We start from the raw sequence: 115,343 nt of genomic DNA on the forward strand, positions 1-115,343 counted from the left end.
CCGTCTTTTAAAAGAAGGCAGGGAATAATTCTTTTCTGGAGCATGGAATGATCCTCAGTTCCTGATAAAATTTTTTAATAGCTGAATACCTTGCTTATGACTTTTTTCCGGATGAAACTGAACCCCGACGATAGAATCCTTTTGGATTATTGACGGGAAATCATATCCATAATTCGTGACAGCTACAATATCTTCTGGATCATTGCATATGACATGATATGAATGAACAAAGTAAAACCGGGATTCATCATCAATCTGGTTTAAGTAAGGCGATTGTTTTCGGATTGAAATGGTGTTCCATCCCATATGAGGGATATGACAACGTTCGTTATCCTGGAAACTAAATTTTTTTGTTTCCGCATCAAGATACCCCAAACCCTCAACGTTTCCCTCCTCGCTTCGTTGAGTAAATAACTGCATCCCAAGGCAGATACCCAGAATCGGGACCTGTTCTTTAACTACCTGCTTTTTTAAAATATCAATAATCTGAAGATCATGTAACCGTTTCATTCCTGCATCAAAGGAACCTACGCCGGGAATGATTATTTTTTCAGCATTTTCAATATCAGCAATTTCACGAGAAATTTTTACGCTTGCGCCCATCTGATCAATTTTTGCGTAAACTGATCTGACATTTCCTAACCCGTAATCAATGATGACAATCATGAAACCTTATGATAATCGATACAATGATGACTCATACATGGCGAGGTCCTAAGAATGTATAGAGCATCCGGATATAATTTAAATGGTGTGCATAATCAAAATTCTTCCGTAGCGGCGAATTTATGATCGCATCCAGCTCATCCTCATTCAACTCAAGTTTATTCATGATATACCGTCGGTCTTCTTTTTCCTGATCCGATGAATATATTGATTCCTTCATTTTTTGTACAGCTTCTTCTCTCGACATCTGTCCGGAACGAATGAGGGCAGAATAATCCGGAATTCTGGTGTCAATCCCGAATTTTTTGGGTAAATAATAAGCGAACGCCCATCGGGTAAAAATTGATTCAAAATGATGACCCCCATAGTATTGCCATCCAAGTTCCTTCTCAAGTACAGGCATGATTTCTGCATGTGCATAATGCATGTGATATAAGGGTAAAACTACGGTCATGCCGGATATACGGTATTTTATCAAATCGGATACCTTTCGGATTGGATATTTTTTCAAGGGAATTGTTCCCCATTTTTTCTGAATATCCAAAATAAATTTTGTATCGTTATGTAGTGACCATTCCGGTGGTATCGGCCCCTCAGTTCGGAATGACGACCCATTGAAAATATATTTAATATTATTCTTATATGCGTACTCATAGAGCACGGTGACGAATGCATGATCTGAAGGGATATCCACTGAAGGAACGGAAGCCTTTAAAAATGACTTTTGTAAATCTTTGAATTCCTCCCAGTCAACAACAAACGTGAAAAGATCGATATCGAGTTTTCTGCATGAATTTTTAATATTTTCTGCCGCAATTTTTGAATTCATATTATTATCATAATGGACAGCAAGAGGATTGAGCCCCCATTTTCTCATCAGGTACAGGCAGTAAGAGCTGTCCCTTCCACCGCTAACGCCGATAATTGAATCATATTCATTATTTTTTCCCCGGCTTTTGATTTTTTCAATTAATCTGGAAAAATTAACATTATTCGCTTCAGTAAGGGCATATTTTTTATCAACTTTTTCATATTTATGGCAGAGGCTGCAGATACCGTTCGAATCAAATGTAATGCCAGGGAAGCCGGAATCCTGAATACATTTTGAACAAATCTTTTGCATGTATTAAGTATCTTGGAGCGGACTAAAAATAATTTGTATGGATTATTCCTCCCCATATAATCAGGGTTTTTTACTATACGCGACATCATAATTTTCTTTATAGATAACATTTGAGCCGGGGATATTCTGGTTAACGTCGCCGCCCCGGATAAACCGGTCTTCGCCCGGCACGGGTTTGCCGGGGCCTCTTCACTTCTGTCAGATCCCCGCAATCATCTGAACAACCTGCTGTGCCATAACCGGATCCATGACCCTGACCAGCACCAGCCCGGCGATTGCCGCAAACAATGTCCAGAAGATTTTCCTTACCTGCTCATTCTTCCCGAAAGTCTCGAGGATCGTTCCGGTATCCGCTCTCATCCCCAGCCGGATGAACCGGGGCAGGAAGACAAAGAGCAGCAGGAAGAGTAAGGCAGCACCGATGACTGCGAGAGTGGGCTCTGTCCTCGCTGCAAGGAAAAGTCCCGACGGGACACTGAAGACGAGCGCCAACACGGTCGCAGACGTCACCTCACCGAACCAGAAGTAATGTTTCTTCTCCGAGCAGGTTGCCCGTTCTTCTTCATCCAGCACCGACAGGTCAAAGATGCCTGCCGTATGCATTATGCCGTACCAGACCGCATGCGTCTCATCCGGGTCTGCGACAATCCCAAGGAAGAGGATCGCAACCGGTACCGTGAGGAGAATGAGCGGCAGGTGCGCCAGGAGAAAAATAATGGCGAGCAGGACCCCGGTCCCGCTGATGGCGACCCGGGTCTGCTGCACATTTTCAAACATCGTCCCCGTCCGCGGCGATGGTGATCTCGAAGAGCGGGCTTGTGCAGCCACCATTGGCCGGGCTGAAGTCCCGCACCTTTCCCATCCGGCTGATCTTCCTTCTCGCGGTGCGGATACGGACGGTGTGGATGCCCGGTGCCCGGGGGTAGACACGGCGGCCATCGGTATCCCGCATCTCCCGGTAGGGTGGGATGTCAAACCAGTCCGGCCAGAAGCGGACCCCCCGGGGGATATCGGTTCCTCTCATGAGATCCTGGAGGCGTATTGGCGCCATGTTGTCGTAGATTACGTCGATAATAAGGTTCTCATCGCCCGCCTCCGGGTGGAGCTCCATCTCGTAGAAGAGCGGGTTTCTCCGGACTTCGTCAAGGGTGAGCGGCGTATCGAGTGTCAGCGGTTCAAGACCGCTCCAGGTTCCCCGGTAGAGGCCGGTCACTGTGGCGACAGGCATTGGTTCAGCTTCCATGATGCATCTCCTTGTAATGTTCGTGTTCCGTGCGGAGTTTTTTGAACTCCTCGACAATCTCATCATACCTGCCGATCCGCTGGTAGATGACAAACAGCAGGGGATAGACCGGGAGCACTGCTCCCAGGATGACCCCCAGAATTTCCGTTTCCATAAGTAAACCTCCTTTGAAAAATTGCGGCGACGGGAGGAGGAGACGATCTTCTCTCCCCTTCTCCCCGTGCCAGCCCGGCGGGCCGTAAGTGAACAGGTTTGTCCGTCTTTGCCGGCCGGGGTTTATAGCCCGGGAGAGCCTGATGGATTTACCAAAGTGAGGACCCGTGATCCTCCAGGTAAAACCTGCATGCCCTCCCTCCGGCCATTCCCCGTTGGTTACCCGGTTCACCCGGTACCCGCGTCCTTCTCCCGTCTCACCGTATGGTTCATTCCTCAGGCAAGCGCCGGCACCGTGTCGGCCCAGGTCTCGACCTTCGTCCGGATGCTGTCATCCGAGTAGGACGTGAGGCTCACGCTGTCCCGGGCGAACGTGACCATGTATAGTTCCCCGTTGGGGTCCCGGCACCGGAGGGTGGCGGAGTACGTCTCGCTGTCGGTGTCCCGGTACGGGGTACCCCCGTGCGCTGTTGTGAGGGCTGCATTCGAAAGGATTGCGGTTGCGCCGGCATTGAAGCCTGCGATGGAGTTGTACCGGCCGGAATCATTGCCGACCGTGTTGGCCTCGTTGTCCTGGTACACGACTTTTGCAACGTAGTGTTCTTTTGTCTTCTCCACGCCCGGGTGGTTCACGCCCACGGTCGTGTAGTCCACGCAGCCAAACGGATTGTCTGTCAGGACTGACTGTACGAGCGTGTTGAATGCAGCGACATCCACAATCGGGTTTGCCAGCTGGCGGGTTGCAGTCTTTACGATTGTTTTTTGTACGAAATCTGCCATGTTTTTTTTATCTCCTTCTTTTTGGTTTTTTTGAAAGGTTTTGGATCCGCTCCGCGGATCCGTCTGGTTTTTCCGGGAATGCCTGCGCAGACAATCCCGAAGGAGGAGTTTTCTCTCCTTCGTCGCCGTGGCCCTTTGACATATCACTATTGGATGCAGGGAGAGATGGGTCTGGCTGAATAAATTTTCAGACGGCAAAACGGGGGATTTTGCTTGAGTTTTAAGCGAATCCGGGTCAGTATATTTGCCGGATGATTTCGCAAAAATGGGAATGGGAAATCTTTGTCTGCCGCCTTATCGTAACACCGGCGATTTCTAAAAAAAAAGATCTTTTATTGCCTGTTTATTTCGGGTTTTAGTGTGTGCCCCCCCTGAACCATGATCGCCCTTCGTTTTCGCCTCCCAAATACTGCTAATTATTGCCTCTGTTTCTCCGACGTAAAAACACAGGATTTGAAATAATTATTACCGCATTTTCCCGAATTATTACCTCAGAACCGGAAGAAAAGGGGAAATCGGGGCAATTTACGGGCGTATTTTGGAGGTACTCGCGTGATGTCTGAAAAAGGGGTTTGTTCCAACAAAAGCATTTTTTATATCCAGCCATTCTGGTTGTAAAAGGTGACCCCTCCTGAACCATGATCCCTTCCGGTTTCCGCCTTCCAAATGCTGCTAATTATTACCTCTTCTCTCCGACGTAAAAACATTTGATTTTATCGAATTATTACCGCATTTTCCCGAATTATTACCTCAGAACCGAAAGAAAATGGGAAATCGGGGCAATTTACGGGCGTATTTTGGAGGTACTCCAAAAACAAGGATCCTACCCCCCGGAGGGATGGTCCCTCCTCCGGGGGAACTTTTAGATTTGCATCCAAAGGAAGATCCCGTCCCTGCCCGGTGAAAAAAAGTGATCGTTTCCTGCACCACAGCAGCCTACACGCTTGCAGCGTTTTTCCCTGCAAGCGGCTGACCATCACGCCCCAGCTCGATCAGACATTCCGCAATAAGACGGAAGAACCGCCACGTGCCATGCCGTGAGCGGAGCCAGAGTTCGCGAGAGATGGATTCGTGCTTCGTGATCCGGCGGAGCCGATCCAAGGAGTCTTTGAATTCCCCTGCCAGTTCTGCTACCGGCGCATGGATATGTGCACAATACGAGACACGTACAAATACTACCGGCAGGACAGAGACGATCGCAAAATCATACAGTTTTTCCGGACCTCGCCCGGCAACCTGGATGGCACCCCGCTGGCGTGCAATAGGGATTGCTTCAGCCAGTGCCCGGTGCGATGGCGGTCCCCGGCTCATGCCGTTCTCCGTAAATCCGGCTCACCGGTACTGAGCCGGTGTTCCGTAATGGGATCCCCGGAATTTGCAGGTCTCGCAACCCGTACCGGTGCAAGCTCTTTTGGCAGGGATTTTGTCCGGACTGATATGTTGTAATGATGCCAGTGTGTTCGTTTTACGCTGATGCGATACACAGAATCACCGATCCGGCAGATCTGCCGGGTGATCACATGGGGCAGGAGATAGAGCGGGATCTCTCCTTCAGTTACGGATTTGCTCTTTGGCATCCTGTACCTGCCTCCTCCTCCCGGGCGTTTTGCCACCGGTTCTCCTGATTGCTATCATCTTCTTCGTCCGGTTTTACGGTTTTTTTCCTGCGGGACAGACTGATGCCCGTTCCGAGAATCTCCGTCTTCCGGAGTACATCCTGGTCAGGATTATATGGCCGTTCTCCTTCGATAACCAGGACGGTATCCTGCCGGATACCGCCGATTCTGTGAGGTTTTTTGTGTGTGGATTGTATGCTACCAACTCCGTTTTGCCAACCCGGGCACGGGAAAATTTCATGAAGAATGTGCAATTTTCCAATACCCGCGGATGGACATAGGTTCAGCCAGGTTCGTCTCCTGAGTGAACCTTACTTTTTTTCGGGACAACCCCCGGCTGTCCACGATTTGGCGTTTCAAAATGGGAGATATAACGGTTCTAACGCAATCCTCTACAGAACAGGGTTAAAACAGGACAGGGGCAGGTGATTTGTTCTATTTTCGTAAATATGTGGCAAATCAATGACTGGCATTCCGGAAAATTAACGGATTCCGCTCAAAAAAATTCCCGTCCAGATCCCTGCAAGAACGAGCGCGATCAAAAGGGTTCCTGCAGTTTTCTTTGCGGCAAAAAAGCCCTCAAGACCGCCGGTCAGGCTCAATGATGCAACGTAAATAACCGAATAGATCAGGTAATCAATACCGGGAGGGGTGTTACCGGAGACGATCCTTGAAACACCCGTTGTCAGGAGGAACGGCACTACTCCGATAAGTATTGCGCCGGTTTCGTTACGTGAAAACCATCCGTACACTATAGGGGCAATGATCGTGAGAAGGAGTGCAATAATCGATACAATACCCCATGCACCGGTGCCAGCGGTCAACCCCGGGCTACCGGATACGAATACCGGGATCAGCCAGAGAACGACGATCGCAGCGGACAGCAATAAGACTGAAAAAAAATTGGAGGGTTTTTGAGGGTTTGAGATCTCTGGAGACATGACTGGAATTCCCGCGCTGCTTTTTTTTAAGGGATTGATGTATTGGATTGGTTCGGTATCTCAGCAGTATTCCTGGTTTCATGAATACATCCCGAAATAGTACAGGTCACATCCTGTTCTGCGGTGACATTTGTTTCATAAAACATGCTGAAGGTCCCTGCCGGGATGAAATGGATGTTTGAGACAGATCTCCCGTGTGTTCCCGGTAAAAATAAAAGTGCGATTATCAGGATGACGATGATTACGCCAATCGTCCCGAGTGCCCAATACCATTTCTTCATTTTGTTCAATTCTCCCTAAGGTTACTGCCAGATTTGGATATTCTTAAACATACACGAACCGGATGAGGTGTGAAAAAATCACCGGGATTTGGTCCATTGTTCAACTGAGGGAAGAATCAGGATTGTGATGATTATAACGACAGCAGCAATCATTCCCAGAAGAAACTGCAGGGTCATGAATGCGTACAATACAACAGCGATACAAATAATAATAAAAAGGATCCGGTATGTTTTCTCCATATTTCCTCGGGATCTTCACCAGGCATTTCCGGTTATGTTCACTTTGCCAAGCCACAGAAGGATCAAAATAAATCCTGTCGTAAACAGTGCAACAAAAGCAGCCCTGTCTTTCGCTTTTTCATGGAATGTGAGAATACCATAGAATGTAACTATGCAGAAGGCACCGGCAAGAAGGAGAATAGAACTGGGGATATGGAAAACCGCCGGGATCCAGAAGAACACTACCGGTAAGACTGATGCGTAAATTACCGATTTCATTGTTCTTTCAAAACCCTTGTGTTCACCGGTAAATAAGACAAAAAAGTGCTCGATAAGACTGATAATAAGCATAAAGAATAGCCCATTAACGACAAACAGGAACAGTATCGTCAGGATCATGACTGGTATTCCTGCCGGGTTCAGGGAATCTCCCTTGCCGGTGACGATCTCCCCGATGACCATTGAAAAAAACATCAGGATCGATCCGACAACAGCCACAACGATAAAAAAAAGAACATCGTCTTTTATCGGCCGGTCCCTGATTTCTTCCAGATATCCGGAAGGACTGATGATTATTTCCCTGATTTTTCTTAATGTGACCACGTAATTCTCTCCTGAAAAAAATTATTATGGGATTCCAAAACAACCAAAGCCGGTTGCAACCCAATCCGAGGTTACGGAATTTCCATTTGTGGATCCGTATATGTTACAACTTATCCACGCATTTACCGAATGTTTCGGCGGCATGGCCGTGTATACAGACCAGATTACGGATGAATCGATGTATCCCGTGATACCGGTAATACGGGTTGAATGAGTGAACTGGCACTGATCAAACCCGAGAGCCTGGTAGGTGTTGGAATTATCATTGATGGCAAGGATCTGGTTACCGTAATCATAGATAAACGTCCCATCGGTATAAAGGGACGCTCTGGAGATCCCGAGATAAACCCAGCTATCCGTCCTGGTGATATGGGTTGAATAAACTGCAGCGGTGCTGAATTCGGATGACCCAATATCTGCCAGAGAGATCCTGCTGAGCTCATAGTGCGTGGTGTGAATTGATCTGTTATTCTGATCAAGCGGGATTTCCCGTGAGTACACATCCGCAGACTGGTCCACTTTTAAACCAATACCGGTGGGTGTCACTATCGTTACGGATACCATTTCCCCTTTTTGCAGAATGGTGTAGAAATTCCCATCGTTACCGGAATAAAGAACGACTTTTTCATTCATTCCTCTCAGGTAACCGATAACATTCCTGACATCCGTCTGTTTTCCGGACTTTCCCAAGAGTACGTCAACTTCATTTTTTGAAGAAGCATACGTCAGCCATTTTACACCTTGAGAAGCAGCAGGTTTCGCCATACCCAGATATGCAAACATGTCCTTATCCGGTGACTGGCTCGCTTGTAATGTTTTCATATCTGATGGTAGTATGGGGATCTGACTTCCCGCACTCACTAGCGGTACCATCGCAATCGCTGCCAGCAGCAGTGCCAGCAGCACGACGCCGATTTTCATGTGTTTCATGTTTTTCCTCCCATTCAAATACTTCGCCCGGAAGGTATGATCCAGTTTTTTGTGTGTGCAAACGAATCAGGTTCATTCCCGCGGGCGGGACCGGGTTCAACAAAGTTCGTCGCTTGCCAAACCCATCCTTTCTTTTTGGGACAACCCCCGGCTGTCCACGGTCAGGCGTTTTTAAAATGGGAGATATAACGGTTCTAACGCAGCCATCTACTGGACGGGATGATCGGAAGGGAGAATGAAATCAATCCGTTCCGTGGTGAACAAAACTCTTTGTTTTTAAAAATACGATTGCATTTCCCTCCAGTGACTGCGTTCAGACCGGGGTGGTGATCCGTTCAATACCCTCCGGATCAAAAAACGGCTTCATGAGTGTTTTCAGGTACGGTATCTGTTGGCTGAGGTTCCCTGACTTCACGGTACCGTAATACAGAATAAAAAAATCAGGATTTTTACTCTCCGGGTATTGTATTGTCGTGAAATATCCTGACGTGGCAGGATTCTCAAAACCGGTTGCGTTTACGGTAGCGGTCCGGTGCCGGGGATCTCCTGAATTACCCGGCTCATCATAATCAAAGGTAAAATTTGTTATTGACAAGTTGCCATAACGCTCCAGATAAAAGGAATTAAGAACGCCCTTTCTGTCAAGAAAGGTTTCCCGGTCGGTAAAATACCATACAATTGTCAGGTACAGGTCATTCGAACCTTCCCGCGTATGGAATACAGAACTCGTATACGGGGAAAGGTCCGGGAAGATGGGAGGTTTGCCGTTCATCACGCTGCCGGTCTTCCGGAACACGATCCTGTGGATCCCGTCATCAGAAATACTATCGCCCGTATGCAGGTAACTCTGTGTTCGTATTTCGACCGGGACCGGGCCGCCGATAGGATGAAAAACCATCGGGAAGATGACGAACATGATACCGGCAAGGCAGCAGCAAAAAACTGCTGCAAGGATTATCTGTTTTTTTTGTTGAGGGGTCATAAAAAAAAGTTATGGTCTTACCCACGTTGTCATGATGTTATCCCAGCTTCCATCCTGCAACAGATGGTAATTTGTATCGTCCCATGTGTCATGTATGGTCACGAAGTTATTGATACTTGTTACATACCCGACAACAGCAACACTGTGGTCACCGTAGGCCGTTGACCCGCCTACAGGTATTCCTCCGTTATGCATATTCAGTACGAACGGCCTGCTCGCACCGACTTCACTGACAAAACCGCTCCAGCCCGGGAGATAATCATTGGATGCCGGAGACTCAAGGGTATAGGTATAAAATACTGTATTAATCCCGTCATCAATATCCCACGGCCATGTCGTCCCGGTCCATGGCCAATCAGACGTCCCCATGGCGCTTGCGAGTTGCGTGAATAAGGTTGCCTTGTCAGAGGGCAGTGCAGGATAGCCATGGGTCGACCAGTAACTGACTACCATTGCCGATGCCATGGGAGAACAGCCGTCATAGACTCCACTCACCTGTTTGAAAAGCGGGACACCATATATGTACCCGGAGGATCTCGTTGCCCGGATACTTTTGAGAAGGGAGGTGCGCTCTTTAGAATCCATGTCAGAAATAAGAAGCCTCTGTTTGTCCCATTGCGCCCGGATATCAGCTTTTTTCTTTGCCTGCATTTTCCCGGTTACTTTTACCACTGCTCCTTCCTGGTCTGTGACGTCACTCCTTGATTCTTTCACAACTTCATTGGTGTGTTCATCAACAAATACATCCGTTTCTTTAGTGCCGTCTTGGTCAATCACGGAATATTTCCGATAATACGACAGGCTTCCTAAATAAACGGGTTTTGAACCGATGATGGTAAGTCCCTTTTGCGAAGTATATTTCTCGACCGGTTCTTCATCTGCTGACTTTGCATCGTTGTAACCCGGCACTCTTCCTTTTGTGATCTCGAGGACCGGATAATTTCCGGTGGTTGCTGAAACCAGAATATACCCGTCATATTCCCCATTAACCATTACTTCGAAAACATACGCCGCTTCCTTGTCATTGAGATCATAGTATGTTTTCGCATGTTTCACCAGGGAGTCTTTCCATTCCGTAAAATCCGGGGAAGTGACTGACAGGTCTTTTGCATTCAGGAGTGCAATTGATTCTGCTTCTTTTACATCAACAATCGCAATTTCATCGTCCGGTTTTTGTGATGCACTCACCGTACCGAATTGATTGCTGTTCTCACTTCCGTCCGCCGCACTCACTATCGGTACCATCGCCATCGCTGCTATCAGCAACGTCAGCAATATGATTCCAATTTTCGGTTTTTTCATAGTTCATTACCTCTATCCATCTTTTGAGAAATCCCGGAGACATGATCCAGATTTTTTTAGTGTGCAAACGAATCAGGTTCATGCCAGCGGGCGGGAAGGGTCCAGCGAAGTTCGTCGCTTGCCAAATCCGTCCTTTCTTTTTGGGACAACCCCCGGCTGTCCACGTTTTGGGATTTTAAAAACGGGAGATATAACGGTTCTAACGCAGCCATCTACCGGATTCCTGATCGGTAGACAATCGCGTTAGAAACGTTAAGTGACGGGTTGTAAAATCTGTAGAAGAATAGATCCTGTCGCTTTCAGAATTTTTTTGCTGCTGGATGGACCATTTTACCATGATCGGAACAGAATACCTGGCGCTTGTTTCCTGTATCGGATTCCTGGCGTTCCTCTTCCCCGGCCCTCACCGGAAATATGCTGCGATCGGCGGATGGTTTTTCATTGTCCTGACTCTTTTTTCCCTGCTTCCGGAATATTTCCGTGAGAACAATTTCATGTATCCGGCCATTGCTGCACTGTCTGTCCCGTTTTTTGTTATCACATCCCGGGATCTCCTTTCAGGAAACGAATGTGCCATCAACCTTTCACGGGCAGCGGCCGTGGCGTTCCTGGTTTACGCTCCGTTCGGTTTTAACCAGATTCCTCTCTTTGCAGGGATAGGGAACTGGTTAATCTCGCTTGTTGTCAGTCATCTTCTCTGGATACTAGAGATTCTTCATTTTACCGCAGGACTAACGTGCATAGATCCGGTTTCTGCACAACTCGTAACCTCGGGAACCTGTGAAAACCTGTTGGAAAATGTCTTTACCCGCAATGGTTACAGTGTTGAAATCATTCTTGGATGTACCGGAATCCAGAGCATCGCAATCATGCTGGGGGTTGCTGCTGCGGTTCCCACCAGCCTTTGGCAGAAAGTAAGTGCATTTCTGATAATCGCGCCTACGATATACTTCCTTAATCTTCTCAGGAATGTTTTCGTGATTATTGCCTATACGGACCAGTGGTTCCCCTTCGGGGCGGATATTGCGGGTAACGGGTCACCGGGATACGAGAGCTTTTTCTGGGCCCATAATGTTATTGCAGAACTCCTGGCGCTGGCGTGCCTCGTGGTAATTGCGTACGGCCTCTTTTCTATCATCCCGAAACTGGGAATTTTTGCAGATGACCTTTACTGTCTGTACCGGGATGAGGTAAAGAAGGCATTATGGTGATGGAAAAAAAGTCCCGATAGTATTTAAAAAAAAAGAGAGAGGGTTAAAGGCAGACAGGAATATGTACCGTCCCGTTTGAGTCCACAGTCACGTAATTTGTTTTGGTAGTCGTGTCTGTTTCAAACCAGTTCCATACGGTCAGGCTTACCGTATAGGTCCCCGGCGAATAGACATGGGACGGGTTTGCCTGTGTCGAGGTTCCACCGTCTCCAAAGTTCCAGGAATAACTCGTTACAGGAGGAATCCCGCTGGAATAATCCCAGAACTGCACCGTGTAGGCCCCCGGAGATGTGGAACAGAACTCCGCATTCAGGAAATATGCATACGGAGATGCAATTCCTGAGTCTTTTGCATTTTCGCATGACCCGGCTGCGCTTGCAACCGGTACAATCATTATCGCTGCCAGCAACAGAGCCAGCAGGATGATACCGGATTTTATGTGTTTCATGTTTTTTCCTCCATTTTTCGATACGCTCCGCTCGACAGTACGAGAAAATCTCCATAAGATTGTGTGATACTTATCTCATGCCTGCGGGCGGGATCGGGTTCACTCAGGTTCGTCTCAAGAGTGAACCCGTTCTTTCATTTTTTTGGGACAACCCCCGGCTGTCCACGGTCTGGCGTTTCAAAAGGGGAGATATAACGGTTCTAACGCTGCCATCTACCGGATTCCTGATCGGTAGACGTACGCGTTAGAACCGTTAAGAGCCGGATATCAAAATTGCTCACCGGTAAACTATGAAAGTTACCGGAACCAGTATGGCAATCCTGGTCTGTGCCCTTGTGCTCATATCGGGAGTTTCTGCAGAGAATGTTGACAACAGTGCCGGTTATTCCGTGACCCCGGGCGGGAACCTGCACATGCCAGCGGCTATGTCACCCATGACCTCCGGTACGATAATCCAGGGAGAAACGGACTGGTACTCAACCGTGGTGTCTTCGGGAACGGTATCCCTGACCACGGATCTGAACTGGGGATATGTACCGGATTCACTTACCCTCACTATCATCGCACCCGATGCTACCCTTGGCCCTTACTATGATATTTCGGATGGGACTTTGAACGGGAGGATCACGCTGATGGTGTCACAAAACGGAGGTATTACCCCGGGGACCTGGGTATTCAGAGTCTATGGGGACAAAGTGCTGGGAACACAGAGTTATAATTTTGTTACGTATTAAAACAAAATCATAAATCTGATATCCTGTCAGGAGAATTATTTATCAATGGGAATTTCTATGGTGAGGGCAGGCGCCCTCTTCATTTCCATTTTTCTGGCGATGACCCCGATCGCTGCTGCAGGGATGGGCAGTTATAGCGTTGCGCCAATCTCTCCTGAGGCAGTAACCGGGTTGTCTCATGATCCCGTTCCGGTATCATTCTGGGATCTCACGGTTCGGGAGATACTCATCGCCGTAGCCCTGTCTTTCTGTCCGGTGCTCGTGTTCCCGGTAGAGATCTTCTTCTTCCTCAAGCTGCTCTCGTTCTTCGGGTACCGGAGAGCAGAAAAAAATGCGGTCCTGTATAACCAGAACCGGCAGAAGATCTACCAGACCATAACGGAAAATCCGGGCCTGAAGTTCAATGCCCTGGAGCGGCTGACCGGGATAAAAGAAGGGACCCTGAAATACCACCTCCTGATCCTCAGCATGAAGAGAAGGATCGTCACGTTTGGCAGTGGCGGGTCCATGCGGTACTTTGAGAATAATGGCCGGTACAACGAGCTAGAAAAGAAGGTGTTTCTGCACCTGCAGAACCCGACAACCCGGAGGATCCTCGAAATTCTTGCCTCTTCCCCGGAAGTCTCAAGGAAGGAGATCGCAGAGACTGTGGGCATTGCGGGTCCGTCGATCTCCTGGCATACGAAGCGGTTGTCCGGTGATGGAATTATCACCACACGGAGGAATGGGAGAGCGGTCCGGTATACGCTCTGCCCTGCCGGGGCGAATATTTTCAAACGGTATTTCGGGCAGGATGGCGCGGTGGCGACCGGCAGTACGGTGAGTGGAGAGGAACCGGGGAAGTGAGATTGGGCAGACATTGTCTGCTGAATGTGTGTTCTTTCTGGCATGGGAGTTACAGATTGCCCAGACAGTGTCTGGGTAATCTGAAGTGCGGTCTCAAATCGATGATAAGCCCGCTTGTGAAAATAACCGGTGAGGATTAGATACTATGTACGAACCCTCGTGGCAGGACGTCGAGATCTTCGCGTATGCCGCCACCTTTAGCCAGTGCATCGCATGCCTTGTCCTAATTTATGTATTCGTTAACCGCAGTTGCGAAGCGATCTTCCTGAAGGGGGGTGACTGCGGGGTCGGGTATGGCTGGATCGGTCTTGCGGCGGGGATTTTTGTAATCGGGGTGTTTTCGGCGTGGAAGGTGTACCGGCTGTTGGGGGAGAGGGCACGGTCCACGCAAACTGTATGACCCGGTCTTAAAAAATCACTACGTTATTTCATGCAGGGAAATTATTGGGAAGAATTTTTATCAGCCGGGGTACTCCCGAAGCGAGTGGATACAATAGCACTTTTTTCCTGGCGTTGGGAATCAAAAGAAAATTGCATCATTTTTTATCAAATATTTCGGTGACTGGTGAGCATTTCCCCGGAAGGAATGAGTACCACGTAAGAACGAGGTTCTACAGCCGGGGTGCGGGCACTCGGTATTATTTTTGGGGTCCGGGGTTTGACGAATTGGGTTCACCAGGCACCGGAGTAAGTGTTGGTCGGGAAAGCGGATTAAATTTACTACGTATTTAATATGTATTTATTACGTAAATTCATCACGTATTTTTCCCCATTGTCACTAGATGTTTGACCTGGTAAGTTTTGTTGGCCGGGGGAAAGTCAGGAAACAAATACTCAAGGCTCTTATAAAGCCCAATTCTCCGACAGAACTTGCCAAACAACTGGATATCGATCGTTCAACGATCAGCCGGGTAATTCTTGAATTTACTGAAAAAGGACTTGTTGAGTGCCTGACGCCGGATGAGCGTATGGGCCGGTATTACAGGACGACAGATCTCGGGAAGAAGGTAGTTGCAATTATTGAGGGGAAGGGAGAGTAAATCCTTTCTAGGAGTTTGACGCTCAAAAGGGGCTCCGTCCCTTGCCGCGTGGGCTAAGCCCCGGAACAAATGCACAATTTGAGTTCGTTAATCCTTACTGAAATCCCGGGAATATATGGATGGATGAAATGGTTTTTGCAATTCTAAAACTCTCCAAAGCACCTATCCTCCATCAGCGATAAAATACCTCAAGCACCTGATTGGTGCTCTTGAAAGCGGCCATAAATTATGTCACTATTTTAGGACAGAAATACTGGCACGCTACACATGACAAATAATCAAGTATTTTTTACTATTGATTTAAAAAAGACACTCAATTGTTTCATTTTAATAGACCAGTCTAGGTTATCCGTTGCATACAGCCTCATTTTTTGAGAATAATCGGATTTTTGGTGGATTTTTGCAATAAAATCTATCATATCCTGAATGTTAATGTCACTTTCATCTGAAGGGACTCTGTATATAAATTCAAAATCGTCTGGAAAATCAGGGTCCATGTAGCCACTGACAAACGGGATCCCCCTTGAACAATATTCACGTGCTTTTAATATCGAAGCCTCCTTTAAACCGATCCTGTGGATGCCGAGACTCCCCACAGCAAAATGGCAGGAATCAAAAAGATCATCCAGTTTTTTCCCGGTAAGGAATCCGTGAAAAACCACGCTGCGCTGGAGATTGAGATGATCTACCATCTTTTGCAAATTCAGTATATCAGAACCTTCGCCGGCAATATGAAAAACGATGCGGGAATTTCCCTTATACGCTGCCATACCTTTCAACAATCTGTCAAGCCCGTGCCATTTGCTAACATTTGCAACGCAGAGAAGATGCAATTCAGTATCATCGAGTGCTTTGAATTTTTTAACCGGTACGGATTCAACATCAAAACCATTGCCGATGGTGATATGCGGTTTTTTCAAATTCCCCGTTCTGCTCAATTCATATGACGTAATCTCACTCGTGACCCCGACAATTGCATCAGATTGTTTAAGTAATATTTTTCCAAACAACAATTCTGATAGCAAAAATCCATATTGGTGTTCTAATAAGAATTCTTTATATTCTATGGTATTATGTTCAAATACGATTTTACATCGTCTAAATCTTTTAAGAATTGTTATTGGATAATAAAAAATGGGATAGGGATACCTCAAATAAAGAATATCGTCTTCATTTAAATCACTAATCTCCTGATCTATAAAATGCGCAAATTTTCGGCAATAGAGTATTTTTCTCAATAGATTCCATTCAGATTGCAAATTGATTTTGTTATAAGTTATCGAAATATCCTGTGTTCTGATCTTATCAATTAATGAATTACCGGACAATACTAGTTTAACATTAATATGTAATTTCAACAATGCGGAAATCTGGAAAAATATTTTTTTATAGATCCCACTGGTTTCCTTAAATATAATCTGGAAATATACAATTTTCAAAGTTATCCCTTGAGATATTTAGCGTCCTTTTTTAATATTTTATCGAAAAAAACGCATTCAAATCCTCAATAATCGAATCCAATCTCTGCCAGATACAGTAAAACTCCTCTTTCAGATAATATTAACAGTTTCTAACGAAAAGGGCTCTTTAATCAGAAGAAAAAGGATGAAAATGTTTTAGGAAGTGGTCTTGGTATACAAAAATTGGCTCTTCGTCATTTACTATGGTTGAAAAAGAAGGCTCATTGCTATTTTGAATGGGTAACGCATGTATTGGGCAGATTATTAAGATGGGGGCTGATGCCCCCATACCCCCGAAAACGATGAACACCGCCGCCCCCGACGGGGCGCCCCCGCGGCGGTTTTAATGAGTAAATGTTAAACCTCCTTGCCCCGCCGTGCCTAAAGAGAGGCCCTGAGGCGGGGACCCCTCACATTTATTTTTGGTACCGTATCTTACCCACACGAAATGTCGGAGAGCCCAAAAATTTTGGAGGTGGCAAGAATACACCATCAGTCCCGACAAATTCTCCGTAATCGGGATCGTTAGTGAAATCAATGGTACTTCCAATCATTAATCTTTTTGATTTATCGGCAAACGTGCCGTTATTTGACCATATGCGGCACATTCTGCCAATGTGGATCTTACACCCCTGTTTTTGGGACGCTAAAAATTTGTTAAGGATTGATACTCGACATTTTCAATGAAAATCTTGTACCACATTTCAAACATCAGAACACTCCACAGTTTTTGGGCATTAAAGAAATTCATTGAATAATTTTCCCCTGAGTGCTGAAACTTGCCCAGTAAATCCGTGATATAATTGGTATCATATAGGCTATGAGCCCTCTCATCGAGGAGAGATTCTAAAGTTCCTTTCAGTCTCCCTTTAAACCATCCGTCCATCGGAGCATTGTACCCATGCTTCTTTCGGTAGATGATTTTTTTTGGCAAGTAAGGTTCCATGGCTTTTTTCAACAGGTACTTACCGGTACCATGGTTAATTTTATACTGATCTGGTAATGAAAAACCAAAGTTAACAATGCGATAATCCAAAAAAGGGGCTCTTTCCTCTAAACCATGGGCCATCGTCATTTTATCCGCTTTCATACAGAAATCATGAGGCAGCCATGTTTTGAAACCATAATACTGGAGGGTATTTAAGCGTCCCATTTTCCGGGGTGGGAAAAATGCAGAAGCGTTTATTTCACCCGTGTCCATCTGTAATTTTTTAAATTCCTGGCTGTTAAAAAGAGAGTTTAAGATAAAATATTGTTGTTCAATCTGGTATGTTGAGAGAACATTGAGTATGCGATACCAGTTACTCTCAATGGGGATGATTTTTTTGACGTGGCTAATGGTTTGTTTGAGGAATTTAATCTGGGGATCGAAACGAGCTACCTGCATCATGATCCGTTGATTGTCATAACCTGCAAATACCTCATCTCCGCCTTCACCTGCTAAAATGACTGTTACGTATCTTTTTGCCTCTTCTGAAATCACAAGCGTTGGCAATGTTGCAGCATCGCCAATCGGTTCGTCAAGATGCCATACCATTTTTGGCAGCAGTGACAGATGATGGTCTTCCACCATGAATTCGTGATGATCCGTTCCAAATTGTTCGGAGATCATCTTAGCATAGGGTAATTCAGAATCATCAGCAGATTCAAATCCGACGGAGAATGTTTTGATATCATCGGATTTTTCACTCATCAAGGCGACAATACTTGCAGAATCAAGACCCCCGCTTAGGAATACTCCGAGCGGGACATCACTTATCAGTCGTGATTGGACGGAATCTGATAACAATTCCCGGAGCTCGTGAATTAAAAAATCCTCTGATTTATCCGTTTTTCTTTCAGAAATTTCCCAGTATTGTCTGGTCTCGACAGATCCATCTCTCAAGAGGAGAATGTGACCCGGGAGTAATTTTTTTATTCCCCTAAAAAGGGTATGATCACCCGGATTGTAGCGAAATGAAAAATATTCATGAAATGCTAAACGATCAACCTCTCGGGATATCGTACGATCTGCCAGGATTGCCTTGATCTCAGATGCAAAAACAAATTTCGTGCCATCGAAAAAATAATAGAGGGGTTTAATGCCAATACGGTCGCGTGCTAAAAACAGGACCTTTTTTATGCTATCATAAAGGGCAAATGCAAACATGCCATTAAACTGTTGAACACATTCAACTCCATACTCCTCGTAGGCATGGACAATTACTTCCGTATCCGAATGGGTAGAAAATACGTGACCTTTTCTTTCGAGGATTTCCCTGAGTTGTTGAAAATTATAAATTTCGCCATTAAAAACAACATGAATAGATTCATCTTCATTATGGATCGGTTGCCTGCCGGATTCAAGATCAATTATTTTGAGACGCTGATGCCCCAGTGAAACAAAATTATCAATGAATTGCCCTGATTCATCCGGACCTCGATGTTGAATAGTGCCCATCATCTTTTGTAGCAGATGACGATCACTCCAGTTAAATCCGACAATCCCGCACATAGTGAATTCAACACGATACTGGTTGGATCTTACCGATTCTTATAAAATATTCTGTTATCTCTATTGATTTGCCCAGTAATCTCTCTACGTTATTTGCGATATAAGTATTGTGAATGGAGAGAAAATCAGACAATTGAACCCGGTGAGAAGTACTCAATTGATGATGGATATTGTTATCTGGGGCACTCAATAATCGTTTGATACAACGTGAGTGTTTTTTTCACGGTATCTTCCCAGGAGTACCCCTTCACTATTTTTTCCCGCCCACATTGCCCCATGGCTTCTGCATTCAGAGGGCCTTCAAGAATCGTAATCATGGCATTGGCAAGCAATGATGCATTTTTTGAGGGAACCACTAACCCGGCACCCTCCACAATATCCAGGAGATGGGGGAGATCGGTTGTTATGACTGGGATTTTGCATGCCATGGCCTCGAGCAACGTCCTTGGTACTCCCTCCATGAGGCTTGGCAATACAAACACATCAGACTGGTTGTAAATCTGGGGAAGTTCTGTATTTTTAAGATAAGAAATTAGCGTGACAGATGCCTGGAGTCGAAGATTGTTGATCTTTGCTTCAACAACTGCCTTTTCCGGGCCATCTCCTACAAGAACCAGGTGTGCCTGAGGTATCTTTTCCTTCACACGGGAAAATGCTTCGATAAGATATTCCACTCCTTTTCCCGGGACATATCGCCCCACCCAAACGATCTGTTTTCGATCGCTTATTTTTCTGGAAGTGATTGGTGCAAAAAGAGTTGTATCCACACCGTTATGAATAACCGATATTTTTTTTGGATCTATGCCGAGTTTTTCCAGATTTTCTTTCTCAATTCCTGTATAACAGATAATGTGATCTGCAATTTTGAAGGTCGCTATGGAAAATGTGTTTTTATAAAGGGTATTCAGCCATGCCGGTGTACTTGCAGAGATAAGTCCGTGGTTGGTGATGATTAGGGGAGCGGAGTGTAACAATCGTGCGAATACACAGACATTCGTAGAAAAGAACAAGTGCGAATGAGCGTGGATGATGTCAAAGGTTTTTTTTCTTTTAAGTATTTCCACAATTAATTCCGGTGCAAAATAATTCCCGCAAATTGAAAAATATGAGGGAAATCTGACTATCTTATACCCATCAACAAATTCAGTTTTTGGAGATTTATTTTGATTTAGGGTAAAAACAGTGACATCCTGCCCCATCTTCGCTTGTCCAACCGACATCTGATGCGCATGGATTCCGATTCCCCCCACAACAGCGGGATACAAATCACTGACAACGCGAAGGATCTTCATAGCAAATCACAGATCGGGACATATTGAGCGGCAGGAATACTATTACATATTTTTACCATTGTATGAATTAATAGTATCATTTGTTGGCGAATAAACTAAGTGAGATTCTTTTTGCGGCCTCTCTTTTTTTCGGTATGGAATGCTGGTTATGTGCAAAAAGAGTACTTCTCGTCATGAGGTGTCAATATCCCCCCATTGGATTCTCTGGTGAACCAACCGGGATTGAACAAAAAAATTTGTTGTACCCTTTTGCTATTATTTAAATTCCTTATTTCGATATTTTAAACAGAAAAGAGAATTACCTTCTTATCCAGATTCACCGGATACTAACATCTATAAAATATCCTATTCTTATACTCTAATACAATGAATCCCCTAAAAACGGAGCTGGAAAAAGATGCCCGTCACGGCAAATACGAATTGCCATGGGATATGAAAATTGTTCTGCTCTGGACTGCCCTTTGTATCGTAAGTATCTATACGCCTGTGATTAACCAGTCATTTCTCCGGTTAATTCTTGCAATTCCGTTCATCCTGTTCATTCCAGGATATGTGCTGATGGCAGCATTATTTCCGGATTCTGCGGATATTGATACAATTGAGCGGATTGTATTTTCCATTGGTACCAGTATCGTTCTTACTCCGTTAATTGGTCTTTGCCTGAATTTTACTTCGTGGGGAATACGATTGGATCCCCTCATCATTTCCCTCACTGCGGTAATCGTAGTACTTGTTGTCATCGCAGAAATCCGTCGCACCCGAACATCTCCAGAATCGCGGTATACAATTCCCCTACCGGAAATCCGGCAGACCGTGCAGAATGAATGGGCCTTACGGAATGGATCCAAGAGAGAGCGAATCCTGTTTTATGCAAGTATTTTTGCAATCGGACTGGTAGTTCTTTCAGCAGCTCTTGTTATTACCCTTCCAAAACCCGGTGAAAAATTCACAGAGTTTTTCATTTTAGGAGAAAACCGGACTGCTGATTCTTACCCACGCGTCATCATTCCGGATATTTCGTATCCGATGTATGTCGGCATCGGTAACCACGAGTTCCGGACAGTAAACTACTCGGTAGAAATATATCTCGTTCCCAAACAGGTAAATGAAACGACGATTGCACCATTGCAGCCCGCAACGCTCCTTGTAAAGACGTATTCCGTTACGCTCAGTCATAATGAGACCTCGGTTATTCCTTTTGATCTTATCGCCCCGGACAATAATTATAACCGTGTGGATTTTCTGCTCTTCGATGAGACAGCCCCAAGTCAGAATATTAAAGGATCCAACCGGGTCAACGCGAGCTATCGCAACCTTCACCTCGGGTTTAATATCCCTTCCCCGTTCACAGAATTTTTTATTCTGGGAGAAAATCAGACCGCAAATGCATATCCTAGAGCAATAAACACCAAAATCCCGCATTCGGTCAATATCAGTGTCAGAAATCATGAATTACGGACCGTAAATTATACCGTTGAGACATATCTTGTACCAAAACTGGTGAATGCGTGGCATGTATCACCCTCCCAATCAGGAATTCTGCCTCTGAAGACTTACACGATCATTCTTAATAATAACGAAACCTCGATTATCCCTGTGGATTTTTCTGTTTTGAATGATGGGAATTACCGGATGGATTTCCTGCTTTTCAAAGAAACAAAGGTCGGGCAGGATATTACCGGATCCAACCGGGTTAATGCAAGCTATCGCAACCTTCACCTGGATTTTAACGTGACTTCTCAGTTAGCCTTGAAAAATACCACAGCGATCTGGTAATTCCGATGACCAAACTAAATATTAATTTTGCATGCCATGTCAGTCCCCAAAATGATCTTGTGTGGTTTATTGATGAGTACTTACAATTCTGATCAATTTCCGGATACAAAGACCCTCCAAGACGCCGTATACAATACAAGCCAAAAAAAGATGAGATCCCTTGATTTATTTCTCTCCACGATTGCATCTTATGAAGAATCGTGTTTCGTGATGCACATCTTTTTACAATCATTCTGGGGATTACCCGTACTGACAAGTAAGAAAATTATCAGAACGATCTGCCCCTATCATTGTGTATCCCCATGAATACCTGCACGATCAATCCAGAAATGAAGAACTCTTCCCTCACGCTAATCGCACTTCAGCTGGTATCTGTGCTTTGTGCAGGGGTATTGCTCTTTACCTCACGATCCTATCCGATTGCCTTAGTACCTGCTATACTACTCCTAGGTATGGCGGTATTCCTCGCAGGATATTCCCGCTACAGACTCTTCAGTATCCTCCTTATCGGGATATTTACCGCCCTCATCCTTTCATTGCGGTTTGACTTTCTCACTTGGGGAGATCCATGGTTTGAATATGAAATGATTCAACGGATCCTTACCTATCAGTCCATTACTCCATCAGTAACATATGGTAGCTATCAGTCACAACTTCCGGTAATCCACGTCATCATAACAACAATATCCCTTTTTTCCGGAATGCATCCCCTGGATTTGCTGAAATATTCCATCCCCCCGCTTTCAGTTATAGGATTATATGCGGTCTACCGGTTTACAAAAGATATCTCATCTGCAGAGACTGCCTTTTTTGCCGGGCTCCTCCTGCTCTGCGGCACACCGTATCTTCACTGGACTACGCAGGGGGTGCGCGAGACAATTGGAATAGCATTGTTCGTTCTGGCTCTCTACGTATCCTTTATTGCAATAAAGTCTCATAAAACGGGTTACCTCCTCGTCTCTCTACTAATGGTTGGCGGGCTGGTTCTTGCCCATGATTTATCCTCAGTGATTTTTCTCATCGTTTGGATCGCAATGTCCCTGACATTCCTCTACCTGATGTGCGATATGGACCGGCTGCGTACGACCAGCCAGTTCTCACTTCTTATCGCATCGACCGCGGTCATATTTATGGCTGTGTGGGGGAGTATGAGATCGGTCTATGGGTATTCTCAATTCAGCAGTTTGATGAACACCAGTTTTCATTCAGATTACGGTATCCCCCTCTTTCTTGTGAGTCTTCTCATTATTTACCTGATACCATTGAAATTTGCAGATAAAATCCTGTTGTTACGTACAACCGTTCAAAAAATTCTTCTCCGGAAAAATTTACTTTATGCCGTTTTTATATCTGGGACGATAGTGAGCAGTATTGTTGTGCTCTGGTTCATATTGGGCAAATCCACCTTTGTTCTCAGTTATCCACTGCCAATGATGTTCAATGGTGGCTGTATGATTCTTCTTTCGCTTATCGGACTGTATTATTTTCTTGAGATTGACCGTATTCATATTCTTGCATGGATTGCTTTACTCGCACTGATCCTCGTTGTATCGATGAGCCATATCGTGCCATTTTTTGATCCACTCCGATTCATGGAATTTATCTATATCCCTCTTGCCATCATTGCTGCGTTTGGGATAACACGGATAGCGAAAGTGCCTTGGATCTCAAAACTGTTACCGCTTGGTCTTGCTGTATTTGTTGTCATAAGTATTGTAACGTCATTTCCCTCAATTGTTTTCTTGGGAAAATCCTTTGAACCGGGAAACCCGCTATCTGATACACGGAGCTGGGTGATTCAGCACCAGCCTTCAGAAATCTCCGCAATCAACTGGCTGAATGATTCCCGTGCGAACGGGGTCGTTGAGACCGATGCCTATGTGGGGTATGCCGCACGGGGGCTTATCTTTACAGGTTCCCCAACAATTCAGAGCACATTCCCTTTCATGAGGGACAATGGGTATCTGCAAAGTACAGATCCCAATACGCAACAGCACTATCTGCTTATTCTCTCAAGAATGATGGAATATTCAGAATTTGGAAGTCAATGGCAGCAGAAAAAGGAGCCGTTGAATGATGCGGATCTTTCGATGATAAACAAGGAATGCAATATCCTGTATACCAATGGTAATGCTAAAGTGTATTCATATTTCAGCAACTTAACTAGTCAAGACTACTTTGTAAAAGTCAAGGGTAATATCGTCCCTTAACTGAATAAATTATATCGTTATCTCGTTTTTTCGGTGGTATTAAGAGTAATCAATCCTTAGTCAGCTACTGTAATGTTTCGTCCTTCAATAAAAAATATTGTTCGTCTTGCAATCGGAATAATCCTGGTAATTTTATTGTTATTTTTTGTATCTCCGTCTGCTGTAATCCAGTCACTGCGATCTGCGAATCCCTATTTTTTGATATGCGCAGTCATTGTCTATGCGTTTGCATTCTTTCTCCTTACCCTCCGCTGGCGACTGATTGTTGCACATATGGGCGAAAATATTCCGTTTGGTGAGGCATACCAGGCATTCGCCGGAGGTGTGATGTACTCTGACTTCACACCCGGGCGGATAGGAGATTTTACCCGGGCAATTCTTGTAAAAGAGAGGATTGGCATCCACAAGGGAACTATCTCGGTTTTTATTGACCGTTACATTGACATTATTGTCCTGACATGTCTGGGAATCGCTGCTCTGGTCGTCTATTCTTCGCGGTTTGCATCCATTCTGCCTCTGTTTGCCTTAATGATTCTCCTGATCGTTTTCGTTGGTGTCACAGCAGTGTTCCTCCAGAATTCCTGGATATTTTCCTTAATGAAAAAAATTCCGTATTTTAATATTCCGGAATTCACATCACATCTCCAGGATGCCCTTCTGGAATTACGGGACGGGAAAAAAGTGATTGCTGAGGGGATTGCCCTCACCGTATTTGTTTGGGTTACCCATGCCATTCGCATTATACTGATATCGATGGGTCTTGGGTACATACTCCCCCTGCCAGATTTATTCCTTATACTTCCCCTGATAAGCGCGCTTTCGCTCATCCCGGTAACAATCGCCGGTCTTGGGCTGGTGGAGGGGGGATTGATGGCGGTTATTGCCGGGTATGGAGTTCCCTTGTCCGCCGCTCTATCAATTGCTATAATAGACCGGGGTCTTACCATGCTCTTTCACTTTGCAGTAGGGGGACGGTATGCGGTGAAAAATATTCTGCAATAACAGGGAAATATAGGTAGTGATTATGCCGGGCTGTTTTTTGCCATCACAATTATAAGTCCGTTATCATAATAGGAATTGCCTGAAGCCAGTGTCTGGTATTTTTTGAAGTCGATACTTACAAAGGAATGCTGCCCGAATGTCTGTCCTGTTCTTTTAATCATACCTGTTTTTATCAATGTGCGATCGAAAAACAGGTACGAATTGTCTGGCATCGTGTTAATGCCCATTTCTCCGTTGTCATCGATCGGTACCGGTAAAATACTCTGTTTTTTATTTTGAAAAAAAGAAATCCGCCAATCTGCAAATGCTACATCCTGGCTTGTCTTATATAATTTATGATAGGTAACGGAATTTTCCGCAAACGGACTGGTTTCGAAACCGTTGATGGTACTTGCCAAAGAGAAAAAGGACATGATAGTAACAAGTATGAAGATACAACAAATCTTTATTGCACGGTTTCCTGTAGGATCGGAATTATATAGCCAGAGTATACCAAACGCTCCCAAAAAAACCAGGCTAGAAATCTGGAGGAAGGGGTATAATCGATCCGGAAGCAAGAACATGATAGTGAAGAGTAAACCTATTCCCAGTAAGACCGATACGAGAATCCCGTTTATAATGGCAATGCTCCCCAGCCATGTCTGTTTTTTAATGCATGAACAAAAACCCATTGTCGATATCAGGATTAGCAGGGATGCGCCTAGTGTATTTGTAAATATTGTGATGAGTGAAAGTTTGTCGTATCCTGTTGGGGTATTCATGGGTAGGGGAGTGATGGGGGCAGGTGTAGCTGGAATAGAAATTGCCGGAACTGGTGTAGCTGGAATAGAAATTGCCGGAACTGGTGTAGCTGGAATAGAAATTGCCGGTGTAGGTGAGGTGAATAACTCACTAAAATAAGGGGGAAAATAGGATGACACCATCTGCACCGGAGTCTGATTTCCGGCACTAGCCATAAGTGATGCAGCAATTAACAATAATATTACAAAACTCACAAAAAAGTATTTACTTGGCAAAGAACTGTCTTTTTTTTGCAGCAGTTGCACAATATCAAAAATTAACAATGAACCCGCTGTGACAAACACAATAAGTGCCGTGAGGTGATGCGAGAAGACCAATGCCACAGCACTGATTGCAAAGAGTACGTAAAATGCAGGTTTCTGAGATCGATAGGTAAAGAGCAATAGAGTGAAGCAAATAAGTGCAAATCCAAAATTATATGCCTGATGTTCGGGGTGCTCACCATACATCAGGTAATAATCAAGACACGTGAACAAGAGGGCGGCAACGAGCCCAAACTGAAAATTCACAAACCGTTTTCCGATGAGAAAGACAAACAAAATACCAACTGCGATTATAAAACTGCCGACCAAGAGATAGACAGACAGGGGATTATACCCGGTTATTATCGCAATTGATGATGCAAAAATATGATGGATGGAAAAAATGTTATACATCGAGCTCGAATTGTCTGCAAGATACCCAGTATCGAGAATTGACATGACAAAAGCATTGAAATGAACACTGAAGTCCGGCAGTGAGATCCCGTGGATGAAAATCAGGTGATTGGCAAAAACAACATTTATTGATAACAATACTGCTTTTAGTAAAATCCAATAACCTTGAATTTGCGTGCGGTAACTTAAAATTTCAACTATCAAAATACCTGCACAGACTGAAATACACAGATAATATGCCACCGTTTTTGTATATTCTCCAAAAAAAAGCGAGAGAAGACTCGCTGAATAAAATATTAAAAAAAGAATTGAGGATATCCTTCCATTGATTTGAATACTATTGTTTTCTTCCTTTTTGAGAGGGCCTGTTTCACATTTATCTGGTGTCAGTCGGTTTTTGTTCTTGAAAATTAAAAACAGGACTAGTCCAATGTTCGCAAAAATTACTGAAAACAAAATGCTAAAATACTGCAATTTTATGGTGAAAACCAGAAGTAAAAGGAGCAATAGCCATACCAGATAGATGAGTATGTCAGAGTTCGCTATTTTTGTATAGATCATTTCAAGAGTCATATTTTTCATATACAGATTTCACACATATCCCAAACTAAAATATTTTCATGGCCATACAACTTTATTAATATCTTTATCATTCTGATTAATCACTGTTACGTCTCGAAATCGTTCGCCATCAAATCTAAATACCGATGTGAGCACATTATCCAATTGTGATACTGACAGAATTTTATGGTGAATTATTCCAACGCATTAATTGAATTTTCACCGTTACTTACTACCCTTATACTGAAGGGATTGCATTCCGGGAATTTTGATAATGATGCCGAACCCTGCCAGCGCCACCAATCCGAGAAGCAGGTTGCTTTCTGGACCATTGTAGGGCGCCATGATATTTCCCATACCCGTGCCAGCACAGACTAGTGAGTATAAACCGAGTATACAGAGAAACAACAGCCCCACAGATAATAACGGCGCCCTCCATCTCCGATTAAATGAAGTCAACGAGTCCGGGTAGCTGTCGCTGTACCACTCGCAGAGCAGCACGATAATTAAAAAAAGGAAGATCCACTCATACGGGGTTGTGATCTCCTGCCAGAAATATGTTTCAAAAAAATTCGCGTAATGGATTGGCTGGAATGGCCCCGTCAACGGGAAAGACCATGTCACTGGCACATGCCACATCTCATCCATTATCTGATGAAGCAAGAGCATGCACGCTACCGCAATGCCAAGCAGCGTGTGCCAGAAACGAAGTAGGATAAGTGCAATGATAAACGCGATTACGACAATAATGAAGGAATGGAAGATAGTTGTGCCGCTGTCCAGTGTATGAGGGAGAAGGATATACCCCAGCGGCTTATCAATGAGGTCTGGCAGGATCGCACCAGCGATGCAGACCGGGATGAAACGGGAATCTCCAATGATCCGTGCGAGTACTAATCCGAGCACGGCACCGGCAAAGATATGAGCGAAGATCAACATGGAGGTCCTGTATTTACTATGTGTAGAGTGCCACAATTAATGTCCGTTTTGTTGACAGAGTTTTTGTCCGCTTTGGATAAGTTTACGGTCTTTGTTGAAATTGATTTCGTTGTGATAGACTGAAGCCGGAGTCATCCAGCCTAGGATCTCCTGCTTGCGCCAATTATTGTATTGATGGTCGAAGTTCCAGAGTTCACTCATGAAATGGCTGTTCGAACGAAACTCTTTGAGAGCTATAAGTTCTTGGTAGAGAGTCTTGTGATAACGTTCAATTTTGCCGCGACCTTTTAGGTTGTATGGTCGGCCGAAGATCAACTTGATTCCGTGTTTCTGTGCTTCATCTTTGAAAACTTTGGCGACAAACTGTTTTCCATTATCTAGATAAATTTCACGCGGGATTCTTCCGTTGCGGAGAGCCCAGCGGAGAGCATTGACCAATGAGGCTGCATCTTTGTGAAGATAGACCTTGCTCTTAACCCGATAGCGTGAGCCGTCATCAGTAAAACCGGTGACATAGACCTTGCCGACTCCCCGGATACGAAACTGAAAATTATCACCCTGCCACATGCTGTCAACGTGTCGACGTTGGAATCGCTTCCCAGCGGGTTGGGGTTTAGCTTTAACACGAATGAGAAGCCCGTGTCGTTTGAGGATTCGATGAACGGTTCGCTAGGAACATGGGAGATTAAACTGGTGCTTAATACGACGGGCACCCCATGCAGGATATTTCTCTTTGAGTCGGATAATTCGGCGTTCCAACGACAGGGATATTGCATGAGGAGACCGTTTCGGCCCGGTCTTTTTTGGCCGTAATCCATTCTCTTGGTCATGACTGTGAGCCTTTGCCCATCGTCTCACGGTCCTTTCGGAGATGTTATCCGTCTTTCCGATCTCCTTTGCACTTCGTATCCTTTCTTCATAGAATACGATTGCTTTTATCCTAATCTCCATTTTCGCTTTCACCCTCAAGCACCCGTCCGGTGCTCTTGAAAGCCGACATAAATACTGTCACTAAATTAGGACAGAAACTCTGGCACTCTACAGTGAGATGGTGAAACCTTCAAATAATACTAAACAAAGATTAATAAGAATTATTTTGGAATCATACGCTTTGGGATTTTAATTAAATATGGATTTGATATTAATGAAAAATGTCCTTATAATAACATATTTTTTCCCCCCGGATGTAGAGGTTGGAGCGGTTAGACCTTATGGATTTACCAAATACCTTCCATTATTTGGATGGAATCCAATTATTCTAACATCTTCCTACAATAATCCATCGGATAGTGATCTGCAAATTTTTTACACTCCAAAGTCAGATATTGTCAATTTTTTTTTAAAATTTCTCGGTTTCAATAGTTATGTAAATTTCGAAAATTCCATAACTCGCCACAAATCAATGAATATAAATTTTGTTATTATAAATTTTTTTAAAATAATTGTAAGTGTAATATGTTATCCAGATCCTCAAAAATATTGGTTAAATAATGCAACAGCGATGGGGGATAATATTTGTAATAAGTATAAAATTGATGTTATAATGAGTACCTCACCACCTGAAACGTGTCACTTAGTTGCAAATAGATTAGTAAAAAAACATAATCTGTTTTGGATAGTAGATTTTCGTGATCTTTGGACTCAGAATCATTACTACCCCTACTCCCAGTTTCGAAAAGTTTTTGAAAGAAAATTAGAGATTAAAACATTAAATGGAGCAGATGTTATCACAACCGTTTCGCAGCCATTGGCAGACAAATTATCCACATTACATAAAAACAAGCCTGTTTATTCCATCCCAAATGGATTTGATCCGGACATGATGAATCCAGGGACTGTCATTGACCCTAAATTTCGAATAGTTTATACAGGAAAACTTTATGATGGAAAACGAGATCCTGTATTATTATTTCTCGCAGTTTCTTCACTATGCCATGAATGTAAGATTGAGCGTCAGAATGTCCAGATTGATTTTTATGGGCACCGCGAAAAATGGCTCCAAACAGAAGTAGAAAGATACCACCTCCAGGACACCGTCACCTTCCATGGACACGTCCCACGGGAGATTGCAATCGATGAGCAACGAAAGGCTCAGATCCTCCTCCACCTTACATGGAACAACCTTGCTGAGAAAGGAGTATACACCGGAAAATTATTTGACTACCTTGCCGCCCGCCGCCCCATTCTCTCCATGGGCTTAACCGACGGGGGTGTCGTGAAGGAGCTCCTTGACCAGACGCAAGCCGGCGTGCATGTATCAAATGAGGAAGAACTAAAAAAGTATTTAATGAAGGCATACCGGGAATATAAAGAAACTGGTTTAGTGCAATATCAGGGCATCGATGCTGAGGTCATGAAGTATAGTCATAAGGAGATGGCGAGGAAGTTGGTGGAAGTGCTAGAGGGGGTTACAGGCAATTCGAAAAAATGAACTATTAATGGCAGAAAAATTTTCAACATCCCTTATTTTCCCAAAACACCGAATACCATGTTTCTAGCACATAACACCGTAACAAAAATGCAAACGAGTGTCGTTTGAACAGATCTTTTTCACCCATCGCTGAAAAATGAACACCGCATTGTGAAAGAAACGCCTCTTTTTTAAGAGTCCCTATAAAATGTTTTTTGAGTCGGCCTTTAAACCAGAACTCTTCAGGAATCGGCCAACCTAATTTATCTTTTCGCCAGCAAACACTAACTGGCAGGTGCGGGTCAAAAGCCTTTCTTGCAATAAATTTTGTCCATCCACCATGTATCTTATATGTTGCAGGAACCATTGCTAAAAATTCCACGAGCCGGTAATCCATGAACGGCATGCGAGTCTCTATGGAAAATGCCATCGATCCACGATCCGCCCAATGAAACAATGTTTCCAAAGACCGATCCAGATCATTGCACAGTTTCTGGTTGAGAGGAACAAAATTAAATTGTATATCCATGAAACCAAGAGAGGTTAATGTGGCTTTCTCTCCAATAAGATGTCGTGATATGTTTAAAAGCGAACCGATGACTAAATATTGTAAAGCCCCAGGGATGTGCCGATACAAGAGGATCTCCTGAACTAACGTGGAAAAAGGTACATTGGCAAAATAATACACAAGGTCACCCAAATATCCCGCTAGTTGTTCATCCGCTCCTTGACCATCCAGAGTAACAGTAACTCCACACGCTTTTGTAAGTTTATAAGTATGCCAACTGGACATCAGGGTATTTGTTGCTGGAGTATCAAGGTAGTACACAAACTTTCGATGTTCTTCGATAACATCTTCTATCCGTGGCTCGATCTGATTTGATTTTACATCAAGAGTTTCAGCAATTTCGTCAATAAAACCGCTCTCATCACAATGCTCGCTGCCACGTGTTTTGTAGATGCTGGAAAATGTTTCTTGTTTTTCCTCTTTGCTCTGCGCTTTGAGTTGTTGAGTAATGAGATAAACCACAGAAGAGCTATCCAACCCCCCGGATAACGCGGAACCGACTTTTACATCGGCCCTCAGCCGTAGTCTGACGGCATCGTCAAGCAGGCCGTAATATTGTCTGGTATATTCCTGGGCTTTTTCTTCATTATAGGGTTCGTTGGAGAGGTTCGGTTTGATACTCCAGAACTTGGTCTCTCTAATGGGTTGAAATATCTTTTCAATGCAACATTGCACAAAACAGGCGTTATCAAACCGGTAGATATCCTTGAATGCTGTTTCTTTTAGGTGCTCTTTGGATCCTTCTTTGATATAACTCGTACAATAATCTATATTTGGCTCCCTTGTTACTGCAGGATGTTTGATTAAAGCCTTAATCTCAGAAGCAAAAATAAAATTCTCACGATCTTGGAAGTAGTACAGTGGCTTAATTCCAAAGCGATCGCGTGAAATAAATAATTGTTCTTCTTTTTTGTCGTACAGTACGAAAGCCCACATCCCATTAAAGCAGTTCAGACACTCAGTTCCCCAAGCATCATAACTCGCCATAATCACTTCGGTATCTGAATGAGAGCGGAACTTGTAGCCGAGTTTTTCCAATTCTTCACGCAATTCGATGTGATTATACACTTCGCCATTATAAGTGATCCAGTAGCGATCAAGATAACTCATCGGCTGGTGACCATGCGGGCTTATGTCAATGATTGACAGCCTTCGGTGACCAAACGCAATGTTGTTTGGACTGTCAGTAAAAACGCATTTTGGGAGTGGGGTATCGTTCTCATGTGATCCTCCGATGAGGTATCCCTCATCATCCGGACCGCGATGGATAATGCTGTCGTTCATCGATTTGATGATCGAAGTCTTAATTTTGTTTTTTGATACTATGCCCACTATACCGCACATCTAAATAAACTCCAAATTTATCATTTTTATAGTCACGATTTACAGAATGTCATCCGCCCTAACTTATAGTTAACAGGGGTTTTTACACAATCATTATCATATATTATACGATAATATCATAATAGTTGAGCGGATATCTATTCCCGAAGTACCACTATCCGAAATCAAAACTGAAGATAGGTTCATTTCATTTACTTCTGATGTCGTAATTCTCGCGAGTGGAACAATTCTTGCCCAAATTTTGACTATTCTTACAGCGCCGTTCATTACACGGTTGTTTGGGCCAGAAGCTTTTGGTGTATGGGCGATATTTGGATCAATTGTCAGCATAATCGTGGTAATTACCTGTATGAGATATGAACTATCAATTGTTCTTCCAAAATCTGATGATGATGCAGCTAATCTCTTTGCAGTGTGTATCATGTTTACGCTAATAGTAAGTGCTATCACAATTCCAATCGTTTTCTTTTTTGGAACTGAAATTGCCAGTTTATTAAATGTGCCTCAACTTGCCCCTCACCTTTGGTTTCTCCCTCTTTCCGTATTTATTGGGGGTGTATCTTTACCCGTTTACTATTGGAATGCCCGAATAAAAGATTTTAAGCGTGCATCAGTTGCACAAATTGTCGGTTCTGTATCAACAACAGGTACACAACTAGGGTCTGGGATTGTCGGTTATGGAACTGCGGGAATATTGATCCTCGCGGGAATTTTTGGGCAATTTATCTCAATACTATATGTGGGGATTTCGATTCTAAAGCATGATTTCCGGGTATTTAGAGATGCCATTCATGTTAAAAAAATGGTAGAGGGAATAAAACGCTATAAACAATTCCCATTAGTCGATTCAATATCAGCTTTGATGAACACAACATCAACGTCACTTCCAATAATTTTACTGGCAGTATTTTATTCACCAGTTATTGCCGGATTTTACTCACTTTCGATCGCGGTAATTCAGGTTCCATTCTTTCTGGTTGGAAATGCAATATCCCAGGCATTTTTCCCTCATGGGACTGATGCACATCGAGAAGAAAAGTTATTCATTATTGTCGAGGATTTATTTAAAATCCTGTTAATTGTTATTGCATTTCCATTATTGACTATCATGATAATCGGGGGTGATTTTTTTGGGGTAGTCTTTGGGAATAGTTGGGTGGAAGCAGGAATTTTTGCACAAATACTGTGTATTTTTTTCCTGATCAATTTTGTCACAAATCCAATGACTTTGATATATATAATCTTAGAGAAACAGGTTTTTGGATTGTATTTCAATATTATCAACTTTTTAACCCGACTTACCGTACTCCTCATCGGTGGACTTTTTTTCAATGTTTATATAGCCTTAATTCTCTTTGCATTAGCCGGTATTTTCGTATATCTTTTTGTTTTGATACAATTAATGAAATACGCTAAGGTACGATGGAAAAACATCGTCCAGCAGCTAATTTCTGTGTTACTTATGTTCTTTCCCGCAGGGGTGTTGCTCATTATGTTACAAGTGTATATAAGAAATCCGTATGTCACTGTATTAACCGCCAGCGTATTCGTTGTGATTTATTATCTCTATATTTTAAAAACGGATAAACAGGTACAGAATATTTTGATGGGGTGCAAATTCTGATAATAAATTTGATGTAAAATGGTAGTTATTGTGGAAATGATAAAAACGATAACTAAATAAAATTATAAAAAAGAGATCGGAGTATCCAATGGACAACGGAACCGGGATTTTTAGTATAAAAAAAGGTTCTTCTCCCAAAATAGGATGTTCAGAATTTTTTTTAGTTTGGGATATGTGTAAAATCGGTATATGAAAAATATGACTCTTGAAAAGATCTATACAAAATTAGCGAACCTTGACATACGCATCTATCTAATGTGGCTATTGCTACTTTTACTTCTGGTTTTAACCATAAAATTGCAATATTTTAGTATTTTGTTTCCAATAATCTTTGCAAACATTGGAATAGTCCTATTTTTAATATTTAAGAGAAAAAACAAACCGAATACTGAATGTGAAACGGACCATCTCAACGGAGTGGGAGATAATAGTATTCAAATCAGTGGAATGATTCCGGTAGTATCCACAATCCTTTTTTTAATAATTTATTCAGCGAGTCTTCTCTCTCTGTTTCAGGGAGAGTATACAAAAACTGTGGCGTATTATCTGTGTATTTCTCTTTGTGCCGGCATTTTAATAGTTGAAATTTTAAGTTACCGCACGCAAATTCAGGGATATTGGATTTTACTAAAAGCGGTATTGTTATCCATAAATATTGTTTTTGCCAATCACCTGATTTTCATCCAAGGTATATCACTGCCGGACTTCAGTCTTCATTTCAATGTTTTTTTTATGTCAATTCTCAATACGGGGCATCTCTCAAGTTATCCACTCGGGCTATATGGTCTTTTTCCTATACACCATATTTTTGCATCAACTATTGCGATATTTACAGGGTATAATCCCCTGTCTATCTATCTCTTATTCGGCAGTTTTTTAATCGCGATCGGAGTTTTGTTTGTCTTTCTCATCGGAAAACGGTTTGTGAATTTCCAGTTTGGTCTTGTCGCCGCCCTCTTGTTCACGTGTCTTGATTATTACCTGATGTATGGTGAGCACCCCGAACACCAGGCATATAATTATGGATTTGCACTCATTTGTTTTACGTTAATCATATATACCTATCGTTTCCAGAAACCTGCCTTTTACATACTTTTTACAATAAGTGCTTTTGCATTGGTTTTCACGCATTATTTCACAGCTGCTATTGTGTTTGTCACAGTGTGTTCATTGATATTTTTTGATATTGTTCATGTTCATTTGCTGCAAAAGAAAGACCGTTCTTTGCCAAGTAAATACATTCTTGTCATTTTAGCATTATTCTTATTTATTGCAGTATCACTTTTGGCTAGTGCCATGAATAAGACACCGGTGCAGTTGGTTTCATTCTATATCTCCCCTTATTTCAAGGATATATATTTATTAAAAGAAACGCTCTTCACCTCTTCCGTCCCGGTAATTTCAATTCCGTCTACACCCGTCCCTATCACCTCACCCCCATATGTCCCCCCAACGGGATACGATAAACTATCCCTCAACATTTTATTTGAAAATACGCTGGGGTCATCCCTGCTAGTGCTGGTATCTATACTAGGTTTCTGTTCATACATAAAAAAACGATTCTGGTTTGGGGATGTTACCATCCTCAATGGAATCCTCCTATCAGTCTTATTGGGATTGGGTATTCTCTTCTCCTACGTGTTTTTACTCCCGGATCGCTTATACCCTCTTCTCCAGATTTTTTGTCTGGTATTTTTGGGAGCCGCAGGGATACTCTGGTTGTATAATGTGAATCCTTCCCGGAAAAAGACCTTCATTATCGGATGTATTTGTATTCTTGTCGTGACAATGTCCTTTTTCTCTCTCGCCAGTATCATCAACGGGTTTGAGACAAGTCCTTTTGTGGGAGATACAATCGCATATGAGAAATTGTATACAACGAGCCAAGATGTGTCATTTGGGGAGTGGCAGACTACCTTCGTACCGGTCAATTCATACCTGGTTTTTGATCGTACAGTCATTAAAACCGGCATCCTTAAAAGCGGGAATAAATTCGGGCAGCATACCTTTACAAAAATCAATTCCGGACAATTAATATATGAGAAATCAAATTCATCATACTATGATAACGGACTCATCATCATGATGCATAATAACCCGTAAAAAAATCTATTTTCCAGATTACCGGTGAATTTTTTTCTTTTCCTTCTGATGGATCATTCAGTTGAATAGGGAGAGCCGGTTACCCGGTCCCCCCCTTATAAGAACCGTGCATGCGATTTTTACCGCACACGGCTCAAGCACGTCACAACCCGAGTTCAGGATTACATAACAGAAAATGATCTATCAAAAGAAATAACGGAGTAGTTAATCTCAAATACTTTATCCCGGCTCACCACAACTATTGTTTCATCACTTGGATTTTTATAGGTAATCGTATCTTGAGTCACATCTATCGGGGCAATCCCATAGTAGGGACCAATCAGAGTATAGTTTGTTTTTTTATGCGCATTTATCATTGCTGAGAGTGCCGATGTATCGAGCGTTGCTGCGTTATAATAACGAGTATAACCATAGTCAAAGGGGGGTCCGAATAACTTATTTCTTACCCCTTGATAGGTCGAATAAAATGGGAGTGCCCCCAATTCATATTCATTAGGTAGATTATCCTTGAATGATTTTGTATTAAAATAGATATAATCGCATTTTGATAATGTATCGATATGTTCTTTCATTGTATTATCAATTCGTTCCAAGACGTTTCCGGACACCACCCAATTATAGAAAAGTCCTTGGTTTACGAAGATTCCCAGAACAATAATAAGTATCGCGAGTGACTTTATGTTTGTAAATCTCATGATTTGCATGAGTACACAGACTAATAAAAGAGCAAAACCGATATCCATAAGATAAAAATCTCGTGTTTCTACAAGAACTCCTCCTCTTAAAAAATATGGTACGAAAAAAACAACAATTAATGTAATTGCGACATATATCAGTTTTATATTAACCTTTTTACTGACGAGTAAAGTTTTCAGATACTTGTAAATTATGGACAGAAGAACTATGTTAATGATGCACAGAAAAACAATTAACGCAATCCCCATTTGTGCATAGCCATATGCTGAATTGATGAGATTATACACAAAAACATAGCCTGTAATTATCAGAGATTTGAGAGGAACCATAATCATTCCCAGACTATACGTACCGAATCCTCGTTCAATATCTGTCCAGCCAAATCCGAACCATTTTGTGAATCTGATTACCAAATACAGGATTAATGGTACAACAAAGTAAAATGATTTTTTCCAGTCTTTTCCAATCAAATAATCATACAATAGAAGAAAGGCGGGGATAGCTATTCCCACTTCATATGAGAGTAAGGCTAGAAAATAGACAAAAAGAGATAAATTTAGATAATATTTTTTTTCTTTGTTCAGATAAAGGTGTATTGTTAAAATATAGGCTATATAAGCAAATCCAAAAGAAACGGTTGCCCATGGATAAATTTCATCTTTATTGAAAAGGGTACAAAAAACCATAGCTCCAATGAACGGGTAGAATTCATTTTCAAATCCAAAATCTCTGAAAATTCTTTTAAAGATAAAATATATGATAATAAGTGCAATTGTAGTGGTTATGAATGCCAACAGATGAAACAGAAGAACATTATCAGCTATATGTTGCCCAAATGCAAATAGCGTATAGGAAATAGGTCGTTGGGAATGTGAAAGGGCTTTAGAAATGGGGAGTAATTGTCCTGGATAGACTAACAATGCCCAATCGTCGCTATTATATTTTAGATTAAAGAGAAATATATTATTGCAGACGAAATTTGTTATTATTAAAATAATAATTGAAACCCTATCTGGAGATGAATTTACCCAATCGATAAAAGTGCGTTTGATACCCAACATCAGTATATCCATATAAATTAAATATTAAATAAGATTACTCCTGCAATAATCAGCGCTGTGGTGCCAATTTTTATTAAAGTCACTTTCTCCTCTCAAAAAAACAATGGAAAAGATTATTGCAACCACAAAACCCAGCGACGCAATTGCATAAAACACTTTCAATGGAACTTCCTTTAATGCAATCACAGAGATCACCGTAACGAGAAGAAGCAGCCCATATGTAAAAAGAGTGTGCAGATTCAGGTACGCATCGAGAACTGAATCTCTTCGTTTTCCTTGAGGAGCTGATCCAATCTTCAGCAGCACCTGACTGATCCCGGTAAATATCACCGCAATAAAAACAAGAACAAGCGAGAAGATCATGCAGCATCTCCTATTTCATGTGACAGCACAGCAATCCCCACAGAGATAAGAACCAAACCCATGATATTTGCCAGAGTAACTCCCTCTTGGAACAGTATCGCCGAAGATAAGAGAACAACAAAATTGACCCGCCCCATAAACGGATACGCCACAGACAAGGGAAAATGTCTCAGCGCCTGCTGCCACACAATTGCCTGGAGAAAAAGGCACCCAAGAGAGAGGATATAGAATGCATTGGTTACTATTCCGATAAGTGAGGGGGCTGGTAGCGAGAGTGCGGCATATTTTATGAGGGTATTTTCATTTTACCCCGCAATTCACAAAAGGATGCTTTTTTATCTAAACCACATTTTTTAACATTTACTCCTCAAATAATAACAAATGAACTTTTTCAATATCAAGACTATCCTATCAAATCCGCATTTATACAGCGCAACAATGAGATTACTGGGTAGTGACCAGATAACCCGGATGTTTGTTGAAACCTATGTCCAACCCAAATCCGGTGATCATGTATTGGATATCGGCTGTGGCCCTGCCGACATCCTTAATTTTCTTCCGGATGTCAAATTTTGTGGGTTTGATATTGACGCGGGATACATCGATGCAGCGCGAAAAAATTTTGGAAACCGGGGCACATTTGTATGTAAACCGGTAAGCAAAAATGCTCTTGACGAGAATTCCCGGTTTGATCTGATTCTGGCAAAAGGTGTGTTACATCACCTCAATGATATTGAAGCAACAGATATGTTTGAACTCGCCCAAACACATCTGAACAAAGGTGGACGGATGATCACGTTCGACGGGTGTTATGTTCCCGGTCAAAGCTATTTTGCAAAAAAATTCCTTGCCATGGACCGTGGCAAATATGTCCGGACAAAAGAGGCTTATATGAAATTTGCCTATCATTCTTTCTCGAATGTCATCCCAACCATCCGTCATGATCTATTAAGAATCCCCTACACGATTCTCATCATGGAATGTACACAATGAGGAAGCATTTCCCATAAAAAAATGGTTCATATACAAAAAATAAGAATACCAAAAACAATAATCCCAATCGCAATTTTTTTTCGGCATGTCAAAGGCTCATGAAGAATAAAATATGAAAGAATAACTACGACAATTATATTCATCGAAATGAAAAGGGGGAAGAATAGTTTAAGCGGCATTTCTTGTAATACAACTACAGAAATGATGGTAACTACCAATAACAGGCAATATCCGGATAATGTATAACGGTTCAAATAGGGTTTGAGATATTCCGGGAAGCAATAACTCTTCTTTTCTGATATTGCCCCATATTTTAATAAAATCTGGCAGATTCCGGATAACATTACTGCAACACCAGCCAGAATAATCGATTGTAACATCACGATTTAACCTCCACTTCACTAAAAAGAACAGTAATTCCTATCGTGATGAGCAACAGTCCAAAAATATTTGGCAGAGTAATTCCTTCCTGAAAAAAAATCGCTGATAGGATGAGGACTACATAGTTCGTAAGGCTGATACAGGGATACGCCACAGACAAGGGAAAATGCCTCAACGCCTGCTGCCACACAATTGCCTGGAGAAAAAGGCACCCAAGAGAGAGGATATAGAAGGCATTGGTCACTATTCCGATAAGTGAGGGGGCAGGCAGTGAGAGTGCGGCATATTTCCCTAAAATGCCGCTTAATGATTGGAATGCAATCGCGAGAATGATAAAAGAAAAATACCGGAAATTTTTCATATCAGAGTTCCATTTCTCCAATCACGTATTGCTGACCGTAGGAAACTTCTGTCAGAATCCGGCGGAGGTATTCTCCAATAATCGCGATTGATAATAAGATCATACCCCCAAGAAATGTGAGGGTGACCATGATGGAATTCCAGCCCATAAGACTGTTTGTGGGATCAATCAGATAACGACTTAAAATATAAATCCCATAACAAAAACTAAAAAAACTTACGATAACTCCAAAAAAACCAACAAATAGTAAGGGTAAAACGGAATAATTAATTAAAAGATTAAGAGATAATGAAAGATATTTTCTGATATCATAGTTTGATTTTCCCATCTTTCGGGAATTATGGTTTACTTCAATGTTTGCAATTTTATTCGCAGGAACACTATTTCGCACAAGTGCCGGTAAAAAAATATAAGATGATTTAATTTGGGTCATATTTTTTACGACATCTGATGAGAATATTGCAAAACTGGAAATAAATATCGTGTTGGGAATATCCAGGATGTAGTGAATAAATATCTGGAATCGATTGCTGAAAAAATTTTCAAGTCGACTATGATATTTAATATTATATTTGCCATAAACAACAGAGAAACCCTTTTGGATTTTGGAAACAAGTTTGGGGATCTCATCAGGAGGATGCTGAAGGTCATCATCCATTGTTATGATATAATCTCCAATTGCATGATTTAGTCCACAGAGTACTGCGTTATGCTGACCAAAATTTTTCTGGAGATGGATGATTTTTATTTTTGAATTTTTTGCATGTAGTTCTTTTAAAATCTTCCAGCTATTATCTCTACTACAATCATCGATTAAAATAATTTCATAATCCGGAGAAATATCTTCAAAAACGTGAATTATCTGATTGCATAAAATATTCAGTGTTGATTCACTGTTATAGATAGGAATAACAATCGAATATTTTTTCATTATACCCACGATTTATCTTTTAATTATTGATTCAAAGAACTTTCCTAAAATAAATTATCGAATCTTTTCTAAAAAGTGAATTTATACAAACATTTTAATCAAGCTAACCCAGCCATTTATGGAATGAATGTCGTGCATCATAAATTTGCCAATTTAAACGTATATATCCACGTTGAACGGGATAATTGTGACAAATGGTGGGCCCTTCGATGATATCGGTTTGTCCCTGAAATAATTTCATTCCTTCATAGGTCAATAAAGTGAACAATTTCCTTCCGTAAAAATCCGGGTGAATTGCACCGATGCTGTAATGGCTGATCCTTACTGGAATACCTTTTTCTTCATCGGTCGCTTTTTTCCAGATAGACAAACCGGCGATTCGTCCTTCAATTTCTGCTAGTACATAATAATCTGCATATCCGTGCAGGCTCGATCTCATCCATTCAATATAGAACTTGACGGCTTGTTCTTTTGAAAGATTTGGGTCGGAGCGATGGCGTCCAAAATGATCTCGAAAAGAATCTTTGGCCAGCATGACCAATTCTTGTTCATCCTCGGGTCTGGCAAATCGGATTGAAACCCCATCCGACGGTTTTTGTGAGGGAACCGTGTTAAATGGTGTTTTACGGAAATCTATAGCATAATCTAGGAGAGTATCAACAAGGAAAAATCCAGATTTTTCCAGGATATGGGTACTTGTTATATCGTCAGAATATGATCTGCTTAAGAGGAATTTATACCCGCTTTTTTTTGCCCACCTCACAGCTTTGTTCATAAGTGCGTGACCAATTTCATACTTTTCCCGATAATTGGGATCAACCACAAATTCAGTGATAGATGCTATTGGGATATTAAGGGTCTTCGAGTCCCAAGGCAGATCGCTGACGGAAATAAAACCTACAGGTTGATTGCATATTTCTGCTATGAAAGATTTGGTGTAATTGAGAGTCATCGCTTTGGCAATACGATTAATCCAGAATTGATCGATGGATTCCTCATTTCCATTCGCAATGTAACGATATGGTTTAAAAGAAGAATTTGAAAGTAATGGCTCTATCGATTTTATTTCCAGATCTGTAATTTCAAGGATTTTTATTGCGTTCATTCTGCCACCAGTTTATTCATTTTATTATCACATAAAAATTATAAAATTGAATCCAAATTAATTATATTTCGCAATCCAGACAAGTAAAATACGTTTTTTCTCTGTTAATTATTTAAATATTTACAATACACTCAATTAAAGCAGTAATAATCGGGGAGATTTCATATTCTCTCATTCCCGCATACATCGGCAACCTCAGCAACCTCCCACTCATCTCTTCCGTCACCGACAGATCCTCTTTACGGTTCCCCAGCCCCAGCCCAACCGGTGATGAATGTAACGGGATATAATGAAACACCGCGTGAATTCCCTCCCTCTTTAACTGATTCATCACACGATCTCGTGTCTGTTCATCCAGAAAGAGAACATAGAACAAGTGAGCATTGTGTTCTGCATAATCCGGAACAATCGGTAACCGGATCTTACCTGCATCTTCAAAGGATTTCAGCTCATAATAATATGCATTCCAAACATTCATTCGCATACTCTGAATATCGTCCAGTTTCTCCAGCTGGGCATAGAGAAATGCAGATAACAGATCGCTCGGCAGATAACTCGAACCGACATCCACCCAAGTATATTTATCCACTTCCCCGCGATGGAACTTGCTCCGGTTGGTCCCTTTCTCCCGGATGATTTCCGCCCGTTCGATAATCTTGGGATCATCAGAATTGATGAGAAGAGCTCCGCCCTCCCCGCACACATAGTTTTTCGTCTCGTGGAAACTATAACAACCGAAATCCCCGATCGTCCCCAGGTATTTTCCCTTGTATTTTGCATTCACTCCCTGAGCGGCATCTTCCACCACCTTGAGATCATGTTCCTGGGCAATTTCCATAATCTCATCATTAGCGCAGGAAACACCCCCGTAATGAACCAAATAGATAGCACGGGTTTTTTTGGTAATTTTCTTACGGATATCTGCGGGATCAATGTTCAGGGTATCTGTCTGAATATCCGCAAACACCGGTTTTGCTCCTGCAAGCAAAATGGGATTCACCGTTGAAGAAAATGTAAAGGACGGAACAATCACCTCGTCACCGGGTATGAGATCCAAAAGGTGGGTAGCCAGTTCAAGTGCACTTGTACATGATGTTGTCATGAGCGCTTTTCGTGCATCAAATTTTGACTGGAAAAATGCCTGCACTAGGTTGGTATATTTCCCATCGCCACTGATATGCCCGCCTTCACTCAGTGAGCTAAGCACATCTTCCATGTACCGTATTTCGTTTCCGGTAATGTAGGGACGGTTAAACGGAATATGCATTATTCATCGCCTTTCTTGATGGTGTTATTGATGGGAAAGAGCATCTGGTTTGCCTGCATCAGCGACTCAAAGGTTCCGGCATCCGTCCATTCACCCTCAATGATATCGTAAGTCATTGCAGCATGTTCCACGTACCAGTTGTTGACAGATGTGATCTCAAGTTCACCACGTTCATAGGGGACGATACTCTGGATTACATCAAACCCATGATGATCATACATATAGACACCGATTACCGCATAATCGCTTTTTGGGGTCTCCGGTTTTTCTTCGATCTGCTTGATCATTTTGTTCCGTTCATCCAGCGCTGCAACACCGAATCGTTCCGGATCTCCAACGCGCTTCAGCAGAACTTTCGCACCGGCAGGTTGTTTCTTGAAAGCATCCACATATTTCCGGATGCTATGCGTGAGGATATTATCTCCAAGAATGACGACCAGTCTGTCTCCATTTGCAAATACTTTTGCGAGAGCAAGGGCATCAGCAATTCCCCCTGCTTTCTTCTGCACCCTGAAAGTAAAATTACAGTCAAAATCTGAACCCCTCCCAAGCAGCCGGACAATTTCCCCCATGTGATCTTTTCCGGTAACAACAAGGATATCGGTAATTCCCGCAGAGAGCAATTGCCGGATGGGATTGAAGATCATCGGCTCTTTTCCCCCCGGTAACAGGTGCTTGTTCGTTACTTTAGTGAGGGGATATAACCTGGTGCCGGTACCTCCTGCGAGTATAACCCCTTTCATAAAATTACATCTCCTTTACGGCAACACAAAGCAGACTGCTGCCAAATGGCAATGTGACTGAACGGATAAGGGGCACTTCCAAACTGAAAATAAGAAAAAAAATGGAATTAATAATTACATTGGGCTGCAATTCACTCATGGCTTCTTTTTGAATCCGTTTTTTCATATCCTCATCATTTATGTTTCCTGTTCGTAATGAGAATTTTCGTGAGAGAAGAATGAACGGATAGAGAAGTGTCATAAAATAACTCATTTTTATCACCGTAAATCCATTACCTTCAACTTTTGCTCGTAATTCCTGCAGTGAGTATCTTCGCTTGTGTTCCGCATAGATGTCCATCGCAGACCACAAACGCTTGTCAGCAGGAACCGTAATAAAGAGAGTGCCACCCGGTATAAGGGCATCATGCACATTTTTCAGGATGGTTTCATCATCCTCGATATGCTCAAGGACATCAAATGCACAAATGCCATCGAATTCTTCAATAAACAGCCGGTCCGAGAGATTATATTGGTAGTAGAGATCTCCGGCATCCCTCTCTTTACAGAATCGCAGCGCATCAAAAAACAAATCTGCACATTCAATACTATATCCTATTTTTTTCAGATATCGTGACACATATCCATTTCCGCATCCCACTTCAAGGATACGTGATTGTGGAGATAAATATCGGGTAATTGCATCCCCGATTATTTTGTTCCGGACCCTGAACCAGAAATTTTTATCTTCTGACTGATACAGAATTTTAAAAACATTATCGGGAAAGTACGGTTCTTCATGCAGCGTATCACTAGCAAATTGAATAATCCCCTGTTTATCCGGATAGGTTTTCCCACAATTTTGGCAGGAATACTGCATAGAATCATTCAACAATGGATTTTTACACTTGGGGCAGAGAAGCAAGGAAAATCACTCCGGAGATTTGTTGCCATAAACCTTCTGGTAATATGCGAGGTAGTCTTTTTTAATTATTGAATCAAGCCATTCAGGATTATCGAGATACCAGCGGATAGTATTTTTCAATCCTTGTTCAAAGGGAATTGATGGTTTCCAATGCAGTTCTTTTTGGATCTTTGTCGAATCAAGCGCATACCGACGGTCATGTCCTTTACGGTCTTCAACATAGGAAATCAGTGCTTCTGAAACCTCTAAATCCGGGCGCAAATCTGCAAGATGCTGAATGATCAATTTCACAATCTCAATATTTGATCGCTCGTTATACGCACCGACATTGTAGATTTCACCAGCAACTCCTTTGTGAAGTACCAGATCAATTGCAGAACAATGATCCTCTACATGGATCCAGTCCCGGACATTGAGTCCATCCCCATATACCGGAATTGTTTTCCCGCTCAGGCAGTTGAGAATCGTAAGGGGAATTAATTTCTCCGGAAACTGAGACGAACCATAATTGTTCGAACACCGGGTGATATTGATCTGCAGATTGAATGTGTGGAAATATGCCTGCGTCAGCAAATCGGCGCTGGCTTTACTCGCGGAGTACGGGCTGCGGGGATCAAGCGGTGTGGTTTCTTTGAACATGCCCGTTTTTCCAAGCGATCCATATACTTCATCCGTGGATATCTGGAGGTATTTTTTTATTCCCTGCTGTAATGAAACCTGTAATAAGTTCTGGACACCCAAAACATTTGACTTTACAAAAATATTTGGATGAAGTATACTTCTGTCAACATGCGTTTCTGCGGCAAAATTGACTACATAATCTGGCTGGAACTGGTCGAACACAGTTTCTATTTTTTTTATTTTACAAATATCTCCTTTGACAAAAGAGTATCGGGGATCATTTTCGATATCGGATAGATTATTGAGATTTCCTGCATAGGTCAGGTTATCAAAATTGAGAATCTTAATGTCTTGATAATGTGTTAACAGATACCGGATGAAGTTGCTACCGATGAAGCCGGCACCACCGGTTAAAAAATATTTCATTGTATTCCATTTGGTTTATAGTTAAATTAAAGATGTTACTGTTCAACCTTATGGTCCCCTTCAACAGAAAGGTAGTGTTCCAAGAAACAACTGGTAATGGAAATACTTTCAATATGTGGGCTTTTTGCAATGGCAGGGGCAATTGCTCAACGAATTTCATCCAGATCTTTTGAAATGGATTATCAGCGATTTCATGGGACACTATCTAAGCTTCATAGTTTATATTAGTGCAGTGAGAAACGAGGAAATCAATTTATACCTGAAAAAAACATCCGACATCTCCGTATCGTAATGCTGGCCATATCCGATCCGTCTTGTCCCGTAATTCCGGGGATAAATGCCTTTTTACCAAGTTCCGTAGTATGGATACTATAGATGTTTTAGGAACCATCTTTGGGCCGGGAACCATCCGTTCGTTATACCGTGTCGGAATCCGGTGTAACCTGATTCCATACCTGTTGGTTCAAGCGTGTCAGTCTGGTTTCGCTTGTCGCGAATTACGACCCTTTCGATGATTCAGCGTTTGCTTCTCAATGACATCCTTTCTCTGGCAGATTGACCGGGTCAGACTTCCGGTTTTTTCCACGTTGTCCCGCAGGCTTCACACGAATCCGTTACCAGAAACGTATGCTGCGGTAGATATATCCCGAACGAATGGGATAGCATTGCGCAATCCATAGTACAGCCTCCTGTCGCACTCTGACATTCAGCATAGCTTTTTTCATGCACGATCCCGAAAGAATTTTCTTTTGGGTAATATGCTATTTAACACCTAAATCAAAGAAGGATTTACGGAGTACAAAATGGCAAAAATTGCATGTCCAAAATGCAATTTAAAAAGTTATACAAGCTGAAGAGCATAAAGAGACGTTGTGCGCGATGCAGATATGAATTCATTCCTCATAAATTACCATTGACTTTTTCACGACATGAATGGAAAGAAATCATTCATCTGTTTCTCATAAAACAGAGTTCGAACTCGATAAACGAATAAACAGGGTTCGAACAACGACGAGTACTCTGTGCATTACCTAAGATTCGATTTGTTATGACGGGAGACATTCCCGAGATCTTCTCTGGTACCGTTGAAGTGGATGAAACCCATATCGGAGGTCAATAGAAAAACAAACGGAAAACGATCCGTGATGAGGGAACAAAACGAGGACGAGGAACCAAGAAACAACCGGTATTCGGAATCCTTTGTCGCAACGGTATGGTTTGGGCCGAAGCTGTCGATAACGTTGAATCTGATACCCTTCAACCACATATCTCACAAAAAGTATCAATGGGCTCTATCGTTTGTTCCGATATCTGGAAAGCTTACACCGGCATAGCTGCCCGAGGATATGTTTATCGTCTCGTTAATCACTGAGAGAAACGGTGCTCCGATGGAAAAGGAAATCATATCAATGGGTTGGAAGGATTTTGGGGTTACCTGAAACGTAAACTTGCATCGAAAGGGGGAGTTCGAAGAGAGAGATTGCATCTCTTCTTAGGAGAGTATGTATGGAGATACAATCATCGGTCGGATCCAGAAGGGATAAAAACGCAGAGAATCATTCAGTTGTTAGAGAAAATTAGATGTTAAACTGGTAGTTTACCCTAATTTTTATTCGGATGATTAAACCTTGTTTTTATTAATTACTTTTTTGTAGAATGCTGTATCATGAGCTGCACTACCGAGTTGAGAATAAGTGCCATATTGATCAACAACAACCCGGAAACAAGAGCAACTGCACCAATTGCCGTATATGATAAATAGACTGCTTTATTCACTGCAAATTCTGTAAATGCCCAAAAGGCAAAGTAAAGGCCGATCACGAGCAGGATAAATCCGGGAATCCCAAAGGTCACTAAGGGTCTCCTGTATCCAATAATCCCGACAAGGTTGCTGAGAACCGCTAAACCATGACTGAAAAAATTTGTTTTATGTTTATGCGGAACTTCATAATTCACACTTATCGGGACTTCAACTATTCTGAAACCACGGTCCGATAAATACGAGATCATCACTGATTCGATATCATATCCTGATGATTCTATCGTAAAACTGTTCAGAGCTTTTGCATTCAAAGCGCGGAACCCTGACTGCGAGTCAGTGGCTTTATATGATGATGCAAATTTTGTAAATGTATCAAGTGTTTTCTGACCGATCTTGCGATAAAAAGGGATACTGTTCTCTTCTATGAGAAATCGTGATCCTATGACAAAGTCTGCTTCATCTTTAATAATCGGCGCTATTATACTCGGGATCTCTTCCGGGTGATGTTGCCCGTCTGCATCGAGCATAACAACAATATCTGCATTCAGCTGGCGCGCCCGGTCAAACCCTCGCATTACCGCATATGCCTTTCCATGGTTTTTCGAAAGACGAATGACTTCTGCCTCTGCATGGCCTGCAATAATACTGGTCATATCCCGAGAACCGTCATCAATAACAATGACTGTATTGACAAACTGCCGGGTCCGGATTACCACACTCCCAATCGCTATTTCTTCGTTATATGCGGGGATGACCGCAATGACATTTTTCCCGGATCCTTTTTCATCTAAATCGGGATATTCGTTTGAATGAGTCGTAATAATCCCACTACTATTAAAATTTTCAATTTATTTATCTATCTGTTTTTTGTTTTACAATGCATTTCAAATGTCTTTAGGGACTGAATTAATCTGACCCGGAATAGTATATGGAAATCTTCTTTTCGATATTATGTGAGTAAAAAAACAATTATCGATGAGTTTATTGAATGTGGCACCGATTTATTTTACATCATAAAAAATCTCTTGAGGATAAACCATGGAAACACGATCCGGCACTACCCTTTCCTTTGATGTATCGGTAGTACTGCCCGCACTGGATGAAGAACTCACCATAAGGGAATGCATAAAAAAAATCCTGATTGTGTTCCATGACCATGCAATCAACGGAGAGATCATTGTAGTGGATTCGTCTTCCGACAATACTGCAACGATTGCACAATCCCTTGGTGCGCGAGTGATAAAACCCGGAAAAAACGGTTATGGTAATGCATACCTCTACGGATTTAAACACGCTCAGGGTCGCTACATAGTCCTCGGTGATGCTGATAACACCTATGATTTTTCCGAGATCCCAAAACTCCTTGCTCCGCTAAAAACCGGTGCAGATTTTGTGATCGGATCGCGGTTCAAAGGAACAATTCATAAAGGTGCGATGACCCCTCTCCACCGGTATCTTGGCAATCCCGTCCTGACATGGATGGTAAATACCATCTTCCATACCCGGTTCACGGATACCCATAGTGGTTTTCGCGCGATCACCCGCGAAGCACTTGACCGGTTGCCGATCACAACCGGCGGCATGGAATTTGCCTCAGAGATGCTTGTCATGGCATCAAAAGAGCAGCTGAACATTGTGGAAGTGCCCATCGATTATTATCCCCGGCTAACTCCTTCAAAACTGCACAGTTTTGCCGATGGCTGGCGACATATCCGGTTTGTCCTGCTCATGAAGCCTTTGCCCTTTGTGGCAATTCCCGGACTCATATTTTCCCTGGTGGGTGTTCTGCTGATGACATTTTTTTATCTCCAGGGCGATGTGGAATCATCCCACCTTCATACCTTCATTCTTGGGGCCATCATGATCATGGGCGGTCTCCAGTTTGTGCTCACGGGTTTTTTAATGAAGACCTATTCTGTTATCCATGGTTACGAGAACAACACGGGGATTTTTGAACGTATTATGACTTACAGCAATCTCGAAAAGTTTCTTATGCTGGGATCTTTATTGCTGTTCATCGGAGCACTCATTGGACTCAATATCCTTATCCACTGGATAGCGGTGGATTTTGGCGTCCTTTCCGAGATCTCCACAGCAATCATTTCATTGGTACTGATCATCAGCGGTCTCCAGATCGTTCTCTTCGCCGTCTTCCAGAGTATGATGCTCTTAAACGAAAACAACAATCATAACAAGGATATTCAGGACGCCGTATAGTATGAACGGAATTTATGAGAATTTTGCGTAACGATCTGATGTCTCTTCCTCTCCAGGGTATGGACCAAACAACCATGAGCGATAAGTGCGGCTGGGTGCATGGTGTACATAAGAATTACATCCAACCTTAGGTTTCCACGATGAAGATTGCCATCATCTACGATGTTATCTACCCGTACGTGAAAGGGGGTGTGGAAAAACGTGTGTGGGAACTGGCGGTCCGCCTTTCCCATAGCGGACACGATGTCCACCTGTATGGCATGAAGTTCTGGGATGGCAACGACATTGTCAAACGTGAAGGTGTTACCCTTCACGGTGTCTGCCCGGCACAAAACCTTTACTCCCAAGGGAGAAGAACGGTCCGGGAAGCGATCTCCTTTGGCATTGCTTTATTTTTCCGGCTGCGTCAGGAAAACTATGATATTATCGACTGCCAGCAGTTCCCCTATTTTTCCTGTATAGCGGCAAAATGCAGTATAGTCTTTAAAAAAACGCCTCTTGTGATTACCTGGCATGAAGTCTGGGGCGATTACTGGTACACGTATCTTGGCATTGCAGGGATCTTTGGGAAATGCATTGAGTGGTGGGTATCCCGGCTCACGCCCGCGACGGTTGCCGTTTCAGCAACCACGGCAAAAAATCTCATGACGTTAAACGGCCAGAAAAACATCCGCATCATCCAGAATGGTGTTGACCTGAAACGAATAAATTCGATTCTGCCGCACGATGAAACTTCAGATATCATCTTTGTCGGCCGTTTGATCCGGGAAAAAAATGTGGACCTTCTTGTCCGTGCGATGGGCATCCTCTCACACGAAAACAAAAAGTATCAATTGCTGATCATAGGCGATGGGCCGGAACGTGAAACCATTGAACGGCTCATCCATGAACTCTCGATCGAATCCCATGTGCGTATGACAGGATTCCTGGACGATCATGACGAGATCATCGCCCGGATGAAATCTGCAAAAATATGTGTACTGCCATCAACGCGGGAAGGATTTGGTATCGCGGCGCTTGAAGCGCTGGCATGCGGGTTGCCGGTTGTTACGGTGGATCATAAGGCAAACGCAATACGGGATCTCATCACCGAGCAGAATGGCTGCTTATGCCTGCTCTCTGAAGAAGATCTTGCCGATAAAATTTCCAGAACGATGGCACAGCATAAGGAAATGAAAAATGCCTGTATCGCATCTGCGGAAACCTTTGATTGGGATCATATTGCCTCAGACGTTGAGAACTACTACCAATCAGTAATTGATTTCCGTCGTTAACCATAAAAAAGCGATTAAAAAAAGGGTGACCCAACAGGATGACTCCCTATCCTGAAACCAGTTTTCCCGTTACAACATCGTCTTCGGTCACCGTAATGTACCGGGAGGTACCGGTAATATGGTATAGGCCGTTTGTCTTGACCTCATAGTGATTTCCCGTTGTCGAATAGGGAACGACAAATTCCCCGTTTATACTTTCCTGCCGGTAGACAAATGCCCGCCCGGTGTTTGTCACAATCGGCACTTCAATAATCCCATCACCCGTGATATGGGCTCCGTTGACATACTCAAATATTTTTACATATTTGATATCCGGAAGTGTGGTAAGCGAAGATTCCGGAAACACAGCAACGGTTGCATTATTTTTGGACTCGTGGATGAGCCGGTAATGCTGCAATGCCGGGACAACCTCAATCGGTTCATACGGCTTGTCAGAAAACACATCTGCATATCCCTGGGGCACCAGATTTGAACCTTCACGTATGATTAGTGTGTCACTGGTGATGTGTGATCCATTTACCGGGCGCTCCTGGGTGATGACCCGAGCATACCCGTTTACCTCCCCGGCGGTCTCTCCGTGATTCGGGACCTGACGAATTTTGTAAGTCGTATATTGCAGAGATCCGGGATCGGTCATCGAACCATCATAGATATACAGCCGGACAACCTGTGTCTGGAAATACCCGTTTACAAACCGGTGAACTTTGAGAAGGTGGGAGGAATCGCGGGTGTCCGGAATCATGAACCATTTTATGTAGGAGGAAATATCAACAGAACCACTCTGCCAGGGAACAAGATTGGTGAAGGTGTCGACGGCCATCTTTGAATCGGTGATAATATATTTTCCACCGAAATTCTGGAGCAGCGTATTGGCTTTTGACTCATTTGTGCTCAGGAAATAGACCGCACCCCCATTCGCACCTTCCAGGTTGTTCTGGAACGGGTTCATGATCGGAATACGGTGCGAGAACACTGTAATCCAGTGCCCGGCATCCCAGATCGCCATGACCCCATAGGATTGAGCCGGGTAGGTAAACCCACTGGCATCATAGGATTGATAGTAATCAACACCTGTGTCCGGGCTGTTTGCTCCCAGCCATTTCAGCGATTCAATCCAGTCAGGAGATAAGGTATGGTCCGGTGTTTTCAGTCCATAATCTATATCCTGTGAAAGGGAAGCCACAATAAATGCAGCCGTTGTAAGAATTACGATAATGACAAGGATATTCTTTAAGATATCAATCCTGTTTGCCAGGTTGTGAACGGGGCGTTTTTGATCCCTTTTTTTATTCAGTTTTGGTATGGATACGGGATTTTTGTCCCCGGGTATATCCTTTGATATCTCCCCTGATGGCAAAATCCGGCATCTAACCGGTTCAAGGCATTGGAGAATTTTTTCCTTTCTGATGGTGAGTGTCTCTGCGATACAGATCGCAGCAAGCAAGGCAATATTTACGGTAAAATAATTCTGGAACCGCTGGAACTGGATGGTCAACAGCAGCATCACGACCGACCATACTACAAGAAAAACTGCGTTGCTCTCCCGATTTTTTATCAGTGCATAAGCTAGGATCAGCAATCCGCCAAGTGCCAGGATCAGGGAAAAATTGAAATTTTCCCATGCAATTGGCAAGGTCCAGGGCAGTGTTTCTACAATGCCCACGGAATAGGCTGAAAAACCAACCAGTCCAAGGGCCTGGTTACTGACTGCATTGAGCATGGGATTTATCTGGATAAGAACAAACCCTCCGATGGCAAGAGCTGCAAGACTTATTGTGTATAACCATTTTTTTCCGGAGCAACCCTTGCTCAGAATGGCAAGTACAACCGTCTCACCGATAAGTGCAAAGTGCACATAGACGATCCCGATTGAGTATTGCGTTATGGAGGTTCCGGGTTGTTTGATGCCAAAGAGCAGGAGGAGAGCAGAAGTTACCGATAATAATACCACATTGACGATGAGAAGATGGTTTGAGTTATTCCCCTGGTAATAATTCAGAATATACTGGACTGCTGTATATACTGCGATGACAAGCACCACAAGGATGATGGTAGTCGATGACAGCAGCGCAAGGAACAGGGAAATACCGGCCCCGATTGAAAAGAGAACCGGTAATAAAAATGTAGCACCTTTTTTAATGTCCACGGGATTTTTTTGTATATAATTGAGTACGGAACAATAGATGAGGATAAAGACCGTGCTGAATACCACTTCAGCCACATGGTGATCGTTCCAGCCATACGATGAAATGGTAAAATAATACAGGGAAATTATTGCGATCAGGCCCGCAGCTGCAAGGCCGGCAGACCTGTTCCACAATTGTTTTCCCAGATAATACATTACGGGAACCATCATCATTGCCATGAACGGCGCTACCCATCCGGACATAAAAAAGATCGCATCCCGGGTAGTAGCGCCGGTAATAAGACAGAGGGTCGCTGCAATGAACGGAACCAGCGGACCCCAGTCGAGGGTTTTTCCCCCGGGAAATGCAGTCATGGGATCAAACCAGTTATACTGGGGAAAATGATTCACCATCACTTCGATCTGTCGTAATGTGTAGTAACTGTCCGTATCATAGAGATACAAAAAACCAGCGTCATGGATGAAGAGTGCAGGAATGGCTCTTAATATCAGGGCGACTGCCATGAAAGACAACAACACTGCACCAATAATGCACTGCTGTTTTGTAAATTTTTTAAAAAAATCCATGTTCCCCCAACCTGATTCAAAATGATATCATACCGTATCAGTAACCCGGTCAATATTTCACATGCATGTCAATAATTCTTGTCGTTTAATTTCAACCTATTCCTGTTGATTCACAGGATAAAAAATGGCCTGAATTCAGGAGTGGTTTTTTTAATTTATGTCATTGTGAAAAAATCGTGGAGCAGCAGGCAGTTGCCGGTTACAAAAAAACCCTTCACTTTATTACCCCATCTCCCAAAACTCTTGTAGATGCGAACCAACCGTCACGAGTATTTCCTTGACCTTGCCCTCAGGTGCGCCCACCAGGGAACCTGCCTCCGCCGGAATTTTGGCGCGATCATTGTCGATGAATACAATACAATCGTCTCAACCGGTTACACAGGAGCGCCCCGCAAGCAGATGGACTGCACGGAGTTGAACCGGTGCTGGCGAAAGGATCACAACATCCCATCCGGCTCCAACTACGAGCGGTGCAGGAGCGTGCACGCCGAGATGAATGCCCTGCTCCAGGCCGGCAAACTGGCCCGGGGATGCACACTCTACCTTGCGGGATTCGATGTCGAGACTGAAGCGCTCACCCAGATCTGGCCGTGTTTCCTCTGTTCAAAGATGATCGTGAATTCCGGAGTCACCAACGTGATTATGCGGACCAGTGATAAGGAACACCGCGAGATGGATCCGATGGTGCTCTACCAGATGCGAAGCCGGGAATCCCTGGGTGAGGACGGGAAATAATCCTTTGCGGAACCGTTGCAAGGACTGTTACGGTAAAGGCCGTACCTATCCACGAGCCCGCTCACTTTTTTGTTCTTTATCCCGCGTTACCATGTCTTACTTTTCACCGCTTCATATGCAACAATGCCGGCGTCGCCCCCGGATCGAGCGGGTGATGGCAATCATAGGTACGATAGTTTTGTGGGCTGGATATTGAAAGAATTGGGTCCGACTCGGGGACCGTTTTGTCCCGGGAATGGATCTCCCGTTAAAAAACCCCGTCAGAGAAATGACGATTTAAAAAAATGGGACCGGGGGGAGGTGTGTGTGTTTACCCCTTTGGTCGCTGGTACTTTTTGGACGTGCCTGTGTCCTTTGCCTGTTATGAGGTGATGACAGGTGCTGGTGACACCTTTTTGTATCATCATGGTTTCGCAGTCTAGGATCAGAAACGTATGCACACAACCGCTTGGGCGCACGTTTCTCTTGTTCAGCATTGCTGATTGGCTTGCAGTATATATGCACAATCCCAATGCTGTGCATTAGTGCACAAACACTAAGCACAATAACTATTATTATCATAGCTTTTAATAAATCAATCGATCAAAGATCGAAGCAGTGCTGAGAATCGAAATGAATGGGATAAAACAGTTCTTTTCACGGATATACTGACATTTTTTTAAGGTGACTGGTCTATGGAAGCGGCAGACAATGAAATTACCCGTATCAAGGAGGTGCTCCGCGAGAACCCCCGGGGAATGAATATCAAGGAAATATCCGCTGCTGTTGCCATGAGCCGGAATTCCATTGCGAAATATCTTGATGTCCTGACGGCAGCGGGGCAACTCGAAGTCCGGTATGTCGGGAATGCAAAACTCTTCTATCTGGCAAAACGCGTGCCCCTTGAATCGATGATGAGCATGAGTCCTGATATGATCGCTGTCATGGACAAAGATATGCGGATTACCCAGGTAAATTCCCCGTTTGTTGATTTTATCGGCGCACCCAGGGACCGGATTATAGGTACCCGGTTGTTTGACCTTGCTTCGGCGATACTGCCGGTCGAGCAGATGATGGGATGGCTGCAGCAGGAAAGCGCAGATACAGACTCACGTCATGAGATACGGATTAAAAAAAATGATAAGGAGATGTATTTCAATGCTCTGTGTATCCCGACGCTCTTTGAAGATGGAGATACCGGTGTCGCCATGAGGTTAGAGAATATTTCTGATCAGAAGCAGGCCGAATTCTCACAAGGGGAGAACCAGCGAATCTTAGATGCAGTCCTGCATGCCTCCCCTGCCCCGATGTACGTGATTGGGAAGGATCACCATATTCTCGCATGGAACCGGGCGATGGAAAAGTTCTCCGGGTTAAAAGCCGCAGGTATGGTGGGAACCCGCAGGCAGTGGCAGGCGTTTTACCCGGAGGAACGCCCGAGTCTTTCGGATCTGGTCATCGATGGTTTAACCGGCCAGATCCGGGAATGGTATCCGGACACCGCACCGCAACCGGTATCTGCTGACGGGACTTTCATGGCAGAAGATGTGGTGCCTGCACCCGGTGGGAGCAGCCGGAGACTCCGGTTCACGGTGACTTCCGTGATGAACAATGGGGGGGATCTGATCGCCGCTGTTGAAATGATTGAGGAAATTCCTGTAACCGGAAATCCTGTGTAATAATATTTCCGGAACGGTGATCGCGAATGACTGGATATTTCGATAAGAAATCAGTTGTCTGGGACAAGGATCCCGGGCGGGTGCAGATGGCAAAGACCATTGCCGATGCCATGATCAGCGCCCTGCACCCGGAGGGGACTGAGCTGGTGATGGATTACGGTACCGGCACCGGTAACATTGCGCTCCGAATCGCACCAATGGTAAAAAAGATCATCGCGGTTGATTCAGCAAAAGGCATGCTGGATGTATTGCAGGAAAAACTCCTCGCTGATGGCATCACCGCCATCGAGCCACGGGAATGGAGCATTGGTCAGGATAGTACCGCTCTTCCCAGGTTTGACCTGATCGTGAGTTCGATGACCCTGCACCATGTCAGGGATACTGCCGCTGCGGCCCGGACATTTCATGAACTCCTGCTGCCCGGAGGGGAGATCGCGATTGCCGATCTCGATCCCGATAACGGGGAGTTCCACGAAGCCCCCGGCATTGCGGAGCACGATGGCATTGACCGGAAAAACCTGCAGCAGGCTTTTGAAGAGGCCGGGTTTGACTCTATCCATTTCTCAGAAGCCGCAACGATTCATAAGGCCTCCTCCCGTACAGGTAAGCCCCGGGATTTTTCCATTTTCCTGATGACTGCAAAGCGGCGCTGATCAAAGATTTCTTTTTTTTTACTTGCCATTGCTGTATCGATCATAGCACCCGCAAACGCATCACCTGCCGCTGCGGTTTTGTCTCCCGGCCCATGAGATCCAAATCCCTATTCGCTCTATCATAAACTCACCGGGGGTTTATAACCCCGTTTTTAGAGATTTCACTGCAGGTATCTGCGATCTGGTGCACAAATAAAGTCATTATACATCTCATTTTATATTCACTATATCCTTGGTTTCCGTGGAATCTACCTCGGTTTTTTTTTAAAAACAATGTCCAGCACCTTCACGGTTTTTTGCATCCGGCTGAGTCCTCTGGAGGGAACCTGCACTCCCGCTCCTCAAACCTGTATGCTGTCAAAAGGTCTCGCACCCGAGTAATGAAAATCGTCTGACTGCGGAAGGCAAATGCAGGTTATGGTACGGATGACTGCAAATTCTCAAAAGTTCTCATAACAAAATCCCAGTACCGGGAAAATAAAATCTGATGATTTCCATCCGTTTTCTGAATTTTATTATAAAATTTTGATTATTCAAGTAATCCGGCAAAACAATAACGTTCATATACCCCCTTTCTTCCACTGGAGCGGGCGGTATTTAAAGTCCCAATTTCCCCGGCTCGGGTTTATATGCGATTTTTATGCGCGCATATTTTCCACTTACCCGCACCTTTTGAGCGGACGGGAAATAGTGCGATATCCTTTGAAAATAGTGTATTTTTGATAAAAAAATACTTCAGGAATTGATTTTTCCAGGATATTTGGTAACCTTTTAGAAGAAAATAAGGTGAGCAGTAAAGATAATGGTTTTTTTATTTTTTACCTTTGTCCTTCTGCCGGGCTTGTTCTTCTTCCATCAGCAGGTTAATCACCGTTTCAGAGATATCCCCGGCGTACTCCCCCGCCCTCCGGATACTCTCAGCGATATACCCGACATGGATTGCCACAAGGGTATCCTGCCTGAGCACCATGTTGTTGATATCCTCGCAGATCGTTTCGAGCGCATGGATCGATTCGATATTCCGGTTCGCATCCTTCATATCGGCATTAAAAAAGGAAGTGATGCTCCGGTCAAAGTTCTCGAGTGAGAGGGAACTTGCCTTTTTTACTGCTGCAAGTATCTTTTTGTCAAGTTCCCCATCGATAATCGGGGGGGTGTTCTCGGCAATCCTGACGGCATGGTCCCCGATCCGCTCGATGATCCGGCTGAGCATGTAATAGTGCATTGCCATACTTGTTGAGATCCCCATCTTCCGGGACAGGGATGCGTTCTGCATGATCATATTGGTCTGCCGGGCTATCAGCCAGTTGAGCCGGTCAACGTCCATATCGCGGTTGATTACATCTTCAGCAAGTACCTTGTTGCGGGTTTCTAAAGCAGTGATTGCATCCTCGTGCATGGTCTTGACGATCACAAACATGCGTTTGATAGTATTTTCAAACGGCATCTCTGAGGGATTGAGAAGATCTTTTATCGTGATCACCGATTCGGTCTCCTCAACCACTTCTTGGCCAATCGTCATCTGGGAAAAGTCCCGCACAACGGTGCGGACGAACGGGGAAAAGCGCTGTTTTGTGGTGAGCCGTATGACGGTGAACCCGGTAATGTAAGTCCCGATAAGCAGGCGGAAGAGAAACGCCGGGTCGGCAACGGTGCTGCAATCGATCTCCTTGATCCGCTGGAGAGGGTCTTCGGTGATCTTTGTCGTGACCAGCAGCGTCCCGTCCGGCTGGGCGATAAGCCCGAGAGGATCATTTTTCCTGATGTGTTGTTCTCCTGCCCAGTCCTTGGGAAGTGTCACTACAAATGATGCACCCCCGGTTACCTGCACCCGCCTTATTTCCATGACTCACCTCGTATTACTATAGTAAACTGATTTCACTATGTTACTCTATTCTCATCTTTTTAATATATATTCATGTATAGTCTATGTCGAAAAACAGTATATTATCCCCGGGTAAATGGTGGATAGAACATCATGAAAGCAAACAGGAGTTCATCATTAGTTATCACCATTGGCCTTGCCGTACTGCTCATCGCAGCCATGGCAGTTGCCGGTTGTACTGACACCGCAAACAAGAACACCCCGGCAGTAACCGCTGCACCGGTTTCAACGCCGGCAGCAGTTGTCACGGCACAGAATGCAGTCCTGGCAGCAACACCCGTTGCACCGCAGGCAACCTCTGCCCCCGTATCAACCGGCCAGAAACAGACCATAAAGATCAGCGGTTCAACCACCGTCCTGCCCATTGTCCAGAAGGCAGCTGACCAGTACATGGTCACCCACCCGGATGCTGACATTCAGATCTCCGGTGGCGGGTCCGGGGTTGGTATCCAGGCAATAGGTGCAAAGACCGTTGACATCGGTATGTCCTCCCGTGAAGTGACCCCGGCAGAGATGGCAAAGTTCCCCGCATTCGTGATCACCACAGTTGCGCAGGATGGTATCGCTGTCGTGGTGAACCCGGTTAACACTGCCCAGTACCTCACCCTTGACCAGATCAAGGACATCTATCTCGGGAAGATCACCAAGTGGACCGAGATCACCGGTGCAAACGTTCCCAATACCAACAACCAGATTGTCGTCATCGGTCGTGACAGTGCTTCAGGCACCCGCACGTATTTCGATGAGACGCTTCTCCTGAAAGCAACGCCAACTGCAAAGATGCTGGAGAAGAACTCCAACGGTGCCGTTCTCCAAACTGTGGCCCAGACACCCGGCTCGATCGGGTATGTATCCATCGGGTTCGTCAGCAAGGATGTCAAGGCACTCCCCGTCTGGTACAATGCCCAGAAGATTGTCGCCCCCACCCTTGACAATGTAAAAACCAAGACCTACCCGGTCTCCCGTGACCTCTACGTCATCACGAACGGTCAGCCCACCGGTCTTGCCGGTGACTTCATCAAGTATATCCTCAGCGCAGACGGCCAGAAGATTGTAGCTGATGAAGGCTACGTGACCCTCAACTAATCCGTGATGCAGGTTACCGGAACCACATTAATTTTACTTTAAAAAAGGAGGCAAACACCATGAAATTTATGAAAAAAATGGACGGGGTCTTTCATGCTTCCGAAGGTACCGCCCGGTTTTCTGTTCTCAAAGAACAGTCGATCAAGACCGTCTTTTTCTTCACAGCCCTCTTTGCCGTAATTGTCGTCTCATTCATCCTGCTCTTCTTGTTACGGGACGGTTACCCGATCTTCGCCCAGGTCGGTCTCCTTAATTTCCTCCTCGGCCCAGACTGGGCTCCGAGCGCCGTTGAACCATTGTATGGGATCTTCCCGCTCATTATCGGCACCCTCCTTGTCACTATTGGGGCCATGCTCTTTGCCGTCCCGCTTTCCATCGGCTGTGCAATCTATATCTCGGAACTCGCGTCCCCCCGGACAAAAAAGATCCTCAAGCCAGCAGTCGAACTGCTGGCCGGCATCCCCTCCGTGGTATACGGGTTTTTCGGTCTCATCGTCCTGACAAATTTTATCCGGGTGACCTTCGATATTCCTACCGGGGAGACCTGGCTTGCAGCTTCGGTGCTGCTCGGGATCATGGCCCTTCCCACGATTATCAGCGTCTCTGAGGATGCCATCAGTTCGGTACCCCATGAGTACAAGGAAGGGTCGCTCGCTATCGGAGCAACGCAGTGGCAGACAATCAGCCGGGTGCTGGTGCCGGCAGCCCTTTCCGGTATCGCAGCAGCAATTATCCTTGGGATCGGACGGGCCATCGGAGAGACCATGGCAGTCCTGATGGTGGCCGGTAATGCAGCGATCATCCCGGATCCTATCTGGAATATCCTCTCGCCGTTACGAACCCTGACCGCAACGCTCGGCATCGAGATGGGCGAGGTATCCGTCGGCAGCGAGCACTACAGCGCCCTGTTTGGTGTTGCCGTGGTCCTGCTCATTATCACGCTCATCATCAATCTCTCCGCTGTCGCAATCCTGCGCCATCTTAAGGAAGGAAGAGCCCATTGTCCCGCACGGAAACCGCTCGTCTCTTCCGCCACCAGAGAATCCCTTGCACGATTTGCTGGGATTATCGGTATTGCACTCGTACTCGTATTCCTGCTCGCCGCCGCACCGTGGTGGCTTGCCGCCCTTGTCCTGCTCACTATCGGGGCATGGTATTTCGGCAGGGACCAGCTCTCCCAGAAGCAAATCCAGACGATTGCCTTCAGTCTTGTCGGCCTTGCGACCGTCATCGTACTTGCCATCCTAGTCATTATCCTGCAGGACATTATCATCAACGGACTACCGGCACTCTCGTGGGAGTTCCTCACCCAGCCGCCCAGGGATCTCGGGCGGGCCGGAGGAATATTTCCGGCCATTGTCGGCACGCTCTATCTCGTCATGGGTGCGATTGCAATTGCTCTGCCGCTCGGTGTAGGGGCGGCCATCTATCTCGTGGAATATACACGGGAAGGGCGGATCACCCGGCTCATCCGGACCGGTGTTGACCTGCTCAACGGCACGCCTTCGATCGTCTTTGGCCTCTTCGGGTTTGCCTTCATCGTCATGTATCTCAATGTCGGCGTCTCGCTGCTGGCCGGGCAGGTCACACTTGCCCTGATGGTGCTGCCGACCGTGATTCGCACAACCGAAGAATCGTTGAAAAATATCCCGCAGTCGTTGCGGGAAGGCAGTCTCGCGCTCGGGGCCACCCAATGGCAGACGATCAGCCGCGTTGTCATCCCCCCGGCAGTGCCGGGAATTGTGACCGGCGCTATCCTCTCTATTGGCAGAGCGGCGGGAGAGACCGCCCCGATCATGTTCACCGCAGTGGTCTTCTCATCACGGTTCTTACCCGACTCGGTCTTCCAGCCGGTCATGGCGCTGCCCTACCATCTCTTCATACTGGCGACCAATGTGCCCGGTTCGTCCACCAACAAATACGGGACTGCGCTTGTCCTGCTCCTGCTCGTCATCGGGTTCTATTCGGTTGCGATTATCGTCAGGACACATTTCCAGAACAAGGCAAGGGGATAAAAAATGTCTGAATCTGCAATTATCACAACAAATAATCTAAACCTCTGGTATCATGAGAAGCATGCACTCCAGTCAGTCTCGATAAAAATCCCGAGGAACCGGGTAACTGCGCTTATCGGCCCCTCGGGCTGCGGGAAATCGACCCTGCTGCGCTGCTTCAACCGGTTGAATGATCTCATCGATCACGTGAAGATCACCGGTGAGATCACGCTCGATGATGAGAACATCCATGCATCCTCGACCGATGTGGTGACCCTCCGGAAGAAAGTCGGCATGGTCTTCCAGAAACCCAACCCGTTCCCGAAATCCATCTACGAAAACGTGGCGTACGGCCCCCGGGTACATGGTATCCGGGATAAAGCCGAGCTCGATAAGATTGTCGAGCAGAGTCTCCGCCACGCAGCGATATGGGATGAAGTAAAAGAACGGCTGAACGATTCGGCACTCGGGCTTTCCGGTGGCCAGCAGCAGCGGCTCTGTATTGCCCGCACCCTTGCCGTGGAACCGGAAGTTATCCTCATGGACGAGCCCTGTTCAGCGCTCGATCCGATAGCAACAGCAAAGATCGAAAATTTAATCGAGCGGCTCAAGGAAGATTACACGGTCATCATCGTCACCCACAACATGCAGCAGGCAGCCCGGGTGAGCGATTACACGGGTTTCATGTATCTTGGCAAACTGATCGAATGCGGAAAGACCGGGCAGATATTCGAGCACCCGAAAGAAGAACTGACCGAGAATTATATCACCGGCAGGTTCGGGTAGGAGCAGGATATGGCAGAAAAATTCCATACAGAACTCAAAACACTGAAAACCGACACGCTGGAGATGGCGCATCTCGGGCGGTTCATGCTACGGACCGCAGTGGATGCACTCATCCGGCAGGATACGGAGCTCGCAGCTTCTGTTGTTGCACAAAAAGAAGAGATCCACCGGATGGAAGTTCGTCTCGAAGAGCACTGCTATCACCTGATTGCGCTCAACCAGCCAATGGCAAAGGATATGCGGTTCATCGCTTGTTCGCTCAAAGTGATCACGGCATCGCTGCGTATCGGGCGGTATGGCAAGTCAATTGCCAATACGGTAAATGACCTTACTACAAAACCTCACCTCGCCAATATGATGAGCATCCCGCATATGGCAGATCTCGTGCTCGACATGATCGATGATGCGATCAAGGCATATGAGACAGATGATCTCCACCTTATTGATGATTTCTCGTCAAGGGATGACACGATCGATGCACTCCGGCACTCGATCTTCCGCGAAGGGATCACCTACATGATGGAAGATCCCAAGAACATCTCGCGATGCACGCACTACATTATGGTAGCCCGGTACCTCGAGCGGTGCGCTGATCATGCCTGCAAGATCGCAGAGAATGTCCAGTATATGGAGACGGGTGAACGGGTGGAGATTCATTGATTCCCCGGCACCATTGGTGAATCAGCAGAATGACCGATAACCGGTCAAATCTTTTTCACTAATCCCGGTACCGCTGCCTGAAGTCAGACCAATCTATATATCCCCCCTCAAACAAGTTTGTCCATATCAATAAAAAACAGGAAATCCCCATTCCTGCCTTGTATGGATGACTGATGGCATGACCGATGCAAACACTCCTGGAACTGCGGAACAGGAAAGAAAAACTCAACGCCCTGTTGATTTCTCTCCGGTTACCACGATCTGCGGTATTGGCACAGCAGCTATCGGCATCCTTGGGATTGTGGGATTGTACCTGTCTCTTCCCCTTTTCAGCGGCATTATTCCCGGTTATAAACCCATATCATTCAGTGCAGCACTGCTCTGGGTTTTTCTCGGTCTGGCTCTTGCGGTTATAGCAAAAAGGCCTCTTCAGGGAATACCGCGAACCGTTCTTGCAGGTGTTCTGGGGCTTATCATCATCATCCAGCTGATCGAGTTCCCGCTCAATATTCTTGGCGATCATTTTTTTATTGAACACCTGTCGATCCAGACCAGCAGCGCACTGATGGGAGTACCGATATCACCGATCTCCCCGGTCACTTCCGGCCTGATCCTGCCAGCAGGTCTCAGTCTCCTCATCCTCCTCTTTGCACCTGAGCTGTCAGAGAAGAATCCACGCATCAGGGATATATCCGGTATTGTTGGGATATTCGTCATATTCATGAGCCTGGTTTTTATTATCAGTTACCTCTACGGTGCCCCGTTTTTCTCCGGCACCCGAATAATCCCGATCTCCCTGCTGTCTGCATTTGCGTTATTACTCTTCGGGCTCGGACAGGTAACCGCTTCAGGACCGTCCGCTGTCCCGTTAAAGTATTTTACCGGTACTTCCACCCAGGCCCTGCTGTTCAGGATGTTCATTCCGCTGACACTGGTCATCATCCTGTCGGATGAATTGCTCCATATCGTCATCACCTTCTATGAACCCGTGAATGATGCTCTTGTCTTTGCACTGGTCGTCTCGGTTTTTATGCTCGTTACGATCGTTGTTGTGGGCAGGGCAGCCAGAAGCGTGAGCAGTGCAATTGATCGTGCTGAACTTAAACGACGAGAGGCAGAAATGGAACTGCGGGCTGCGTATGAACAGCTCGCTGCGCAGGAAGAAGAGCTTCGCCAGCAGTACGATGATCTGTCCCGGAACCAGCAGGCCCTTTCGGAACGGGAGATCCAATACCGCACGATCCTGCGGACCGCGATGGATGGTTTCTGTCTTGTTGACCTGAAAGGGGCATTTATTGATGTCAATGATGCATTCTGTTCGATGTTTGGCTATACCCGTGAAGAGATGCTCAAGTTTTCCCTGCCGGATATCGAAGTAAAAGAGTCAAAGGAAGTTATCGCTATCCACATGAAAGAGATACTCCGTAAAGGCAGTGACCGCTTCGAAACCCGGTACCGGTGCAAAGACGGGCGGATCATCGATGCAGAAGTAAGTGTGGTATACACCGGGTCGCCGCAGGCACCGTTCTTTACCTTCCACCGGGATGTCACGGAACGAAACCGGGCGGAAAAAGCGCACGAGCAAGCCAAGAAAAAACTGAATCTGTTGAATTCGGTCACGTTCAATGATATCCAGAATGCGATTTTTTCCGCAAGTGGGTACGTGCAACTGATGAAAGGAGATCTCAGTGATAAGAAACTCTCCGGGTTTATGGATAAACTGGAAGAGTTACTCGGAAGAATCAACCATTTTCTGGAATTTGCTCACAGTTACCAGGATATGGGGATAAAACCCCCCCTGTGGCAGAATGTAAACCATGTGTTCCTCATTGCGATTTCCCATCTGGATTTTTCTAAGATCAATCATCGGGTTGAACTGGATGGACTGGAGATTTTTGCAGATCCCCTGCTTGAACAGGCTTTCCAGATTCTTGGGAGAAATATCCTTACTCACGGTGGTACGGTGACACAGGTATCACTCTCCTATACAGTAATGCCTGATGAATGCGTGAAGATTATTTACCAGGACAATGGCCGGGGTATTCCGGATAGTATAAAAGCGGGAATCTTTACCCGGGATTTCCTGCAAAAGAAGGGAATGGATCTGTTTCTCGTTCGGGAAATCCTTGAGATTACCGGAATGTCCATCGTGGAGAACGGCGAACCCGGCACCGGGGCACGGTTCGAGATCACCGTGCCGAAAGGCGGCTACCGGTTTGTGAACCAATAAGTAAATCCGGATATTTAACGATGGAGAGGCAATCCCTTCCGGCCATACCCGGCACTCCCTATTCCTTTCTTCCCGTGAACACGACAAACAGCCGGTTCTTGTATACTAAATCAATCTCGTTAAACCCACACTCCTGCAACCACGCGAGCTGCACCGAGAGTTTCTCGTTCTTGTCAAATGTCTCCCGCCGGTATAACATCTGTTTCTTATCCTCGGCCGAGAGCGGGCACGGCACCAGAAACTCATCCCAGTAGGCCATGTAACGCCGGTTGATGGCTACAGTCTCGCCCAGCACCTGGTCGGCATTCACAAACATGCCGCCGGGTTTTAAGGCATCATAGATCTTCTTGTAGAGCCGGTGTTTCTCCTCGTGTTCAAGATGGTGGATGGACAGTGCAGAACAGATCAGATCATAGCGGCCGGCAAAATCCACACTGCTGTAATTCCCGGTAATGTACCGCACATCTTTGCGCCCAGCGAACCGCTCCTGAGCGACACTGAGCATGGATTCTGACAGATCGACCAGCGTGAGAGCAGCGTCCGGAAATTTCTGGATCATGAGCGCCGAGAGAAGGCCGGTCCCTGCACCAATGTCAAGGATGGCCGGGCAGGAGTGGTTGCACTCCGCAGCCCAGACCGCTGCGCTGTAATAGTCGTCCATCTCGGGGATAATCCATTTCCGCTGGGCATCATACCGGGATGCGGTGGCATCGAAGGCTCTTTTGATCTGTTCCACAAAGGTCACTTCAGGATCAGGGTTTGTCAGGGAAGGGTAATCAAACCCGCCGGGCTGCCCTGTGTGCCATCCCAAAAAATGGTTAATTTTCAGCCAGCCCTTTAAAAATTGTGGATTAGGAAGAGTTGTGATTCGCGGCCGGCCCCGGATGAAACGGTATCCGATAATTCGTTCTCATCTGCACAAGAAGCACCCGAAATTCCTTTTTGTGATGTGCTATTCTTTATTGAACCGGGTCCGGTCCCTGGGTACGAAAATCTCAAACCGTGCACCTTTACCCGGTATCCCGGTTTCTTCGATGGTAATACCGGTGATATCAAGAATCTCCCGCGAAAGTGCCAGACCCAGCCCCGTGTTCTTCCCACTCCCCCGGATAAAGATCTGTTTCTTCTCATCTTCAGGCACACCTTCGCCATCATCCTCACAGACAACAATCTGGTTCCCATCACGTTCCTCCATCGAGAACCTGACGGTTGTGATCTTCTTGCTATGCCGGACGGCATTATCCATCAGGTTGTAGAAGACTTTTGCGATAAGCGGGTCCGCAAATACCTCTGTGCCGGCAGGAATATCGTTTTTGACCACGACCTTTCCGAGCGGGGCTACCTTAGATGTAGTGTCGATAAGTGTGCGGCAGTCCTGCCAGACAGGAGCCGTGATACCGATCTTTTCGTACTCCCTGGTGAAATCAATCATGGCAGAAATCCGGGCACTTATCCTCGTAATCCGGTTGAAATACTCTTCATATGCGGGATCCGGGACCTTCTCCTGGAGTAACTCAAGAAATCCATTCAACGCCAGAAGCTGGTTTTTGATGTCGTGCCGTGTGATGCCCGAAAGGAGGTTGAGTTTTTTGTTGGCCTGCCGCAACGCCTCCTCAACCTGTTTGCGCCGGGTAATTTCCTTTGAGGAACAGATAACGGTGACAACTGATCCCTTGTCATCCTTGATCGGAACAATTGTTGTCACGTAATACCGGTCGCCATCTGGGCGGGGGACCCGGACTTCGAATTCGTGGCCATTTCCCGTTGTAAAGGCCGTGCGAAGCGCAGAAAACCGTTTCTCTGCCTCCTCTTTGGGGAATACGTCCCAGATCTTCTTTCCGAGAATCTGGTCCACCGACTTCCCAACCCCCTCGGCAAAAGCCCGGTTGACGTAACGGTATGTCCCGTCCGGGTAGAACGAGAAGATAGGATCTGAAGATTCGTCAAGAAGGATGCGGTGCTTCTGTTCGCTCTCGCGCAACGCATCTTCCGCCTGTTTACGTCTGGTGACGTCGCGGCAGGTGCTCATCACTGCAGGATGCCCCTCCCAAGTGATCAGCCGCGCGTTCACCTCTGTTGGTACGAGTGAATCGTCCTTGCGCCTATGCATGGTCTCAAACGAGAGATGACCTTGTTCCATCAGCCGGGCTATTCGAGCTGGTGCATGGGGAGCATTGTCTATGGAGTCTACCTGTTTGACTGTCATGGACATCAACTCCGTACGGGTGTAGCCGAGCTGTTCGCAGGCCTGCGTGTTGAATGCCAGTATCCGTCCATTTTCATCGTGAATGAAGATCGCGTCACCAGCGCTGTCAAACAGTGTACGGTATTTTTCCTCGCTCTCGCGCAGCGCATCTTCCGCTCTCTTGCGTTCGGTGATATCCCGAGATATGCCGAGAACAGCCCGGACCTGATCATCAGGACCTTTGAGCGGCATCAGGACGTGATCGAACCAGTGAATCTGATCATTGACCTCTATGACCCCCTCATTCCGGACTGGGGTCCCTTTTTCAAAGACCATTTCAAGTGCTTTTTTCTGCCGTCTCGCCAAATCAGGAGGAAACAAAATGGAACGCGGGCTGCCAAGAATCTGCTCCACCGGTTTTTTGAGCATTGCAGATGCGAAGCTGTTCACATATTCCACTCGATCATCCCTGCCAATTACAAATATTATGTCATTTGAAGTTTCGGTAAGCGTGCGATATCGCTCCTCGCTGGCCAGAAGGGCAATCTCTGCTTCCTTCTCCTCGGTTATATCCCGCCCAACCGACTGGTATTCGGTAACTTTTCCGGACGTATCGAATATTGCACGGTCGCTCCAGCGCTGCCACCGTATTCTGCCATCCGGCATGATGATCCGGTGCCTGATGGTATCGACCGGATGGTCAGGAGTTAAGGATGCAAAAAAGCGTTTAATGCGCTCCTTGTCTTCGGCAGGGATATCCGGCCGGAAGCGGTGACCGAGGATCTCTTCTCTATTCAGGCCGAAGTACCGGCAGTAAGCATCATTGACAAAGACATGGGTACCGTCCGGTAAGAACCGGGAGATAAACTCGGTCTGGTCTTCAACTATGTTCCGGTACCGCTCCTCGCTCTCGGCAAGGGCTTCATCTGCCCGTATCCTTTCAATGGCAGTCCCTATCTGGGTGGCGATCGTTTCAAGAGCGACACGGGCATTTGCCGGGATCTCATCTTCTGAATGTGAGCTGATGTTTAAGCAGGCAATGACCCTGCTTTTCGAGAATACCGGGATGATGGCAGAAGCCTTGAGTCCCTCCTGTTCCTGAACAGGGGTATGGACAATCCCTGTTTTACTGTATGGCATGTGAATTGGTTTTCCTGCCATCACCATCCGGGCATTCACCGACCCTTCAGGATAATGAGAGGCGTTTTTTACAAATTCATCCCCGAGGTTTCGTGAAACGATAAGGTCAATGGAACCATCACTCCCGTTGACAAGGTAGATGCCTCCGGCATCCATGCCGGTGATATCAATTGCCCCCTTCAGGCAGGTCTCTAAAGTATCTTTCAGTCCTCTGATTGACTGGAGGGCAAGCCCGAGGTCCAGCTGGGTTTTGAGGATGTGATCCTGCCGCTTTCTCTCGGTGATGTCCTGGATAACGCCAAAGACAACCTTTTTCGTTGGATCATACTCCGCAATGGAGTGAATATCCACAACCTTTCCATCTGAAGGGCGCCTGATCTGGAATTCTACGTCATACGGCAGGTTATCCTCGACCAAAGCCCGTAAGGCTTCGTCGAGCATCGGACGATACTGTGACAGGGCGACTTTTTGCACATCCTCGATGTGCCAGTGGCGATCGGCAAGCCCGAACAGTGATTGTGCACCTTCGGACGCATTAACGCCCCGGGTCTCAAGATTATATTCCCAGTGACCCAATCCCGAGATCCGTTCGGCTCGTAGCAAACGCCCCCCGCTATCAGCAAGCGCCTTCTCATCACGTTTCCGCTCGGATATGTCAACAATGATGCCCCGAATGCCGACTATGCCGTTGTTTGAAAAGATTGGTGACGAGTAGATGGAGACGGGAAATGTGCTGCCATCTTTCCGCATGGCCTGGTATTCATCCACAGGTCCTGTTCTTCTCCTCCCTTCAAATATCGCATGGAACGCTACCGTGGCCCGTTCCCGGTTATCGGGCGCTACCATCTGAAGGATGTTCAGTCCGTGCCGGAACTCCTCCTCTGAATACCCGTACTGTTCGAATGCGATGCGGTTTGCGTACGTCAGGTTGCCATTTCTATCTGCTTCATAGACAATTTGGGGGAGGAGATCGGAGAGCTCACGGAACCGTTTCTCACTCTCATGCAGTGCTTCTTCTGCCCGTTTTCGTTCCGTGATATCCCGGATCGACTCGATAGCCCCGACAATAGTACCCTTCCGGTCAAAGAGCGGAGAGGCGGTAAACCAGAGTGCAGCTCCTCTTCCATTGTTGAAGTGGGGGATCGTAATCTCTGAGTATAGGGTAGTCCCATCACGGGTTATGGCCGGGTATTTTTTTGTGATGGCCAGATCATCTTTGAAAACAAGGTCGATGAGGATGGGGCGGCGCTCATGATAGAACGGGATCGCGTACTCGTAATTCCCTTTTCCGAGTATCTGGTCTGCTTTAACCCCGGTCATCTGCTCCATCGCACGGTTCCACGCGATCACAACTCCCCTGGTATCGATTGCGAGGGTAGCATCCGGCAGGAAGTCGATGATATCTGCTTCACGGCGCTCAAGGTCCCTTATGCTTGCCGCCGCTGTCCTCTGCTGGACGGCCTGGTGGATTTTATGCGCAAGTTCCGCAAACTGCGATCTCGGCTCCCCGCCTTTCTGGAGATAAAAATCAGCCCCTTCATTGAGCGCCTGGATAACAATCTCTTCGCGCCCTCTGCCGGTAAAGATGATGAACGGTGTTGCATTACCCGATGCTTTGAGTTGTTTAAGGAAGGTGATTCCGTCCATCTCCGGCATCTGGTAATCCGAGACAATGGCATCATACCGCTCGCTCTTCAGCCGTAGCAGTGCTTCTTTGGCAGACGCGAGGGTGTCGACAACAAACTCCCCCTTAGCTTCAAGGAAGATCTTTCCGATTTCCAGCAGCGTGGGTTCGTCATCAACATAGAGCAATCGTATTGCAGATGCCATTACTCTTTCTTATCATTCATCCGCCACATACCTTTTGGCGCAGTAATCTCGAACCGGGTCCCGTTACCCGGTTCGCCGGTCTCCCGGATGATGATCTCCATGATCCCGAAAATCTCCCGGGCGAGGAAGAGACCCGGCCCCGACTCGCTCCGGACCTGAGCCCGGAACAGCATACACTGCCGCATAAAAACCCATGCCCGCACCGCTTTAAAACCGCGGTTTGCCGTCGGCATCTCCAGTGGAAATAAAGGGGTATAAGAATATTGTGGATTTGCCGGATTGTCTCTGCGACCATGATAGTCTGGCAAAATCCTGAAAATCCTATCAAAATTGCAAAATATATCTCCTTGGATTTAACCAGTTCCCCTTTACTTCCCGTGACGGTGCTTACGTGTTCCGGTCCGCAAGAGGCTGTGAAAACGTCTGAGTGATAATGAAAAAATTGTGGCAGGGGAATTTCCCTGCCCTTTTATCCTTACTTCTTTTCTTCCATGTGGTCGAGAACCCGGTCCCACGTGACGAGGAGGCCGGAGACGATCACATAGGCGAGCAGCCCGGCACCGAGAAATGCGCCGGTGAGGATGAGTTCGTTGTCCATCCCCATCACCCTCCGATGAGTGCCGTGACGGTGTCGGCCCAGGTCTCGACCGTTGTCCGGATGCTGTCGTCCGAGTAGGACGTGAGGCTTACTCTGTCCCGGCTGAACGTGATCATGTAGATCTCCCCGTTTGCGTCGTGGCACTTGAGGGTCGCCGAATAGCTCTCGCTGTCGGTGTCCCGGTACGGCGAGCCCCCGTGGGCCGCGGTGAGGGCTGCATTTGGAAGGATTGCGGTTGCCCCGGCATTGAACCCGGCGATGGTGTTGAACCGGCCGGAATCGTTTGCCACGGTATTTGCTTCATTGTCCTGGTACACTACTTTTGCCACGTAGTACTCCCGGGTCTTCTCGACTCCCGGGTGGCTGATACCGGCGGACATGTAGGCTACACAGGCAAACGGGTTGCCGGTCAGGACCGACTCGACGATCGTGTTGAACGCTGCCACAGCTGCAATCGGGCTCGCGAGTTAGCGAACCGCGGTCTTTATGGTTGTCTTCTGTACGAAATCTGCCATGTGGTTTTCCTTCTTTTGTGGTGTTTTTCCTTCTTGTATCAGGGCCCTTTGACATACCCGTATACGCCGTAAATGGGCTTAGTCGTGACTGAATTTTATTTATTATTGGGAAATGGCCTTGTATGCGTTGTCTGCCGTGGAAAAAGAGCGGGAAATGAGCGGGAATGATGCGGGAATGATGCGGGAATGATGCGGGAAAAACTGGAGAGGTGCGGGATAATAATGGGAGACGAGCCGGCTTTTAGCATGGGGATGGGAATCAGGGCGCTGACAATCATCCCGGAACAACGGTGATGCCCCAATGACTGTAGGAGTCGGTGGCGTTTTGCAGGGTGCTGCCCGGCTCCGCTTACCCCCATATTTGTGAAAAAAAAAGGAAAACGAAAATTCCCGCTTATCCCCGTTTTCCCGCATTCTTTTTCGCTGGCGTGTGTTTGCGAAACTGGCTGAGCGGTACGGATGTTCGTTTCTCTGCGGATTTTGTTTTTCCGAAAGATTTCTTCGCATCTCCGGGCTCTGCCTTTGCTAGCTGTGCCGAACTCTTCTTCGGAGCGGGGGTCTTAGCATCCGCCGGTTTTCTTGTAGTGTGCATTGCAGGTGCCGGGGATTTTGGAGGAGTGGGAAGTGCCTTTTCCGCACGGGCCGGGGGTGTCGTATGCGCAGGTTTCCTGTGGCCGGGTTCTTCTTTCTTGGTAATGCCCAGCCGGGTTTTGTATTTACTCAGGTATTGCAGCAGTTTGAGCACAGATTCTGTTTCTTCCCGGATAAAGTGCTCAATCTTTTTAAAATCCTTGGTCTCGTACCATTTCTTCATGTGACTGCCATCATATTTTTTCGATGAGAACAGATCGAGACGGGCACCTGCAAACCGCCCGTCATTCAGCAGGACAACAATTGGCCTGAGATCAAAACGGGGTCGCTGGAAATAGAGCTGGTGACTGGTAATCGCGGGCAGGTTGTATTTTTTGCATTTCGTGATGATCATCTCGTATTCGTAATCGAGACTCATGCCCACAGGAATAAAATGAGTAACCGGCATTTCCGTCCTGAAAAACTGGTTGCAGAACGTAGTGATGATACTCTGTTCGGAGCTCTCCCACTCTTTTAGGATGGTCAACTCACCCAGCGGTTCACCGGTGGTCAGGTCGATCTTCTGGTATTGGATAGTGATCAGTTTATCGACAGTGGGATCGGGTTTTTCCCCGGTGTGATATCCTTCCATGGCAAAATAGTAAGCCGGCATAAACTGATCTTATAACCTGAGATAAAATCCTTTTGCGTGGATTTGCAAGCGGGATATACGAACCCGTTCATCGAACCGTTGGGTGGATGTATTCTGCGGGAGGCAACGGGGGGAAGATGAGTGGATGAGGAGTTATTACCTGATAGGGGGTGAAGGTCGCACCGGGTATTTTCCAGGAGGTCGGTGTGCCAGTCGATGATATAGCGATTCTTTACATTAACCAAATCTATTTCTAGGTTTGAATATTTCATCAGTACAGTGAGGCTATTATGGTCACCTGTCCAAATTGCGGGCGTAATACCCCTGAAGGAAGATTTTGTGAGCGCTGCGGAGCCCAGCTGGTTACCGTGCAGCAACCGGCATATCCGCCTTACACGCAGCCGGCAGGTACGGTACCGGCACCGTTTCCTGACGCGAAAAGCACCCAGAGATCCTTTCATTATTCAGGCCTTTTTTATGCTGTCATAATTTTGGATCTTGTGGCAAGTTTTATCTTCGGAGCAATTGGCGTGTATGGTTTTTCTATCGAGACCGGTAAATATTATCCTGATACGTTTGGACTCCTCCTTGCTATCTTCCTCATGGTTTTCTTCTCAATCGAGATTATCCTGGATTTTTATCTCCTCAGAAACCGGGTCCGCACTCCCCGGAGTATCGATATTAACTTATGCTGGGTGAAGAGCCTGTGTGGATTTATTGGGGTTATTACGTTGATATCGGGTCTCTATTTTTTCATCATTGCCATGAAAATGCATGACGCTCCTGAAGCGGGACACGGGCTGTAAGTAAGAAATTGACCCTCCTATTTTTTATAAAATCAGGGGCTGCAATAACCTGTTACCCCCGGTAAAAAGGTACCCGTTTTGGGTTCTGGTACGTTACCCGCCAAGCACCCACCATCCCACAATGAACGATGCTGCATTCATCACCGCTGAAAGTGCAATTGACAGGCCGGGCCGTATCCGCAGGATCTGGTTCAGGATCACACTCTCGACTGCAATGACGAAGAGTTCGCCAATAAGCAGGTAATGCGTTGCCCCAATGTATGCCGGCAGGACGAACCAGAGATACGGGAGGGTGAGGGCGGTTGCAAGAATTCCCGTAAAAATAATTCGTATAACAGGGACATCCCTGAGTTTCACTATCGTGCGGATCAAAAACCATAAGACCGGGACTTCAACCAGCCACGTCAGAACGAGAGCGAAAAGAAATTGGGTCTCATAGATCATCCTAACAAGTCCCGCCTATGAGATTTTTCAGGAAGCAGATAACATCATCGAAGATACCCTTCGTTTTTACCGGTTCCGGCGTTGGAGTTTCCATGATCACTATCCTGTCCGCAGGTGAGGGTGAAATATTCGTTGCTGGTGCCGGGATGGCGGTATAGTGTGCGGATGAGAGATTGATATGGAGTTTACATGACTGCGCTCTCCCGTTATTGAGCGAAGAACAGGAAAATGGTTTTTGTACATTCAGAAGAGTAAATTGCTCTCCGTTCAGTTCCCCAAAAAGAGCACACTGGGTCAGATGGGGGTAGTCCAGGTACTCGTACATACGATTAAAACACCCGTACGATGGGCATACTGCTGAAAACGAGAATATGTCTCCCAATTCATTTATTTCATGACGTGGATTTGATTCGGGATTGTCGTATGCAGAGCAGTTCACGGTAAACATGACGGGTTGATTAACCGGAATAGTGTCTCTTTCAAAGTATACCTTCACCGTGGTTACCGGGGGAGCAGAATTTGCCCCTGCAGGGGGGATGATAACGAGGGAGACTACACCCAGTATCAGTAATACTTTAAGAAACGGCATCCTTTGGTTTACTTTTTTGTGTGCCATCATATACTGCTCCCAACAGACAATGGTGAGAAGCAGAATATAAAGTATTTATCCCCAGGGGGTGCTGTTTACGTTAACGGGACTTACTAAAGGTGGTACCGCCGGAACTCATCCCTGTTGAGTATTCAAGTATCCTTAAAGATGCAACAAAAAACGGCCCGGAAAAACCAAAATATTATCATTCTCTGAAAGGATAGTCACGGTTGCCCCGTGCCAGTCCCCCCCAAAATTGCAGGCCGATAATGGGGTATCATGGATGAAACCTGATAGTTGTTCAGCTCCCGGTACGAGTGTTGTTTTTTAAAAATTATGGTGCGGACAGGGGTTCCCTGCAATACGGACAAAATTTCGGCGTTTTAGGGAGGTGAAGCTCTTTACCGCAATAAGGGCATATCTCGAACGGTTGGGGGTCTCTCCCGCCGGATTTTGTCCCGATATCACTCCGCGTAAGAACCGAATCTTTTATCTCGATGATATCGTCTCCCACTCTGCCAATACGGGTATTTTCCGTTGGTGTATAGTGTATCTGCGGGGATTGCCGGACGTTCGATACGTTCTGAATGACCGGCTGGAAAATAATGGACGAACCCTGCGGGGCAGGTTGTGAAACGGGTTGTTTTTTTGCAGATTCCCGGGCTCTCATCTGCTGTATCTGCTCCGTTATCTGGGTAAAAATAATAGCAATATCTCCCACTCCCCTGACATTGCTGAACCGGGGATTGTCTTTTAATCCCTTACCCATCGAGTGAAACTTTATGTCATTGATGATAACGCCCGGGTTTTCAAGGAGGGGGGATTCTTTATGAATTAATTTGGTAATTTTCTCCAGCCCGACCTCCCAGACCTGATCATATATTGGAGAGCTAAGGAACGGTAGGGATTTTGGATAAAAGATGACTACCCGCAGGCTGGTCAGAACAAAAAACGACCAGAGACCCCCCCATCCTCCCACGGGGGGACTGAACGCCCCGAATGTCCATAAAATAACCTCCTCATCGGGTTTCAACGCCAGTTGGGCAGCATCGATATCCTTGGGTAAATCCATTCAGATCAACTAACATTACTTCCCATCTTTTTGATTAATACAAGTATCGCAGGAACCTGTGTGGAAAAAAGTCTTCATCGAGAATGTCAAATCCCCCTTCTCCCCCAGCACACTTAGGAAATTTTCCCTGTTTTCCTTGACAGTGTTTGTATTCCATTACCCCAATCAGAAAATAACGAGGATAGAAGTGTATGCCGATTTGTCCGACTTGTGGCAGGTCCACCCCTGAGGGAAGATTTTGTGAAAGCTGCGGATCTCGCCTTGATACACTTCTCAATTTCACGCAGGAGTATTGTAATACACTTCATGCACGACTGGCAGGGATAGGATTTGATATAAAGAGAAATATCTCGATTAATCCTTACGTTCTCGGAATTGCAGGGCAGAAGAAAGAAGTGAAAGAATTAGGTGTACTATTCAGTATGGGCATTGTTTTTTTCTCGGTCATGCCGATGGATAACCCGGACCCGATAAAAGTCATACAGTTCTCAGACCGAATTGCGGAACTGGCAAAAGAGTCCGGTGCAACATCACATTGGGTGATGACCCTGACAATCCCTGTCGTTGTCACGGAGACCATCACCAGTGACATGCGAGCCTGGATCGCGGGATTGAGGATGGATTTCCGGTACAATATGATCGTATTTCCGGCAATCGCAGTCCATAGTTCCCGGGAGATCGTGTTCTCTCAAAAGACCGGTTTTATCGGGGCGTTTTTACAAAAAACTGGATGGAACGCGGGGATGGTGCCGCATCGTTCAGCTATCCGGGCGGTTAGATGTATGCGGGGAGTGGGGATTTATCGGCATGGACCGGAAGTGTGCAGCTTCAGGGTACCGGTCCCGGCATTCATTCCGCAAAGTCCCGGCAATGAGGTACGCGATCCTGCGGGTATCCGGAAATCTCCCTGCCAGTGCGGTCACAAGAAGGTATACGCGTGCACGGGTTTTTTGTTGTACACAAAAAAATCAGCTGGTTGCCTTACTGACAAAATCATCAACGCGCTTTGCATCATTGATATCGAACGCGGAGATACGGGCCACTTTGTAGGTGCCGCTGAGCGTTATATGCACAATCATCGGGACAGAACCGATCTGGATCGTGCGGTAGATGCACTGCGCATCAGATTTCGGGATCATGGCAAGAATCCCGCTCAGATCCTGCGGTATGAATGCTTCGAGCCCTTCGCCTTTGCCATGCCGGATCAGGACATCGATAGCTGCATCGTTGAAATAGGTGATCTCCTCCCGGTCATTCACTTCGATAACCGGGTTGAGTTCGAGGTGGGGCATTTTCGAGAGATGCTCCAGTTCGCGGGTAATGGCGAGTCGTTTTGTGATGTCCGTGATCGTGACCATACGGCTGTACAGCGGTTTTTTCGTATTGAGGGATGCCATCTGGACCTCGCAGTCCATCAGGGACCCGTTCTTCCGCAGGAGCCGCGCCCGGATCCTTGACTGCCCGTTTACTTTCAGCTCGGACGATATCTGGTCTCCGGCATCGAGATAGTCTTCGTCGGTCTTGTACAGGTTCCGGACTGGCATGCCGATCAGCTCTTCGGTAGTATACCCGAGCATCGTTGCCAGGGACTCGTTGAGCCACTGCATTGTCCGGTTTTTCACCAGCGCAATGCCGAACGGGGAGGCCGCGAGGATAGCGCCAAGGACCTCGTTGCGCTCTTCGATTGCAGCGGCGGCGTTCCGCCTCTCAACCGCCCGGTGGATCTTGTGGGAGAGCTCCACGAACTGGGCTGTGGTATCCCCGCCTTTCTGGATATAGAAATCCGCACCTTCGTTCAATGCCTGGATGACAATCTCTTCCCTGCTCCGGCCGGTAAAGAGGATGAACGGTGTCATTGGATAGGAGGCACGCACCTGTTTTAATAATGCAATACCATCTTTTCCGGGCATCTGGTAATCGGATACAATCGCATCATAGGAGTATTGGTTGATCTTTTGCAGCGCTTCGTCTGCCGAGTAGGCAGAATCCGTACAGAAATTATTCCGTTCCAGGAATCGTTGCGCGATATCCACAAGGAACGGCTCGTCATCAACTACGAGAACATGGATGGCTCTTTTCCGTTCTGCCGGAGGGGTATCGGTGGTCATGTGGTGGTAAATAACTTCCACCTTGTAGTATATAAAAACAATTGAAATTGTTTTGTGGAGCCCCTCCTCCTCCATCCACCTTACTACAACCCTTTTACACCTGCAATCTCCATCAGCACCCCGAACCGGCTGACCCGCATAATCTCCACCATCCTGCCGGAACTCTGTCCGAATGCCGGACATAAAGTGCCCGATCGTGCTGTAAGGAAGAGTGAGTGGCCAGCACAGTATTTTTTTACTTCCCCCGGATTATGCTAATGCAATGGATCATGTTGACCAGCCATAAACTCCTGCAGCAGTACTGGTACGATAACCGCTACGATCCCGCAAAAGTCCAGGTCTGGTATATCGACCGGGGTGCACCGTCCGACCGGTCCACCGTCAGCGGTCCCGATATCAGCCTGGAGCCGTACTACATGGAGATCCGGACCCTCGATGGCGTAAAACCCGTACCGTATCACCGTATCCTGCTCATCACCTATGACGGGATGGTTGAATTCGAGAACCTGAAGATCGAAGGACAGGCATCCACCCTCATAGAAGAGAGCCTGCGTAAGACCTGACCGTGCCGGGCAGAAAGCGAGAAGCAGGACAACCGCTCTTTCCGCAGTGTTTTATCGGACTCCTTAGAGTCCCGGTATCGCGTCTCACTCTCGACCGGAGACTTGCGTGGAGAGGCCGGTGAACCCGGCACATACCCCGTCCGAAATTATTATAACCCTCCAGCGGGTAAGGGTTCTTCGTATGGCAACCTATGTGATGCTCGGGAACCTGAAGCATGCTGCGTTTGAAAATCTGGGCAGCATTGAAGAGCGGGACAAGAAAGCAACAAAGATTATAGAATCCCTCGGCGGAAAACTGATCTCCTTGTATTACACGATAGGCCAGTACGATTTTGTGGCAATCATCGACCTGCCCTCGAAAGAGGCGCTAGTGAAGTTCCTTGCCATTGTCGGCAGGTTCGGGACCGTCCGGACCGAGACCTTAGAGACCATTCCGGCCGACATGCTCTACGCGATCGCAAAAGAGAAATGAACCGCTCACCAGGAAAAGGTTGGGGAACGTTGTGGTCAGGGAAATGTTTGTCTCCTTATCGTTCCGGAGCCTGTCTCATCGCTGTTTTGAATGGGCACCTTCTGACTGGACACCGTTTAAGTTAAAAACGCGGCCAATGTATTGAACTGCGATCCTCAAAGTAATAATAAACAAAATAATAATTTAATTATGTAAAAACTATTTATATCTAAAACAACTATCTGTTTTTTGGTGAGATCATGATTTTTGGGGTAAATCTGGGATGCACGGTTAATAATATTTCATTTAAGAATCCGGACGCAATGATCACCGCGAAACTGAATGACGTGCCTATTGAGATTACTGCCAAAACTACCAAAGCCGCAGTGGATAATCTGAAACTGAAAAAAAATGATTGCGCGTATGCAGCCATTTTCTGGTGGGATCCAAAAGAACCCCCCGTTACGGGAAGCAAGATGGTAACCGTATTTATTCAGAACAACTGGGTGACAATCCCGCTCGGCAATGCTGCACTATCCACTGAACCAGAGAGTGAAGAATGCGTAAAGATGAAAGATACCCCTAAACTCACGGATGCAGTGGCAAAGAAGTATGGGTATGCGAATGTAGACGCTTTTCTTCAAGTGGTAAATTCATCGTTGAATGATTTCGGAAAATGTCCTCCTGAAAGTTTTATTAAACAAATAGAATCTGTCCGGGAGTATGAGTATGGCTGGAAGTGGCATACATTTCGTTATGGTCCAACCTGCAAAGCATGGATCTGTCAGATGAAAGAGGATTCCGGTAGTACACCCTCGGATGCGCAGAATGATGCATGGCTGCATGGGTATCTCTCTCCGGGCGACTATGCAAATGAAAAAAGCAATGCCCTGATAATTGCTGAAGGCAGTTTTGACGGACCCGTTCTGGCGGGCTTCTGCTATACCGGGACTAAAGACCGTCCCGACCCCAATATGCTATTCAAGGGTGCACCGTCATATAACCAGAAGGATAAAGATATCTTTTCTGTACCAGTCAACATCTACAGAAAAACAGAAAAAATAACTGAAAAGATCGGGCGGACTACGTTAGAAAATGTTAGGAAAAAATAAACATCATTGTGGGATTCAGGTATTATTATGACAGAAAATACACCTCAACAGGAAATGGATCAGAACCTGAAAAAAAGAGAAGAAATGAAGGATAACTTCATCGCGGTTTATACAATGTTATTGACCATCTTCTTTGCAACTTTTGCGATATTTACCTATTACCAGAATTATGACAATATTGTCAAATTATTGATCTACGTTAGCTGTTCCGGTGCTCTCGGGGGTCTTGTCTATAGTATTTTTGGATACACGAATCACCATAAACAAAAAAATTTTAAACCGGAGTATTTCTGGTGGTACTTCTTCCGGCCGATAATCGCCACAATCCTTGCAGTGGCAGCATTCTTTTTCGTTGCTGGAGGTCTTATGACCCTGTCCGGGATCGAGACCGAGCCTCTGGCCACGAAAATATATTCCCAGAAAACTGTTATGTTTTATTCTGCTCTGGCGTTCCTCACAGGATATTCGACCAATTCATTCATAAAAAAGATCAATGAAATTGCAGGGGTACTTTTTGAAAAACCTGAGGGAAAACCACCAAGTGGTGGAACACCCGAGGGGAATTCCGGGACAGGGGCACCGAAAACAGATGGAGAATAAATCTGGTACATGGAAAAAAATGGGGGATATTTCAAATTCGTTTTTGTTACTAATAATTGTTGAGTTTACTACCCTCACGAATCTATTATTTTGGTTTTTTTACTTGCGGCTGAAAATTCTGTGTTTCTTAGCATCCGGTTTTTGTTCCGGTTGTTCCTTTCCTTCGGTTTTTTTTTCTTTGTCGTCTTGAGTATTCTGTTGCACTTTTGGTTCGCAGGATGCTTCGATAATATTAATGGTGTCGTAGGTCATTTTACCCAAGTATTCTATGATCTCTTTTAGATCTGTCCATTCATCTTTTATTTTTTTATTCGCGGATATCACGTTACTTTTCTGGATCTGTTCTGAAGGTACATTATGTGAGAATTTTCGGGCCAGATGGGTGTTAATTGCAAGGAATGAGTTATTCCAGTTGTAATACGCGATCAGCCACTGTGTCAGATCTACACGGTTTTTCTGGATCTCCTGGGGGGGTTTAAAGATCAAAAGAACGAATATGGTCACACCGCCGCCACCAAAAAGATACGTTAACAGATCTGTTTTACCGAGCAAATAGAGGTAGATAGCAGCGGCAATCAGAACAACACCTATAAAAAATTGCCCGATATACATTCCGAGGGATACATTTAGTCCCAGACGGAAATCTTTCAACGCGTGTGACAGATACTCCTGATTTTCTTTAACCACTGCGCTTAACCCTTCGATTAGTTTTCCCTGGAAATCGAGATAATTCGATTGTATGGTCTGTTCCTTGTCATCAAGTTCTTTCACAAACTTATATCCCAGTTCTGCCGTTCCGGAATATTCGCGAATTTTTGATGCCGTTTCAAAACATTTTCTTGCCTGTTTATAGTCTTTAATTTTGGCCAGAGCAATTCCTTTGTTGCACCATGCATCATAATCGGTTGAATCATTTTTAATTATTTTATCAAAACAGCTGATTGATAACTCAATACATTTGGTTTCCTTTTTTGTGTCGTACCAATCTAGTAATGTCATTCCTTTATTTTGTAATGCATTTTTATAATCTGGATCAATCTGTAAAGCCTTATCAAAACAGTGTATTGCATTCGAATAATCCGGTTTTTCTTGTTCAAGTTTTGTTAGTGTAATACCCTTGTTGTTCCAAACGTCAGGGTCGTAAGAATGGTTTTTTAAAACAGTATCGAAACATAATTCCGCATCCCGATATTTTTCAAGGTAGAGAAATGCATTTCCTTTTTGGAAAAATGCTATCTGATAGTTAGGATTAATTTTAAGTGCAGCATCCAGATTTTTTATTGAATCATCGTATTCCCTTTTGTTAAGGAGAAGATATCCTTTATAATATAATGATAATGAATTTTTTGGGTTTAATATGAGTAATGAATCAACAATATCCAATGCCACATCAATCTCGCCAATAAAGGAGTACACAAGAGCCTTTCTAAGTATTGTCTCGATATTATCGGGTTTTTTTATCAGATACTCATCAAAGCATTTCAAGGCTTCATAATATTTTTTAAGATTGTAATATGCGCGACCTTTGAGCAGTAGTAAATTATCGTAGTTTTCAGGATTTTTTAAATATATGGTCCATGCTTTTTTAATATACTCTTCTGAATCCGATCTGAATTCGGTAAATGGGAGAACAATTGCGTTCCACATAACAATATTAGGATTTTCTGGCTCCAGTTCAAGTGCACGTTCGAGTTTCTTGATGGCTTCGGAATCCCTGTTGATATAATAAAGGCCAATCCCATAGGATAGAAGAGCTTCGCAGGATTGGGAGTTAATGTTTAATGCTGTTGTAAAACAATTGATCGCTTCATCGTCATTCCAGAGTTTGGCAAGGGTGATTCCTTTCTGGCAAAGGGCATTGATATTATGGTGATCGATTCCTAATGCCTGATTATAACATTCAATGGCCTTGGGGTATTGGCCATGATCGACATAGTGATCTCCTTTCGTTACCCATCCATTAGTGTCTGCGGGAACCATTTCTTCTATGTTCCCGTTTTTCAAAGGTTCGTCATTTGACTTCATACTTCCACAAGCACTCTGACATATTATTCATCAATATATAATTATTTGGGGAATTATGTTTGAATAGTAAATTATATTTCGGATATACAGTTTTTTTGGGGGAAATGAAAAAATGTGTTACATTTTCCCTCATCGCTGTTCCGGGCACTATCGTCGTCCCCTTCTCTCACATTTTCTACCCCGCCCCCATGTATCAGAGCTACTTGCCAGTGTATCAATCCCCCCGCTGCCGGTCACCTGTACCAGCGCAGGAAACCCTCCACGGGAACCTTCTTCCCATCCCGCCAAAGTAAAAAACCCGTGAAAAAAGGTCTTTATTCTCCAAACACGTACGTCGTCCCGACCATATTCGGGATAAACTTCCCCGGTATCTCCTGAGAAAACCGGTTGATCGCCTTCCACCCGGTACAGTGCAGAGGCACAACATACGAAGGATCGATCCGTTTCATCGCGTCGACGGTTGGCTGGATGATCGGTTCAAAAGCCGGCCCGGTGAGATGGAACCCCCCGAGTACAGCATGGACATTGTCGACACCCGTGATCTTTTTCGCGTACTCAACCGTGTTGACAATCCCGGCATGGGCACACCCGCTCATCACGACAAGGCCCTTGTCCTTGATGTTGATGACAATCGCCTGGTCATCGTTGATCGGGTCGGGCACCCAGCGACCGTCCATGAATGCCTCCATCCCCGGCATCCCCTTCTCAAACGCGGTCTTTCGCTCCACTTTACCGGTCACGAGCAGGTGGCCGGCAGCAAGGGTCGAGGGTTCTTTGAGTTGGAGGATATCTGCCCCGGCTTTCTTTAACGCAACCGGGTCCAATTGCGGAAGGTCAACCGTACCCCTGCCCGGCATGTTCAGCCTCCGTTGGAGAAAGGCGTCCGGGTGGGTGATGAGCGGCACCTGCCGGCCCGCACCGGCAAAGACGCAGGGGAGCCCGCTGGTGTGATCGATATGCCCGTGGCTCAGGACCACCGTTTCGATCCCGGCAAGGGAGAGTCCCATCTGACGGAGATTCCACGGCAGGCACACCGGTGAGAGCCCGGCATCGAGAAGGATTGCGTGCTCTTTCTTCTGAGAGAAGACCCGGACCCGGCAGGAGAGGCCGTGCTCCGCGAGAATCTGGTGATTGGGGTCGAATGGCAGCCTCCGGTCAACCGGCGTAGACGGCGGTACAAAGAAATCGGTATAGTTGTCGGCAAGAACGGTTAATTCCACCCGGTCTGCGGGTTTTACCCGGTGTTCGGTCATGTTTTCATCCTCGCTCAGTCGATCAGCAGGAGCGCCATCAGTTCCGGGTGCCCCTGCACCGGGAACCGGATTGGCATCCCTGCCTTCTCCGCAGTCTTTACCATGTTGACACCCACGGCATGCTCGGGAATCCGGGCCTGCGTGGGGTGGACACAGATGCCGGCCTTGACGTTGCAGGTCTCGCAGAGCCGGCACGAGCCGTTGACAAGGGCAAGGGCAAAAGTGTTGCCGGCATTGAACGCGGTCCGTTCCAGCTCGAGCATCATCGGGGCAAATGCGGCGGAGCCGCTGAACTGGTCCTTCCAGAACTGCGTTGCCTGCTCCTTCTTATCTGCTGGGGCACAGGGGTCGAGCCAGTACCGGTAGATCGAGCTGATCACGTCCGGGTCTGCCTGAGCCGGGCAGATGAACTTCACGAGCAGGGCGTGCCGGTACTCTGACAGGACTTTCCGGAATTCGTCCGGAGTCGGGACATACGGCGGGCAGGTCAGTTTCTTCCCGTACCCGATGCACCCGGACCGGCATTTCAGCGGGACGCGGTTCTCGACAACTATCTGTGATGCGGGGATCACCTTTGCATCCGCTGCACCGAGCGAGCGGGCGGTCTGCACGAGGAATGTGAAATCCCCTGACTCTTTCGTAGCGTTACTCATATCCATCTCCCTGATCTGCTTCAATACGGGATTTTGTGTCATGGTTTGTCCACCTCAATTTTCTCCGGCTTTGCATCCACTTCACCAAGGAATGCAAGGGCGGGTTTGAGCAGGAGGTCGGGTTCTTTTGCTGCAAACAGGTGGTCCCCCTCGATGAGGACCAGTTTTGCACCGGGGATTCCTGCAGCCAGCTCGCGGGTGATCTTCATCGGGACGGCCTGGTCGTGTGTGCCGTTGATGATGAGCGTAGGCGCTTTTATCAACGGCAGCAGATCCCTCCCGTCAAACGGCAGCGGTGCCTGGCCCTGCCGGAAAAATGATTCCGGTGTCGGGGGATACTGCTGCCGGAAGATGAAGTCTGACATTGCCATCATCTTTTTCCTGCCGGCATCGGTGCTCCACATGATACTCCAGATCGTTTTCATAAGGAACGCGACACGATGGAATGCAACGTGCAGCACGAGCCCTTTCACCCGTTCAGGGTGATCAGCCGCAAGTGCTACGGCGATCATCGATCCCATGGAGATCCCAAGGACGTGTGCCTTTCGGATTCCCAGCGTATCCATAAGCCCGAGTGTATCGCCAACCATCATTTCAATGGAGTAGGGGATGTCGGGTTTATCCGTCCTGCCGGTGCCCCGGCTGTCAAACACGATGACCCGGTACTTCTCGCCCAGCCGTTTGTTCATCTGCGCAACCGAAGAGATGTCCACACCCATCCCCTGGATGACCAGGAGCGGTTCGCCCTCCCCGAAAATCTCGTAATACATTGTTATGTCGTTGACGTGTACTCTCGGCATTTTTTCACCTCACATTTTCAGGAGCGACCGGTCAACCTCGAAACAGAAGCAGCCCCGCTCTCCCCACAAGGTGCACGCCGGGCAGGTGGTGTGGTCTTTCGTGCAGCGCCGGCCGACAGCCTCCATAGGGCAGTCGTCACGCTTTGCACACCCCCAGCAGCAGGTTCCGGTTGATCGGCCGGCAAAGAAATCCGGGTTGAGATATGTCTGCATTTTTTTCATGGTGAGTCACCCCTTTATTACATCCATCCCTATCAAATAACATACGCAATAGAATGTATAAATACCAAACGGTTTGTAATTCGTCCCAATGCGATGTTTTTTACGTGTCACGGGTGAAGTGAATATGAGGAGCAATGCCCAAGGTCGTACCCGAGTACAAGGAGGATGCCAAACGCCGGATCATCGAAGCCGCTATGGATGTCATGTCCGAGCGTGGCTGCGAGCTGATGGCCATCGATGACGTGGCAAAAAAACTGGGTGTCACCAAAGGGGCGGTATACTGGTATTTTCCCAGCAGGGAGGCGCTCATCGAGGCAGTCCTTACTACGATCTGCGGCAATATGCAGAAAGTCGCATTCGAGTCCTACTACAATCGCCCGCTCGAAGAGACGCTCGTCCGGATCTTCGATCGCTTTGCCCTGACCGACGACCGCCAGCGGAAGATCTTCTTTGAGATGTTTGTCCTTGCAACCCGGAACTCCGATGTCCGGCACGCAACCCGGGAATATTATGCCGGGTTCGTTGAGGCGATTGAGAATGCGATCAGGAACGAGAAGAAGAAAAATTTCCTCCAGACCCAGACTGACGCCCATGCACTGGCAATCCTTATCGTGGCCCTGTACACGGGGCTCCAGAACTATGAAATGATCTGGATGTACCCGGGAGAGCTTCGCAAGCTCTGGCTTGACGGGGTCCGGATTCTCTTAAAACCCGCATACACCGGGACCTACGGGGAGAGTAATCCCTGATCTTGTATTGCCTTGTTCATCCCGACCCGTTTTGTAAGGATTCCTGTTTCTGAATCCAGCCATCCGCCAGCCCCGGAAATCTTTTTAAATACCCGGTCAGGCGATACACTATACATCGGTAATGGACCGGTGGCGTTCTTGAGATTTTCAAAAAATCCGGAAAAAAATACTGCCATAATCTGGTTTGTAATATCCGCAGGTTCTCTTGGTCTTGCAGTTGCACTTGCAGCGCTGACCTTTCCCCCGGGTATCAGCTTTGCCCGTTTTTACCCCCCGCTGCTTCTTGCCACCCTGTCATTTGTTGGCATCATCATCGCCATTGCACTCTACTGGAGCGCAGGAAAATTTGATGCGCTCCTCTCGGGAACCGATCTTCTTCTTCACTGGACCTACCGGTTTGAAGAGGTTGCACCCTATCTTGGGGAAGAAGAGAAACGATTGAAAAAAATCAGGACGGTCGTCCTTTTTTTCTGTTCTCTCTCCCTTTTTTTAGGAGTGCTCTTCTGCTTTACTAAATACGGTGTGGATTATTTTGCCATTGGTGAATATGGGTTCCTGCTGTTCCTGACGATTGTTTTTCTCTGGTATGGTCTTCCCGCAATGGGATATGGAATAACAAACGCGACGGATCTCTATCTTGGAAAAAACAGCGTTCTCTTTGCGGGCCGGTTCCACATCTGGGGCTTCTGGGGCAGCAGTCTTGTGCGTGTCATGTATTTGGAAGGAAAACCGGCTATGCTTGAGATCTCCTACACGTTCATGACAGAGAATGGACCCCAGATGATAAACCTCCATATTCCCGTCCCCCCCCGGCGGGAACGGGAAGCACAGGAGGCGGTCATGCCCCTTCTCCAGAAAATGGAAGTCCTCAAGGCAGCATTCGATCAGAAACGAATCTGAAATCGTATCTGATGGGCCCGGATTCCCGTGTGCTTTCTCTTTTCATCGTTGCCGGGTCTCGCACCCATGGTTGCGACAATTCACCGGGGCGTATCGCGGCAGCACATCCGGGGAATTGCCGGTTTATTAAAAAAATAGTCACCGGATGTAGAACTGCCCGTCAAGTGGGATTTGCTCCCACTCATCAGGATTCAGTTCCCGCAGGTTCTGCATCTCAAAATTTTCCCGGTTCGTCTTGTAATAATCGGGGAACGAGACATCGACATGGTACACCTCACCGGTATCCGGGTTGTAGAGCCGGTCCCGGTCAAGGATCACATCGTCCCATTTCTCGAAAATACGGTCCTGCGACTTCTGCCGCTCGGTAAATACTTTATCCCGGACATCGGCCTGGTACGCGCTCACGTCACGGCACGCCTGCTGCCATTCGGGAGTCACTGCCTGAGACTGGAAGATGCGGACAAGCACCGCCTCCTGCCCGGCATATGCAGACTCCGGGGCAAAGACCGTGTACATCCCGGCATTCCACCAGGGCATTCCGGGGAAATCCGTTGCCCAGACAATCGCAGAGCCTTTCATCGGCACGCCGGATTTCGTGAACGTGAAATCGTAACTGCCGGCCTCTGCGTTCAGGCCCGTCTTAAAAAACGCTTTTGTCTGGTCATCGAGCGGGTGGGTGACGGTGATCCGGACATCGGCAATCCCCTCAAGGTTCGGGTAGTACTGCTTAAGGTATGCAGATCTCCCGATCTCAGGAAGCACCCCGGTAAGGAACGAGGCGGGTGCGACATCCCCGTTCACCGGCATATTCTGGAATATCGTGACCCAGTTCTGCCCCGACGCTCCGTAGAGCTGCCAGTAGGCCACCTGGTCGTTTTTCAGTTTTTCCGATTTGAAGATGAGGAACTGGGAAAGGGTTGCGGTCTGGGTCATGAACTGGTTGCTGTCCGAAGCCCACCAGTTGATCGAGCAGGTGTCGGCCTGTGCCTGGTACGCAACCCAGCCCTGCGGGATCTTCAGGGTCATGCCGCCGGGGAATTGCGGGAACTGCGGGTTGGAGTACACCTGCGGCCGCACGTTGTTTAACGGGACTTCGGTTGTCGGTTGCGGCTGGCTCCCCTTTCCCGTGAGCGTGAAGGTGCTGACGATCTCCCGCATTGTTCCTTCCCGGGCAGCGAATTTTGCCGAGGGCACATCGTACGCGACAAAGAGCCCGCTCCCGCCTTTGACCATCGAGATCATGACCAGGGTTTTACCGATCCCGCCTGCGGTATAGTTCCCCTTGATCTCGACAATCCCGTTATCAGCGCTCTTCTGTACTGACTCAATGGTGAAGCCCGGGTGCTGCCGGGCGAGTTGTCCTGCGGCATAACTGGAAAGCCCGACCGCCGTGGCTTTGGCGTTCTGGCCGCCGAGATAGATCGGCCAGATGATGATCGATGAGGCGGAATTCCGGTCCTGTGCGAGAAGGTAGGTGTCCTCCATGAGCCGGACATCCCACCCGGACGGCGCAGCCAGTGCATATCCCTTGGCAGCATCCTGGTACTGCACGAACCCGGCCGGCACCACGGCTGATGGAGTCCCGGTTCCCGTATCAGACCCGTAGAGGCAGCCTGCAAAAAGGATCAGTACTGCAAGGATCGATACGCAGATCAACGGTCTCATGGCTTTACCTATCCTCTTCATGATGTGGTATGCTACCGCACCGGTAATAGGTTTTTTGGAAAAAGGTTGACGGGGCAATGGTGCGGGAGCGGATGCGGCGGCATGGCTGCCGCCATCTCATTCCCAGCTCCCGTCAGCCCACGATTTAAGAATATCAAAATCCCGCATCATGGTCGCCTTGCTCAGTGCCTGTGCCCGGCTCAGCATCCGGTTCTGGATAAAATCATATTCGCAGAGAATTCTGGAATTCCGGAGCAGGGTTGCCCGGATCGGGTGGTGCCGGTAAACGACACTCTCCTGTCCCCTGAAATACCATTTTATTCTCTGGAAGGTGAGCCAGTCAAGTTTCATGGCGAGCGTAGAGTGGAACCGGAATCCGTCGGCAGAATCCAGATCATATCTCCGCAACGAGCAATACGGGGAGAGTGCCTGGGATAACTGGTAGCGGAATTGTTTCAGGGTTTCGTCAGGGGTGATGGTGACATATACAACCCTCGTGTCGCCAAAGAACCCGTAACCCCCCACCTCATATTTGGGAATTTCCTTTTGATCCGAACAGATTCGGGTGAAATCTTTTACGAGTTGTGTCTCACTCGTGGTTGAAAAAGGCCCGGCCAGCGTGATATGCGGGACAACCAGTTTGTCCCCGAGATTAAATCTCTCATTCAGGTGATTGCTTAACGAGCGAATCTGCTGCTTCACTGAACCCATCATGCGGATATCGATCAGATAGTGCGTCATCTCTCACACCCGGGAATAAAAGCTAGGCCGACAACCTCAGGGAAAACGTTCAGGATTCGATGAGGGGTAAAAGCAAAACAATCAGTGTGCATCTTCGCTACGGAATAATGTGAGCTGTTCCTTTAAGGGAGTACGGGTCGGATAGTTCCCCATGGGACAGATTACCCTGGTGACAATTTTTTTTAGCGAACCAGCACCCGGTTTATTTGTAAGATTCAATGGGGATCCAGCCTGTCATGCATGACCGGTTCCCGGCACTCTGTTCCGTTATTATAACTGTTCCCGTTCCAGGCGGTACGTATACCAGCCCAGCCGGGTGGCCCCGATCTTCTCATAGAAATGTATAGAGGGCTTGTTCCACGTCAGCACCATCCAGTCCATACGCCCGCACCCGTGGACCCTTGCCTCGTTCCGGCAGAAGTCAAAGAGGCGCTTTCCCAAACCCTGCCTGCGGTACTGTTCGAGCATGAAGAGATCTTCAACGAACAGGGTGGGCCGGGCAAGGAATGTAGAATACGTGAAATAGAACGTGACAAACCCAACGGGCTTATCGTCCAGCCTGCCGATATACCCCTCAAATTTCGGGGGATCGAAGAAGATATCATCCTTCAGTCGTAACCGGGCTCCTTCATCGGGCGGATCGATCCGCTCGTACCCGGCAAGACAGTCGAGCAGGTACAGGAACTCCGGAAAGGTCTTCTCCCTCACCCGTTCGATGGTAAACTCTGGCATAGGATACCCAGCGGGAAGATAGGATTTTCCGGCAGATATGAGTACCGCTGTCATGTCCTGGCCATAAAATCCCATGAATTTGGAGGAAGATGCTCGGGTACATACCGGTGCCACCGCACTCATCGGCGGTGCCTTTCAACTATGGCAGTATACCCCTCCGGGACTCGGACAACGAGACCTGCCCTGCGGCTTCTGGTATGGTACCATATGCCCCATCCCATCGAATCCGGAAACAACCCGAATAAAAAACAGATCGGAATATATTTCATTGCATCTTTTCAATTAAACTCGTGACAGAACATGGATGAGGTAACGGTATACCCACGATGCGATCCGTGTACGGATTCCATCGGGATGCCTGTCCCGAGTGCGGTTGTGCTCTTATGAACTCCAAATCCGATACCAATACTCAGCCGATTCCCCCCCAGGATACTTCCCGTAACCCCGGCCAGATAGAGGCTACCTATTACGGATCCATCCTTCTCTCAACCATGCCCGAGAGAAGGAGTTTTATGTACAAATACCTGATGGCTCTCTCGCCGGTAATTCTGGTTATTGTATGTATTTTTATACGAAGTATCCTTGAGAATCTGCTGGATGTCGCATCATCGACGTTGACTTCAGCAGTGCCCGGCACCCTGGCTTTCTATACAACAGACTATTTAAGCAAATATTCTGCTCCGATAAACGATGCTACCAATATCTCCATCCTGATGGTTGCCCCGGTGGGGATTTTCATCATTTTTGCCGCTATTGGCTGGACGATGCGGTTGACCGAATTATGGACCGGTACGGCATTGACGCTGTTCATGAGTGGAGTTACGGCATTCGTAATGGCAACCATGAAGGGCTATCCCCTCGTTTCGAGTAATTTCATGCTCCTCTTCCTCCGGTGGATCGCATTTCTGGTCCAGCCATTTTGTATCGTGGCAGTGGTCATCGTCCTTATCGCGACCGAAAAATTCCGGCGTTCTCTCCGGTACACCATCACAAAAGACGGGTTATGGCTGCGGGGCGGTTTTCTGAACGTTCAGGAACACATGCTCCCCCATACCCAGATAGGCAGAATTGTATTTGAGCAGGATTTCTTTGGACGCATGTACAATTATGGGACGATCATCCCGCAAAGTATGACGCGGTGGGGTGCGGAAACATCGTTCCGGGCAATTGGCGCATCCGGGCAGAAAGACAATTTTGGCGTGGGGATCGGGTTTGCCAAAGGTCGCGAGGAGGGATCACGCTATCCCCTTGACTGCCTGTATGGGATACCGGATCCAAAGACGGCACAAAATATCCTTACGGGATTAATCTGCCGGCAGGATAAACGCGAGGAGGACCAGGTATCCTACTTAAAAAAGATTTACGAGAATAATGGACACGGGTCAATGACCCATGGATCCGGTATACCCCGGGAAGTGTCCACCGCTGGTTCACGGAGCAGCACCGGGGACGATACCGGTATCCGGCCTGTTGACAGGATCGGGATGGAGGGGGAAATTCCCGGCCGGGTGGAGAGTGCCATCATCAGGAACGATGACAGCGATATCTCCAAAACAACAACGGGTCCTGTCACTGGCACGATAAGAGAGATCCCGCCCCTCGCACAAAACAAAAGTACTACCCTGCAGGAAATTGCACTGGAGCAACCGGTACTGGATCAGATAAAAAAGTTAGCAGAACTCAGGGATGCAGGAATCATTACCGAAGAAGAATTTTCGGCAAAAAAAACGGAATTGTTAAGACGGGTGTAATCGTTTCAGTGTATTTCCTGTCAATCCCTTTCATCATCACACGGTAATTCCGGAATTCCGGGCACACTGCCCCTGTTGAGGGGCCGGCCGTTACGGGCGGGGTATCGCATGCTCAAAGGAAGGAACAGAAGTAAGATCCTGGTATTCTACGGTCTGTCCATCCGGGAAACGGATGGTTATGGACCCTGATGTCCCGTCAAGAGTGATAATGTCGCCAAACCAGTACTTGTCAAGTTCTTTCCTTGCATCTGAGAGAGAGAAGGCCGGTGTTTTATAGGTGGTAATACCTTGGTTTTGGTTGACTTTCACGAGATGCTGGACCATAAGCTGTGAATTGCCGGGAGAGACGGAATGGACCCGGATGTTTTTTCCCAGCGCTCCCGAAAGCAGGGGGACTGCTGCTGGATAGGCTATTGCCTGCTCTGCCCAGTTCAGGGTATAATCTGTGACGATCAATGCATCGCCGTTTTCTGCAACGGTGACATCAATATGCCGGATACTGACCGCACCTGTCGGGATAACAAGGAGAAGCATGAGAGTTATCGCAACGATAACCGGTATACCTTTACAGGAGATCATAGTAAGTGATGCTTTAGCATTGTTTTTCTATAAATAAGAATTGGGGAAAATCCCCCAACTATTTTCCCTTTCTCTCTATACGACCCGGTCAGAATCATCGGGATCCCTGCAGGTTGCGTTCACCCGAGTGGAAAATACATTGTTAATTGCACCGCACGCGGATTTTCATGGATGACTGAGAGCGGGTGTTTGTTGCATCCTGACAAAAGGCAGGTCGGGCTGCTGCAAAAATGCACTATCTTCTCCAGTCTCAACCCGTCATCCTCTTGCAGCGGGTAATAATCCAATCCTTTATAAATCCACTATTTTAAGAGATACTGAGGACCGTTCATGGGGGACAATGACATATCTGTTGAATCTGTCGAGCTCGCATTATTGTCTGAAATCGAACAGTCATCTGCCGCACTGATGAAGGATGCATACCTGCCCCCTTCAGAGGAAACAACGGATGAGGAACGGTTTGACCCCGATTTGCACCGCAGAGACTCTCCCCGGGAGGATGAATTGGCCGGGCCAAATGCCAAGGTCTTTGTTACCCGGGTATCAACCCGGACCCCTCCTGAAGAGATTGAAAAAATTCTCTCTAAAAATCCAGACCGCAGAACGAATACGGGTACCCATGAGTTTTATACCATGGTACTGATGCTGAGTATGCGGATGGCCGATCCATCAACCACCCGTTTTATCAATGGAACGGTTAATGTTGCTTTTCCTAATGGAATGAAAATCCTGGCCTATGCCCCAAAAGAAAAGGGTGTTATCACTGCCATTATTGGAAATGGCAGAGATGCGCTCTCTCTCTCGCCGGGCCTGGATAGTATATCATCTTCATCGCCGGGAACAAAGGCTCAACCTGATTATAAGGTGGATCGGTTCGAAATCACGGTTGGCCCGGGAGAAAAAATTACCGGCACTTACAGCAAAAAAAGCGGGTTTACGCTCAATACATCTGCCGGTACTTTACTGGATTACCAGGGGCTGCTCAAAACCGAGCATGAGATGTTCTGGGAGATCTATCCCCCGATGCCAGGTCTGGACATAGAAATTACCGGAAAAGAGATGCTGGCGGTATTTTCTTTTATTATTCGGGCTCCCAAAAATTCCCCTCCCAAAATCACTGTCCTGATAGAAGGCAGGGTAAAAGGGAATCTCTGGGGAGTGATTCCTGTCAGGGGTTCGGTGGTTATACCTGGGAGTGCTGTTTTATGATTTTTTCAGAAGTTTCTTGAGATTTGTTAAATATCGCCAGTCTCTTTATTTTTTTAATAAATTCACTACAGTAAATTAAAAAAAGGCTTAATAAATTGTAATTGTCTCAAAGAAAAAGAACTATTGGTTTTAAAAAAAAAACTTTTGTTATAATTCCTATTATTATTACTAAATAAATCCTTCATTTTTATCAGGTATTACTATAAATAACTATTAGAATTAAGTAAAAACCGTTCGGAGCAGAATTGGCAAAGCAAAATCAAATGCGGAACAAGATATTTTTTGTATCTTTCTTTCTTCTTTTCCTGTTTATCGTTCCTGCAGCAGCCGAAACTCCGACGTTTACGACCATATCGCCTTCGACTGGTTCGACAGCCGGTGGCACGCCGGTAATTATTATCGGGACGAACCTGATCGGGGCGACGAACAGTGTGACGTCGCTGTATAACGTATCGGTTGGCGGCACAGTATTAACCAATATGACGGTAGTCAGCGCCACGAAGATCATCGGCAGTACCCGGGCCGGTACAGGCCTTGCTGATGTTGTAATCACCACACCAGGTGGCACGGCAACTGAGGGGACCGGTGTATTCACCTATGTGGATCCCCCGACGTTTACGACCATCATGCCGTCAACCGGCCCGCTAGCCGGCGGCACGTGGGTCAATATCACCGGGACGAACTTTATCGGAGCGACCCGAGTAACGTTTGGCGGCACTGCCGGTACCGGCCTCTCGATAGAAAACGAAACTTCGGTCATAGTGAAAACACCCGCCCGTACAGCCGGGCTCGTAACCGTTGCAGTCATCACGCCGAACGGTACTGCAACCGGGGCGAGTAAATATACTTATATATCGTTGCCGACGGTTACCAGTGTATCACAGCCAACGGGCCCAATAGCCGGTGGCACGTGGGTAAACATCACCGGGATGAACTTTATCGGAGCAACGGGAGTAACGTTTGGCGGTACTACAGCCACCAGTTTCTCGATTGAAAACCTTACTTTGATCAGAGCTCTCACCCCAGTCCATGCAGCCGGGCGCGTTACCGTTGCAGTCGCCACCCCGAATGGCACTGCATCCGGGACAAATAGATATACCTATGTAGCACTTCCGACGGTCACGAGCATATCTCCCTTGACGGGCCCGCTCGCTGGCGGCACGCCGGTAACCATTATAGGGACGAACCTGATCGGTCCGATGGACAGTGCAACCTCGCAGTATAACGTCTCGATAGGAGGTACTACGTTGACCAATATGACCGTAGTCAGCGCCACGAAGATTATTGGAAGTACCCAAACTGGAACCGCAGGGCCGGTTAACGTTATCGTCATCACCCCGAATGGTACGGTAACCAGGACGAATGCCTACACCTATGCAGCCCCTCCGACGTTTACGACCATATCGCCGACATCCGGCTCGCTCACCGGTGGCACACCGGTAATCATTATCGGGACGAATCTGATCGGGGCGACAAACAGTGCGACGTCGCTGTATAACGTCTCGATAGGTGGCACCGCGTTAACCAACATGACGGTAGTCAGCGCCACGAAGATCATCGGCAGTACCCGGGTGGGCACTGCCGGACTCGTTGACGTTGTCATCACGACCCCGAATGGCACGGCAACCGAGGGTACCGGTGTATTCACCTATGTGGATCCCCCGACATTTACGGGCATCGCACCGGAAACCGGCCCGCTAGCCGGCGGCACGTGGGTTAATATCACCGGGACGAACTTTATCGGAGCGACCCGAGTAACGTTTGGCGGCACCGCAGGTACCGGTCTCTCGATAGAAAACGAAACTGCAGTCATAGTGAAAACCCCCGCCCGTACAGCCGGGCTCGTAACCGTTGCAGTCATCACGCCGAATGGCACTGCAACCGGGGCGAGTAAATATACTTATATATCGTTGCCGACGGTCACCCGTGTATCACAGCCGACGGGCCCAATAGCCGGTGGCACGGGAGTCAACATCACCGGTACGAACTTTATCGGAGCGACGGGAGTAACGTTTGGCGGCATGAGTGTCACCAGTTTCTCGCTTGAAAATGGTACTTCGATCATAGCGATCGTACCCGTCCATGCAGCCGGACTTGTTACTGTGAATGTCGTAACTCCGAACGGCACTGCAATTGGCGCGAGTAAATATACCTATGTAGCTCTTCCGACGGTAACCAGCATCACGCCGTCAACCGGCCCACTCGCTGGCGGCACGCCGGTAACCATCATCGGGACCAACCTGATCGGTCCGACGGACAGTGAAACGTCGCTGTCTAACGTCTCGATAGGAGGTACTACGTTGACCAATATGACAGTAGTCAGCGCCACGAAGATTATTGGAAGTACCCAAACTGGAACCGCAGGGCCGGTTAACGTTATCGTCAGCACCCCGAATGGTACGGTAACCAGGACGAATGCCTACACCTATGCAGCCCCTCCGACGTTTACGAGCATATCGCCGACATCCGGCTCGCTCACCGGTGGCACACCGGTAATCATTATCGGGACGAATCTGATCGGGGCGACAAACAGTGCGACGTCGCTGTATAACGTCTCGATAGGTGGCACCGCGTTAACCAACATGACGGTAGTCAGCGCCACGAAGATCATCGGCAGTACCCGGGTGGGCACTGCCGGACTCGTTGACGTTGTCATCACGACCCCGAATGGCACGGCAACTGAGGGAACCGGTGTATTCACCTATGTTGATCCGCCGACGTTTACGACCATCATGCCGTCAACCGGCCCGCTAGCCGGCGGCACGTGGGTCAACATCACCGGGACGAACTTTATCGGAGCGACCCGAGTAACGTTTGGCGGCACTGCCGGTACCGGTCTCTCGCGTGAAAACGAAACTGCAGTCATAGTAAAAACCCCTGCCCATGTAGCCGGGCTCGTGTATGTAAATGTCACGACCCCGAACGGCACTGCAACCGGGGCGAGTAAATATACTTATATATCGTTGCCGACGGTCACCAGTGTATCGCCGCCGATGGGCCCGATAGCCGGCGGTGCGGCGGTTATGATTATTGGGACCGATCTTACTGGTACAACAGGAGTAACCTTTAGCGGAACAGCTGGTACCAGTGTGACAAATGTCAATGCTACGGCGGTTACAGCGATGACCCCGGCCCATACAGCCGGTGTGGTCAGTGTAATGGTCACCACACCAAATGGTACGGTAACCAAGGCGAATGCCTATACCTATGCAGGAGTACCGACATTTACAAGTATTACTCCGCCAACCGGCCCGAAAGATGGAGGTACTGTTGTTACGATTATTGGAACCGGTCTTTCCGGAACGACCGGTGTAACCTTTAGCGGAACGGCTGGTACCAGTGTGACAAATGTCAATGCTACGGCAGTTACCGTAACTACCCCGGCAGGTTCAGTTGGACCTGTTGATGTTGTAGTTACTACATCTGGTGGCACGGTAACCAAAACAAATGCCTACACCTATGCGACAGGTTCGACGTTTACGAGCATTTCACCGTCGATTGGTCCGAAAGCAGGTGGCACACCGGTAATCATTATCGGGATGAACCTTATTGGAGCGAAGAATAGTGCAACCTCGCGGTATAACGTATCGATAGGCGGCATCGTATTAACCAATATGACGGTAGTCAGCGCTACGAAGATCATCGGAAGTACCCGGGCGGGCACTGCCGGACTCGTAGACGTTGTGGTCACCACCCCGAATGGCACTTCAACTGGAATGGGAGCCTACACCTATGCCGCAGATCCGAAGTTTAAGCGCATTACACCGGAAATCGGCCCAACAACTGGTGGTACTGTGGTTACTATTATCGGTACAGACCTTACGGGGACAACCGGTATATCCTTTGATGGCACCGCAGGAACCGGTGTGACAAATATCAATGCTACGGCGGTTATGGTGACTACCCCGGCCCATGTAGCCGAATCAGTAGATATTATGGTCACCACACCGGGGGGTACTGCAACCAAACATAATGCCTACGACTATGTCGTAGTTACTATACCGGTAGCAGCGTTCAGTGGCTCTCCAACAAACGGGACCGCTCCATTGACGGTTGAATTCACTGATGTATCGATCAACTCTCCGACAAACTGGGATTGGGACTTTGGTGATGGCAAAACCTCGAACCATAAGAATGTAACCCACAACTATAGATCAGCAGGAAATTATACGGTCTCACTGGTGGCAATGAATTCCGCAGGCAGTAACAGTACCGTCAAGACCGGATACATTAACGTAACGGCAGAAGCGACAACAAAAGCACCGGTCGCAAAATTTTCCGCGAACAGGACAGAAGGTGACAAACCCCTTGCTGTCAGATTCACGGACGCATCAAAAAACATACCGACCAGTTGGGACTGGGATTTCGGTGACAGTGGATCATCGACTGACCAGAATCCGATTCACCAGTATACAACCGCCGGCACATATACCGTAAAACTTGTGGTAACGAACGGAGCCGGGAGCAATCAGGAAATAAAAACCGGATATATCACGGTAATAGCACCGGTTGTAGTGAACAACACTTTTGCGCTCACCGGTGTTGAGACAACGACCACGGGAAGTGTCCAGAACGTAACGATTGATACCACTCTCGCTAATGTTACTACCTCGGGAAATATCATCACTTTCAATGAGACGACCCATTGGGCATCCATGGCAATCACTCTTACAGAAACCCCGGACACCAACCCCACGACCGTCAAAGGTAAGGTTAAATCGGTTAGATCAAAAACCAAGCCGGTTTCGGCCCCTGTAACATCCGCAGGTACCCCTACAGTCCAGATTCAACTGAATCTCGACAGGATACCGGCATCCACCGCCGCCATCACCCAAACGATTACTAAAGATCCGGATGCGTCTGCCCAGGCCTCGTTCACACTTGCATCAACCACAGCCGGTAAACAGATAGATAATATTGCCTATACCTTAAACGTCGCAAAGACCAACATCTCAAACGCCGGTGATGGTGGGATCATCCAGTCTGCTAACCTTACGATGTCAGCCAGCTCAGAATGGGTCACTGCCAACGGCGGTCCTGGCCATATCGTTGTCTTCCGCTGCGCTGATGACGGTACTACCCAGATCTTAACACCTTTCCAAACGGACACGGATTTGGGAGGGAACTATAGCTTCATGTTCCTGTCTCCTAACGGTCTCTCGACCTTCTCGCTTGCAGCGATATCATCCATAACATCAGATAGTGGTGGTACAACCAGCAGTGGTACTACAAGTAGCGGTACTTCCGGTAGTGGTATTTCAAACAGCGATATTACCGGCAGCGGTTTTACCAGTAGTTCCGATTCAGCGGATCCCGGCAGGTCCGGTTCCTCTTCAATAAGTTCACCAGGAGCCGCAGCCGGCCAGACCCTGACGTTTGCCATCAACCAACAGGTCACCACCTCTACGCCGGGTGCAATCATCACGGTTGCAATAACTCCCTCCAAATCCCTGGGTCCCGTCGATCTGATCGTGGCTGATGTCAAAACGATTGACACATCAGGGCTTGCCGGACGCCATATTGCCGGCATCTCCGCGATTGAACCGGTCGGGGTAAATCCATCGTCAATCAGCCAGTCTGCTATCACCTTCGCGGTATCGGGCAGCTGGCTTAATCAGAACGGAGTGAACCCGGGAGATATTGTCCTCATGCGGGACCATGACGGTCAATGGTCCGAACTCCCGACAACGTTTGAACACTCGAACGGGGATATCCATTATTATATCTCCAATACCCCCGGTTTCTCGTACTTCGCAATCTCTGACAGACTGCCGATTCCTACTGCAAAAGCAACCTCGCAGGCAGTAGTGTCCACGGCAGGTAAAATACAGCCCTCATCGCCCCCGGTTACGGTAACTGCAATCACAACCCCCGTTCAAACGAAACGGGCTCCAGAAGTCGGGGGAGGTACACCAGAGTTATCTCCCGCTTCTATACCCTCAATTATTCCGGATCCTGCAAGTATTCTGCTCGCTTTCGGGATTATCCTGATTTGTGCAGCTGGAGCCATATATCTCTACGTCCGGAAAATACCGCAGAAGAAACCTCATGAGATGCCGCACAAGACCCGTATCCTTATCGTTGATGATGAACCGCAAGTCCTCGAGGTATTTTCACTCATTCTGGAGATGGAAGGATACGACACAATTACCGCATCCTGCGGAAAGGAATGCCTCTCGCTGCTCACGGACAAGAAAAATTCCCCGGACACCATCCTTCTTGATATCATGATGTACCCGATGGATGGATGGGAGACACTGGAATCGATAAAGAAGGATCCGGAACTTCGGAAAATTCCGGTGCTGATGCTAACTGGAAAACAACTGCTTCCTGAAGAAGCAAAACAGTATGGGATATGCATTGAGGATTATCTCCTCAAACCCGTGATACCCCATGAACTGATTAACGCAATCGAGTATGTCCTCAACCGGAAGAAAACGATTGATGCCGAGATTCAGAACGCAATTCATGCAGGGCACGATAAAACCATTGTTTGCGAATATGCAAAACTCGCCAGACGGGTCGATGTCGACAGGAAACTCATGAAAATTATTAAAAAACCCTATATCAAAATGGGCCGGTCAGAGCGGGAGATAATTCAGACAATCGAGGATCTGGCTGATGGTATGTTGCGGAGGGAAGAGAATTTGATCCAGCTCCGGCAGAAAATTTTTGTATCCCTGATAGTTTTATCTGCTCCGAATCCCAAAAATAAAAACTAATTTTTTAGATAAAACTCATAATATGCAATTGTAGCGTGCCGGTATTCAGGTCCTGAAATCGTGACATTTTATTATTTGCTTTCAAGAGCACTTGTCAGGTGCTTGCGGGTGAAACGGACAATATTCGATTTCGTACAACAGAGCAATGTAACCAAGAGTGCAGTTCGCCAACTCGCAGACCCGATAGCAAACATCGTGGTGTTCAACATTTACACCCCGTAGGTTTTGAGTTAAATATGGTAGTGTAAATACTCAACAGTAAATTTGACAATCCTGATCCTCATGGATATCGTATACCTGTTCAGTGCACTATACATCCATTGAATCGGTAAATTAAGGTAAAGACCGTTCAGCAATTATCCCAAACAATGATTCCATATTTTTATCTTAGATCGCGTTGATCAACTCATCAGAACCTTAGGAGATTCTATTTTGACAAAAGAAGGTTGGAACATGGATAATTCCGACACGGGAGAGGTGCACCCGACCGGAGAATCACTCCTGAACCCGTAATCGGGAACCCTTTTTTTTAAAAAGTGCCGGGACAGTGACAAGGGGCCCCAGTAACCAGAGAGTTATTGTACTAAAAATTTTAATCTGTACCAATGCAAAAAAGGATCATCCTCTTAATATTTTTATTACTGGGGATTGTACTGGCGAGCGGATGTACAAGCCCGCAATCCCCTGCCGCAGTGACACCGGAATCAACCCTGCCCACGAGTACTACTCCCACAGTTGTTCCGGTAACCCCCTCCCCATCAGTGACTGTTTCATCCGGTGTTACGTACCGGCCGGATGCTCAGCATCCTGATATAGGCATAACAACCGTACCGACAACAAGGATCCAGGTCGACAATCCGTATCTGGATTATCTCAATATCCGGAAAAAAACCTTTGATTACAGTATCCCCAACTGCCCGATGCAGAGTGCTTTTCCCGCAATCGCAAACGATCCTGATTACGGCATACAGCACCAGGTACCCAGACTTACTGCGGTGACCGAAGATGATTATCAAACCTTCCTTCGGAAATATACCGGGGAAAATGCCGAAAACACCGTGTTAAAAAATATCCAGGGATGTCAGGGGGCTGAGGGAAAACCTGAATGGAACTTTGTGGAAGTGCGGGCAATTCTCATTCCCACCAATGTGAGGCCTGCGAATTATTCCATTTCCCAGAATGTGCGTTCGAACGGGAAAATAATCGCACAATTCGTGACAACCCGGACGCTGGTTATCGATGAAAAAGTCTCCTTAACCAGTTATATCCCAGTAAAAGCCGATGAAATGAATCTCTTTGAAACCGTTGATATAACGTATACCCGGCAATAATTTTTTATCCTGTGAAGATTACCCCCGGGCAAGCTGCCCGGTTTACTTCTCAAAATGTCCAATGTTTTTTGTCTGCTCCCTGGTGTTGTGTCGACTCCCTGTCGCTCGTTAGAGTGGGTGTCGGGAAACATGCATCCCGGTTTTGGTCTGACAGGCCCAGTACTTCTATAAGTTTTCCTCCATGAACTTGTGATAGTCAACAACTTTACCAACCACCGATCAGCCGGGACAACGAAGAACAGAAACAAACGTAACAAATTTGAGTTTTTTCCGGAGTCCTTCCCAAACGAGCAGCCGGAAGAGATCAAACCGGAACAAATCTTCGTCAATGTCCTTGGCCCTCGTTGAACCTTTGAGAAGAACATCCGTTGAAGAGCCACCCAGATATTCTTGAGGAGGAACGAGATGATCGTCAAGAGGTACCGGAGCACAACGTTTCTGGAATATGTTTTAGCTTTCACGATGTTCCGGATACGGTATGAAGATTCGATAGCAAACCGGTTCTTGTAGACCCGGTAGACCCTTCGCGGCTTCCAGTCAATACCATACACGACATACCCGAGATTCACATTCCCGAATTTCTTATTCCTTCCCTGAAGGTACTGAACATCAATTGCAAGAGTAAGATCAAGAGGTCCGGAGGTTCCCATCATTGTGTACCGGGCATAACGGGAATGATTCCCCTGGAGAATCTTCTTGAGTTCCTGGCCGTGTTTTCTCACCGGAACAATGTGCGGGATGTTCTCCTTCTGGAGAAACGAGAACACATCGTTTGAGTAAAAACCCCGATCAAGACAGAGTATCTCGATATTTACTTTTGCATCGTCGATGAAAGCCAGGAATTTCCGAATGTACTTGACCTTTGACATTCCCATTTTCACTGGGAGAACTGCGAGGGTCAACCGTTGGCCTTTTGTCGTGATGTAGAGCGAAACATACGAGTAAAATGTCGTTGTGGAATCCTTCATTTTACTCTTGATAACATAATCTTTGTTTACGTCAACAATCTCTCCGTAATAAGGATCATCGGTGAAATCTATGGCAAAATGATACGATTTTCCGGGAACGAGAATCTGATCGTTTGAATAGGTGAGGATCTTTGATTGTAATTCGAGAAGTGAATCCAGGTCTACCTTGGACAAATGGTATCTGACCGACGTTTCACACTGGACTTTTTCTACGGCTTTATTGATGGAATGCACTGAAAGTTTGTTCGCTGACATTCCGACGAGTGACCGGATGAGCGTCTTTTGGTTCAGTTTCCCGTTGATGGAAATTGTGATGTTCCGGTTGATTGCTTCAACTGCAATTTCGGAACAACCTTCTGCTCGGATCTCATTCTTTATTCGGCGGGCAATTTGCCGGTGTTTGACCATATTCGGTGCCCGCTGCCTATTTAGATCTTACTGTTCTCTTCAGCCCGAGCTAAAAATTAGTGAAGTACTGAGGCCCCATCATTACATTCGCGTGATTTTCACCGGGTAACGCCGGTCAGAGGAGCGAGACCCATGATAAAAAAGAGATAAAAAACGTGAATGACTAAAAGTGAATTATAATAAATCGTCATCCTCATCATTGCCTCTACCCCAGGAATAGAGTTCATTATCGGGTACAACGGGTCTTCCTGGATGTCCAGTGCATCAGGGTAATAATCGTTTTCCGGGATTATTGGTTCCGGTTTATCAACGATGATGCCCCGTTTTTCGTGCTCCTTACCGGGTTCATCGCTCTTATGCCCCCGATTATCCTTACCTTTTTTTTCATATGTTTTTCACCTCCGGGTATTGGATTTTGGAAAAACATAGAACAATATTTTTTTTGGGATAAATATTTTTCCTGAAAGGGAAACGTGGATTGTTTTTTTAATCACACTCTGTTGACGGTTAATTAATCAAAACTGTTTACATGACTGACTGCGTGGGGAGCGATTGACGGGCCGGTCTTGAGGGTAAATGCGGTTGGGTCCACGTTTCGCGTAAGAATCGTCTTCGAGTTCCTTTAACCGCTCCGATAGGACCTTGGGGTAATAGCGGGATAGTTGATTTTGCTACCTTCTGTTGTTCAGTAGTTTTCATTTATGACACGTGCTTGAAAAAAAAAAGATGGATGTTCTTGCAAATCTTCAGGAAAAATGTTAATGGACAAGTCTATTGTATGCATACTCAACAAAAGGTATCCAGAAGGGATACCCGTTGAATTTTTCAATCGATAAAAAAAACAGCATCATCACCTGCCAAACAAATATAGTAGCAAACATAGCTGCTAGAATATATTCGGCAGTGCCCCAATGAAACCGTTTTAGTTTAAATAGAATGAGACTTGCGATAAGCATCAACACTTCAAAGTAGATAAGAATTTTAAAAAATGCTATAACATCCTTATAAGTTACATAATGTTTGTAAAAATATACACAAAAAAAGATAAATATACCCGGTAGTAAAAAAACTACCGCACCAATTGTTTTTAACAAAAATCTTTTCGGGATAAATTCATTGTCGGCGGTTGCCCGCATAACCCAAATACCCAAAATACCCGCAGGGATATATATGGGAGAAAGGAGCCGAATATCTGGGACAATTCCGCTATCAATATTCATCATATGGAACTGAGTGATGTATGCAATAAAAATGCTCAAAATCATCATAAGAATAAAAAAGATCATCCATCTGTCTCTCTTTTCAGGTATTCCTTTAGTAAAATAAATAAAGGGAAAGGCGAGGACTGCAACAAGCAGCACTGGACAGATAAGAAATACACTCATGCTTTCAGATGCAGGCATAAAAAGAATTCCAAACGTGTCCGGCAGAAGTGTGGTCCAGCGGATATTTACCAGATATCCAAGAGTCATATTGTAAAAATAATTTATATCCGATAAGGTTACAGAATTAACCGTCGTCACACTATCAGGATTAACGGTCATGATTTGATTAACAGTTGTTCCAGCAGTTGAGACTGTTGTATAAGGAAGCTTAAGGAGATTTCCTGTAACAATAAGGTTATTTATAAATAAAGGGATTGCACCGATTGCTGTAAACAGCACAGGAGATAATCCACGAATAATTTCTGGAATTCCGGGTTTATTTTGTATACTTTCATACAATACGATCAGGATGAAAAAAATGGATGCGAAGATGAGGACCGCGAACCCTACCTCAGGACGTGCCCAAGCTAACAGTCCGATTGCGGTAAATGCGAGGGCCCCATCGCGATATGACCGTCTATAGATATATCGCAACATAAATAGTATCACGAGGCCAAATATCATTGCAACGAGCATGTGGTCTTTTGCATTCCCTGACCAGATGAAATATGATGAACTAAAGAGACAGGCAGCTGTACCGCCAAGTGAGATCCAGGTCTCTAAAAAGATTGTACGAAATATGTGGTAAATAATAACGGCAGTAAGGGCAAAGAAAAAGTGGTTTGTCAGGATAACTGCGGCGGTTTCGAATGGAGCAGTCGGAGTATGATAGATAAAGGGGGAGTATAAGGCCATGTTGAAAAGGATTCCCAGGAATCCAACAGCAATTCCAATTACAACTATGATGTTTTTTTGAATGTGTGAATTGCGTAGATAATACCTAGCTATCAGAACTGAGAGAATGATCGGAATAAATGCCCAAAGGAGAATAACTCCTAATCGGAACTGATCCCCCCACAATCCAATCATCTTCACCGCTGGTAGAGAGAGTACTGGCAGCATCAGTGTATATGTGAGCCGGTTTCTGTGATCGGAATGCCTAAAATATGGCCCGGGAGTTCCATTTTGAAAAAAACCGTACTTCCCCTCATTAATTATAACCTGATGTCCGATATCCAGTTGATGAAGCTGGTTTACGGTTATCCATTCGTCATTAATATAGAGCGATGGATTTGAAAGAGTGAGTATAACAAAAAGCGCGAATAAAAAAATAATGAATGAAACATGATATTTCTCTAAAAAATTAGAAAAATGATCAGATAAAACACTACCCCTTTCAGAAGAAAAAGTAGATAAATGTTCTCGGGTTTTTTCCTTTGATTCTTCCTTTTTTTTATGCTCACGGGCTGTTGTCTTCATGAGTATGAGAGTTTACTTACTATCAAAAAAATTAAAAATCAATTGATTTAAGGAGTTATCATCATTTCGTATGGGTCAGATAGGTAATTAATTTTTTTGTTCCAGATGTGTACCAATCATTATGAGGTCGATCGATTAAGTTGTTAAAACCTTACATGCCTTGGACTTTCCGGTTCCTTCCAGCACGTAGAAAAAGACATCAACCGGTGTCATGTGCTTTTTTAATGCTTCCCCGGACTGCAGGATGATCACGACCGCGATCGCATTGTCGGTATCGTAAATCTTCCGTGAATCCACATGGTGGGGGTTTGGCCCTGACGGGACCTTTGCAACTTCAGTAATCTTCAGGGTTATTTCTCCGTTTCAAGAGGAATATACGGAATCAGGGAGAGTAATTCCGATTTCAGCGATTCGATTCCAATGCGTTCTATAAACCGGGCTGTACGTTCATGGGGGTGGGCATGGTGCCGGTAATATTCTGACAGGCGCTGTGCACAATCCACCGCCTCGTAAGCGGTGAGATCCCTGGCAATGAGATCCCCAAACCGTGGACGGGTACCCGCATTGCCCCCGAAGTAGACCGTCCACCCGTTCGGGGTTGCGATGATCCCGATGTCCCGGGTATGGCTTTCGCTGCAACAGCGGGGGCAACCGGAGACCCCGATCTTGATCTTTGCCGGGAATGCCTGATCTTTGAACTTTTCATAGATGATGCGGGCAAGCCCAATCGAGTCCTGTTTGCCATACCTGCACATATCAGTGCCAAGACAAGCCTGGACAAATTTCACACAGGGTAGTGTTTCGGGTTTTGCCAGCGGGCCTAGTTCCGCAATGATACGAGGTACGTCTTCTGGTTCAATGCCGGCAAATAAGATCCGCTGTCCCGATGTAATCTTCAGTACCGGCACATGGTACTTCTTTCCGACTCGTGCAATGGTTTCGAGTTGTTCGGGTGTCACTATGCCGGCAAGTATCCGTGTCGTGATCGCCCGGGTCTTTCCATCCCGCTGGAGAGCGGCTCCTTCCGGAGTATCTGTCATCTTGTCTGTCTCCTTTTTTTATGTTTAGTTGTCCTGGTTCATTCAGTGTGCCGTCACGGTGCTATACTGCCATCTATCGTGATCGTCTTGTCGGTGACCGGGATCTTCTTTCCCGACTGCTCCAGTGCCCGGTCAACGACATACCGCACACCGCCGCAGCACGGGACCTCCATATGGACGACCGTGATCGATTTGATCAGGTGACGGGTGAAGATCTCTGCAAGTTTTGTGATATACCCGTCAATGTCTGCATCCAGTTTCGGGCAGAAGATGATCACGATCCGGTCCCGCAGGAGTTCCGTATGAAACCCCGCGTAGGCAAAGGGAACACAATCGGCAGAGACCAGCAGGTCGGCGTTATCGAAATACGGGGCTGCCGGGTTGAGGAGCGCGAGCTGGACCGGCCACTGCCGGAGCTCGGATCCGGTTTTTTCGGATGGCTGCCGGCTGACGGCTGGCGTGGTCCTCTCAATGCTCCGGGCTGCCGATCCCGGGCAGGCGGCAAAGGGATGGTTTGCATCCGGTCCGGGGGGGCAGGTGCCGGCCGGGTGCCCGTGTACTGGCGGTTTGTGTGACGGTGTCCGGGCCGGCTTTTTGGGGTATGCGGTGTTATCGTGGTCGGGAATGGGAATCGTGTTCTCGATGAGGTACTCGATGGCAGTGTTGTAGAGGGTTTTCTGCCCGTGACCAATGAGATGTTCGAGATGGGCTTTTATCACGGGTTTTCCCTGCCGGACAATGGTCTCCATGACCGTTCTCTCGTCATATGCGACGGCTTCCCGCTCGATCACCGCAATCGCTCCCTCCGGGCAGGTGCCTATGCACGCCCCGAGACCATCGCAGAAGAGATCACTGACCAGCCGGGCTTTTCCGTCGATGAGCTGAAGGGCTCCCTCCGGACAGTCCGGGATGCATTGCCCGCATCCCGTGCATTTCGTTTCGTCGATACTGATGATCTTCCGTTTCATACACTCGCTCCCCGATGCCAGGTGATCCCCACGGCAATCGCGTTTGCGGGATCGAATGGTATCCGTCCATCCCGGTCGGGTGATTTTAACCCGGAACGGATGGTTACCCTTCCGTTAATTTTCATCGTGTTCCGCTCCTCCATTCGTTTCGTATTTCCCTTCACAGGACACATTCCTTACAGTCCTGGTCACCACAGGGGATGTTGTCGATCTTCCATTTCAGGGCCCAGCGCTTGATGCCCCGGATCACATCCACGATCTCAAGCCCGCTTTTTGTGAGCGTATACTCGGTCTTGACCGGAAATGCGGTTGCATCCACGTTCCGCATAAGAATCCCTTCGTCTTCGAGTTCCTTTAACCGCTCCGAGAGGACCTTGGGTGTGATCCCGTCTAAGGAATCCCTGAGATCCGAGAACCGGCGGGTATGGCTACTGCCCTTGTAGAGTTCCAGGATGATCAGCAGCATCCATTTCCTGGTTAAGTACCGGACCGTCTGGTTGACCGTGCATGCATCATCCATGGTATGTTTTTAGAAACTCCTGACTATTTATAATCTGGTATGTAATTCATATCTTGTATCAAAAGTATACCAAGGGAGTTGAATGATGTTCTGTAACCAGTGCGAAGAAACAGCAAAGGGGACCGGTTGTACTATAAAAGGCGTCTGTGGTAAGGACGATGAGGTCGCAGCCTTTCAGGATGTTCTCATCTATCTCTGCAAAGGGATCTCTGTCAGGAACCTTGCAGCAATGGAGAAGGGCAACGGCAATCCTGCGGCGGGCCTGTTCATCGCAGAATCCCTTTTTTCCACACTGACCAATGTGAATTTCGACAAGAAGCGCTTTTCTGACCAGATCGCCCGGGCTCTTGCGATCCGCGATGCGCTCCCCGCAGCGGGCAGTGCGGAACACGATGCCTGCACATGGAAGCCAACCGGAGACGGCGATATTCTGGAGAAGGCAAAGACCGTCGGGCTGCTTGCGACTGCCAACGAGGATATCCGCTCACTCCGGGCAACCCTTCTCTACGGGATTAAAGGGGTATCAGCCTACTACACGCATGCCGAGGTGCTTGGCAAAACCGATGCAGGCATCGAGAAGTTTCTCCAGAAGGCTCTGGTCTCTACATTACAGGATCTGACGGTTCCCGAGATGGTTGCGCTCGTGCTGGAATGCGGGAGTGTCGGGGTTACCACCCTTGCCCTGCTGGATGGGGCAAACACCTCTTCGTATGGCAACCCGCAGATCACCAGCGTCAAAACGTCGGTCGGGACCCATCCGGGCATCCTGATTACCGGCCATGACTTAAAGGACATGGCGCAGTTGCTCGAGCAGTCGAAAGATGCCGGCGTGGATGTGTACACGCACGGCGAGATGCTACCCTCGCACGCGTATCCCGCGTTCAAAAAATATCCGCACCTGTATGGCAACTATGGCGGCTCGTGGTACGCGCAGCGCGATGAATTTGAAAAGTTCAATGGCCCGGTGCTGGTCACGACCAACTGTATTGTGCCCCCGAAAGACACCTATGCCGGGCGGGTCTTCACCACCGGGCTTACCGGGTATCCGGGTGTGAAGCACATCGCCACTTCTGCTGACGGTAAGAAAGATTTTTCTGCGGTTATCGGGTATGCAAAAAAGTGCCAGCCCCCGCAGGAACTTAAGGCCGGCAGTATGGATCTCATCACCGGTTGCGCCCATGGCGCGGTGCTCGGTCTTGCCGACAAGGTGGTTGCAGCGGTAAAGAGCGGAGATATCAAACGCTTCATTGTTATGGCCGGATGCGATGGCCGGCAGAAAGAGCGGGATTACTACACGCAGTTTGCCCTCGCCCTGCCCAAAGACACGGTAATCCTCACCGCAGGCTGCGCCAAGTACCGCTACAATCACCTCAACCTCGGCACCATCGGTGGAATCCCGCGTGTGCTCGACGCAGGGCAGTGCAATGACTGCTACTCGCTGGTCGTGATTGCCCAGGCGCTCGCAAAAGCGTTCGGCGTTGGCATCAACGATCTGCCCGTCTCGTACAACATTGCATGGTACGAGCAGAAGGCAGTGCTCGTCTTACTCTCGCTCCTCTCGCTCGGTGTTAAAGACATCACGCTCGGCCCGAAACTCCCGGCATTTGTGTCGCCCACGGTGCTCGATGTGCTTGTGAAAAACTTCGATCTCAAGCCGAATACTACGGTGGAAGCCGACCTTGCACGGATGGTGCCATCCCCCTAAATCCAATACTTTTGTTGTGTGAAAAACCCCTAAGTAAAAAATTAGAATAACCGGCTTTGTTGTAACCTAAAAGAGCGACAAGCAGTCGCTGCTATGGATATGTCATATCCATGGGTCCCTGTGGCTCGACTTTCATGAATACTCTTGGGGGCTCCAGCTTATCGTGTTCTTTAATGTGATAGAGGCCGATGCCCCCATACCCCCCTATTACGATAAACTCCGCCGACCTCAAAGGGCGCCCCGCGGCGGTCAAGAACTTGCTATTTTATTATACCGATCTGCCCAGCGAGGCCCCGACGAGGCGGCCAAGCGACCCCCAAAGGGGGTGTGTCGGCTCCTAATTACGGGACAACATTATAACAATTTTCCGGCTTCTGGATTAAAAAAGAGAGATGCGTGTTCCGGGCATCCTTTGGGATTTCCCTTATTCACGCGACGTTACGATGCAGTCGTCGGAATGACGGTGGGAGTGACTACGGGTGTTGTGGCCGTTTTGAGATTAACGCTCATCAACAATGTTCCCTTGGGAGTGATGATCGAACTGCGCTTGATCAACTCCCCGTTATTGTAGACCTCAACGGTCAGGGGTATGCCGGCAGTATCAAATTTCTGGATGGATGCCTCGATAATATCGGTGCTTGTTGCCGGGACCTGGTAGAAATTCTCGCCTGTTCCGCTCACTTCGCGCAGCCTGCCGCCCGTTCCTACGGATCCGGTATACTTCGCGTCGTGCATGACACGAACCCATACACCGTTAGCGGGTATACTGGTCTGTGCCGGGATTGTGGTGACAACGGTTGGCTGCGAAGCGGGAGTCTGCTCCGGAATTACCGTAGCCACAGGTGTTGGTTCCGGTGTAGGTGCAGCCGTTGTTACCGGCGCCAGGGTAGCTGCGGTTGCAGGTACGGGGGTTGGCACGGGAGTCGGGACGCTGACCTTTGGCGAAGTTAAGGATGGGTAGATGAATACTGCACCGGCAATCAGCAGGATGACAACAACAATTGCCGCCGCGACGATGACCATCTTCCTGCCCGATGCTGCGGACGCAGGGGATTTTCCCCGGGTGGAGGGCGAAGCCTTTCGGCCCGGGCCGGTTCCCGCCGGGACATTTCTGTCCGCAGCAGGTGTACCGTTGGTTTCTGACCCGATCAGGGTTTTGAGATCTTCAGCTTCTGCAAATTCCACATATGCCGGGGCAGTGCCGGAGGGTAAGAGAGCGATCTGCTCTTTGATCTTCTGCGCCCAGTCATCCCTCTCACCGGTCCGTTGCGAACGGGGCTGCTGGGTAAAAACCAGTTGCATGGGGTTCGTCCCGCCGCTCTTTTTCAGGATAGCAAGGGATAGCGCCGGGTCACCGGACCCGCTCTCCATGGTTGTCACGGTCTCGATCGCAGCAAACGGGATCTCCTTGGTACGGGACAGATTATTACTGCTGTCCACGATGAGGAGGCGCCGGTTTGTCAGTATCGCTTCTGAGACTGCACCATCGACAAGGATGTTGTGCGTTGACAGAAGTATGGATTCATCGCTGTTCAGGTACGGAATTCCCATATATCATCTCATCTCTCTTAAGGGAAATTTGCCTTTTTTTAAGCATCAGTCTTTTTGCCATTTATTATGTAGCCTCGCCACATACCAGTTCATGGAAGTTCAATGGCAAAAAAGACCGGGTCCGTAATACGGTGTGTCACCCTGCCTGCCGGCACATTTTACAACGGGGACTGTATCAGCGGAGCAGCCCGGTATATTCCTGACGGTTCGGTAGATCTCATCATCACCGATCCCCCGTATGGCATCAACGGGGACACGCTCCATAAGCACTATAACCGCAACGAGACATTCGTTGTCGAAGGTTATGTTGAGATCCCGCAGGAAGAGTACGGGGATTTTTCCCTGCGGTGGATTCATGAAGCAGAGCGCGTCCTGCGGCCCGGCGGCTCGATCTACATAGTGTCAGGATACACCAACCTGTTCCATATCCTTGCAGCCCTGAAGACGACCGGTCTCAAAGAGGTCAACCATATCATCTGGAAATACCCCTTCGGTGTCTTTACCCGGAGGAAATTTGTATCGAGCCATTACCATATCCTCTTCTATGAAAAACCCGGTGGCCGGAGGACGTTCAACCTCGAATCCCGGTACGGCCTTGGCGAGAAGAACGCAGACGGGGGCTCGCTCAACAATACCGATCGCGAGGATGTCTGGCAGATCAACCGCGAGTACAAGCCCGGCGTGGTGAAGAACAAGAACGAACTCCCTCCCGAACTGCTCGCAAAGATGATCCAGTACAGCAGCAACGAAGGCGACCTTGTCTGCGACTTCTTCTTAGGGGGCTTTTCCACCGCAAAAGCCGCCATCGGGCTCAACCGCCGGGCAACCGGGTTTGAGTGCTCAAAGGCAATCTTCGATACCCGGATCAAGGAGATAAAGGGAATGGAGCCCGGTTCACTTGTACCCCTGTTACGCGAACCGGCAATCCAGCTGAGGAAAAACCGGCGGAAAGCCTGGACCGACACGGACATCCGGTATCTTATGGGAGAGTTCAGGAAGCGCCGTGACCGGGGCGAGACCAAGAAAGCGATCGTTGCGGCGCTGGGAGAAAGTCTTGGGCGCGGGCGCTGGGCGATAGAGAAAGCGCTGAAGAAATATGACCCTGACCGTGAGCCGTGACCTGCGAATTTATGCGGCCAGCACCTCATACCTCTACCGGGAAAAAATGAGATGAGATCAGTGCTTGGCAAACTTCATGTCCCAGAAGATGTTCTTGCCGGATGCTTTGAGCGGGATGCCATAGGCAACGCTGCATTCTTTGAGGAAACCCATCTGCAGGGCAATGACACCGGCGCTGAACATGATCCGGTTGTCCACGTTGTGGATGCTGGCAGTTTTTACCGCTGAACCAACCGCGATGCCGAGATCGGAGATCTTCATGACACAGTTCGGGCCCGGGTAGAGTGACTTTTTATTCTTTCCCGCTTTTGCCGCTCTTGCCATCTCTGCACAGGTGGCATGCCCGCACCCGCTGCAGTTGATGCCCAGCACTTTCTGGCCTTCAATCCCGATAAGAAGCGTGGCATCGCTCACTTTTACCTGCTCGCCATTGATCCAGAAAAAGTCCATCCCGATCTCTTTTCCCACCTTGATCATCTGGTTTGCGAGTTTCTCCTGGTCCTTACCGGTCAGGATCTCGATATGGATCGAATCAAGCCCTACTGCCTTTGGTGCGGTCCGTGCCGAGAGTGCCATGAGTCCGGCTACGGACTTTACGGCATCTGATTCTACAGTCATGCACGATTGTTGGCAGGTGAGGACAAAAAGAGATCGGCTCCTCCGTTATCGGCAGAGTGCCCGGGAAAAAAAGGTTGTTTACGATCGGCAAAGAATCACCAGGTTTTCTGTCGGGTGATGACCGCTTGCCTGTTTTCATCGCACGCAGGTCCCGCCGATCCTGCACAGGATGGACCTGTTCATATTTTTGTTTCGCAAAGAACATACGTTCCGTATGCCGCATCAGGGATAGGGGGTATCTGTCCGCGAGTGCGGCGTCGCCCTGTTTTTGGATCAGCACCGGATCCTTACTTTTGGACGATGAGTTTGTGCGCTGCGGTGTCAACCTTGTAGGACTTCGGGCGTTCAAGCAGATCGAGCGCGTTGATCTTCATGTCCACGAGCTCGGCGTAATTGAAGGACTCGTTTTTCTTCTCGCCTTTCTCGGTCCAGAAAACAACGATGCCATTCTCCATCTTTTTACTGGTCACAATGTCCTGCATGTTCTTCAATCGGGAATGGGAGGTAATGAATATTTCTGTCAGGAATTTTTTTTGGGTATAGTGTCCTTTCATCCACCACCTTTTTAAAAAACCCGACTTAAAAGAGAATAACAATTTTCATTACCCGTGATTCATATAATCCACGTAACCGTGGAAACTCACATGCAGGTGTTAGAGCGATGATACAGGACACAGCGACTTTCCTGGAACTTGTTGAGGAGGTCAGGATCGGCGACCTGCTCAAAAGCGAAGGCGATAAACGCTACGAAGCCAGCGGTGTCCACTTGAAGGATGGTTATCTCCACATTATTTTCGATGACGATCCGCACCTTTTGCGCCTCAGGCTGGATTGGCGCCACGCGGGAGAGGAGCCTGTCCTGCTGGATTTGAAAGGCACGGCACCGGGTTATGAAGATATCACGTACCAGTCATCAACCCACCGGTGGTATTGCCTGATCGAGACCGCCGGAACAAAGTCGGGCATCTTCAAGCCGCACATCGATGAGTTTGATGAATCGTTCACTTTTATCAAAAGTTACTGTCTGGACTTCCCGTTCAAAGCCGGCAACAAGGGTTTCGAGGGCTTGTCGACCCTTAGCTATGCCGGGAACGATTACCTGCTCGGCCTGTGCGAGGGAAATAAATGCAAAAGCGGCAGCGCGGGAGCTGAACCGGGAAAGGGACGTATCCAGGTCTTCAGGCGGGCTTTGGAAAACTGGGAGCATATCGGAACCATACGGCTGCCAAAAGCGGTGCGTTTCAGGGACTACTCCAGCCTTGATTTCTGCAATGGCTGTCTGACGGTAATCTCGCAGTCTTCATCGGCCATGTGGGTTGGGCGCATTCGTGC

At 46.8% G+C, this 115,343-nt stretch carries 102 protein-coding genes and 1 pseudogene (1 of these 103 running past the window's edge); 36 read left to right on the forward strand and 67 right to left on the reverse strand.

Annotated features, from left to right (window positions below; genetic code table 11):
• Positions 1–54: 54 nt before the first annotated feature.
• From hisH to WC593_03780, 15 genes are all read right to left on the reverse strand, one after another.
• The gene (gene hisH, locus WC593_03710; protein ID MFA4824243.1) at positions 55–666 is read right to left on the reverse strand and encodes an imidazole glycerol phosphate synthase subunit HisH; all 612 of its coding nucleotides are present in this window, start codon (positions 664–666) and stop codon (positions 55–57) included.
• Between the two features lie 31 nt (positions 667–697).
• Positions 698–1,789, reverse strand: a complete 1,092-nt coding sequence (locus WC593_03715) for an N-acetyl sugar amidotransferase (GenBank protein MFA4824244.1) — start codon at positions 1,787–1,789, stop codon at positions 698–700.
• A 198-nt stretch (positions 1,790–1,987) separates the two neighbouring features.
• The gene (locus tag WC593_03720) at positions 1,988–2,566 is read right to left on the reverse strand and encodes a hypothetical protein (GenBank protein MFA4824245.1); all 579 of its coding nucleotides are present in this window, start codon (positions 2,564–2,566) and stop codon (positions 1,988–1,990) included.
• On the reverse strand, positions 2,559–3,032 hold the full coding sequence (locus tag WC593_03725) for a hypothetical protein (protein MFA4824246.1): 474 nt from the start codon (positions 3,030–3,032) through the stop codon (positions 2,559–2,561). The genes WC593_03720 and WC593_03725 overlap by 8 nt, the downstream gene beginning before the upstream one ends.
• Positions 3,022–3,186: a hypothetical protein gene (locus WC593_03730; GenBank protein MFA4824247.1), complete on the reverse strand. Its 165-nt coding sequence runs from the start codon at positions 3,184–3,186 to the stop codon at positions 3,022–3,024. Before WC593_03730 ends, WC593_03725 begins: the two co-directional genes overlap by 11 nt.
• 275 nt (positions 3,187–3,461) lie before the next feature.
• Positions 3,462–3,965, reverse strand: coding sequence for a hypothetical protein (locus tag WC593_03735; GenBank protein ID MFA4824248.1), 504 nt, complete (start codon positions 3,963–3,965; stop codon positions 3,462–3,464).
• 936 nt (positions 3,966–4,901) lie between these two features.
• The gene (locus tag WC593_03740) at positions 4,902–5,276 is read right to left on the reverse strand and encodes a hypothetical protein (protein MFA4824249.1); all 375 of its coding nucleotides are present in this window, start codon (positions 5,274–5,276) and stop codon (positions 4,902–4,904) included.
• A complete protein-coding gene (locus WC593_03745; protein ID MFA4824250.1) occupies positions 5,273–5,578 on the reverse strand; it encodes a hypothetical protein in 306 nt (101 codons plus the stop codon). The genes WC593_03740 and WC593_03745 overlap by 4 nt, the downstream gene beginning before the upstream one ends.
• Before the next feature lie 485 nt (positions 5,579–6,063).
• Positions 6,064–6,522, reverse strand: coding sequence for a hypothetical protein (locus WC593_03750; GenBank protein ID MFA4824251.1), 459 nt, complete (start codon positions 6,520–6,522; stop codon positions 6,064–6,066).
• A 26-nt stretch (positions 6,523–6,548) separates the two neighbouring features.
• Positions 6,549–6,803, reverse strand: a complete 255-nt coding sequence (locus tag WC593_03755; protein MFA4824252.1) for a hypothetical protein — start codon at positions 6,801–6,803, stop codon at positions 6,549–6,551.
• 255 nt (positions 6,804–7,058) lie between these two features.
• Positions 7,059–7,625: a YIP1 family protein gene (locus WC593_03760; GenBank protein MFA4824253.1), complete on the reverse strand. Its 567-nt coding sequence runs from the start codon at positions 7,623–7,625 to the stop codon at positions 7,059–7,061.
• 24 nt (positions 7,626–7,649) lie between these two features.
• The gene (locus WC593_03765) at positions 7,650–8,555 is read right to left on the reverse strand and encodes a hypothetical protein (GenBank protein MFA4824254.1); all 906 of its coding nucleotides are present in this window, start codon (positions 8,553–8,555) and stop codon (positions 7,650–7,652) included.
• 313 nt (positions 8,556–8,868) lie between these two features.
• On the reverse strand, positions 8,869–9,537 hold the full coding sequence (locus WC593_03770; protein MFA4824255.1) for a hypothetical protein: 669 nt from the start codon (positions 9,535–9,537) through the stop codon (positions 8,869–8,871).
• Positions 9,538–9,546: 9 nt separating this feature from the next.
• Positions 9,547–10,839, reverse strand: a complete 1,293-nt coding sequence (locus WC593_03775) for a C39 family peptidase (GenBank protein MFA4824256.1) — start codon at positions 10,837–10,839, stop codon at positions 9,547–9,549.
• A gap of 56 nt (positions 10,840–10,895) precedes the next feature.
• Positions 10,896–11,051 (reverse strand): hypothetical protein, encoded by a 156-nt coding sequence (locus WC593_03780; GenBank protein MFA4824257.1) that lies wholly within the window; start codon positions 11,049–11,051, stop codon positions 10,896–10,898.
• A 123-nt stretch (positions 11,052–11,174) separates the two neighbouring features.
• Between WC593_03780 and artA the strand changes: the two genes are divergently transcribed.
• A complete protein-coding gene (gene artA, locus WC593_03785; protein MFA4824258.1) occupies positions 11,175–12,050 on the forward strand; it encodes an archaeosortase A in 876 nt (291 codons plus the stop codon).
• Between the two features lie 43 nt (positions 12,051–12,093).
• Here the strand turns inward: artA and WC593_03790 are convergent, their stop codons facing one another.
• Positions 12,094–12,498, reverse strand: coding sequence for a PKD domain-containing protein (locus tag WC593_03790; GenBank protein MFA4824259.1), 405 nt, complete (start codon positions 12,496–12,498; stop codon positions 12,094–12,096).
• A 290-nt stretch (positions 12,499–12,788) separates the two neighbouring features.
• On the opposite strand from WC593_03790, the gene WC593_03795 reads away from it, so the two are divergent.
• From WC593_03795 to WC593_03810, 4 genes are all read left to right on the forward strand, one after another.
• Positions 12,789–13,232, forward strand: coding sequence for a peptidase domain-containing protein (locus WC593_03795; protein MFA4824260.1), 444 nt, complete (start codon positions 12,789–12,791; stop codon positions 13,230–13,232).
• 57 nt (positions 13,233–13,289) lie between these two features.
• Positions 13,290–14,078, forward strand: a complete 789-nt coding sequence (locus WC593_03800; GenBank protein ID MFA4824261.1) for a winged helix-turn-helix transcriptional regulator — start codon at positions 13,290–13,292, stop codon at positions 14,076–14,078.
• A gap of 145 nt (positions 14,079–14,223) precedes the next feature.
• On the forward strand, positions 14,224–14,478 hold the full coding sequence (locus WC593_03805) for a hypothetical protein (protein MFA4824262.1): 255 nt from the start codon (positions 14,224–14,226) through the stop codon (positions 14,476–14,478).
• A 382-nt stretch (positions 14,479–14,860) separates the two neighbouring features.
• A complete protein-coding gene (locus tag WC593_03810) occupies positions 14,861–15,118 on the forward strand; it encodes a winged helix-turn-helix domain-containing protein (protein MFA4824263.1) in 258 nt (85 codons plus the stop codon).
• A gap of 278 nt (positions 15,119–15,396) precedes the next feature.
• Here the strand turns inward: WC593_03810 and WC593_03815 are convergent, their stop codons facing one another.
• From WC593_03815 to WC593_03825, 3 genes are all read right to left on the reverse strand, one after another.
• Positions 15,397–16,476: a glycosyltransferase gene (locus WC593_03815; protein MFA4824264.1), complete on the reverse strand. Its 1,080-nt coding sequence runs from the start codon at positions 16,474–16,476 to the stop codon at positions 15,397–15,399.
• Positions 16,477–17,224: 748 nt separating this feature from the next.
• The gene (gene asnB / locus WC593_03820; protein ID MFA4824265.1) at positions 17,225–19,072 is read right to left on the reverse strand and encodes an asparagine synthase (glutamine-hydrolyzing); all 1,848 of its coding nucleotides are present in this window, start codon (positions 19,070–19,072) and stop codon (positions 17,225–17,227) included.
• 173 nt (positions 19,073–19,245) lie between these two features.
• Entirely contained in the window at positions 19,246–20,364 is a 1,119-nt protein-coding gene (locus tag WC593_03825) for a glycosyltransferase family 4 protein (protein ID MFA4824266.1), read from the reverse strand.
• A 366-nt stretch (positions 20,365–20,730) separates the two neighbouring features.
• Between WC593_03825 and WC593_03830 the strand changes: the two genes are divergently transcribed.
• The 3 genes from WC593_03830 to WC593_03840 all read left to right on the forward strand — a co-directional run bounded on the left by WC593_03830 (position 20,731) and on the right by WC593_03840 (position 25,352).
• On the forward strand, positions 20,731–22,140 hold the full coding sequence (locus WC593_03830; protein MFA4824267.1) for a DUF1616 domain-containing protein: 1,410 nt from the start codon (positions 20,731–20,733) through the stop codon (positions 22,138–22,140).
• A 302-nt stretch (positions 22,141–22,442) separates the two neighbouring features.
• Positions 22,443–24,350 (forward strand): glycosyltransferase family 39 protein, encoded by a 1,908-nt coding sequence (locus WC593_03835; GenBank protein ID MFA4824268.1) that lies wholly within the window; start codon positions 22,443–22,445, stop codon positions 24,348–24,350.
• 72 nt (positions 24,351–24,422) lie between these two features.
• Positions 24,423–25,352: a lysylphosphatidylglycerol synthase transmembrane domain-containing protein gene (locus tag WC593_03840; protein MFA4824269.1), complete on the forward strand. Its 930-nt coding sequence runs from the start codon at positions 24,423–24,425 to the stop codon at positions 25,350–25,352.
• A gap of 20 nt (positions 25,353–25,372) precedes the next feature.
• Here the strand turns inward: WC593_03840 and WC593_03845 are convergent, their stop codons facing one another.
• The 3 genes from WC593_03845 to WC593_03855 form a co-directional block, all read right to left on the reverse strand.
• Positions 25,373–27,391 carry a hypothetical protein gene (locus tag WC593_03845; protein ID MFA4824270.1) on the reverse strand — a complete coding sequence of 673 codons (2,019 nt, stop codon included), beginning with the start codon at positions 27,389–27,391 and terminating at the stop codon, positions 25,373–25,375.
• Between the two features lie 204 nt (positions 27,392–27,595).
• Complete coding sequence (locus WC593_03850) at positions 27,596–28,309, reverse strand: metal-dependent hydrolase (protein MFA4824271.1); 714 nt, start codon at positions 28,307–28,309, stop codon at positions 27,596–27,598.
• A 36-nt stretch (positions 28,310–28,345) separates the two neighbouring features.
• Positions 28,346–28,876, reverse strand: coding sequence for a DDE-type integrase/transposase/recombinase (locus tag WC593_03855; protein MFA4824272.1), 531 nt, complete (start codon positions 28,874–28,876; stop codon positions 28,346–28,348).
• Between the two features lie 577 nt (positions 28,877–29,453).
• Here WC593_03855 and WC593_03860 point away from each other — a divergent pair.
• A complete protein-coding gene (locus tag WC593_03860) occupies positions 29,454–30,740 on the forward strand; it encodes a glycosyltransferase (GenBank protein ID MFA4824273.1) in 1,287 nt (428 codons plus the stop codon).
• A gap of 22 nt (positions 30,741–30,762) precedes the next feature.
• On the opposite strand, the gene asnB (WC593_03865) is transcribed toward WC593_03860, so the two are convergent.
• On the reverse strand, positions 30,763–32,631 hold the full coding sequence (gene asnB / locus WC593_03865; GenBank protein ID MFA4824274.1) for an asparagine synthase (glutamine-hydrolyzing): 1,869 nt from the start codon (positions 32,629–32,631) through the stop codon (positions 30,763–30,765).
• A 96-nt stretch (positions 32,632–32,727) separates the two neighbouring features.
• Entirely contained in the window at positions 32,728–32,961 is a 234-nt protein-coding gene (locus WC593_03870; protein ID MFA4824275.1) for a hypothetical protein, read from the reverse strand.
• Between WC593_03870 and WC593_03875 the strand changes: the two genes are divergently transcribed.
• Both WC593_03875 and WC593_03880 read left to right on the forward strand, forming a co-directional pair.
• On the forward strand, positions 32,873–34,255 hold the full coding sequence (locus WC593_03875) for an oligosaccharide flippase family protein (GenBank protein ID MFA4824276.1): 1,383 nt from the start codon (positions 32,873–32,875) through the stop codon (positions 34,253–34,255). The two genes, WC593_03870 and WC593_03875, sit on opposite strands and share 89 nt — an antisense overlap.
• A gap of 189 nt (positions 34,256–34,444) precedes the next feature.
• Positions 34,445–36,358, forward strand: a complete 1,914-nt coding sequence (locus WC593_03880) for a hypothetical protein (protein ID MFA4824277.1) — start codon at positions 34,445–34,447, stop codon at positions 36,356–36,358.
• Positions 36,359–36,519: 161 nt separating this feature from the next.
• Here WC593_03880 and WC593_03885 read toward each other — a convergent pair whose 3' ends face one another.
• Together WC593_03885 and WC593_03890 are read right to left on the reverse strand one after the other, a co-directional pair.
• A complete protein-coding gene (locus WC593_03885) occupies positions 36,520–38,127 on the reverse strand; it encodes a hypothetical protein (GenBank protein MFA4824278.1) in 1,608 nt (535 codons plus the stop codon).
• A 12-nt stretch (positions 38,128–38,139) separates the two neighbouring features.
• Complete coding sequence (locus tag WC593_03890) at positions 38,140–38,478, reverse strand: hypothetical protein (protein ID MFA4824279.1); 339 nt, start codon at positions 38,476–38,478, stop codon at positions 38,140–38,142.
• A 381-nt stretch (positions 38,479–38,859) separates the two neighbouring features.
• On the opposite strand from WC593_03890, the gene WC593_03895 reads away from it, so the two are divergent.
• Positions 38,860–39,471, forward strand: a complete 612-nt coding sequence (locus tag WC593_03895; GenBank protein ID MFA4824280.1) for a class I SAM-dependent methyltransferase — start codon at positions 38,860–38,862, stop codon at positions 39,469–39,471.
• 26 nt (positions 39,472–39,497) lie between these two features.
• Here WC593_03895 and WC593_03900 read toward each other — a convergent pair whose 3' ends face one another.
• From WC593_03900 to WC593_03940, 9 genes are all read right to left on the reverse strand, one after another.
• Positions 39,498–39,851, reverse strand: a complete 354-nt coding sequence (locus tag WC593_03900) for a hypothetical protein (GenBank protein ID MFA4824281.1) — start codon at positions 39,849–39,851, stop codon at positions 39,498–39,500.
• Positions 39,851–40,213 (reverse strand): hypothetical protein, encoded by a 363-nt coding sequence (locus WC593_03905; protein ID MFA4824282.1) that lies wholly within the window; start codon positions 40,211–40,213, stop codon positions 39,851–39,853. Before WC593_03905 ends, WC593_03900 begins: the two co-directional genes overlap by 1 nt.
• Position 40,214: 1 nt before the next feature.
• The gene (locus WC593_03910; GenBank protein ID MFA4824283.1) at positions 40,215–41,144 is read right to left on the reverse strand and encodes a glycosyltransferase family 2 protein; all 930 of its coding nucleotides are present in this window, start codon (positions 41,142–41,144) and stop codon (positions 40,215–40,217) included.
• Between the two features lie 103 nt (positions 41,145–41,247).
• Positions 41,248–42,249 carry a GNAT family N-acetyltransferase gene (locus WC593_03915; protein ID MFA4824284.1) on the reverse strand — a complete coding sequence of 334 codons (1,002 nt, stop codon included), beginning with the start codon at positions 42,247–42,249 and terminating at the stop codon, positions 41,248–41,250.
• Positions 42,250–42,361: 112 nt separating this feature from the next.
• Entirely contained in the window at positions 42,362–43,516 is a 1,155-nt protein-coding gene (rffA, locus tag WC593_03920) for a dTDP-4-amino-4,6-dideoxygalactose transaminase (protein MFA4824285.1), read from the reverse strand.
• The gene (locus WC593_03925; GenBank protein ID MFA4824286.1) at positions 43,516–44,259 is read right to left on the reverse strand and encodes a sugar phosphate nucleotidyltransferase; all 744 of its coding nucleotides are present in this window, start codon (positions 44,257–44,259) and stop codon (positions 43,516–43,518) included. Before WC593_03925 ends, rffA begins: the two co-directional genes overlap by 1 nt.
• Before the next feature lie 4 nt (positions 44,260–44,263).
• Positions 44,264–45,118 (reverse strand): class I SAM-dependent methyltransferase, encoded by an 855-nt coding sequence (locus tag WC593_03930; protein MFA4824287.1) that lies wholly within the window; start codon positions 45,116–45,118, stop codon positions 44,264–44,266.
• 51 nt (positions 45,119–45,169) lie between these two features.
• Positions 45,170–46,210 carry a dTDP-glucose 4,6-dehydratase gene (gene rfbB, locus WC593_03935; GenBank protein ID MFA4824288.1) on the reverse strand — a complete coding sequence of 347 codons (1,041 nt, stop codon included), beginning with the start codon at positions 46,208–46,210 and terminating at the stop codon, positions 45,170–45,172.
• Positions 46,211–47,851: 1,641 nt separating this feature from the next.
• Positions 47,852–48,820: a glycosyltransferase family 2 protein gene (locus tag WC593_03940; GenBank protein MFA4824289.1), complete on the reverse strand. Its 969-nt coding sequence runs from the start codon at positions 48,818–48,820 to the stop codon at positions 47,852–47,854.
• A gap of 190 nt (positions 48,821–49,010) precedes the next feature.
• Between WC593_03940 and WC593_03945 the strand changes: the two genes are divergently transcribed.
• Positions 49,011–50,189: a glycosyltransferase gene (locus WC593_03945; protein ID MFA4824290.1), complete on the forward strand. Its 1,179-nt coding sequence runs from the start codon at positions 49,011–49,013 to the stop codon at positions 50,187–50,189.
• Between the two features lie 140 nt (positions 50,190–50,329).
• Positions 50,330–51,463 carry a glycosyltransferase family 4 protein gene (locus WC593_03950; GenBank protein MFA4824291.1) on the forward strand — a complete coding sequence of 378 codons (1,134 nt, stop codon included), beginning with the start codon at positions 50,330–50,332 and terminating at the stop codon, positions 51,461–51,463.
• Between the two features lie 46 nt (positions 51,464–51,509).
• Here WC593_03950 and WC593_03955 read toward each other — a convergent pair whose 3' ends face one another.
• Positions 51,510–54,176 (reverse strand): oligosaccharyl transferase, archaeosortase A system-associated, encoded by a 2,667-nt coding sequence (locus WC593_03955; protein ID MFA4824292.1) that lies wholly within the window; start codon positions 54,174–54,176, stop codon positions 51,510–51,512.
• Positions 54,177–54,425: 249 nt separating this feature from the next.
• On the opposite strand from WC593_03955, the gene WC593_03960 reads away from it, so the two are divergent.
• The 3 genes from WC593_03960 to WC593_03970 all read left to right on the forward strand — a co-directional run bounded on the left by WC593_03960 (position 54,426) and on the right by WC593_03970 (position 57,222).
• Positions 54,426–54,911, forward strand: coding sequence for a cytidine deaminase (locus WC593_03960; GenBank protein MFA4824293.1), 486 nt, complete (start codon positions 54,426–54,428; stop codon positions 54,909–54,911).
• A gap of 674 nt (positions 54,912–55,585) precedes the next feature.
• Positions 55,586–56,569 (forward strand): PAS domain S-box protein, encoded by a 984-nt coding sequence (locus WC593_03965; protein ID MFA4824294.1) that lies wholly within the window; start codon positions 55,586–55,588, stop codon positions 56,567–56,569.
• 26 nt (positions 56,570–56,595) lie between these two features.
• Positions 56,596–57,222, forward strand: a complete 627-nt coding sequence (locus WC593_03970) for a class I SAM-dependent methyltransferase (protein MFA4824295.1) — start codon at positions 56,596–56,598, stop codon at positions 57,220–57,222.
• An 811-nt stretch (positions 57,223–58,033) separates the two neighbouring features.
• Here the strand turns inward: WC593_03970 and WC593_03975 are convergent.
• Positions 58,034–59,068, reverse strand: coding sequence for a PhoU domain-containing protein (locus tag WC593_03975; protein ID MFA4824296.1), 1,035 nt, complete (start codon positions 59,066–59,068; stop codon positions 58,034–58,036).
• A 132-nt stretch (positions 59,069–59,200) separates the two neighbouring features.
• On the opposite strand from WC593_03975, the gene WC593_03980 reads away from it, so the two are divergent.
• From WC593_03980 to WC593_04000, 5 genes are all read left to right on the forward strand, one after another.
• Positions 59,201–60,193 carry a phosphate ABC transporter substrate-binding protein gene (locus tag WC593_03980; GenBank protein ID MFA4824297.1) on the forward strand — a complete coding sequence of 331 codons (993 nt, stop codon included), beginning with the start codon at positions 59,201–59,203 and terminating at the stop codon, positions 60,191–60,193.
• Positions 60,194–60,261: 68 nt separating this feature from the next.
• Complete coding sequence (gene pstA, locus WC593_03985; GenBank protein ID MFA4824298.1) at positions 60,262–62,208, forward strand: phosphate ABC transporter permease PstA; 1,947 nt, start codon at positions 60,262–60,264, stop codon at positions 62,206–62,208.
• 3 nt (positions 62,209–62,211) lie between these two features.
• Positions 62,212–62,973, forward strand: coding sequence for a phosphate ABC transporter ATP-binding protein PstB (pstB, locus tag WC593_03990; GenBank protein MFA4824299.1), 762 nt, complete (start codon positions 62,212–62,214; stop codon positions 62,971–62,973).
• Between the two features lie 9 nt (positions 62,974–62,982).
• Entirely contained in the window at positions 62,983–63,633 is a 651-nt protein-coding gene (phoU, locus tag WC593_03995) for a phosphate signaling complex protein PhoU (GenBank protein MFA4824300.1), read from the forward strand.
• 166 nt (positions 63,634–63,799) lie between these two features.
• Positions 63,800–65,863, forward strand: a complete 2,064-nt coding sequence (locus WC593_04000) for a PAS domain S-box protein (protein MFA4824301.1) — start codon at positions 63,800–63,802, stop codon at positions 65,861–65,863.
• Between the two features lie 58 nt (positions 65,864–65,921).
• Here the strand turns inward: WC593_04000 and WC593_04005 are convergent, their stop codons facing one another.
• From WC593_04005 to WC593_04030, 6 genes are all read right to left on the reverse strand, one after another.
• Positions 65,922–66,674, reverse strand: a complete 753-nt coding sequence (locus WC593_04005) for a methyltransferase domain-containing protein (GenBank protein ID MFA4824302.1) — start codon at positions 66,672–66,674, stop codon at positions 65,922–65,924.
• A gap of 141 nt (positions 66,675–66,815) precedes the next feature.
• Positions 66,816–71,018 (reverse strand): PAS domain S-box protein, encoded by a 4,203-nt coding sequence (locus WC593_04010; protein MFA4824303.1) that lies wholly within the window; start codon positions 71,016–71,018, stop codon positions 66,816–66,818.
• The gene (locus WC593_04015; protein MFA4824304.1) at positions 71,018–71,251 is read right to left on the reverse strand and encodes an ATP-binding protein; all 234 of its coding nucleotides are present in this window, start codon (positions 71,249–71,251) and stop codon (positions 71,018–71,020) included. The genes WC593_04010 and WC593_04015 overlap by 1 nt, the downstream gene beginning before the upstream one ends.
• A gap of 242 nt (positions 71,252–71,493) precedes the next feature.
• The gene (locus WC593_04020) at positions 71,494–71,616 is read right to left on the reverse strand and encodes a hypothetical protein (protein ID MFA4824305.1); all 123 of its coding nucleotides are present in this window, start codon (positions 71,614–71,616) and stop codon (positions 71,494–71,496) included.
• Positions 71,617–71,621: 5 nt separating this feature from the next.
• Positions 71,622–72,062 (reverse strand): hypothetical protein, encoded by a 441-nt coding sequence (locus tag WC593_04025; protein MFA4824306.1) that lies wholly within the window; start codon positions 72,060–72,062, stop codon positions 71,622–71,624.
• A gap of 463 nt (positions 72,063–72,525) precedes the next feature.
• The gene (locus WC593_04030) at positions 72,526–73,374 is read right to left on the reverse strand and encodes a hypothetical protein (protein ID MFA4824307.1); all 849 of its coding nucleotides are present in this window, start codon (positions 73,372–73,374) and stop codon (positions 72,526–72,528) included.
• Between the two features lie 269 nt (positions 73,375–73,643).
• Between WC593_04030 and WC593_04035 the strand changes: the two genes are divergently transcribed.
• Positions 73,644–74,159: a zinc ribbon domain-containing protein gene (locus tag WC593_04035; GenBank protein MFA4824308.1), complete on the forward strand. Its 516-nt coding sequence runs from the start codon at positions 73,644–73,646 to the stop codon at positions 74,157–74,159.
• A gap of 93 nt (positions 74,160–74,252) precedes the next feature.
• On the opposite strand, the gene WC593_04040 is transcribed toward WC593_04035, so the two are convergent.
• The 5 genes from WC593_04040 to WC593_04060 form a co-directional block, all read right to left on the reverse strand.
• Positions 74,253–74,603: a hypothetical protein gene (locus WC593_04040; protein ID MFA4824309.1), complete on the reverse strand. Its 351-nt coding sequence runs from the start codon at positions 74,601–74,603 to the stop codon at positions 74,253–74,255.
• Position 74,604: 1 nt separating this feature from the next.
• Positions 74,605–75,222, reverse strand: a complete 618-nt coding sequence (locus WC593_04045) for a hypothetical protein (protein ID MFA4824310.1) — start codon at positions 75,220–75,222, stop codon at positions 74,605–74,607.
• Positions 75,223–75,526: 304 nt separating this feature from the next.
• On the reverse strand, positions 75,527–76,264 hold the full coding sequence (locus WC593_04050) for a zinc ribbon domain-containing protein (GenBank protein MFA4824311.1): 738 nt from the start codon (positions 76,262–76,264) through the stop codon (positions 75,527–75,529).
• Between the two features lie 758 nt (positions 76,265–77,022).
• Positions 77,023–77,187 carry a hypothetical protein gene (locus WC593_04055; GenBank protein ID MFA4824312.1) on the reverse strand — a complete coding sequence of 55 codons (165 nt, stop codon included), beginning with the start codon at positions 77,185–77,187 and terminating at the stop codon, positions 77,023–77,025.
• Between the two features lie 45 nt (positions 77,188–77,232).
• Complete coding sequence (locus tag WC593_04060) at positions 77,233–78,372, reverse strand: response regulator (protein ID MFA4824313.1); 1,140 nt, start codon at positions 78,370–78,372, stop codon at positions 77,233–77,235.
• A 257-nt stretch (positions 78,373–78,629) separates the two neighbouring features.
• On the opposite strand from WC593_04060, the gene WC593_04065 reads away from it, so the two are divergent.
• The 4 genes from WC593_04065 to WC593_04080 all read left to right on the forward strand — a co-directional run bounded on the left by WC593_04065 (position 78,630) and on the right by WC593_04080 (position 81,098).
• Entirely contained in the window at positions 78,630–78,935 is a 306-nt protein-coding gene (locus WC593_04065) for a DUF504 domain-containing protein (protein ID MFA4824314.1), read from the forward strand.
• 181 nt (positions 78,936–79,116) lie between these two features.
• Positions 79,117–79,407 (forward strand): GYD domain-containing protein, encoded by a 291-nt coding sequence (locus WC593_04070; GenBank protein MFA4824315.1) that lies wholly within the window; start codon positions 79,117–79,119, stop codon positions 79,405–79,407.
• A 302-nt stretch (positions 79,408–79,709) separates the two neighbouring features.
• A complete protein-coding gene (locus WC593_04075; GenBank protein MFA4824316.1) occupies positions 79,710–80,498 on the forward strand; it encodes a hypothetical protein in 789 nt (262 codons plus the stop codon).
• Between the two features lie 27 nt (positions 80,499–80,525).
• Positions 80,526–81,098: a hypothetical protein gene (locus WC593_04080; protein MFA4824317.1), complete on the forward strand. Its 573-nt coding sequence runs from the start codon at positions 80,526–80,528 to the stop codon at positions 81,096–81,098.
• Between the two features lie 99 nt (positions 81,099–81,197).
• On the opposite strand, the gene WC593_04085 is transcribed toward WC593_04080, so the two are convergent.
• From WC593_04085 to WC593_04105, 5 genes are all read right to left on the reverse strand, one after another.
• Positions 81,198–83,123, reverse strand: a complete 1,926-nt coding sequence (locus WC593_04085) for a tetratricopeptide repeat protein (GenBank protein MFA4824318.1) — start codon at positions 83,121–83,123, stop codon at positions 81,198–81,200.
• A gap of 314 nt (positions 83,124–83,437) precedes the next feature.
• Positions 83,438–84,376 carry an MBL fold metallo-hydrolase gene (locus tag WC593_04090; GenBank protein MFA4824319.1) on the reverse strand — a complete coding sequence of 313 codons (939 nt, stop codon included), beginning with the start codon at positions 84,374–84,376 and terminating at the stop codon, positions 83,438–83,440.
• Between the two features lie 14 nt (positions 84,377–84,390).
• Positions 84,391–85,071: a DUF2284 domain-containing protein gene (locus WC593_04095; protein MFA4824320.1), complete on the reverse strand. Its 681-nt coding sequence runs from the start codon at positions 85,069–85,071 to the stop codon at positions 84,391–84,393.
• Positions 85,068–85,829 carry an alpha/beta fold hydrolase gene (locus WC593_04100; protein ID MFA4824321.1) on the reverse strand — a complete coding sequence of 254 codons (762 nt, stop codon included), beginning with the start codon at positions 85,827–85,829 and terminating at the stop codon, positions 85,068–85,070. The genes WC593_04095 and WC593_04100 overlap by 4 nt, the downstream gene beginning before the upstream one ends.
• Before the next feature lie 9 nt (positions 85,830–85,838).
• Positions 85,839–86,051, reverse strand: a complete 213-nt coding sequence (locus tag WC593_04105) for a hypothetical protein (GenBank protein MFA4824322.1) — start codon at positions 86,049–86,051, stop codon at positions 85,839–85,841.
• 134 nt (positions 86,052–86,185) lie between these two features.
• Here WC593_04105 and WC593_04110 point away from each other — a divergent pair, with 134 nt between their 5' ends.
• Positions 86,186–86,800, forward strand: coding sequence for a TetR/AcrR family transcriptional regulator (locus WC593_04110; protein ID MFA4824323.1), 615 nt, complete (start codon positions 86,186–86,188; stop codon positions 86,798–86,800).
• Between the two features lie 138 nt (positions 86,801–86,938).
• Positions 86,939–87,700 (forward strand): hypothetical protein, encoded by a 762-nt coding sequence (locus WC593_04115; GenBank protein MFA4824324.1) that lies wholly within the window; start codon positions 86,939–86,941, stop codon positions 87,698–87,700.
• Between the two features lie 138 nt (positions 87,701–87,838).
• On the opposite strand, the gene WC593_04120 is transcribed toward WC593_04115, so the two are convergent.
• The 3 genes from WC593_04120 to WC593_04130 form a co-directional block, all read right to left on the reverse strand.
• Entirely contained in the window at positions 87,839–89,386 is a 1,548-nt protein-coding gene (locus WC593_04120) for a hypothetical protein (protein ID MFA4824325.1), read from the reverse strand.
• A gap of 96 nt (positions 89,387–89,482) precedes the next feature.
• Positions 89,483–90,106 (reverse strand): 2'-5' RNA ligase family protein, encoded by a 624-nt coding sequence (locus WC593_04125; protein ID MFA4824326.1) that lies wholly within the window; start codon positions 90,104–90,106, stop codon positions 89,483–89,485.
• Between the two features lie 270 nt (positions 90,107–90,376).
• Entirely contained in the window at positions 90,377–90,913 is a 537-nt protein-coding gene (locus WC593_04130; GenBank protein ID MFA4824327.1) for a GNAT family N-acetyltransferase, read from the reverse strand.
• Between the two features lie 308 nt (positions 90,914–91,221).
• Here WC593_04130 and WC593_04135 point away from each other — a divergent pair, with 308 nt between their 5' ends.
• Positions 91,222–92,589: an SHOCT domain-containing protein gene (locus WC593_04135; protein MFA4824328.1), complete on the forward strand. Its 1,368-nt coding sequence runs from the start codon at positions 91,222–91,224 to the stop codon at positions 92,587–92,589.
• A 90-nt stretch (positions 92,590–92,679) separates the two neighbouring features.
• Here the strand turns inward: WC593_04135 and WC593_04140 are convergent, their stop codons facing one another.
• Positions 92,680–93,168, reverse strand: a complete 489-nt coding sequence (locus WC593_04140; protein MFA4824329.1) for a hypothetical protein — start codon at positions 93,166–93,168, stop codon at positions 92,680–92,682.
• A gap of 330 nt (positions 93,169–93,498) precedes the next feature.
• Here WC593_04140 and WC593_04145 point away from each other — a divergent pair, with 330 nt between their 5' ends.
• The 3 genes from WC593_04145 (at position 93,499) to WC593_04155 (ending at position 102,430) form a co-directional block, all read left to right on the forward strand.
• On the forward strand, positions 93,499–94,377 hold the full coding sequence (locus WC593_04145) for a hypothetical protein (protein MFA4824330.1): 879 nt from the start codon (positions 93,499–93,501) through the stop codon (positions 94,375–94,377).
• Positions 94,378–94,622: 245 nt separating this feature from the next.
• Positions 94,623–101,099, forward strand: coding sequence for an IPT/TIG domain-containing protein (locus tag WC593_04150; GenBank protein MFA4824331.1), 6,477 nt, complete (start codon positions 94,623–94,625; stop codon positions 101,097–101,099).
• Positions 101,100–101,704: 605 nt separating this feature from the next.
• Positions 101,705–102,430, forward strand: a complete 726-nt coding sequence (locus WC593_04155; protein MFA4824332.1) for a hypothetical protein — start codon at positions 101,705–101,707, stop codon at positions 102,428–102,430.
• A gap of 219 nt (positions 102,431–102,649) precedes the next feature.
• Here WC593_04155 and WC593_04160 read toward each other — a convergent pair.
• From WC593_04160 to WC593_04190, 7 genes and pseudogenes are all read right to left on the reverse strand, one after another.
• Positions 102,650–103,653, reverse strand: a pseudogene (locus WC593_04160) (ISH3 family transposase).
• A 911-nt stretch (positions 103,654–104,564) separates the two neighbouring features.
• Positions 104,565–106,490 carry a hypothetical protein gene (locus tag WC593_04165; protein MFA4824333.1) on the reverse strand — a complete coding sequence of 642 codons (1,926 nt, stop codon included), beginning with the start codon at positions 106,488–106,490 and terminating at the stop codon, positions 104,565–104,567.
• A gap of 135 nt (positions 106,491–106,625) precedes the next feature.
• Positions 106,626–106,787: a hypothetical protein gene (locus tag WC593_04170; GenBank protein ID MFA4824334.1), complete on the reverse strand. Its 162-nt coding sequence runs from the start codon at positions 106,785–106,787 to the stop codon at positions 106,626–106,628.
• A 53-nt stretch (positions 106,788–106,840) separates the two neighbouring features.
• The gene (locus WC593_04175) at positions 106,841–107,530 is read right to left on the reverse strand and encodes an NAD(P)/FAD-dependent oxidoreductase (GenBank protein ID MFA4824335.1); all 690 of its coding nucleotides are present in this window, start codon (positions 107,528–107,530) and stop codon (positions 106,841–106,843) included.
• Positions 107,531–107,583: 53 nt separating this feature from the next.
• Entirely contained in the window at positions 107,584–108,498 is a 915-nt protein-coding gene (locus WC593_04180; GenBank protein ID MFA4824336.1) for a 4Fe-4S binding protein, read from the reverse strand.
• Positions 108,495–108,662: a hypothetical protein gene (locus WC593_04185; GenBank protein ID MFA4824337.1), complete on the reverse strand. Its 168-nt coding sequence runs from the start codon at positions 108,660–108,662 to the stop codon at positions 108,495–108,497. The genes WC593_04180 and WC593_04185 overlap by 4 nt, the downstream gene beginning before the upstream one ends.
• Positions 108,659–109,018 carry a helix-turn-helix domain-containing protein gene (locus WC593_04190; GenBank protein ID MFA4824338.1) on the reverse strand — a complete coding sequence of 120 codons (360 nt, stop codon included), beginning with the start codon at positions 109,016–109,018 and terminating at the stop codon, positions 108,659–108,661. Before WC593_04190 ends, WC593_04185 begins: the two co-directional genes overlap by 4 nt.
• An 85-nt stretch (positions 109,019–109,103) precedes the next feature.
• On the opposite strand from WC593_04190, the gene hcp reads away from it, so the two are divergent.
• A complete protein-coding gene (gene hcp, locus WC593_04195; GenBank protein MFA4824339.1) occupies positions 109,104–110,723 on the forward strand; it encodes a hydroxylamine reductase in 1,620 nt (539 codons plus the stop codon).
• Positions 110,724–111,161: 438 nt separating this feature from the next.
• Here hcp and WC593_04200 read toward each other — a convergent pair whose 3' ends face one another.
• Positions 111,162–112,274 carry a PH domain-containing protein gene (locus WC593_04200; protein MFA4824340.1) on the reverse strand — a complete coding sequence of 371 codons (1,113 nt, stop codon included), beginning with the start codon at positions 112,272–112,274 and terminating at the stop codon, positions 111,162–111,164.
• Positions 112,275–112,376: 102 nt separating this feature from the next.
• On the opposite strand from WC593_04200, the gene WC593_04205 reads away from it, so the two are divergent.
• Positions 112,377–113,393 carry a site-specific DNA-methyltransferase gene (locus WC593_04205; GenBank protein ID MFA4824341.1) on the forward strand — a complete coding sequence of 339 codons (1,017 nt, stop codon included), beginning with the start codon at positions 112,377–112,379 and terminating at the stop codon, positions 113,391–113,393.
• 57 nt (positions 113,394–113,450) lie between these two features.
• On the opposite strand, the gene WC593_04210 is transcribed toward WC593_04205, so the two are convergent.
• Both WC593_04210 and WC593_04215 read right to left on the reverse strand, forming a co-directional pair.
• Positions 113,451–114,011 carry a DUF2148 domain-containing protein gene (locus WC593_04210; GenBank protein MFA4824342.1) on the reverse strand — a complete coding sequence of 187 codons (561 nt, stop codon included), beginning with the start codon at positions 114,009–114,011 and terminating at the stop codon, positions 113,451–113,453.
• Between the two features lie 287 nt (positions 114,012–114,298).
• On the reverse strand, positions 114,299–114,493 hold the full coding sequence (locus WC593_04215) for a hypothetical protein (protein ID MFA4824343.1): 195 nt from the start codon (positions 114,491–114,493) through the stop codon (positions 114,299–114,301).
• 179 nt (positions 114,494–114,672) lie between these two features.
• Here WC593_04215 and WC593_04220 point away from each other — a divergent pair, with 179 nt between their 5' ends.
• A protein-coding gene (locus WC593_04220; protein ID MFA4824344.1) for a hypothetical protein crosses the window boundary here: on the forward strand, positions 114,673–115,343 show its 5' portion. It continues 235 nt past the right edge of the window; the window shows 671 of its 906 coding nt (coding positions 1–671); it begins with the start codon at positions 114,673–114,675; its stop codon lies beyond the right edge, outside the window.

The sequence above is a fragment of the Methanoregula sp. genome, assembly GCA_041645435.1.
In the GTDB taxonomy this organism is placed as follows: domain Archaea; phylum Halobacteriota; class Methanomicrobia; order Methanomicrobiales; family Methanospirillaceae; genus Methanoregula.

What these genes read in the sequence shown, in the direction of transcription:
- WC593_04180 (MFA4824336.1), bottom strand. Translation starts at nt 108,498, where the DNA reads ATGAAACGGAAGATCATCAGTATCGACGAAACGAAATGCACGGGATGC.
- WC593_04080 (MFA4824317.1), top strand. Translation starts at nt 80,526, where the DNA reads ATGACAGAAAATACACCTCAACAGGAAATGGATCAGAACCTGAAAAAA.
- WC593_03725 (MFA4824246.1), bottom strand. Translation starts at nt 3,032, where the DNA reads ATGGAAGCTGAACCAATGCCTGTCGCCACAGTGACCGGCCTCTACCGG.
- phoU (MFA4824300.1), top strand. Translation starts at nt 62,983, where the DNA reads ATGGCAGAAAAATTCCATACAGAACTCAAAACACTGAAAACCGACACG.
- WC593_04040 (MFA4824309.1), bottom strand. Translation starts at nt 74,603, where the DNA reads ATGATCTATGAGACCCAATTTCTTTTCGCTCTCGTTCTGACGTGGCTG.
- rfbB (MFA4824288.1), bottom strand. Translation starts at nt 46,210, where the DNA reads ATGAAATATTTTTTAACCGGTGGTGCCGGCTTCATCGGTAGCAACTTC.
- WC593_04085 (MFA4824318.1), bottom strand. Translation starts at nt 83,123, where the DNA reads ATGAAGTCAAATGACGAACCTTTGAAAAACGGGAACATAGAAGAAATG.
- WC593_04030 (MFA4824307.1), bottom strand. Translation starts at nt 73,374, where the DNA reads ATGCCGGCTTACTATTTTGCCATGGAAGGATATCACACCGGGGAAAAA.
- WC593_03860 (MFA4824273.1), top strand. Translation starts at nt 29,454, where the DNA reads ATGAAAAATGTCCTTATAATAACATATTTTTTCCCCCCGGATGTAGAG.
- WC593_04110 (MFA4824323.1), top strand. Translation starts at nt 86,186, where the DNA reads ATGCCCAAGGTCGTACCCGAGTACAAGGAGGATGCCAAACGCCGGATC.
- WC593_03805 (MFA4824262.1), top strand. Translation starts at nt 14,224, where the DNA reads ATGTACGAACCCTCGTGGCAGGACGTCGAGATCTTCGCGTATGCCGCC.
- WC593_04200 (MFA4824340.1), bottom strand. Translation starts at nt 112,274, where the DNA reads ATGGGAATTCCGTACCTGAACAGCGATGAATCCATACTTCTGTCAACG.
- WC593_04175 (MFA4824335.1), bottom strand. Translation starts at nt 107,530, where the DNA reads ATGACAGATACTCCGGAAGGAGCCGCTCTCCAGCGGGATGGAAAGACC.
- WC593_04165 (MFA4824333.1), bottom strand. Translation starts at nt 106,490, where the DNA reads ATGAAGACAACAGCCCGTGAGCATAAAAAAAAGGAAGAATCAAAGGAA.
- WC593_03715 (MFA4824244.1), bottom strand. Translation starts at nt 1,789, where the DNA reads ATGCAAAAGATTTGTTCAAAATGTATTCAGGATTCCGGCTTCCCTGGC.
- WC593_04035 (MFA4824308.1), top strand. Translation starts at nt 73,644, where the DNA reads ATGGTCACCTGTCCAAATTGCGGGCGTAATACCCCTGAAGGAAGATTT.
- WC593_03930 (MFA4824287.1), bottom strand. Translation starts at nt 45,118, where the DNA reads ATGCAGTATTCCTGCCAAAATTGTGGGAAAACCTATCCGGATAAACAG.
- artA (MFA4824258.1), top strand. Translation starts at nt 11,175, where the DNA reads ATGATCGGAACAGAATACCTGGCGCTTGTTTCCTGTATCGGATTCCTG.
- WC593_03905 (MFA4824282.1), bottom strand. Translation starts at nt 40,213, where the DNA reads ATGAAAAATTTCCGGTATTTTTCTTTTATCATTCTCGCGATTGCATTC.
- WC593_03915 (MFA4824284.1), bottom strand. Translation starts at nt 42,249, where the DNA reads ATGAACGCAATAAAAATCCTTGAAATTACAGATCTGGAAATAAAATCG.
- WC593_03885 (MFA4824278.1), bottom strand. Translation starts at nt 38,127, where the DNA reads ATGGATATACTGATGTTGGGTATCAAACGCACTTTTATCGATTGGGTA.
- WC593_04090 (MFA4824319.1), bottom strand. Translation starts at nt 84,376, where the DNA reads ATGACCGAACACCGGGTAAAACCCGCAGACCGGGTGGAATTAACCGTT.
- WC593_03740 (MFA4824249.1), bottom strand. Translation starts at nt 5,276, where the DNA reads ATGAGCCGGGGACCGCCATCGCACCGGGCACTGGCTGAAGCAATCCCT.
- rffA (MFA4824285.1), bottom strand. Translation starts at nt 43,516, where the DNA reads ATGCATATTCCGTTTAACCGTCCCTACATTACCGGAAACGAAATACGG.
- asnB (MFA4824274.1), bottom strand. Translation starts at nt 32,631, where the DNA reads ATGTGCGGTATAGTGGGCATAGTATCAAAAAACAAAATTAAGACTTCG.
- WC593_04010 (MFA4824303.1), bottom strand. Translation starts at nt 71,018, where the DNA reads ATGGCATCTGCAATACGATTGCTCTATGTTGATGACGAACCCACGCTG.
- WC593_03855 (MFA4824272.1), bottom strand. Translation starts at nt 28,876, where the DNA reads ATGTGGCAGGGTGATAATTTTCAGTTTCGTATCCGGGGAGTCGGCAAG.
- WC593_03765 (MFA4824254.1), bottom strand. Translation starts at nt 8,555, where the DNA reads ATGAAACACATGAAAATCGGCGTCGTGCTGCTGGCACTGCTGCTGGCA.
- WC593_03975 (MFA4824296.1), bottom strand. Translation starts at nt 59,068, where the DNA reads ATGGAAATAAGGCGGGTGCAGGTAACCGGGGGTGCATCATTTGTAGTG.
- WC593_04070 (MFA4824315.1), top strand. Translation starts at nt 79,117, where the DNA reads ATGGCAACCTATGTGATGCTCGGGAACCTGAAGCATGCTGCGTTTGAA.
- WC593_04060 (MFA4824313.1), bottom strand. Translation starts at nt 78,372, where the DNA reads ATGACCACCGATACCCCTCCGGCAGAACGGAAAAGAGCCATCCATGTT.
- WC593_04100 (MFA4824321.1), bottom strand. Translation starts at nt 85,829, where the DNA reads ATGCCGAGAGTACACGTCAACGACATAACAATGTATTACGAGATTTTC.
- WC593_04015 (MFA4824304.1), bottom strand. Translation starts at nt 71,251, where the DNA reads ATGCCGACGGCAAACCGCGGTTTTAAAGCGGTGCGGGCATGGGTTTTT.
- WC593_03770 (MFA4824255.1), bottom strand. Translation starts at nt 9,537, where the DNA reads ATGACCCCTCAACAAAAAAAACAGATAATCCTTGCAGCAGTTTTTTGC.
- WC593_03795 (MFA4824260.1), top strand. Translation starts at nt 12,789, where the DNA reads ATGAAAGTTACCGGAACCAGTATGGCAATCCTGGTCTGTGCCCTTGTG.
- WC593_04095 (MFA4824320.1), bottom strand. Translation starts at nt 85,071, where the DNA reads ATGACACAAAATCCCGTATTGAAGCAGATCAGGGAGATGGATATGAGT.
- WC593_03890 (MFA4824279.1), bottom strand. Translation starts at nt 38,478, where the DNA reads ATGATCTTCTCGCTTGTTCTTGTTTTTATTGCGGTGATATTTACCGGG.
- WC593_03845 (MFA4824270.1), bottom strand. Translation starts at nt 27,391, where the DNA reads ATGAAAAATATGACTCTTGAAATGATCTATACAAAAATAGCGAACTCT.
- WC593_03900 (MFA4824281.1), bottom strand. Translation starts at nt 39,851, where the DNA reads ATGTTACAATCGATTATTCTGGCTGGTGTTGCAGTAATGTTATCCGGA.
- WC593_03755 (MFA4824252.1), bottom strand. Translation starts at nt 6,803, where the DNA reads ATGAAGAAATGGTATTGGGCACTCGGGACGATTGGCGTAATCATCGTC.
- WC593_03730 (MFA4824247.1), bottom strand. Translation starts at nt 3,186, where the DNA reads ATGGAAACGGAAATTCTGGGGGTCATCCTGGGAGCAGTGCTCCCGGTC.
- WC593_04155 (MFA4824332.1), top strand. Translation starts at nt 101,705, where the DNA reads ATGCAAAAAAGGATCATCCTCTTAATATTTTTATTACTGGGGATTGTA.
- WC593_03955 (MFA4824292.1), bottom strand. Translation starts at nt 54,176, where the DNA reads ATGGATTTTTTTAAAAAATTTACAAAACAGCAGTGCATTATTGGTGCA.
- WC593_04105 (MFA4824322.1), bottom strand. Translation starts at nt 86,051, where the DNA reads ATGAAAAAAATGCAGACATATCTCAACCCGGATTTCTTTGCCGGCCGA.
- pstA (MFA4824298.1), top strand. Translation starts at nt 60,262, where the DNA reads ATGAAAAAAATGGACGGGGTCTTTCATGCTTCCGAAGGTACCGCCCGG.
- WC593_03965 (MFA4824294.1), top strand. Translation starts at nt 55,586, where the DNA reads ATGGAAGCGGCAGACAATGAAATTACCCGTATCAAGGAGGTGCTCCGC.
- WC593_03870 (MFA4824275.1), bottom strand. Translation starts at nt 32,961, where the DNA reads ATGCTGACAATTGATCCAAATATCGCCCATACACCAAAAGCTTCTGGC.
- WC593_04140 (MFA4824329.1), bottom strand. Translation starts at nt 93,168, where the DNA reads ATGATCTCCTGTAAAGGTATACCGGTTATCGTTGCGATAACTCTCATG.
- WC593_03960 (MFA4824293.1), top strand. Translation starts at nt 54,426, where the DNA reads ATGCGAACCAACCGTCACGAGTATTTCCTTGACCTTGCCCTCAGGTGC.
- WC593_04135 (MFA4824328.1), top strand. Translation starts at nt 91,222, where the DNA reads ATGAACTCCAAATCCGATACCAATACTCAGCCGATTCCCCCCCAGGAT.
- WC593_04215 (MFA4824343.1), bottom strand. Translation starts at nt 114,493, where the DNA reads ATGCAGGACATTGTGACCAGTAAAAAGATGGAGAATGGCATCGTTGTT.
- WC593_03825 (MFA4824266.1), bottom strand. Translation starts at nt 20,364, where the DNA reads ATGAAGATCCTTCGCGTTGTCAGTGATTTGTATCCCGCTGTTGTGGGG.
- WC593_03835 (MFA4824268.1), top strand. Translation starts at nt 22,443, where the DNA reads ATGAATACCTGCACGATCAATCCAGAAATGAAGAACTCTTCCCTCACG.
- WC593_04020 (MFA4824305.1), bottom strand. Translation starts at nt 71,616, where the DNA reads ATGGACAACGAACTCATCCTCACCGGCGCATTTCTCGGTGCCGGGCTG.
- WC593_03735 (MFA4824248.1), bottom strand. Translation starts at nt 3,965, where the DNA reads ATGGCAGATTTCGTACAAAAAACAATCGTAAAGACTGCAACCCGCCAG.
- WC593_04065 (MFA4824314.1), top strand. Translation starts at nt 78,630, where the DNA reads ATGCAATGGATCATGTTGACCAGCCATAAACTCCTGCAGCAGTACTGG.
- WC593_03780 (MFA4824257.1), bottom strand. Translation starts at nt 11,051, where the DNA reads ATGGCTGCGTTAGAACCGTTATATCTCCCGTTTTTAAAATCCCAAAAC.
- pstB (MFA4824299.1), top strand. Translation starts at nt 62,212, where the DNA reads ATGTCTGAATCTGCAATTATCACAACAAATAATCTAAACCTCTGGTAT.
- hcp (MFA4824339.1), top strand. Translation starts at nt 109,104, where the DNA reads ATGTTCTGTAACCAGTGCGAAGAAACAGCAAAGGGGACCGGTTGTACT.
- WC593_03800 (MFA4824261.1), top strand. Translation starts at nt 13,290, where the DNA reads ATGGTGAGGGCAGGCGCCCTCTTCATTTCCATTTTTCTGGCGATGACC.
- WC593_04130 (MFA4824327.1), bottom strand. Translation starts at nt 90,913, where the DNA reads ATGGGATTTTATGGCCAGGACATGACAGCGGTACTCATATCTGCCGGA.
- WC593_04125 (MFA4824326.1), bottom strand. Translation starts at nt 90,106, where the DNA reads ATGACGCACTATCTGATCGATATCCGCATGATGGGTTCAGTGAAGCAG.
- WC593_04075 (MFA4824316.1), top strand. Translation starts at nt 79,710, where the DNA reads ATGATCACCGCGAAACTGAATGACGTGCCTATTGAGATTACTGCCAAA.
- WC593_04210 (MFA4824342.1), bottom strand. Translation starts at nt 114,011, where the DNA reads ATGACTGTAGAATCAGATGCCGTAAAGTCCGTAGCCGGACTCATGGCA.
- WC593_04120 (MFA4824325.1), bottom strand. Translation starts at nt 89,386, where the DNA reads ATGAAGAGGATAGGTAAAGCCATGAGACCGTTGATCTGCGTATCGATC.
- WC593_03790 (MFA4824259.1), bottom strand. Translation starts at nt 12,498, where the DNA reads ATGAAACACATAAAATCCGGTATCATCCTGCTGGCTCTGTTGCTGGCA.
- WC593_04190 (MFA4824338.1), bottom strand. Translation starts at nt 109,018, where the DNA reads ATGGATGATGCATGCACGGTCAACCAGACGGTCCGGTACTTAACCAGG.
- WC593_03970 (MFA4824295.1), top strand. Translation starts at nt 56,596, where the DNA reads ATGACTGGATATTTCGATAAGAAATCAGTTGTCTGGGACAAGGATCCC.
- WC593_03720 (MFA4824245.1), bottom strand. Translation starts at nt 2,566, where the DNA reads ATGTTTGAAAATGTGCAGCAGACCCGGGTCGCCATCAGCGGGACCGGG.
- WC593_03810 (MFA4824263.1), top strand. Translation starts at nt 14,861, where the DNA reads ATGTTTGACCTGGTAAGTTTTGTTGGCCGGGGGAAAGTCAGGAAACAA.
- WC593_03910 (MFA4824283.1), bottom strand. Translation starts at nt 41,144, where the DNA reads ATGAAAAAATATTCGATTGTTATTCCTATCTATAACAGTGAATCAACA.
- WC593_04045 (MFA4824310.1), bottom strand. Translation starts at nt 75,222, where the DNA reads ATGATGGCACACAAAAAAGTAAACCAAAGGATGCCGTTTCTTAAAGTA.
- WC593_04000 (MFA4824301.1), top strand. Translation starts at nt 63,800, where the DNA reads ATGACTGATGGCATGACCGATGCAAACACTCCTGGAACTGCGGAACAG.
- WC593_03840 (MFA4824269.1), top strand. Translation starts at nt 24,423, where the DNA reads ATGTTTCGTCCTTCAATAAAAAATATTGTTCGTCTTGCAATCGGAATA.
- WC593_03895 (MFA4824280.1), top strand. Translation starts at nt 38,860, where the DNA reads ATGAACTTTTTCAATATCAAGACTATCCTATCAAATCCGCATTTATAC.
- WC593_03880 (MFA4824277.1), top strand. Translation starts at nt 34,445, where the DNA reads ATGAAAAATATGACTCTTGAAAAGATCTATACAAAATTAGCGAACCTT.
- WC593_03775 (MFA4824256.1), bottom strand. Translation starts at nt 10,839, where the DNA reads ATGAAAAAACCGAAAATTGGAATCATATTGCTGACGTTGCTGATAGCA.
- WC593_03945 (MFA4824290.1), top strand. Translation starts at nt 49,011, where the DNA reads ATGGAAACACGATCCGGCACTACCCTTTCCTTTGATGTATCGGTAGTA.
- WC593_03830 (MFA4824267.1), top strand. Translation starts at nt 20,731, where the DNA reads ATGAATCCCCTAAAAACGGAGCTGGAAAAAGATGCCCGTCACGGCAAA.
- WC593_03850 (MFA4824271.1), bottom strand. Translation starts at nt 28,309, where the DNA reads ATGTTGATCTTCGCTCATATCTTTGCCGGTGCCGTGCTCGGATTAGTA.
- WC593_04050 (MFA4824311.1), bottom strand. Translation starts at nt 76,264, where the DNA reads ATGGATTTACCCAAGGATATCGATGCTGCCCAACTGGCGTTGAAACCC.
- WC593_04205 (MFA4824341.1), top strand. Translation starts at nt 112,377, where the DNA reads ATGGCAAAAAAGACCGGGTCCGTAATACGGTGTGTCACCCTGCCTGCC.
- WC593_03980 (MFA4824297.1), top strand. Translation starts at nt 59,201, where the DNA reads ATGAAAGCAAACAGGAGTTCATCATTAGTTATCACCATTGGCCTTGCC.
- asnB (MFA4824265.1), bottom strand. Translation starts at nt 19,072, where the DNA reads ATGTGCGGGATTGTCGGATTTAACTGGAGTGATCGTCATCTGCTACAA.
- WC593_04145 (MFA4824330.1), top strand. Translation starts at nt 93,499, where the DNA reads ATGGGGGACAATGACATATCTGTTGAATCTGTCGAGCTCGCATTATTG.
- hisH (MFA4824243.1), bottom strand. Translation starts at nt 666, where the DNA reads ATGATTGTCATCATTGATTACGGGTTAGGAAATGTCAGATCAGTTTAC.
- WC593_03950 (MFA4824291.1), top strand. Translation starts at nt 50,330, where the DNA reads ATGAAGATTGCCATCATCTACGATGTTATCTACCCGTACGTGAAAGGG.
- WC593_03925 (MFA4824286.1), bottom strand. Translation starts at nt 44,259, where the DNA reads ATGAAAGGGGTTATACTCGCAGGAGGTACCGGCACCAGGTTATATCCC.
- WC593_03750 (MFA4824251.1), bottom strand. Translation starts at nt 6,522, where the DNA reads ATGTCTCCAGAGATCTCAAACCCTCAAAAACCCTCCAATTTTTTTTCA.